Origin of the sequence: Paenibacillus glycanilyticus NBRC 16618 (assembly GCF_004000805.1) — a bacterium.
Classification (GTDB): domain Bacteria; phylum Bacillota; class Bacilli; order Paenibacillales; family Paenibacillaceae; genus Pristimantibacillus; species Pristimantibacillus glycanilyticus.
This window is the reverse complement of record NZ_BILY01000032.1, coordinates 1-84,017: the sequence shown is the minus strand read 5'-3', so window position 1 is coordinate 84,017 and position 84,017 is coordinate 1. Positions and strand designations below refer to the sequence as shown.

General features: G+C 47.6%; 77 protein-coding genes, 1 tRNA gene and 1 other annotated feature. Of the genes, 63 read left to right on the top strand and 15 right to left on the bottom strand.

Features of this window, described 5'->3' with window-relative positions; all coding sequences use genetic code 11:
• Positions 1 to 392: 392 nt before the first annotated feature.
• The 4 genes from PGL01S_RS22430 to PGL01S_RS22415 form a co-directional block, all read right to left on the bottom strand.
• A complete protein-coding gene (locus PGL01S_RS22430; RefSeq protein WP_127496798.1) occupies positions 393 to 1,265 on the bottom strand; it encodes a GNAT family N-acetyltransferase in 873 nt (290 codons plus the stop codon).
• A gap of 14 nt (positions 1,266 to 1,279) precedes the next feature.
• Positions 1,280 to 2,974, bottom strand: coding sequence for a M3 family oligoendopeptidase (locus PGL01S_RS22425; protein ID WP_127496797.1), 1,695 nt, complete (start codon positions 2,972 to 2,974; stop codon positions 1,280 to 1,282).
• A 192-nt stretch (positions 2,975 to 3,166) separates the two neighbouring features.
• Entirely contained in the window at positions 3,167 to 4,348 is a 1,182-nt protein-coding gene (locus tag PGL01S_RS22420; RefSeq protein WP_127496803.1) for a M20 family metallopeptidase, read from the bottom strand.
• 104 nt (positions 4,349 to 4,452) lie between these two features.
• Positions 4,453 to 5,280 (bottom strand): AraC family transcriptional regulator, encoded by an 828-nt coding sequence (locus PGL01S_RS22415; protein WP_127496796.1) that lies wholly within the window; start codon positions 5,278 to 5,280, stop codon positions 4,453 to 4,455.
• Between the two features lie 126 nt (positions 5,281 to 5,406).
• Here PGL01S_RS22415 and PGL01S_RS22410 point away from each other — a divergent pair, with 126 nt between their 5' ends.
• The 13 genes from PGL01S_RS22410 to PGL01S_RS22350 all read left to right on the top strand — a co-directional run bounded on the left by PGL01S_RS22410 (position 5,407) and on the right by PGL01S_RS22350 (position 23,406).
• Positions 5,407 to 7,482, top strand: a complete 2,076-nt coding sequence (locus tag PGL01S_RS22410) for a beta-galactosidase (RefSeq protein ID WP_127496795.1) — start codon at positions 5,407 to 5,409, stop codon at positions 7,480 to 7,482.
• Between the two features lie 67 nt (positions 7,483 to 7,549).
• Positions 7,550 to 7,777: a binding site (T-box leader), on the top strand.
• 60 nt (positions 7,778 to 7,837) lie between these two features.
• On the top strand, positions 7,838 to 9,097 hold the full coding sequence (gene tyrS / locus PGL01S_RS22405) for a tyrosine--tRNA ligase (protein WP_116393777.1): 1,260 nt from the start codon (positions 7,838 to 7,840) through the stop codon (positions 9,095 to 9,097).
• Between the two features lie 221 nt (positions 9,098 to 9,318).
• Positions 9,319 to 9,861 carry a Gmad2 immunoglobulin-like domain-containing protein gene (locus tag PGL01S_RS22400; protein ID WP_164775563.1) on the top strand — a complete coding sequence of 181 codons (543 nt, stop codon included), beginning with the start codon at positions 9,319 to 9,321 and terminating at the stop codon, positions 9,859 to 9,861.
• Positions 9,862 to 10,260: 399 nt separating this feature from the next.
• Entirely contained in the window at positions 10,261 to 12,456 is a 2,196-nt protein-coding gene (locus PGL01S_RS22395) for a hypothetical protein (RefSeq protein ID WP_127496793.1), read from the top strand.
• Between the two features lie 193 nt (positions 12,457 to 12,649).
• Entirely contained in the window at positions 12,650 to 13,789 is a 1,140-nt protein-coding gene (locus tag PGL01S_RS22390) for a methyl-accepting chemotaxis protein (protein ID WP_127496792.1), read from the top strand.
• 206 nt (positions 13,790 to 13,995) lie between these two features.
• Positions 13,996 to 14,769: a phosphate ABC transporter ATP-binding protein PstB gene (gene pstB, locus PGL01S_RS22385; RefSeq protein WP_116393773.1), complete on the top strand. Its 774-nt coding sequence runs from the start codon at positions 13,996 to 13,998 to the stop codon at positions 14,767 to 14,769.
• Positions 14,770 to 14,792: 23 nt separating this feature from the next.
• Complete coding sequence (gene phoU / locus PGL01S_RS22380; RefSeq protein ID WP_041614094.1) at positions 14,793 to 15,464, top strand: phosphate signaling complex protein PhoU; 672 nt, start codon at positions 14,793 to 14,795, stop codon at positions 15,462 to 15,464.
• Between the two features lie 159 nt (positions 15,465 to 15,623).
• Positions 15,624 to 17,516 carry an S-layer homology domain-containing protein gene (locus PGL01S_RS22375; RefSeq protein WP_127496791.1) on the top strand — a complete coding sequence of 631 codons (1,893 nt, stop codon included), beginning with the start codon at positions 15,624 to 15,626 and terminating at the stop codon, positions 17,514 to 17,516.
• 128 nt (positions 17,517 to 17,644) lie between these two features.
• Entirely contained in the window at positions 17,645 to 20,317 is a 2,673-nt protein-coding gene (gene polA, locus PGL01S_RS22370) for a DNA polymerase I (RefSeq protein ID WP_127496790.1), read from the top strand.
• A gap of 202 nt (positions 20,318 to 20,519) precedes the next feature.
• On the top strand, positions 20,520 to 21,383 hold the full coding sequence (gene mutM / locus PGL01S_RS22365; protein WP_127496789.1) for a DNA-formamidopyrimidine glycosylase: 864 nt from the start codon (positions 20,520 to 20,522) through the stop codon (positions 21,381 to 21,383).
• Between the two features lie 113 nt (positions 21,384 to 21,496).
• Positions 21,497 to 22,201, top strand: a complete 705-nt coding sequence (gene ytaF / locus PGL01S_RS22360) for a sporulation membrane protein YtaF (protein ID WP_127496788.1) — start codon at positions 21,497 to 21,499, stop codon at positions 22,199 to 22,201.
• A gap of 45 nt (positions 22,202 to 22,246) precedes the next feature.
• Positions 22,247 to 22,843, top strand: coding sequence for a dephospho-CoA kinase (gene coaE, locus PGL01S_RS22355; RefSeq protein WP_127496787.1), 597 nt, complete (start codon positions 22,247 to 22,249; stop codon positions 22,841 to 22,843).
• On the top strand, positions 22,840 to 23,406 hold the full coding sequence (locus PGL01S_RS22350) for a lytic transglycosylase domain-containing protein (protein ID WP_127496786.1): 567 nt from the start codon (positions 22,840 to 22,842) through the stop codon (positions 23,404 to 23,406). The genes coaE and PGL01S_RS22350 overlap by 4 nt, the downstream gene beginning before the upstream one ends.
• A gap of 82 nt (positions 23,407 to 23,488) precedes the next feature.
• Here PGL01S_RS22350 and PGL01S_RS22345 read toward each other — a convergent pair whose 3' ends face one another.
• A complete protein-coding gene (locus tag PGL01S_RS22345; protein ID WP_116393767.1) occupies positions 23,489 to 23,701 on the bottom strand; it encodes an alpha/beta-type small acid-soluble spore protein in 213 nt (70 codons plus the stop codon).
• Between the two features lie 117 nt (positions 23,702 to 23,818).
• Here PGL01S_RS22345 and nrdR point away from each other — a divergent pair, with 117 nt between their 5' ends.
• The 11 genes from nrdR (at position 23,819) to PGL01S_RS22290 (ending at position 32,193) form a co-directional block, all read left to right on the top strand.
• Positions 23,819 to 24,286: a transcriptional regulator NrdR gene (gene nrdR / locus PGL01S_RS22340; protein WP_015843146.1), complete on the top strand. Its 468-nt coding sequence runs from the start codon at positions 23,819 to 23,821 to the stop codon at positions 24,284 to 24,286.
• 74 nt (positions 24,287 to 24,360) lie between these two features.
• Positions 24,361 to 24,744, top strand: a complete 384-nt coding sequence (locus PGL01S_RS22335) for a VOC family protein (protein WP_127496785.1) — start codon at positions 24,361 to 24,363, stop codon at positions 24,742 to 24,744.
• 92 nt (positions 24,745 to 24,836) lie between these two features.
• Positions 24,837 to 26,564, top strand: a complete 1,728-nt coding sequence (locus PGL01S_RS22330; RefSeq protein WP_127496784.1) for an SGNH/GDSL hydrolase family protein — start codon at positions 24,837 to 24,839, stop codon at positions 26,562 to 26,564.
• Positions 26,565 to 26,630: 66 nt separating this feature from the next.
• Positions 26,631 to 26,706, top strand: a tRNA-Ala gene (locus PGL01S_RS22325).
• Positions 26,707 to 27,407: 701 nt separating this feature from the next.
• Complete coding sequence (locus PGL01S_RS22320) at positions 27,408 to 28,040, top strand: TetR/AcrR family transcriptional regulator (protein WP_127496783.1); 633 nt, start codon at positions 27,408 to 27,410, stop codon at positions 28,038 to 28,040.
• Positions 28,041 to 28,079: 39 nt separating this feature from the next.
• A complete protein-coding gene (locus PGL01S_RS22315) occupies positions 28,080 to 28,976 on the top strand; it encodes a substrate-binding periplasmic protein (RefSeq protein WP_127496782.1) in 897 nt (298 codons plus the stop codon).
• Positions 28,977 to 29,067: 91 nt separating this feature from the next.
• On the top strand, positions 29,068 to 29,712 hold the full coding sequence (locus tag PGL01S_RS22310) for an amino acid ABC transporter permease (protein WP_127496781.1): 645 nt from the start codon (positions 29,068 to 29,070) through the stop codon (positions 29,710 to 29,712).
• 21 nt (positions 29,713 to 29,733) lie between these two features.
• On the top strand, positions 29,734 to 30,480 hold the full coding sequence (locus tag PGL01S_RS22305; protein WP_127496780.1) for an amino acid ABC transporter ATP-binding protein: 747 nt from the start codon (positions 29,734 to 29,736) through the stop codon (positions 30,478 to 30,480).
• Positions 30,481 to 30,503: 23 nt separating this feature from the next.
• Complete coding sequence (locus tag PGL01S_RS22300; RefSeq protein ID WP_116393760.1) at positions 30,504 to 30,926, top strand: OsmC family protein; 423 nt, start codon at positions 30,504 to 30,506, stop codon at positions 30,924 to 30,926.
• A gap of 364 nt (positions 30,927 to 31,290) precedes the next feature.
• Complete coding sequence (locus tag PGL01S_RS22295) at positions 31,291 to 31,605, top strand: hypothetical protein (RefSeq protein WP_127496779.1); 315 nt, start codon at positions 31,291 to 31,293, stop codon at positions 31,603 to 31,605.
• Between the two features lie 63 nt (positions 31,606 to 31,668).
• On the top strand, positions 31,669 to 32,193 hold the full coding sequence (locus PGL01S_RS22290) for a 5' nucleotidase, NT5C type (protein WP_127496778.1): 525 nt from the start codon (positions 31,669 to 31,671) through the stop codon (positions 32,191 to 32,193).
• A gap of 284 nt (positions 32,194 to 32,477) precedes the next feature.
• Here the strand turns inward: PGL01S_RS22290 and PGL01S_RS22285 are convergent, their stop codons facing one another.
• Positions 32,478 to 33,332, bottom strand: a complete 855-nt coding sequence (locus tag PGL01S_RS22285) for a LysR family transcriptional regulator (protein ID WP_127496777.1) — start codon at positions 33,330 to 33,332, stop codon at positions 32,478 to 32,480.
• A gap of 263 nt (positions 33,333 to 33,595) precedes the next feature.
• Between PGL01S_RS22285 and PGL01S_RS22280 the strand changes: the two genes are divergently transcribed.
• The 9 genes from PGL01S_RS22280 (at position 33,596) to PGL01S_RS22240 (ending at position 43,592) form a co-directional block, all read left to right on the top strand.
• Positions 33,596 to 33,910, top strand: a complete 315-nt coding sequence (locus PGL01S_RS22280; protein ID WP_218032379.1) for a cupin domain-containing protein — start codon at positions 33,596 to 33,598, stop codon at positions 33,908 to 33,910.
• Between the two features lie 214 nt (positions 33,911 to 34,124).
• Positions 34,125 to 34,832, top strand: coding sequence for a stalk domain-containing protein (locus PGL01S_RS22275; protein ID WP_127496775.1), 708 nt, complete (start codon positions 34,125 to 34,127; stop codon positions 34,830 to 34,832).
• 365 nt (positions 34,833 to 35,197) lie between these two features.
• On the top strand, positions 35,198 to 36,610 hold the full coding sequence (locus PGL01S_RS22270) for an MBOAT family O-acyltransferase (protein WP_127496774.1): 1,413 nt from the start codon (positions 35,198 to 35,200) through the stop codon (positions 36,608 to 36,610).
• The gene (locus PGL01S_RS22265) at positions 36,585 to 37,589 is read left to right on the top strand and encodes a hypothetical protein (protein ID WP_127496773.1); all 1,005 of its coding nucleotides are present in this window, start codon (positions 36,585 to 36,587) and stop codon (positions 37,587 to 37,589) included. The genes PGL01S_RS22270 and PGL01S_RS22265 overlap by 26 nt, the downstream gene beginning before the upstream one ends.
• 207 nt (positions 37,590 to 37,796) lie before the next feature.
• Positions 37,797 to 38,444 carry a response regulator transcription factor gene (locus PGL01S_RS22260; RefSeq protein WP_127496772.1) on the top strand — a complete coding sequence of 216 codons (648 nt, stop codon included), beginning with the start codon at positions 37,797 to 37,799 and terminating at the stop codon, positions 38,442 to 38,444.
• Positions 38,445 to 38,576: 132 nt separating this feature from the next.
• Entirely contained in the window at positions 38,577 to 39,863 is a 1,287-nt protein-coding gene (locus PGL01S_RS22255; protein ID WP_244935708.1) for a sensor histidine kinase, read from the top strand.
• Positions 39,864 to 39,941: 78 nt separating this feature from the next.
• Positions 39,942 to 41,345, top strand: a complete 1,404-nt coding sequence (locus tag PGL01S_RS22250; RefSeq protein WP_127496770.1) for a hypothetical protein — start codon at positions 39,942 to 39,944, stop codon at positions 41,343 to 41,345.
• Positions 41,346 to 41,479: 134 nt separating this feature from the next.
• A complete protein-coding gene (locus PGL01S_RS22245) occupies positions 41,480 to 42,346 on the top strand; it encodes a polysaccharide deacetylase family protein (RefSeq protein WP_164775562.1) in 867 nt (288 codons plus the stop codon).
• A 91-nt stretch (positions 42,347 to 42,437) separates the two neighbouring features.
• Positions 42,438 to 43,592 (top strand): stalk domain-containing protein, encoded by a 1,155-nt coding sequence (locus PGL01S_RS22240; RefSeq protein WP_127496768.1) that lies wholly within the window; start codon positions 42,438 to 42,440, stop codon positions 43,590 to 43,592.
• 178 nt (positions 43,593 to 43,770) lie between these two features.
• On the opposite strand, the gene PGL01S_RS22235 is transcribed toward PGL01S_RS22240, so the two are convergent.
• Positions 43,771 to 45,282 (bottom strand): FAD-dependent monooxygenase, encoded by a 1,512-nt coding sequence (locus PGL01S_RS22235; protein WP_127496767.1) that lies wholly within the window; start codon positions 45,280 to 45,282, stop codon positions 43,771 to 43,773.
• A 208-nt stretch (positions 45,283 to 45,490) separates the two neighbouring features.
• Here PGL01S_RS22235 and PGL01S_RS22230 point away from each other — a divergent pair, with 208 nt between their 5' ends.
• The 7 genes from PGL01S_RS22230 (at position 45,491) to PGL01S_RS22195 (ending at position 50,222) form a co-directional block, all read left to right on the top strand.
• Positions 45,491 to 46,024 (top strand): MarR family transcriptional regulator, encoded by a 534-nt coding sequence (locus PGL01S_RS22230; protein ID WP_127496766.1) that lies wholly within the window; start codon positions 45,491 to 45,493, stop codon positions 46,022 to 46,024.
• A 327-nt stretch (positions 46,025 to 46,351) separates the two neighbouring features.
• Positions 46,352 to 46,654 carry a hypothetical protein gene (locus PGL01S_RS22225; RefSeq protein WP_127496765.1) on the top strand — a complete coding sequence of 101 codons (303 nt, stop codon included), beginning with the start codon at positions 46,352 to 46,354 and terminating at the stop codon, positions 46,652 to 46,654.
• Between the two features lie 28 nt (positions 46,655 to 46,682).
• Positions 46,683 to 47,666, top strand: a complete 984-nt coding sequence (locus tag PGL01S_RS22220) for a DUF4303 domain-containing protein (RefSeq protein ID WP_127496764.1) — start codon at positions 46,683 to 46,685, stop codon at positions 47,664 to 47,666.
• A gap of 113 nt (positions 47,667 to 47,779) precedes the next feature.
• Entirely contained in the window at positions 47,780 to 48,262 is a 483-nt protein-coding gene (locus PGL01S_RS22215) for a UPF0158 family protein (protein WP_244935706.1), read from the top strand.
• Positions 48,263 to 48,399: 137 nt separating this feature from the next.
• Positions 48,400 to 48,900, top strand: a complete 501-nt coding sequence (locus PGL01S_RS22210) for a hypothetical protein (RefSeq protein WP_127496763.1) — start codon at positions 48,400 to 48,402, stop codon at positions 48,898 to 48,900.
• Between the two features lie 198 nt (positions 48,901 to 49,098).
• Positions 49,099 to 49,446: a hypothetical protein gene (locus PGL01S_RS22205; RefSeq protein ID WP_127496762.1), complete on the top strand. Its 348-nt coding sequence runs from the start codon at positions 49,099 to 49,101 to the stop codon at positions 49,444 to 49,446.
• A gap of 317 nt (positions 49,447 to 49,763) precedes the next feature.
• Positions 49,764 to 50,222 carry an NUDIX domain-containing protein gene (locus PGL01S_RS22195; RefSeq protein WP_127496760.1) on the top strand — a complete coding sequence of 153 codons (459 nt, stop codon included), beginning with the start codon at positions 49,764 to 49,766 and terminating at the stop codon, positions 50,220 to 50,222.
• 402 nt (positions 50,223 to 50,624) lie between these two features.
• Here PGL01S_RS22195 and PGL01S_RS22190 read toward each other — a convergent pair whose 3' ends face one another.
• Entirely contained in the window at positions 50,625 to 51,896 is a 1,272-nt protein-coding gene (locus tag PGL01S_RS22190; RefSeq protein WP_127496759.1) for an IS110 family RNA-guided transposase, read from the bottom strand.
• Positions 51,897 to 52,364: 468 nt separating this feature from the next.
• The gene (locus PGL01S_RS22185) at positions 52,365 to 53,294 is read right to left on the bottom strand and encodes an alpha/beta hydrolase (protein WP_218032378.1); all 930 of its coding nucleotides are present in this window, start codon (positions 53,292 to 53,294) and stop codon (positions 52,365 to 52,367) included.
• 247 nt (positions 53,295 to 53,541) lie between these two features.
• Between PGL01S_RS22185 and PGL01S_RS22180 the strand changes: the two genes are divergently transcribed.
• The 4 genes from PGL01S_RS22180 (at position 53,542) to PGL01S_RS22165 (ending at position 57,823) form a co-directional block, all read left to right on the top strand.
• Positions 53,542 to 54,087, top strand: a complete 546-nt coding sequence (locus tag PGL01S_RS22180) for a TetR/AcrR family transcriptional regulator (RefSeq protein ID WP_127496758.1) — start codon at positions 53,542 to 53,544, stop codon at positions 54,085 to 54,087.
• A gap of 678 nt (positions 54,088 to 54,765) precedes the next feature.
• Positions 54,766 to 56,172, top strand: coding sequence for a protoporphyrinogen oxidase (gene hemG, locus PGL01S_RS22175; protein WP_127496757.1), 1,407 nt, complete (start codon positions 54,766 to 54,768; stop codon positions 56,170 to 56,172).
• 180 nt (positions 56,173 to 56,352) lie between these two features.
• Positions 56,353 to 57,048, top strand: a complete 696-nt coding sequence (locus PGL01S_RS22170) for an HAD family hydrolase (protein ID WP_164775561.1) — start codon at positions 56,353 to 56,355, stop codon at positions 57,046 to 57,048.
• A gap of 139 nt (positions 57,049 to 57,187) precedes the next feature.
• Positions 57,188 to 57,823 carry an HAD family hydrolase gene (locus PGL01S_RS22165; protein WP_127496755.1) on the top strand — a complete coding sequence of 212 codons (636 nt, stop codon included), beginning with the start codon at positions 57,188 to 57,190 and terminating at the stop codon, positions 57,821 to 57,823.
• A 168-nt stretch (positions 57,824 to 57,991) separates the two neighbouring features.
• On the opposite strand, the gene PGL01S_RS22160 is transcribed toward PGL01S_RS22165, so the two are convergent.
• Complete coding sequence (locus PGL01S_RS22160; protein WP_127496754.1) at positions 57,992 to 58,612, bottom strand: TetR/AcrR family transcriptional regulator; 621 nt, start codon at positions 58,610 to 58,612, stop codon at positions 57,992 to 57,994.
• A 193-nt stretch (positions 58,613 to 58,805) separates the two neighbouring features.
• On the opposite strand from PGL01S_RS22160, the gene PGL01S_RS22155 reads away from it, so the two are divergent.
• The 7 genes from PGL01S_RS22155 to PGL01S_RS22125 all read left to right on the top strand — a co-directional run bounded on the left by PGL01S_RS22155 (position 58,806) and on the right by PGL01S_RS22125 (position 65,491).
• Positions 58,806 to 59,957, top strand: coding sequence for a Gfo/Idh/MocA family protein (locus PGL01S_RS22155; protein WP_127496753.1), 1,152 nt, complete (start codon positions 58,806 to 58,808; stop codon positions 59,955 to 59,957).
• Positions 59,958 to 60,051: 94 nt separating this feature from the next.
• Positions 60,052 to 60,765 (top strand): DsbA family oxidoreductase, encoded by a 714-nt coding sequence (locus tag PGL01S_RS22150; protein WP_127496752.1) that lies wholly within the window; start codon positions 60,052 to 60,054, stop codon positions 60,763 to 60,765.
• Between the two features lie 19 nt (positions 60,766 to 60,784).
• A complete protein-coding gene (locus PGL01S_RS22145; RefSeq protein ID WP_127496751.1) occupies positions 60,785 to 62,209 on the top strand; it encodes an MFS transporter in 1,425 nt (474 codons plus the stop codon).
• A 33-nt stretch (positions 62,210 to 62,242) separates the two neighbouring features.
• A complete protein-coding gene (locus PGL01S_RS22140) occupies positions 62,243 to 62,905 on the top strand; it encodes an NAD(P)H-dependent oxidoreductase (protein WP_127496750.1) in 663 nt (220 codons plus the stop codon).
• A gap of 286 nt (positions 62,906 to 63,191) precedes the next feature.
• On the top strand, positions 63,192 to 64,010 hold the full coding sequence (locus PGL01S_RS22135; RefSeq protein WP_127496749.1) for an AraC family transcriptional regulator: 819 nt from the start codon (positions 63,192 to 63,194) through the stop codon (positions 64,008 to 64,010).
• A gap of 104 nt (positions 64,011 to 64,114) precedes the next feature.
• The gene (locus tag PGL01S_RS22130; RefSeq protein WP_127496748.1) at positions 64,115 to 65,104 is read left to right on the top strand and encodes an aldo/keto reductase; all 990 of its coding nucleotides are present in this window, start codon (positions 64,115 to 64,117) and stop codon (positions 65,102 to 65,104) included.
• Positions 65,105 to 65,215: 111 nt separating this feature from the next.
• Entirely contained in the window at positions 65,216 to 65,491 is a 276-nt protein-coding gene (locus PGL01S_RS22125) for a recombinase family protein (RefSeq protein WP_127496747.1), read from the top strand.
• Positions 65,492 to 65,675: 184 nt separating this feature from the next.
• Here PGL01S_RS22125 and PGL01S_RS22120 read toward each other — a convergent pair whose 3' ends face one another.
• Positions 65,676 to 67,007, bottom strand: coding sequence for an LLM class flavin-dependent oxidoreductase (locus PGL01S_RS22120; protein WP_127496746.1), 1,332 nt, complete (start codon positions 67,005 to 67,007; stop codon positions 65,676 to 65,678).
• Between the two features lie 233 nt (positions 67,008 to 67,240).
• Here PGL01S_RS22120 and PGL01S_RS22115 point away from each other — a divergent pair, with 233 nt between their 5' ends.
• From PGL01S_RS22115 to PGL01S_RS22095, 5 genes are all read left to right on the top strand, one after another.
• Positions 67,241 to 68,026: a methionine ABC transporter ATP-binding protein gene (locus tag PGL01S_RS22115; RefSeq protein WP_127496745.1), complete on the top strand. Its 786-nt coding sequence runs from the start codon at positions 67,241 to 67,243 to the stop codon at positions 68,024 to 68,026.
• Complete coding sequence (locus PGL01S_RS22110) at positions 68,023 to 68,691, top strand: methionine ABC transporter permease (protein WP_127496744.1); 669 nt, start codon at positions 68,023 to 68,025, stop codon at positions 68,689 to 68,691. The genes PGL01S_RS22115 and PGL01S_RS22110 overlap by 4 nt, the downstream gene beginning before the upstream one ends.
• 77 nt (positions 68,692 to 68,768) lie before the next feature.
• Positions 68,769 to 69,659 carry a MetQ/NlpA family ABC transporter substrate-binding protein gene (locus PGL01S_RS22105; RefSeq protein WP_127496743.1) on the top strand — a complete coding sequence of 297 codons (891 nt, stop codon included), beginning with the start codon at positions 68,769 to 68,771 and terminating at the stop codon, positions 69,657 to 69,659.
• A 331-nt stretch (positions 69,660 to 69,990) separates the two neighbouring features.
• Entirely contained in the window at positions 69,991 to 70,536 is a 546-nt protein-coding gene (locus tag PGL01S_RS22100; protein ID WP_127496742.1) for an OsmC family protein, read from the top strand.
• Between the two features lie 32 nt (positions 70,537 to 70,568).
• On the top strand, positions 70,569 to 71,894 hold the full coding sequence (locus tag PGL01S_RS22095; RefSeq protein ID WP_127496741.1) for an LLM class flavin-dependent oxidoreductase: 1,326 nt from the start codon (positions 70,569 to 70,571) through the stop codon (positions 71,892 to 71,894).
• Between the two features lie 281 nt (positions 71,895 to 72,175).
• Here the strand turns inward: PGL01S_RS22095 and PGL01S_RS22090 are convergent, their stop codons facing one another.
• The gene (locus tag PGL01S_RS22090) at positions 72,176 to 73,048 is read right to left on the bottom strand and encodes an AraC family transcriptional regulator (protein WP_127496740.1); all 873 of its coding nucleotides are present in this window, start codon (positions 73,046 to 73,048) and stop codon (positions 72,176 to 72,178) included.
• Between the two features lie 116 nt (positions 73,049 to 73,164).
• Between PGL01S_RS22090 and PGL01S_RS22085 the strand changes: the two genes are divergently transcribed.
• Complete coding sequence (locus PGL01S_RS22085) at positions 73,165 to 75,150, top strand: beta-galactosidase (RefSeq protein ID WP_244935703.1); 1,986 nt, start codon at positions 73,165 to 73,167, stop codon at positions 75,148 to 75,150.
• Between the two features lie 16 nt (positions 75,151 to 75,166).
• Here the strand turns inward: PGL01S_RS22085 and PGL01S_RS22080 are convergent, their stop codons facing one another.
• Positions 75,167 to 75,874, bottom strand: a complete 708-nt coding sequence (locus PGL01S_RS22080) for a response regulator (RefSeq protein WP_127496800.1) — start codon at positions 75,872 to 75,874, stop codon at positions 75,167 to 75,169.
• On the bottom strand, positions 75,874 to 77,490 hold the full coding sequence (locus tag PGL01S_RS22075; protein ID WP_127496738.1) for an ATP-binding protein: 1,617 nt from the start codon (positions 77,488 to 77,490) through the stop codon (positions 75,874 to 75,876). Before PGL01S_RS22075 ends, PGL01S_RS22080 begins: the two co-directional genes overlap by 1 nt.
• Positions 77,491 to 77,701: 211 nt before the next feature.
• Here PGL01S_RS22075 and PGL01S_RS22070 point away from each other — a divergent pair, with 211 nt between their 5' ends.
• From PGL01S_RS22070 to PGL01S_RS22045, 6 genes are all read left to right on the top strand, one after another.
• The gene (locus tag PGL01S_RS22070) at positions 77,702 to 78,727 is read left to right on the top strand and encodes a tripartite tricarboxylate transporter substrate binding protein (protein ID WP_127496737.1); all 1,026 of its coding nucleotides are present in this window, start codon (positions 77,702 to 77,704) and stop codon (positions 78,725 to 78,727) included.
• Between the two features lie 66 nt (positions 78,728 to 78,793).
• On the top strand, positions 78,794 to 79,252 hold the full coding sequence (locus PGL01S_RS22065; protein ID WP_127496736.1) for a tripartite tricarboxylate transporter TctB family protein: 459 nt from the start codon (positions 78,794 to 78,796) through the stop codon (positions 79,250 to 79,252).
• A gap of 11 nt (positions 79,253 to 79,263) precedes the next feature.
• Positions 79,264 to 80,790 carry a tripartite tricarboxylate transporter permease gene (locus PGL01S_RS22060; protein WP_127496735.1) on the top strand — a complete coding sequence of 509 codons (1,527 nt, stop codon included), beginning with the start codon at positions 79,264 to 79,266 and terminating at the stop codon, positions 80,788 to 80,790.
• A 27-nt stretch (positions 80,791 to 80,817) separates the two neighbouring features.
• Positions 80,818 to 81,501 (top strand): TerC family protein, encoded by a 684-nt coding sequence (locus PGL01S_RS22055; RefSeq protein WP_244935710.1) that lies wholly within the window; start codon positions 80,818 to 80,820, stop codon positions 81,499 to 81,501.
• A gap of 21 nt (positions 81,502 to 81,522) precedes the next feature.
• Entirely contained in the window at positions 81,523 to 81,768 is a 246-nt protein-coding gene (locus PGL01S_RS22050) for an HPr family phosphocarrier protein (RefSeq protein ID WP_127496734.1), read from the top strand.
• A 37-nt stretch (positions 81,769 to 81,805) separates the two neighbouring features.
• A complete protein-coding gene (locus tag PGL01S_RS22045; protein WP_127496733.1) occupies positions 81,806 to 83,230 on the top strand; it encodes an NAD-dependent malic enzyme in 1,425 nt (474 codons plus the stop codon).
• A gap of 111 nt (positions 83,231 to 83,341) precedes the next feature.
• On the opposite strand, the gene PGL01S_RS22040 is transcribed toward PGL01S_RS22045, so the two are convergent.
• Entirely contained in the window at positions 83,342 to 83,797 is a 456-nt protein-coding gene (locus PGL01S_RS22040; RefSeq protein WP_127496732.1) for a hypothetical protein, read from the bottom strand.
• Positions 83,798 to 84,017: the final 220 nt, after the last annotated feature.

Sequence of the window (84,017 nt, the reverse complement as noted above, 5' to 3'; positions counted from 1 at the left end):
GGGCCAAACACGGATTAAGACCCTGAGAGGGTCTTATGGATGAGCTCAAGGAGCTAAATGGTAGTGATAAGACCCTCATGGGGTCTTATCGACTGACCGCATTGTTAGTAGACGGCTATTGGCGAGCTAATATTGAAAAAGACCCCGTCGGGGTCTTTTTTTGCGTAATCTAGATTGTAAGCTAAGGCCCCTAAGGGACCTTAACTTACATCTGAAGACAACGTATTTCGTAATTAAAGTCCCTAAAGGGCCTTAATCACGAACGGACAATCCCGAATAGTAGGAAATGAAGGGGACCACAAGCTGTTAAGGTCCCTAAGGGACCTTAACTGGGGGGATTCGGAGCTAATCGACATGATTTAGGTCCCTTAGGGACTTTAACCATATCCCAGCTACTTCTCGCGCACCATCAACACCTGCTCCATCGTGGTTACAAGCCCCATCTCGGCGAGCAGCTCGACCAGCACCCCGTTGGATGCCCGGATATTAAACGCCGAGCGCCGGCAAGACTCGCCGGGCTGCCATACCTCGTGCAAGGCGGCTGCCATTACCTCCTTGGCGTCGGTACGTCCCGGAGCAGCTTCAACCCGGTACAGGACAATGCCAGTCAAGTCGCCGTTCGGGTTAAACGTCCTCCTGTACAAGGCATAACCTGCCGCTTCTCCGCCATCAAAAACGGCAACGCTCTCGCCATCCTTCAGACTGGGCAGACCGGCCTGCCAGACTTCTCCCTGGGAGTAGAACGGAAGCCGGGCGGCTTCCGCAGCCATGCCTAGCGCAATCTGGTACGGATGCTCGTACGTGTCGTCCATATCCGGAATCGGCTGTTCCGTGGACTGGATCAGGAGACGGTCGGTCTGCCTATAACCAATCGATTCATACAGCCGAATGGCATTCGTATTTTGCGAGATCGCCTCGAGATACGCTTGGTCAACGCTTAATTCCTCATACAGCTGCAGGTTCCTCATCATAAGAGCTTTGCCAATGCCTTTGCCCCGGAACGCCGGCTTGATGGCGGTTCCGCCGTTCCATGCCAGCGTTCGTCCGTCGTATTCACGTAAGCCGTTCATGACCAATCCGGCTGCTTCGCCGTCGACGTAACAGGCAAGGGAATACTCAAACGAGAGACCTTCAGAGGCAGTCCGGCCGATGAACCGATCAAGCGGAAGCGCAGCCGGAACCAAATAACCTTCGAAGGACTGGTTCCATAACGCATTCACCTCGATAACCGGAAGCTCGCTGAGAGCTCGGAATGTCACATTCATTAGCAGCAGTCTCCTTACAGCGCTTTGTCGTCTATGCTTTCCAGCCAGCCGTCGATGCTGCCGATAACGGAAGTAACGCAGCCGTCTTCGAACGGCGAGATCAGGCCGGCCACCTTAACAAGCTCGGTGAAAGAGAGGCTGCCGCCTTGCTGGCAGAGCTTGAGATAATCGGCCCATGCCGCGGTCCGGTCCTCATGCATTCTTTTCCAGAACTGAAAGGCGCAAATTTGCGCGAGGGTGTAGTCGATATAGTAGAACGGACTGCCGAAAATATGCCCCTGACGCTGCCAGAAGGCACCATGCTCGAGATAGCTGTTCTCCTCATAATCGCGGTGAGGCAAGTATTTCTTCTCGATTTCGCGCCATGCAGCCTTCCGTTCAGCCGGGGTAGCATCCGGATTCTCGTAGACAAAATGCTGGAATTCGTCAACCGTTACGCCGTAAGGGAGGAACAGAAGGGCGCTCGCCAGATGCTGGAACCGGTATTTATCCACGTCCTCCTTGAAGAACAGGTCCATCCAAGGCCAAGTGAAAAATTCCATGCTCATCGAATGGATCTCGCAGGCCTCATAAGTAGGGAAGGCGTATTCCGGCACGGCAAAGCTTCTGCTCTCGTACACCTGGAAGGCATGGCCGGCTTCGTGCGTCAGCACGTCGATATCTCCGGAGGTACCGTTAAAGTTGGAGAAAATAAACGGTGCGCCGTATTCGCTGATATAAGTGCAATAACCGCCGCCTTGCTTGCCTTTTTTCGCAACGAGATCCATCAGGCCGTTATCCAGCATAAACCGGAAAAACTCGTCCGTCTCCGGGGACAGCTCCGCGTACATCCTTGCTCCGTTCTCGACGATCCATTCCGGGCTGCCTTTCGGCTTCGCATTGCCGGTCAGGAAGGCAAGATTCTCGTCGTAGTAGTAGAGATGGTCGACGCCGATGCGTTCGCGCTGGCGTTCCTTCAGCTTGCTGGCAACAGGCACGATATGCTCCAGCACCTGATTGCGGAAGTTCGCCACCATCTCCGCCGTATAATCGGTCCGGCTCATGCGGGCATAGCCAAGCTCAACGAAATTCGTGAAGCCCAGCTTTTTCGCGATGCGGGTGCGTACCTTGACAAGCTCGTCGTAAATCCGGTCAAATTCAGCCTCATTCTCGCGCATGAAACCGGAGGAAGCTTCCGAAGCCTGTTTGCGAACGGAGCGATCGGTCGATTGCTGGAATGGTGATAACTGCGAAAGCGTCCGTTCTTCGCCGTCGAACATAATTTTGGCGGAAGCGATAAGCTTCGTATATTCGGTGGACAGCTTGTTCTCCTGCTGCAGATCCTCGATTACCTCCGGGCTGAAGGTTTTCAGCGAAAGTTCGGCCAATTGGAACAATTGACGGCCCCATTTGGCTTCAAGCTCCGTGCGGAACGCCGAGTTCACAAGCGCCCGGTAATAATCCGTTATGTATTCCTGAACGACAGGTCCGTTCTCATCGAAGAAATCCTGCTCGGCTTTATAAAATTCATCGTTTGTATCAATCGAATGACGGATGCTCGCAATTTGCTGCATCGTATCAAACTCGCTGCGCAGCTTGTTGAGGCCGGTCATCGCGGCGTCCTGCTCCTCGAAACGGCTTGCCGCGTTAAAGGCGGATAGAAGCTCCTTGAACTGCTTCTCGAAAGACGCTACTTCGGGACGTTCGTAACGATACTCATTAAATTTCACTTGGATACACCTGTCCTCTCTTGAACAATCATTTTTTAAAAAAAAGGAAACGGATGGAAGAACCATCGCCTTGACATGTCTATTCGTTGGGATTAGCGGTTAATCCTGCTTCATCCGCAAGCAAAAAGGCTTCCTTCACCATTGCTCAGGAGAAGAGAAGCCTTTATTGAAAGTATGTTCAGAATGCAGCGTTTATTTTCGGGTTCTCAGCTCAAATTCCTCGCGAATCCGTGCGAGCACGGCCGGATCGGAAACCACGTCGTAAGCGGTCGCAGCCAGCGTCTTGGCGGCAAAAATCATCCGCTCGAGCGCGCGCTCCGTCATTGCCGCGTCACGGAATTCCACGGTGTGGAGGAGGAAACGCTCCTCGACGATTTTGACGTAAGGATGAATGGCAGGACAGCGGACGGATACATTGCCCAAATCCAGCGAGCCGTGATCCTTTCCGGTTTCAATCTCTTCCGGCTTCACGCCCAGCTCAAGCAGGTTGGCGGTAAAGCATTCGGACAAAGCCTCATTCGTAAGCAGCTCGTCATAGGAAAATTCATAATTGCTCATCTCCAGCCTGCAGCCGGTCTGCAGTGCGGCACCTTCGGCGCAGCGCCGAACCTTCTCGGCGAGCTCATTCGTGTAAGCGCGGGTAGCGGAACGGACATAAAATTGGGCGGAAGCGTAGTCGGGAATAACGTTAGGCGCTTTACCGCCGTTATCGATAATGCCATGGATGCGGGCATCGCTCCGGGTCTGCTGGCGGAGAGCATTAATGCTGTTGAACAGCTGCAGCACCGCGTCAAGGGCATTAACGCCTTCGTAAGGGCTTGCCGCCGCATGGGCCGGCTTGCCGAAATATTCGAACCGGATCGCGTCAAGCGCAAGCGAATCGCCGGATTTCTCAAACGTATAATAAGGATGCGCCATCAGCGCGAAGTCGCAGTCGTCGAACAGCCCGGCTTCGGACATCGGCACCTTGGCGCCTTTGGTTTCTTCGGCAGGCGTGCCGTAGACGCGAATGGTTCCGCCGAATTGATCCATAACGGCCTTTAAGCCAACGGCTGCCGCAATCCCCATCGTGCAGATGAGATGATGGCCGCAGGCATGTCCGATTTCCGGAAGTGCGTCGTATTCGCATAAAAAAGCAACGGTTGGACCCGGCTTGCCGGTTGCATAGGTTCCGATAAACGCGGTAGGAATGCCAAGCGTTCCCTTTTCAACCGAGAAGCCTTGTCTCTCCAGCTCCTCGATCAGAATGGCTGCGGATTTGAATTCCTGGTGGCCAAGCTCCGGATTGGCGCCAATCGTACGCGAGATTTGTTTGAAGATTTTCGCATGGGATTCAATGGTGTCGATTACTAGTTGTTTATTGCTGCTTGTCATGGACATGAACAAGCCTCCTTCTATCAAACTTCTTCCCCACCATTATAACCGATAAGCCGCATGATTGCCTGCAGGTGTAGGCCAATGAACAAGCTCGGGCATGCTTAATGGATGCCGTGCATTTTCTTGAATTGCTCCGGACTCATGCCCTCCATTCTCTTGAAGACGGTGCTGAAGTAGCTGGCGCTGTCGAAGCCAACCTTCGCCGCAATCTCTTGCATTTTAAACTCCCGGCCGAGAAACATCAGCTCTTTGCTGCGGTTAATCCGTTCCCGGTTCACGTATTCCATCGGACGCATGCCCATCAGCTGTTTGAACAAGCGGCACAAATATTGCGGAGTAACGCCTATGCGCGAGGACAAATCCTGTATCGTCAACACGCTGTCGATATGCTCCTCGATATAGCGAATGACCGGATTAAGCCGCATGTAATATTGCTCTGCGGATTGGGTACTGACCTGTACGACCTTCATCAAATCGAGCAGGAAAAGATACAACAGCTTCGAGCATTCAAGGCCGAGAAAAGGAAGTCCCGATTCCGCCATGGCGGAGATGCCGCGTAGGTGGGCAACGATCATTTCGCTGTCGGTAACGGAGTACAGACCGGGTTCTTTAATGCCCGCTTGGCCAAGCAAGTCCTTCGCAAGGCTGCCGCCAAAGCTGATGAAATAAACATCCCAAGGGTCCCGGACCGCGTAATAACGGTGGGGAACGCCGGGGAATAAACAGAAGCCCTGGCCGGCCTTTACGGCAAACTTCTCGTCACCGATCCAAAGCTCGCCTTCGCCGCCGGTGGACTGAAGCCATTGATAATGCGGAAAGCCCTGCTGCCGGTCGATCGTCTCCTGGTTATTCCAGTGCCCGATAATGTCCACGTAGACGGGAAGCTTGCGGTCGGAATCGGCCAGAATCGGAAATACCAATTTATCCATAATGGAGCCACTTCCAGTTTCATATATTTAAAGTGATGTGAATATAATGTGATTTTATTGGATCTGAAAGCGTATTACAATATTAATATCGTAATAGACATAATACTTGTATGGAGGTTAACACCCATGACCTTGAAGTTCCCGCCAATCAGTCCGAAATTCCCGCAAATGCTCCATGGAGCGGATTATAACCCTGACCAATGGCTTGATTATCCTCATGTTCTGGAAGAAGATATCCGCCTGATGAAGCTGTCGAGCAGCAACGTGATGTCTGTCGGCATTTTCTCGTGGGCAGCTTATGAGCCTGAAGAAGGCGTATATACGTTTGAATGGATGGACCAGCTGCTTGACCGTTTCGCGGCGAACGGCATTTATGCCCTGCTTGCCACGCCGAGCGGAGCAAGACCGGCTTGGATGTCAGAGAAATATCCGGAGGTTCTCCGCGTAGAGGAGAACGGAATCCGCAATATGCATGGCGCGCGCCATAACCATTGCTTCTCCTCGCCGGTATACCGCGCGAAGGTGAAGGAGATGAACGGCAAGCTGGCAGAGCGTTATTCGCAGCATCCGGCCGTTATCGGCTGGCATATTTCCAACGAATACAGCGGCGAATGCCACTGCAACTACTGCAGAGAAGCCTTCCAGAACTGGCTGGAGAAGCGCTACGGCACGATTGAAGCGTTAAACCACGCATGGTGGACAACCTTCTGGGCTCACAAATATACAAGCTTCAGCCAGATCGATACGCCAACCTACCGCGGGGAAAAAGCGGTACACGGCATGAACGTGGACTGGAGAAGATTCGTCACCGATCAAACGGTAGATTTCTGCCGCAACGAAATGGAACCGCTTCGCGAGATCAATCCGGAGCTGCCGATTACAACCAACTTCATGCTCGATTTTGAGCCGCTGAACTACTGGAAATTCACCGAGCTTCTCGACGTGATCTCGTGGGATGCCTATCCAACCTGGCATGACGCGAAGGATCAAAGCGAGCTTGCGGCGTGGATCGGCTTCAACCATGACGTATTCCGTTCGCTCAAAGGCGGCAAGCCGTTTATGCTGATGGAAAGCACGCCAAGCATGACGAACTGGCAGCCGATCAGCAAGCTGAAGAAGCCGGGCATGCATCTGCTGGCTTCCCTGCAGGCGGTTGCCCACGGCTCGGATACGGTTCAATATTTCCAATGGCGCAAAAGCCGCGGCTCCAGCGAGAAGCTGCACGGGGCCGTCGTAGACCATGTTGGCCATGAGAATACCCGCGTCTTCAAGGATGTTACGGATGTCGGCCAGGCGCTCGAGAAGCTGCAAGAGGTAGTTGGCACTTCGGTTAAGCCTGAGGTCGCGCTTATCAATGACTGGGAGAACCGCTGGGCGGTGAAGGATTCGCAAGGCCCCCGCAACGGCGGCATCCATTATGAAGAAACGTTGAAGCGTCACTACCGTCCTCTGTGGGATATGGGCGTGCCTGTCGACATTATCGATTCGGAATGCGCCTTTGATTCTTACAAGCTGCTGATTGCTCCGATGCTGTACATGGTTCGTCCGGGCGTTGGCGAGCGAATTGAAGAGTTTGTGAAAAACGGCGGCACGTTTGTTGCGACTTACTGGTCGGGTATCGTTAACGAAAGCGATCTTTGCTTCCTGGAAGGCTTCCCTGGACCGCTCCGCAAAACGCTGGGCATCTGGTCCGAAGAGATTGACTCCCTGTATGACGGGGAAAAGAACAGCGTCGTGATGTCGGAAGGCAACAAGCTTGGTCTTGTTGGCTCCTATGATGCGATTGAGCTCTGCGATCTGATTCATCTGGAAGGCGCCGAAGCGTTGGCCGTATACGGCGATGACTTCTACGCTGGCCGTCCGGCACTGACGGTGAACCAGCTTGGCGAAGGCAAAGCGTATTATGTCGCTTCCCGCAATACCGAGCCGTTCTTCACCGATTTCTTCAAGAAGCTGGTCGAGCAGGAAGGGCTGAAGCGCGTCGTTGAGACGGAGCTTCCGCAAGGCGTTACGGCTCAATTGCGTTCCGACGGCGAGTTTGATTACGTATTCGTGCTCAATTTCAGCGAGTTGGCGCAGCATGTGAAGCTTGACGAGCAGGAGTACGAGGATGTTCTTGCCGGCGGCAAGGTAAGCAATGAGCTTGAGCTTCCGCTTAACGGAGTGCGGATTCTCAAAAGAAAAGCAAGCTTCCACTCCTAAGCCGGCAGCGAGCGATAACGATTGACATTTATTACGCCATTCTCTATAATTTCTGTAACTTGATATAACATATGCGGCGAAAGAGCGCAGTAGCGGCTTAATCCCTGTTCTAGAAAGCCGGGGGGCGATGGAACCCGGCACACATTAAGCCCGCGAAATACACTCTGGAGCATCCCGGGTAATGCCGGGCGGTTACGGCGAACGATATCTCGCCTAGAGCGGTATGAAGGTTAGCCTTGCGCAAGGCGGCTTCATGCAATTTGGGTGGTACCACGGTAAACGAATCGTCCCTATGTCTATTTAGACATAGGGACGTTTTTTTGTTTTTAACACGAATAAAAAGGAGAGCTAATCAATGAACATTATTGACGAACTGGAATGGCGCGACGCCATTAACCAACAAACCGACGCGGAGGGACTGCGCGAATTGACGAACGAAAAGGCTGTCTCGCTCTATTGCGGCGTTGATCCGACGGGAGACAGCATGCATATCGGCCACTTGATTCCGTTTATGGTGCTTAAGCGGTTCCAGCTGGCGGGCCACCGTCCGGTTATTCTGATCGGAGGAGCGACCGGTACGATTGGCGACCCAAGCGGCCGCACATCCGAGCGTTCCTTGCAGACGCTGGAACAGATCCAGGCGAACGTCGAAGCGCTTGGCGCGCAGCTTCGCAAGCTGTTCCTCACCGAAGGCGACAACAATATGCGCATGGTCAACAACTACGACTGGACGCATAAAATCAACGTCATCGAGTTCCTTCGCGACTACGGCAAAAACTTCAGCATCAATACGATGCTTGCGAAGGATGTCGTATCGAGCCGGCTTGAGAGCGGCATTTCGTTTACGGAGTTCTCGTACCAGATTTTGCAATCGCTCGACTTCCTGCATTTGTTCCGGGAAGAGGATGTACAGCTTCAAATCGGGGGCTCCGACCAATGGGGCAATATTACGAGCGGCCTTGACCTGATCCGCAAGAAAGAAGGCAGCGAGGCCAAGGCGTTCGGCCTTACGATTCCGCTCATGCTGAAGGCTGACGGAACGAAGTTCGGCAAGACGGCTGGCGGTGCGATCTGGCTGGATCCGGAGAAGACCACTCCGTACGAGTTCTACCAGTTCTGGGCTAACACGGACGACCGTGACGTCGTTAAATACTTGAAATACTTCACGTTCCTCTCGAAGGAAGAGATTGAAGGGTTGGCTGAGAAGGTCGCTACGGAGCCGCATAAGCGCGAAGCTCAGAAGAAGCTTGCCGAAGAGATGACGCGCTTCGTTCATAGCGAAGAGCTGCTGCAGCAAGCGCTGCGCATTACGGCTGCGTTATTCAGCGGCGATATCAAATCGCTGAGCGCGGATGAAATCGAGCAGGGCTTCAAGGAAATGCCGACATTCGAGTCGACGAATGAAGCGAAGAACATCGTTGATTGGCTTGTTGATCTCGGTATCGAGCCTTCCAAGCGTCAAGCACGGGAGGATATTACGAACGGCGCCATTTCCATGAACGGCGAGCGCGTAACCGACCTTACGCTTGAGGTGTCCTCGGAACACGCGATTGGAGGACGGTTCATCATTATCCGTAAGGGCAAGAAGAAATACAGTCTGGTGAAGATGGCTTAAGGCTGTTGTAATAACAACCCCTGCTTTTATCCCGTTTGGGAGGAGGCAGGGGTATTTTTATTTTATTCGAACAGATTCGTCGCACAAATAGGCATGTCCAGCACGCTTGTCCACATAGAATGAATATAGCAGGTCAGGCGGATGAATTTTTGAGATGGGGTGTTGGCATGCTTCGAGGATATAAAGGTTTTTTTGTTGGCTTACTAATGGGAGGTCTGCTCATGACGGCTTTTCCGTCCGTGGCGGCTACGAATAAGACGTCGTATTCCTTGACGGAAGCGGCTTATCCAATCGAAGTTAACGGTTCGGTCTATACCGGGCAGGGATTGCCCGTCCTCGTTTACAAAGGCAACACTTACGTTCCACTCCGGGCGATGGGGGATATGCTGGGCGCTTCCGTGGCTTGGAACGACAGGCAGGGCAAGGTCGTCATTTCCTCCGGAGCTGCAATCGCCCCATGCAATAACGCGTTCTGCGATGTGTTGGTCACCGGCTCGGGCGGTCATTATACCGTAACCGGGAAAGGCAGAGTATTCGAAGGGGTTATGCAATACGCGGTGGAGGACGGGCATGATTATTTGCTTGAAGGGCATCAACTGCTGGATGAGGGGGCGCCTGCATGGTCTCCATTCTCGCTCAAGATCACGATTCCGCCAGAGCAGCTGCCTGCGAACGGGACGCTCACGCTTGAGCTTTTCGAAAACAGCGCGAAGGATGGGTCGCAAATCAACGTGTTAAGCATTCCATTGGAAACGTTCAAGTAAAAAACCTAACAAAACGGCAAGCAGAACGCATGATGCGTTAAGGCTTGCCGTTTTTTGTTTGCCTCCAGCGAAATGGATTCTCACGTAATATCTTTCAAGCGATCAGAAAAAAATTTGTTCTCTATTTTATAATATTTAATATAATAAATGAGTCGAAAGGATGCGGAATTTCGCAATTCGGTTCGAATTCTGGCGATTTTATCTAAAAATGGTGATATCTTAAGTCAGATTTCTTACTCATGATCTAATAATGAAATATTGATTATATCTAATATTTATATTAATATGTGGGCAAGAACTACTTCAAGTACTTTCCGATTTTCCGAATCCTCTTAATGGCTTTCGCAACCAAATGAAGAAGACAGGCCGAACGAACGGTTCGGCTGCAAAGGAGGCATCATGCGAGTGGGGAAACAGCATGAACGCGCCGAGTGGACGGGATTTCAAGAATCGCGTCCTTATGGGCCGAAGTATGATCTTAGAACGGATTTTGTCATGGTCTACGGGTTGTCGGATAAGCTGGAGGAACGAATCGAGGGCTGGAGGAAAGCCGGCTATACGATTCATCTCATGACCGGCGTCTCATGGGGCGAGTACCAGGATTATTTGTACGAGAAATTCGACGGAAGAAATCACTGGGACGAAGCTCAGATGGACCGGTTCGGCAACTATATTCAGCATGGGAAAGACGTGCCTTATATGGACCCGACGATCGCTTTCTCCGAATATTTGGCGACTTATATCAAGAAGGCGATTGACTGTGGCGTCGAAGCGATCCATCTGGAGGAACCGGAGTACTGGGCGGCATCGGGTTATTCGGAGGCGTTCAAGCGCGAGTGGCTGACCTATTACGGGGAGTCGTGGACGGCTCCTCACTTATCGCCGGACGCGCAATACCGGGCTTCGAAGCTGAAGGCGTACCTGTATTACCGCGCGCTTGACCGGCTCTGCGCGCAGATGAAGGAATACGCGCTCGTTACGTATAACCGCCAGGTTCGGTTCTATGTTCCTACTCACAGCTTGATTAACTACACGCAATGGCGCATTATCAGTCCGGAGGCGCTGCTTGTGTCGATGCCGTCCTGCGACGGATTTATCGCGCAGATCTGGACGGGTACGGCAAGAACGCCAAATGTATACCAGGGTATCAGGCGGGAGCGTACCTTCGAGACGGCATTCCTGGAATACGGCGTCATGCAGGAGCTGACCCGCGGTACGGGAAGGGACATGTGGTTCCTTCACGATCCGATCGAGGATAATCCCCGCTATAGCTGGAGCGATTACCGCTATAATTACCGCGCGACGGTTGTCGCTTCCCTGCTTCATCCCGGCGTATCGAAGTTTGAGGTCTGCCCTTGGCCATGGCGGGTATTCACGCGCGGCTATCCGACGGAGGACGGCACAGGCAAGGAAGGAATACCGGCTAGTTACAAGACCGTTCTGCTTACGGTGATGAACGTGCTTCGGGATCTTCATCATCATGAGGAAAAGCAGACTGACGTCTATACAAGCGGCATCGGATTGCTTTTGTCCAATTCGGCTATGTACCAGCGCGGCGATGTTCTGCCGGAAGAGCCTGAAATCTCTACAGGCAAAAAAGAGGGCGGCGTGACAACCTCGGATATGCTGTCGCCTGAACAACGGGAGCTGCTGGATTTCTCCGCGTTTTACGGACTGGCGCTGCCGCTTGTGAAGCATGGCGTTCCGCTGCGTCCGGTGCAGCTGGATAACGCGCTTACCTTCCCGGGGTATCTCGATGACTACAAAGTGCTGCTGCTCAGCTATGAGTTCATGAAGCCTGAGAACGCCGGCTTGCACCAAGCTATTGCGGGATGGGTCAGAGACGGCGGCGTGCTTATCTATGTCGGCGACGGATCGGACGCTTTCCACGATGTGCGCGAATGGTGGAACCGGGAAGGAAGCCGCCGCTCTTACGAGCGTCCGGACCAGCATCTGTTCGAAACGCTCGGGTTAGCGGCCAATCAGGAGGATGGCGAGTATGCCTACGGGGACGGATTCGTTCTTGTGCGACGCGTACATCCGGCTGCTCTATCGCGTACAAGCGAAGGAGCGGATTCCGTCCGCGATTGCGTGAAGCTGGCGCTGAAGCTTAGAGGCGAAGCGGATGCTTACCGGGAAAGCGGAATTCTCCGCATCAAGCGCGGTCCTTATGTCATTGCGCAAGCCCTGGATGAGAGCAACGTTACCGACGGCAGTACACTCGAAGGAAGATTTATCGACCTGTTTGAGGACGAACTTCCGATTGTCCGTAACGTTGCGCTGAAGCCGGGCGACAATTGCTTGTTATATGATTTGGAAGCTGCGGGGACAGCCGGCGACGGCCACGCGGCTAAGGTTCTGGTCGGCTCTTCGCGTATCGAAGACGTGACGGCGGATGCGAAGACGATTTCGTTCCGCTCGGAGAGCCCGTCGGATATGACGGTCAGCATTCGTTTGCTTGCCGCCTCTGCTCCGAATGCGGTAACGGCGGATGGACTTAAGGCGGATTATGCCTATGATGAAGCTTCGGGAACTTTGCTTATCCGTCACCCGGGTAAGCCGGAAGGCGTATTGGTGGAAGCGGCCTGGAGCTAACGAGGGAAGTTTAACGAATAACGGCGCAGAGATGCGCCGTTATTTTTATTTTTGGCCATATGCGGCTTGTTTCAACAATAAACCTGTATTTTCCGATAACTTTTACGCTGCGAAAACATTTCTATGAAATGGAATTGATGCTTAAGCCCTATAGTAGGGCTTAAGGAGTCCATAGAGAGAAAGGTGAGAGACTATGACCATTGCTGTATTGGATCGTCAACCGCAAGAGAAACAAGTTGAAGCTGCTGCCCCGACCTCAACCCGCCTGCTGGAGTATGTTCGCAAGGCGCCGGTGATCGCAGCCTCCTGTTCCTGCAAAGATACCATTGCGTTATTCAAGCAATATCCGGACAGTGAATGCGTCGTTATAGCCGGTGAAGGGATAGAAAAGGACAAGCCGGTTGGTCTTATGATGCGCAATCAATTTTTTATGCGGCTCAGCCAGAGGTTTGGCGTAGATCTGTATTATGAAAAGCCGGTATCGGAACTGATGGATCCGTCCCCGTTAATCGTTGATCAAACCTATTCCCCGCAGCAATTAATCGATAATGCTCTAAAACGTGACGACAGCGTTCTATATAACTGCGTAATTGTAACCAGAGAAGAACGGATTGTCGGGATATTGACCGTGTCGGATCTGCTTCGGATGTCCAGGCAGCTTCAGCAGGAAGCGGTGGACGGGCAGGTAAAAACAATCAACAGCGTTGGCGGCCGGGTGAAAGAGATCGACGTGGCCGTAAGCTCGGTGCGCCAATCGGCCTTGCAAGGGAAGCAGATTTCCGCGGATATGGTGGACCTGACGTTAAGCGGCAAAAATCAGCTGGACAAGGTAACCGCAGCCTTCGGGAAGCTTGCCGCGAATTCGATGCAGCAGGAGCAGCGGATGAATGAGCTGCAGGCTGAAGCGGGCTCCATCAGCCATGTCTCCAAGCTGATCAAAGAGCTGGCGGAGCAGAGCAACCTGCTGGCCATTAACGCTTCCATCGAAGCGGCGCGCGCGGGCGAGCATGGCAGAGGTTTTGCGGTAGTAGCCGGCGAGGTGATGAAGCTCGCCAGTGAAACGAAGCGTTCCGCCGAGGCGATTACGACGCTGACGAAGACGATTGTCGCGGCGATTGAACAGACCGCCTCGCTTGCGCGCGAAGGCCGGGAAGAAGCCGTAGTCAGCGAGTCATGCGTTCAAGAAGCAGGCAGCGTGTTCAGTCACCTGTTCCAGGCATCCGCGAACAGCAAGAACAGCACGGAGCAGATTGGCAAGCTGTCAGAGCAGGCTTATCAGCAGACGGTACATGTCTCCAAGGAGATCGATAAGCTTCTGGGGTCCTATTTTTAACACGGAATTTACAAAACGACAATACCCGATTTACAAACGGCTAGTAGGATAGATACGTCAGAGATAAAAACGCAATTTACGATTATCCAATAGGTTACCCATTATACTTACGGTTATGATTCGAAATGAATGGCCAAGCCTCAGTATGAAACTCGTTCATCTGGGGCTGCTGTTCATTATCCATGCATATACGGAGGAGAACGATCATGCAAACTTTATTGCAGACGCAACCCTTAATTAACATTAACAAATTGAATTTGTATTACGGAGCTTTCCATGCTCTGAAGGATGTATCGCTTACGATTCCCGAGAAAGCGATCACCGCGTTTATCGGACCTTCCGGCTGCGGCAAATCGACGCTGCTCCGGACGCTTAACCGGATGAACGACATGATCCCGGGCACCAGAATCGAAGGCAGCATCGCAATTGGCGGAACGGAAATTTACTCTAGTGACGTAGATGTTGAGACGCTTCGCAAGAAGGTGGGCATGGTGTTCCAGCAGCCGAATCCTTTTCCGAAATCCATCTATGACAACGTAGCGTACGGTCCGCGCCTCCATGGCATTACGAACAAGAAGCAGCTGGACGAGATTGTCGAGACAAGTCTGAAGTCGGCCGTACTGTGGGATGAAGTGAAGGATTATTTGAAGCGCTCCGCGCTTAGCCTCTCCGGGGGCCAGCAGCAGCGTCTTTGCATTGCTCGCGCGATTGCCGTTAATCCGGATGTTCTGCTCATGGACGAGGCGACTTCGGCGCTTGACCCGATCTCCACGCTGAAGATTGAAGAATTGGCGCAAGAGCTGAAAGACCGTTATACGATTGTTATGGTTACGCATAACATGCATCAAGCGGCTCGTGTATCAAATCAAACGGTATTTTTCTTGAACGGCGAGGTTGTGGAGTTTTCGGAAACGGAGAAGCTGTTCTCCAATCCAAGCGACCAGCGTACGGAAGATTACATTAGCGGACGTTTTGGCTAACACAAGGGGGAGTTGTACAAATGATGACGACAAGAAAAGAGTTTGACCATGGCCTGGAGCAGCTTCATAATCTGCTCGTTGAGATGGGAACGTTCGTGGAGGAAGCGCTTGTTGATTCGATGAAGGCGCTGAGCGGCACGGATACCGAGAAGGCAAGAGCGATTATCAACAATGACCAGCATCTGAACAATCTGGAGGACAAGATTACCGATCTTGGCTCGAAATTGATTGCGACGCAGCAGCCGGTTGCGAAGGATCTGCGCCGGATTCTGGCCGCGTTCAAGATTGCCTCCGATCTGGAGAGAATGGGCGATCTTTGCGTAAACATTGCGAAGTTTGTTATCCGTCTCGAAGGTCAGCCGCTTATCAAGCCGTTGATCGACTTGCCGCGCATGGCGGAAATCGTGCAGACGATGACGTACGAATCGATTCAATCCTTCGTGCAGGAAAACGTGGACCTGGCTTACAAGCTGGCAACGGAAGACGATCAGGTCGATGCGCTTTGCGCTCAAATCTCGCGCGAGCTGCTGTCGCTTATGATGGAGAACCCGCGTAACATCTCGCAGGCAACGGTTCTGAACTTCGTAGCCCGCAATATCGAGCGGATCGGAGACCATGCGACCAACATCGGCGAAAGTGTCGTGTACCTCGTGACCAACAAACGTCCTGACTTGAACACGCAGCATAGTATTTAAGAAGTTAAAAAGAAGCCTGTTATCCGAGTGACTCGGGTAACAGGCTTTTTTTGCATTGCATCCATAAATATCCTTGCCAACGGAGGATTTAGATCGTTATATTTATTAAAGTTATTTTAATTTTTGAGAGATTTTTCAATTTAGTATGGGGAGTGGGTTATGTTAAATTTTTTAGACAAACAAAAGAAATGGACAAGCATGCTTCTGATTGTTTTGTTGGCTGTAGGATTATTGTCCGGTATAGGAATTCCAACAGCGCAGGCTGCAGGCAATGCAGAACATGGATTAACGAATCTAACCGTTAAAGACCAGGACAATCATGAATATTTGCTTACGCCTGAATTCGATTCGTGGCAGTGGAATTATGACTTGGTAGTAGACACGTCCGTAACTCAGTTAACATTTGAAGCAACTCCTTTATTGGAAGGTGCAGTAATCACTTACTCAGGTGCTATATCACAGACAGGCGGTAGTGCAACGCTTGCTACTCCGGATAGCAAAACTTATATCGTTCATGTGCATGTTGATCAAGGCGATCAAAGCGCGTCATACCAGATTATTGTTAAACGCACTGATCCGAAGGACGCTTCACTGAAACGGTTAGGCGTTTACGATAATACGAACGATGTGGATAAGTCGCCGGTTGTAACTCCTGATGTAAAAAACTACTCTGTCGAGGTTGAGAGCAATACTAAGCAGCTTTGGATGAGTATTTTTCCGACAGACGAGAATGCCCAGTTAACAATCACTGGAGGCGTACAGGATCCGGATGAGCCAATAAAAGTGTTTTACGGTATCCCGGACAAGACCACTGTATTCACTATTAAAGTCACTTCGCCGGATGGGACGTTAACCGAGACTTACACATTAACGGTTACGAAAAAGGATGCGCCGGTTGTAACTCCACCTGTAGGCGGAGGTGGAGGCGGCGCGGTTGAATCTTCAAGCCCGCTTGAGGAAGCCTTGAACAATGCGATTTCTTCCACGATTACGGTGAAGGTATCGGGTACAAGCTTTACCGTCAGAGCGGCAGAGCTTGCCAAGTTGCTGGCTCAGAAAAAAGTAGAGACCATCGTCTTTGAATCGCAGACAGGCTCGTATAGCTTTAATCCGGGTCAATACGACTGGAGCAAGCTTGCTGGCATTCTTGGGCTTACGTTAACCGACTTGCAGCTGAAACTCGAAGTAGCAACCGACCAGTCAGCAGCTGATTCCGCGGACAAAGCGGGTCTCGATGTTCTGGGTTCGGCTAACTTTACGCTGAAGGCTGTGAAAAAGGACGGTCAGGAAATTGTTCTTAACGACCTTGGCCATTACATCAAGCATACGGTTAAGCTTGGCAGCCAGCCTGCAGCCGGGCACGCGGCGGTTGTCCGCGTCGATAAGGACGCGAACGGCAAAATCGTCTACACGCCGGTACCGTTTACGGTCAACGGCACAGAGGTTTCCGTGATGAGCCGTACCGATGGGACTTTCCTGATCGTGCAGACGGATAAATCGTTTGACGATACGGCGACCCACTGGGCAAAAAAAGAGGTTGATGCGTTGGCTAGCCTCCTGATCATTGACGGAGTAGGCAATGGAGCATTTGATCCGAACCGTTCCGTCACACGGGCCGAATTCACGGCGCTGGTCGTTCGCCTGTTTGGTCTTGCGACACCGGCTGCGGCAGGAAACGGCAAGTTTGGGGATGTTCAAACGAGTGATTGGTTCGCATCCGCTGTAGCGGCCGCAACGGGAGCCGGTCTTATCAATGGCTATGAAAATGGCGAGTTTAGACCGGACCAGACGATTTCCCGCGATGAAATGGCGGTCATTCTGGCTCGCGGCCTGGCCTTCGCCGGACACAAAGGCGACGCTGCTGGAGCGGAAGCATTTGCCGACCAAAGCGATATTCCGGCATGGGCGGCTGAAGCGACCAGCCAGCTTGCGGGCTTAGGCATTGTAAACGGCAAGCCGGGTAACGCATTTGATCCGGAAGGCGAAGCAACACGCGCGGAAAGCGCGGTTATGATGTTCAGAATGCTGTCGATTCTGACGTTTACGAAGTAACGGAAATAGAAAGCAGGATACCGCCTGGGCTGATGCCCCGGCGGTTTTCTTTTTGCCGGCCTCCGGCGAGAAGTTTGCTTCATAAATATGGTATGATAGAGGGTAGAATGATTAGGTGAGGTGTCTGAATGGACAAGTGGATATTGATTGATGGCAATAGTATCGCAAACCGTGCCTTTTATGCGATGCCGCCGCTTACGAATTCAGCAGGTTTACATACGAACGCGGTGTTTGGATTTACGACGATGCTGCTTAAATTGCTGGAAGACGAGAAGCCAACCCATGTGCTGGTTGCATTCGACGCGGGTAAAGTGGTATTCCGCCATGAAGGCTATACCGAATATAAAGGCGGCCGCGCGAAAACGCCGTCGGAGCTGTCGGAGCAATTCCCGGTAATGAAGGATTTGCTGAAGGCCTTCGGCATTTCGCAATTCGAACTGTCCGGCTACGAAGCCGACGATATTATCGGAACGCTGACGCGTCTTGCCGATGAGCAGAAGGTTGAGACGCTGGTCGTAACGGGCGATAAGGATATGCTGCAGCTCGCTTCGGACAACGTTACGATAGCGATTACGCGCAAAGGGATCAGCGAGGTCGAGCACTATTCCCCGGCTGCCATTGAAGAGAAATACGGATTGAAGCCGATGCAGATCATCGATCTTAAAGGACTGATGGGCGATGCATCGGATAATATTCCGGGTATTCCGGGCGTAGGCGAGAAGACGGCGCTCAAGATGCTGCATGAGTTCGGCACGGTCGAGGAAGTGTTGGCGAATACCGATAGCCTCAAAGGCAAGATGAAAGAAAAGGTCGAGACGCATAAAGACGATGCGATCATGAGCAAAAAGCTGGCTACGATCTTCCGCGAGGTACCTCTTGAGCATAGCGCAGAGGATATCCGTTACGAAGGTTACCAGCCGGCTACGCTTGCCGATGCGTTCCGCAAGCTGGAATTCAAGTCGCTTATCGAGCGGCTGGATCTGAATGGAGCAGGCGCGGAGGGCGGCGAATCGGCAGCTCCCGCTGTAGAGCTTAACATCGTGGTAATTGAATCCGATAATGACGGTGAAGCGCTGAAGGACATGCTGTCCGCATTGCAAGGTACGGAGCATGGCTTGTATGTGGAAGCAATCGGCGAAAATCCGCATCAGGCGGAAGTATTGGGACTTGCCGCGGCGGTTGGGGATAAGGCGTACGTTGTGCCTGTATCGGCGCTTCAACAACCTTTCGCGGCGGAGCTGCGGAAATGGCTCGAGGATGCGGACAAGCCTAAAAACGGTTTTGATACGCATAAAACGGAGCTAGCGCTTGGCTGGAGAGGAATCGAATGGCGCGGCGTGGCGTTTGACGTGCAGTTAGCCGCCTATCTGCTCGACCCGACCGACACGAACCTGACGTTAAATGCGTTATGCGACCGTTACGGCCAGTCTTCGGTTCCTCATGACGAAGCGGTGTACGGCAAGGGAGCCAAATTCAAAGTGCCGGACAACGAGACGTTGAATCGCCATCTGTCCGTGAAGGCGGATGCCGTCCGTAAGCTTACGGTTCTGATGCGCGCAGATCTCGAGAAGCGGGGCATGAACGAGCTGTATTACGAGCTGGAACAGCCGTTGTCCGTTGTGCTGGCCGGGATGGAGCGCCAAGGCATCAAGGTGGAAAAAGCCGAGCTGGAGCGTCTCGGCAGCGAGCTGGAGAGGAAGCTGTCCGCAGCCGTGAGCGAAATCTACCGCTTGGCTGAAATGGAGTTCAACATCGGCTCTCCTAAACAGCTTGGCGAGGTATTGTTTGAAAAGCTCGGACTTCCCGTACAGAAGAAGACGAAGACCGGCTATTCGACAGACGCGGAAGTATTGGAGAAGCTGGCTCCTTATCACGAGATCGTTCCGTTGATTCTGCATTACCGTACTTTGTCCAAGCTGCAGTCCACGTATATAGAAGGTCTTTTGAAAGAGGTGCGTCCGGAAACGGGCAAAATTCATACGTATTACCGTCAAACCATTGCGGCAACGGGACGTCTCAGCAGCCAGTTCCCGAATCTGCAGAACATTCCGATCCGGCTTGAGGAAGGCCGTCAGATCCGCAAGGCGTTTGTGCCGTCCGAGCCGGGCTGGTATATCCTTGCGGCGGACTATTCGCAGATCGAGCTGCGCGTTCTCGCCCATATTTCCGGCGACGAGCGGCTCAAGGAAGCTTTTATTAACGATATGGATATTCACACGAAAACAGCGATGGACGTATTCGGCGTATCGGCTGATCAAGTGGATTCGAATATGCGCCGCTCGGCGAAGGCGGTTAACTTCGGTATCGTATACGGCATCAGCGATTTTGGTCTATCCCAGAACTTGAATATTACCCGTAAGGAAGCCGCGAAGTTCATTGAGCAGTATTTCGAGGTGTTCCAGGGCGTACGCAAGTATATGGACGATATTGTTATGCAAGCCCGTCGCGACGGATTTGTGACGACCTTGCTGGAGCGCCGCCGTTATCTGCCGGATATCAAGGCCTCCAACTTCAATCTGCGCTCCTTCGCGGAACGTACGGCGATGAATACCCCGATTCAGGGTACGGCAGCCGATATTATCAAGCTGGCTATGGTGCGCATGGACGAGACGCTCCGTGAGCGCGGTCTGAAAAGCCGCATGCTGCTGCAAGTGCATGACGAATTGGTATTCGAGGTTCCGGAAGAGGAGCTTGAGCTTATGAAGGAGCTTGTTCCAAGCACCATGGCCGGGGCGCTGAAGCTGGACGTGCCTCTGAAGGCGGACGTGAATTACGGAGTCAACTGGTACGAGGCGAAGTAATACTCGGCAGCGAAAGTTTCGCCTAAGCAACGGGATTGACAAAAGTATCCCGTCCGAAGCGAAGTTTCGCGATTATCAAGCTTGGGATAGCTAATGCCATCCCAAGTGAAGGCGAAAGTTTCGCCTAAGCAACGGGATTGACAAAAGTATCCCGTCCCGCAGCCCAACCGAATCGGGTATAATGGGTTTGAGGTGAATAAGAATGCCCGAATTGCCAGAGGTAGAAACGGTTAGAAGAACATTAATTGAATTAGTCGCAGGCAAGCGAATTGCTTCGGTAGAAGTGAAGCTGCCGCGTATCATACAGCGTCCGGCTGAACCGGAGGCGTTCGAAAGGGCGCTTGCCGGACGGACGATCCAAACGGTTGAGCGTCGCGGAAAGTTTTTGAGAATCGTGCTGGATGGTCTCGTGCTGGTCTCCCATCTTCGGATGGAAGGGCGGTACGGCGTATTTCCAAGCGACGAGCCTGTTGAGCTTCATACGCATGTCCTGTTCCACTTCGATGACGGAACGGATCTGAGATATAAGGATGTACGCCAATTCGGCACCATGCATCTGTTCGAGCCGGGAACGGAATTCGAGATGAAGCCGCTGAGCAAGCTTGGTCTCGAGCCGCTGGAGAATGAGGCTTTTACAGCGGAGGCCTTGAGAGGTTTGCTTGGAAAAAAATCAGGCTTAATCAAGCCGCTTCTTCTAAATCAGGAATATGTAGTGGGGCTTGGCAATATTTATGTGGATGAGGCTTTGTTCCTTGCGGGCATTCATCCGGAGCGGACGGCCGATTCCTTGAAGAAGGCGGAATGGATCCGTCTCCATGAGGCGATCGTATCGACTCTTGCGAAGGCTGTTGCGGCAGGAGGCTCATCCATCAAGTCCTACGTGAATGGACAAGGCGAGATGGGAATGTTCCAGCACCAGCTGCTGGTGTACGGCAGGAAAGACGAGCCATGCACAAGCTGCGGCAGATTAATCGAGAAATCGGTTGTGGGCGGAAGAGGAACGCATACCTGCGCAAGCTGCCAGCCTTTGCCCAAGGCACGCAAAAAGGCCGTCCCGCAGGTTTAATGCACCGTAACGATTTCCCCGCATATGCTATTGTTGTTACGAACAATAGGCGGATGTCTAGATAAGCGCGTCGGCGCAGCTAGAGACATCCGGTATGCGGGGAGGGCTGCGGGTTGTTCGCGCATTTTGCTTCTTTGCTGGTGCTTGCTTTTGCCGTCAGTGTGGACGGCTTCGGAGTAGGCGTGACATACGGATTGCGGCGAATAAGAATACCGCTCTTGTCGGTTGTCATTATCGCTTGTTGCTCAGGTTTGGTCATCTTTTTATCGATGATAGTGGGTTCATGGATTACGGGGTATTTATCGCCTTTTGTGGCTAAGCTGATTGGAGCAGTTGTACTTGTCGGCATTGGCACTTGGGCGTTGTTGCAGCTTAGGCGAAGCAGCCGGGAAGCGGGAGCTGCCGAAGGCCAGGCCGAAGGAGATTCGGATCAGCCGGCGGGGACCAATCAGGAGCCGATTGACCGCACGCATCCGGTTCTTGTCGTGATCGTTGAATTGAAGCGCCTGGGATTGGTTATACAAATATTGCGGACTCCGCAAGCCGCCGACGTGGATAAGTCGGGAACGATCTCCGCTACCGAAGCGTTAATGCTTGGCGTAGCCTTGTCGTTCGACGCATTCGGCGCCGGAATCGGAGCGGCTATGATCGGATTATCTCCTTTATTAACGCCTATTATGATTGCTGCGGCCAGTGCTTTATTCCTGCTAGGCGGAATGCGGTTTGGCTTCCGGTTCTCGAACTGGAAAGGCATGCAGGCGATATCGGTGCTTCCGGGCATTTTATTAATCATAATCGGTATTTTAAAGCTGTTATAGAGTCACAAGCAATACGCAGGAGTTACTTGAACGGGGTGAAAGCTAATGAAGATCGGTTTAACCGGCGGGATCGCTACCGGCAAAAGCACCGTGGCTGCCATGCTGGTAGAACGCGGTGCGATGCTGGTCGATGCTGATCAGGTTGCGAGAGAAGTTGTTATGCCCGGCGAACCGGCTTTAGAAGCGGTCGCCTCCGCGTTTGGACAAGCTGTTATACATACGGACGGAACATTGGATAGGAAGGCGCTTGGCGGCATTGTGTTCAACAACCGCGATTTGCTCGCGCAGCTTGAGAATATCCTCCATCCGGCCATACGTAACCGCATGCAGAAGCGGATAAGGCAGTATGAAGAGCAGAACCCCCGGCAATTGGTCGTTGCGGATATCCCTCTTTTGTACGAGACGGGTCAAGAAAAGCTGTACGACGGGGTGATGGTTGTTTACGTTCCTCAGGCGCTGCAGTTAAAAAGGCTGATGGAACGGAACGGTATAGCGGAAGAGGAAGCACAGAGACGCATTGGGCTTCAAATGGACATTGAGCAGAAGAGAGGCCGTGCGGACTGGGTTATTGATAACAGCGGTTCACTTGACGAGACTAGGCGGCAGGTGGGCGATTTCTGGAAGAGCAAGGGATTGCCATGAAGTGGTTAGTTCGGAAAAGAGTGCTGCTTATTCTGCTCATTGGCTTCATTGGCGTCTTATTTCTTAATTCCAATTGGCTTGCCCGGATGATGTATCCGATTCAATATAAAGAAGACATACGAGCAAGCGCATCAAATTACGGTGTTGATCCGCATCTGATTGCGGCAATTATCCGGACGGAAACGAATTATTCCACCGGACAAGTCTCCAAAAAAGGGGCGCTTGGCCTCATGCAGATTATGCCGGATACGGCGGACTGGATCGTGAAGCAGGCGGATTTCAACAATATCACAAAAGATATGCTGCAGAATCGGCCGGATGTCAGTATCGAGGTAGGGGCATGGTATCTGCAGTCCTTGCACAAACAGTTCAAGCAGAATACGGTAGCCGTTATTGCCGCTTACAATGCCGGTCCCGGCAATGTAAAAAAGTGGCTGGATACGGGGAAATGGGATGGCAAGCTGGACACAACGGATCAAATTCCGTATGGGGAAACCCGTCACTATGTACAACGCGTTATTTATTATTATAATAAGTACAAAGATCTTTATCCTGTTATTTAACTTGGACAAGAAGAAGCCTTGGCTGTCCGCCGCTTCAGGACGGAACAGCCAAAGCATCTGTTATACATGACTGATGAAATCATTATTGGCGGCCAGCAAGGGATTGTTCGGCAATTTGTACTAGGCGGCGAGTAATGTTACCCCCGATGTAGCCTGCGTCTTTAGTAAGCAGGTTGCCGTAGTAACCGTCTTGCGACAACGCAATACCCAGCTCTTGAGCGACCTCATATTTCATTTGGTCCAGTGCTGCAGTAGCTTGCGGTACAAGTACTTGGTTGCTGTTGTTCGAGCTCATTGATGTTCACCTCCTTGCGGTTGGTAAATGTATTATGTGCGGAATTCGCAACTTCATTCAGGTAACGACTGGAAATTTCTTTAGAAATAAAAACAGGATTCGGAAGGAGTGAAAAAAATGAAATGCCCTTACTGCGATTTTGCCGGTACGAAAGTGCTTGATTCCAGGCCAGCTAACGAGAACAAGTCCATCCGCAGACGGCGTGAATGCGAAAAATGCAGCCGCCGTTTTACAACCTTCGAGATGATCGAGGAAACACCGCTTATTGTAATTAAGAAGGACGGGAGCCGGGAAGAATTCAGCCGCGATAAAATTTTGCGCGGTCTGATCCGTGCATGCGAGAAGCGTCCCGTCTCGGTTGAACGACTCGAGGTCATCGTCTCCGAAGTGGAGAAGGAGCTCCGGACGACAGCGCTCGCGGAAGTCGAAAGCCGCGAGATCGGCGAGATCGTGATGAGCCAGCTGTACCCGGTTGACGAAGTGGCTTATGTGCGCTTTGCATCCGTGTACAGACAGTTCAAGGACATCGACATGTTCATGAAGGAACTGAACAGCTTGTTATCCAAACATCCAATGAACAATTAATTTTACTGCGTGAATAGTCCTCCCTATACGGGAAGGACTATTTTTGCATCTATGATAAGCCGGGAGTTGAGGGAATGATAAAGATTGAAGCATTGGATCATCTTGTATTAACCGTGGCCAGTATTGAGAAGACGGCAGCTTTTTACGAAAAGGTGCTGAATATGGAGGTCATCGTCTTTGGCGATAACCGAAAGGCGCTGCTATTCGGCCGGCAGAAGTTCAACCTGCATGAAGCGGGTAAAGAATTTGAACCGAAGGCAAGGAACCCTCGTCCGGGGTCTGCGGATTTCTGTCTCGTTACGAAGACGCCGATGGATGAAGTCATCCGGCATTTGGCTGCTTGCGAGGTGCAAGTCGAAGAAGGGCCGGTCGCCCGTACGGGGGCAGTAGGGACAATCGTATCGGTGTATTTTCGCGATCCGGATTTTAATCTGGTGGAAGTGTCGAATTATGCATAATTTCTTCTATAACATCTTTAATTTCTACCGCGCGGGCTCGCTGGGTGTTTCTCTATAATGAATAGAGATACTCGGAGCAGGAGGCGATAGATTTGCGGAATAGCAGCTTTACAGGTCCGGCAGCACCTAAAGATCCGAACGAGAAACGAAGCGGATTTTTTATCCTTTACGATACCATAATAGAAGCAAGCCCCCGTCAAGACGGGAAGTTTACGGAAGAGATTTACCTGGAAGGAAGGCTGAGCGAGAAAGCCAAATTTTCCGGTGGCGTTGAGGACGAGGAGATATTGGCGCTTCTATCTAGCTGTAATGGGTTCCGCCAGCTGGTACATAGCATGGGAATAACGGTGAACCTTCATGATGACAGCAACCGATCGGACGTATTCTTCAGTCTGGAGAATTGGGGGAAAACAAGCAAATACGAGTCAGGCACCCGAATCCGGATTCCTTGCGAAACAGACGGCTCGGAGAATGTAGTTGTCGTAGCCGATATCGAATGGTCAGCGGATGATGATGTGCCCGGCAAGTTTGCTTTTGAATTTGACCAAGCCGGCACCCTTGCGACAGTAAGTATAAGGCTGTACCTGAATGATGGATACGAAGTTCCGCAGAAGGAAGTTGAACCACCGGTTGAATTCGGAACGGATGCTTACCGCGGGATGATCGCCAAATCGCTGTTGAATAGAGGCAATACCAAACGGTTAAAGGCTGCTATGGACAAGGCAAGACGAGGCGAGGATGTCACCATTGCCTATATAGGCGGTTCCATTACGCAAGGAGCCGGGGCGAAGCCGATTCATACGGAGTGTTATTCGTTTAAAGCTTATGAACGTTTTAAAAGGATGTATGGTGAGGCTGGTGCTGACGGTAACCATATTCATCTTATTAAAGCCGGAGTCGGCGGTACGCCTTCCGAGCTTGGAATGATCCGTTATGACCGGGATATTTTGCGGGATGGAGCTTCCGAGCCGGATATCGTTATCGTTGAGTTTGCCGTAAATGATGCAGGGGACGAGACAAAAGGGAACTGTTACGAAAGTCTGGTGCTCAAAGCCCTCAACGCGGCCAACGCGCCGGCCGTTATTTTATTGTTCAGCGTATTTGTGAACGACTGGAACCTGCAGGACCGTCTTTCTCCTGTCGGATGGCATTACGATCTTCCAATGGTAAGCGTAAAGGATGCCGTGGTCGATCAGTTCAAGCTGACCAAGCAAGAAGGGAATGTCGTTTCCAAAAGGCAATTCTTCTACGATATCTATCATCCGACGAATGTTGGCCACACCGTCATGGCGGATTGCTTGTCCTATCTATTCGAAGAGACGGATCGTTCGGTGGAGGATGCAGAAGACATAGTGACCGATAAGCTCCCGGTTATCGGGAATGATTTCGTGGATGTGCGGTTGCTGGATCGGAGTAGCTATGAAGGTGTTGCTTCGGTAGAAGCGGGTGGGTTCGATCAGAGCGACATCGACTTGCATTTCGTTGAGATGGACAGCAATCCCTTCGGAACGCCGCAGTTCCCTCATAATTGGATGCATTCGGCTGAGTCGGGAGAGAGCAGCTTCAGAATGACCATTAATAGCAAGCGCCTTTTACTAGTGTTCAAGGACTCGGGCAGCCCGGATTTCGGCAGTGCCGAGGTCTTGGTGGACGGTCAGTTGGTGGTGACCGCAGATCCTCATGCGATCAATTGGACGCATTGCAATGCCGTTATTCTGTATAACGAGCAGGAGACAAGAGAGCATATCGTTGAGATCAGAATGGCTTCCGGACAGGAAGACAAGAGGTTTACGATACTAGGGTTCGGCTATGTGAAGTGAATGTAAAAAAAGACAAGCAAAATGATTGACAGTGTGGAAATGTCTGTGCTATTATTTTGCTAGTCCGGGGCCATAGCTCAGCTGGGAGAGCGCATCGCTGGCAGCGATGAGGTCAGGGGTTCGATCCCCCTTGGCTCCACCATAATAAACAATCAAACCACGTCAATTAGACGTGGTTTTCTGTTTATTATGGTGGAGCCCATATAGGGGGCGAACCCGGGTTCAGTCCGCGCGGACGCAATGAAATGAGAAGGCCACGAAGGCATACTTCTAATGGAGGAGCACGGCGTCTGTATCTACCGCTAAAAGTCATCTTCGATTACGCTTCCTCTATTCAATAAAAGATTCAGACATCCCATGATGAGAAGACGAGCAGAGCTTAGTCGGATCCCCCTTGGTCCCACCATAATAAAATGACTCAAAACCGTTGTTTATCAAGGGTTTTTCTTTATTTTTGGCAAGATGATCATTGGCAGTAAGGAGCAACACGAGGAAAACAAGTAACGGAAAGACTCTAACGTCTGAAATTTTAGCCATGGTGGATTGGCGATTGTTCGTTATCGCAACAATTTTATTTTTCTACTGCTTCATCCCATACGGGTTTTCACCTCGCGTAGATCATGCAATCGTAACGCTGTTTTTTGAATTCTGGTATAAAAAGGATAATGAAGATCTGTTTAATGGCGTGACAGAATGGTAAAACCTAACGATAGAGCAAGCTTTATGCGCTTGCTATCGATTGCGTAACTAAGCAACGCATAAATGCTTGACAATATCATAGAAAACCTATAGGATTTAATCATCAACTGACTGACTAGTCAATCGGGTGGGGGTGGGAACAGATTGAGCGGAGAGAAAGAAGCCAAAATCAATAGCGAGCGCAGAGAGCATATTCTGCAAATCGCCTTAAAGCGATTTGCCAAGGACGGTTATCACGCTACAAAAATTTCCGATATTGTCGCTGAGGCCGGTGTGGCCCAAGGGACTTTTTACTGGTATTTCAAAAGCAAAGAAGCGATTGCGCTGGAACTTGTGAAAGAGGGAAGGGAAAAGCTGCTTGACGTCATCGGCCAAGGATACCGGAGGGAAGCAGGGTCCGTGCAGGATATGGTACACGCTTCCGAAGCTCTGCTCGAAAGGCTGTTTCGGTTTGCGGAGTCCAACCGGTATTTAATAGAGCTTATTCTTGGCAGCGGTGGAGGCGTTGAAACCATCCGTCATGCGATTGGGGAGACAAGAGCTGCTCTCGAGAATGCTTTTCTTCTGAACATCCGAAGGGCAATCGAGTTAGGGATGCTCCCGGGTTCCATCGATGCCGAGTTCCGTGCCACGATGATTATGAGCTTGATCGAAGGCGTCATTTCACGCTGGTTGCTCGGGTTCGCCCCGCCAGGCAGCGGGATCGAATCCAAAACCGCTGAGCAGCTTGCCGCTGAGACAGCCAGGTTTGAATTTTTTGGTCTGCTTGGCGTTTAGTTTGTACACATACACAGATTAGAGATAGGAGAGAAAAGCATGTTAACCAAAAAGAAATCCAGAAATACTTTGTTTCTAACGTTGTCCGTCTTATTGCTCGTTGTTCTGGCATTGGCCGGCTGCGGTTCTAATAATAAAAGCAATAATGCGCCAACCTCGTCTCCTGCCAATAATGCCGCAAACGGCGGCAGCTCCGCAAATGCCGGAAACGAAGATAATTTATTGAACAAGGTTAAAACGGCGGGCGTTATAAAAGTAGGATTAATGGGTACTTACGCGCCGTACAACTTCTTGAATGACAACAAGGAAATCGATGGTTTTGATGCCGACATTGCAAAAGAAGTTGCCAAACGCATCGGCGTTAAAGTCGAGTTTGCTCCGCAGGAATTCTCGGGACTGATCCCTAGCCTGCAGGCCGGCAAAATCGATGCCATTATAAGCCAGGTTACGATTACCGATGAACGCAAGCAGCAAATTGATTTCACCCAGCCGTACATTACGAATCAAGTTAAAATCATCGTAAAAGAGAATAATAATTCGATCACGAAGCTGGAAGACTTTAAAGGGAAAAATATCGGCGTAGGACTAGGCACAAACGATGAATCCTATCTGCGGAATGAAGTGCTGCCGAAGGTTGGGAGCTTCAAGATCAAAACGTATGACGATGTGATTACTTCCCTGCAGGATTTGAATGCTGGCCGGATCGATGCCACGATCAACAACCTGTATGCCTTGAAACCGATTGTCGATAAAAACGGCTTTAAAATTAAAGCGGTAGGCGATGCGATCAAATCCGACCAGGCGGGTATCGCTGTCCGCAAAAACAATCCGGAATTCCTGGCCGCACTCGATAAAGCTTTGACCGATATGAAAGCTGACGGTACCTATAAGACCATCTTCAAAAAATGGTTTGGGGAAGAGCCATCGGCCGAGTAAGAAAAGTGAAAAGGACAAGGCCATGAGGAATGCGTATTCTGCCATGGCCTTCTCGTTTTAACCAAGGAATCAAAAGGGGATTCAAACGACAATGAATCTGGTATGGGATAACTTGCCTTTCTTGCTTAAAGGCGCTTATTATACGCTGCTTGTTACCGTTATATCCATGTTTTTCGGACTTATTATCGGCTTGGTAGTCGCGATTGCCCGATTAAAGGGTAACCGGCTGATCCGCGGAATCGCCCGCGTATATGTATCCATTATTCGCGGAACACCGCTTCTCGTCCAAATATTTATTGTCTATTACGGGCTTGTCGATTACGGAATTACGCTGGGCCCGCTGACGGCAGCTTACGTGGCATTGAGCATAAACGTAGGTGCCTATCTGTCCGAAACCTTCAGAGGGGCGATTCAGTCGATACCCAAAGGTCAGACGGAGGCCGCTTATGCGACAGGCATGACGGGCTGGATGACGATGAGAAGAATCATTCTGCCGCAAGCAGCCCGGGTGGCCATTGCGCCTATGGGCAATACCTTTATCGGCATGCTGAAGGAGACCGCACTGGTGTCCGCCATTACGGTAACCGAGCTGCTTCGTTCAGCGCAGCTTCTAATCGCCCAATATTACGTCTACATGCCATTTTTTCTTGGGATCGCTGCCATGTATTGGATCATGAGCACGGTGTTCTCGGCCATTCTGAATGCGGTCGAGAAGCAGCTGTCCAGAGTATATTAAAGGCTTGAGGTGGAGCAAAACATGATTCAAACGACAGGACTGTCCAAGTCTTTTAACGGATTAGAGGTTTTGAAGAGTATTGACCTGCGCGTCGCTCCCAAAGAAATCGTTGTTTTGCTTGGACCAAGCGGTTCCGGCAAAAGCACGCTGCTGAGGAGCCTGAACGGGCTTGAGGAGCTGGACGGCGGATCGCTTGAGGTTAATGGCGTTCGAGTGGAGGCGGGCATGCCTTCCAAGAAGAAACAGGCCGGCTTCCGGGAAATTCGTCGTCATACGGGAATGGTTTTTCAGCAATTTAACTTATATCCGCACAAGACGGCGCTTGGCAATGTGATCGAATCGCTGATGACGGTGAAGAAGATGAAGAAGGCAGAAGCCGTGCAGATCGGCGAACGATTGCTGGACCGGGTTGGACTGCTGGTTAAGAAGGACGAATATCCCTCCAGGCTTTCCGGCGGCCAGCAGCAGCGGGTGGCCATTGCCCGGGCGCTGGCGATGGAGCCGGCGATCATGCTGTTTGACGAGCCTACCTCAGCCCTTGATCCCGAACTTGTCGGGGAGGTACTGGAGGTTATGCGCCAGCTGGCCCGGGATGGGATGACGATGGTCATCGTCACCCATGAAATGAAATTTGCCCGCCAGGTCGCTAACCGAGTCGTGTTTATGGACGGCGGCGTGATCGTGGAGGAGCAGGAGCCGGAGATATTTTTTCAGAATCCGAAGTCCGAAAGATCCAGAAAGTTTATCAATCAACTTCAGGAGCATTAAAATACAGAAAGCGGGTAATCATCATGAAAGTCATGACAACTTGGAATGGAAAACGCTTGTTCACATCAGTCGGGGATTCCGGTTATCCGGTAGGAATGGACGCAACGCCGAAATACGGCGGCGACGGCAAAGGCGCGACGCCTATGGAGCTGCTGCTGGCCGGGCTGGCCGGCTGTATCGGCATTGACATCACCATGATTCTGGACTCGTTTCTTGGTCAGATCACTTCGCTTGAGATCGAAGCGGACGGCACCCGGAAAGAGCAGAATCCAACCGGCTTTACCGCCATTGAGCTGATTTTCCGTGTTGAAGGGGAAATTCCGGATTACCGGATTTGGAAAGCCATTGAAATGGGCAAGGAAAAATATTGTGCCGTATCGGATTCGCTGAAAGCCGACATCAGCTACAGATTGATTCTAAACGGTCAGGAAGTTTTCCGGCCTTAACAAAGCACGCTCACCTCTCACCTCCATCTCGTTGGGCTCTAGAAGATAAAAGAGACAAAGACAAAAAAATAAAGTCAATGAAAATGAGCCTCTAGAATTGCCTCTAAGGCTCATTTTTCGTGCAGGGAGTCATTTATTGACCCCTGTTTTTTTGATTTTTCAAAAAATGTACTTTTTGCAGGGCTCTCCGTGTTAGGTCATTATTTCATTCAAAAAATATGGATTAGACTAAAAATAAAAATTTAGACTGAGAAAAATATAGTTTTAGAATTTTCGTAAACGTTGTTAAGCTAATAGGCAGCAGTTTAGTTCCAATCTCTTTATGATAAAATAGGAAATAAAAGCGACAAATTGAGGTTGAGAGATGATTAATTCTGCTGAAGAATTTGTTAGGCTAAGGAATAGCGAAAAAATGGATGAGTACCTGAAAGCAGCATGGGATGATGCACCTTTTGAGGTTTGGTTAGAAGTAATTAAAATGTACCCTGATATGCGTGAATGGGTAGCACATAATAAATCAATTCCTGTTGAGATAATGGAAATTCTCGCTGACGATGTAGATGAAAGGGTTAGATTTAATGTTGCAACAAAAAACCGACTACCCGAACACTTACAATTAATACTAGCAAAAGACTCAGATAGCTCAGTCAGACAACGGATTGTAAGCATTAAGCATTAAGAGCAGTATAGTGGAGTGATAAAAACATGCATAATGGTGTTCAAAGATAGAAGGAGTGGTTATATGCAAAGAATTGCAATTGATATGGACGAAGTTATAGCTGATTTTAACCCGAAACATTTACGAGTGTTTAATAGTGATTACAATGAGAATCTGACTGTGAATGACTTGATGGGAACGCGTCTTAGGGAGTTGCGTCCTCAGATGAAGAATGAGATTATTGCTTACTTAAATGACCCTACATTTTTCCGCGATTTAGATGTCATGAAAGATAGTCAAGAAGTAATCAAAGAATTAAGTGAACATTTTGAAGTATTCATTACCACAGCAGCGATGGAGTTTCCATCTTCTTTCACCGCGAAATATGAATGGCTAAAGGAACATTTCCCCTTTTTAGATGAGATGAATTTTGTTTTTTGCGGAGATAAGAGTATTATCCATGCGGATTACCTAATTGATGATAATGTAAGACATTTTCAACGATTTAAAGGTCAAGGAATTTTATTTACAGCACCGCACAATATAAACGAAACAGGATACGTTAGAGTAAACAACTGGTTGGAAATACGGGAGTATTTTCTAAGGTAATTTTGAACTAACGGGATACGTTAGTTCAATTAAGCAACCAGGACGAAGCTGCCGACACGATCGGCAGCTTCATTACTTTATTTGTATAGAAGTTCTTGTCGTCAGATGTTGTTCTAGAGAGATTTGTCGGACGACAAGAACATGTATACAACGGAAGTCGCTTCCCAGCGGCTTTTTTTATTCTTTGTATAGAAGTTCTTGTCGTGAGCTCAAGACAAGAACTTCTATACAGCCCCGTGATTATAACATCCGAAAATAAGTAGAAGTAGCAGCACATGCGGCTTTTAGTTTTGTGTAGAATCGACGAGCATACTTAAGGCTAGCTTGACACTAGGATGCTCCTCGTTCTCCGTCAAATAGCTGACATAGGCCACAAAACGTGGGATAGGAAAGTCATTCTCGACAACAAAAAGCTTCTTCTCATCAAGAAAGGGCTGGAGCATAGTCCTGGTCGAGAAAGCAAATATGCCTCCTCGCAAAAGCAAATTAATGATAAGACCCGCATGATCCAACTGAAGGGATGGCACATAGCTTGGTCCTACAAGGTCGGTAAACCATTTTGGATCCTTAAAACCGACATGACAATACTGGGTTGTGGATAGATCATCTTTACTTACTTTTAGGCCTTTTTCAGCTGATACGAGTAAGATCTCATCCTCGAATAAAGGAATATTCGTAACCCTCGGGTGCTCGGGCGGTTCATATCTTACTGCAATATGAATACTTCCGTCGAGCAGCAGATTTCTCACCATATAATCATTTTCGAGGTAGGTGAAAAATTTAACAGCTACTTCAGGATGTGTTTCTCTAAAGGCAATGATATTGTCTAAATAACGATTCTGCCATATTGGCCCAGGGCCACCAAAACTAATATGGTTGGCATACTGCTCCGAAATTCCGTATTTACTCTCCTCAAATAACCGAAGCATCCTCTCAGCGTAGGGCAGAAAAGAAATGCCCGCCTGCGTTAAGCTCACATTACGATTATCTCTAACAAACAAGTTTTTGCCAATTGATGCTTCCAGCGTCTTGATTCTTGCCGTAATAGCAGATTGTGAAATGTGAAGATGCTCCGAAGATTTAGTGAAGTTAAGGGTATGACAAATCGAAAGAAAAGCCTCTAATTGCGATATATCCATAATACACCTCGCGATTGAACGATTAAGAATAGAGATCATGCAATATATAATTTGAGTTATACAAGTATTGAAGACAACGGTATTATGGTCATATGCTGCAGCAGATCAAAGATAAAAGGATGAAGTGATACGTGTCTATAATCATAACCGTTCACAGTTACCATCATACTTCAACTATTGCAGTAGAAGAAATTCATCATGCAAAATAGTTATTTGATTAGTTACTTAAGTAAATATAAATAAAAACAAGGATGGACAGCAGAATGGTACACGCACAAAGGAAAAAAATTAATCTTTTTGAAGCAACCAAAAACATTAGAGAGTATACCAACTTTGTTGTTAATGAGGTTAATGATCATGTCCTTAGAGCAGCGGTCATTGATGGAGAGTTCCACTGGCATAAGCATGAAGATACGGATGAAATGTTCCTTGTTATTGAGGGTGTTTTGTTCATTGACTTGGATGAGGAAACGGTCACGTTGCATCCTGGCGATGTCTACACCATCCCGAGGAATGTAATGCATCGAACTCGCTCAAGAGGAAGAACGGTTAATCTTTGTTTCGAAAAAGGAGAATAAAAAATGAAACACTGATTACAATTCTCCCCGTTTGAAACAGATGCACCTTTGGGGGAAGAGATGAATTGGATGAACGATTGGTTAAGCAGATTATGCAGGGCAAGAAAACGGCTACTTGTACCTCAAAATGCTGGTACGTACTCGAAGAAATGATAGAGGGTGGACCTGAATATGGCATTATATTCTGCTTAACTGTAAAATTATGGAGGTTGAAATGAAGAAAACAGTATTAGTATGTGTAAGTGTAATGAGTGGCGCTTTAATGATTGGTCCAATGAGTTCTTTTGCTGCAAATGATGATTATGATGCATATGGCGGAGTAAACGGTTTGCTTTCTGAGGGTAGATTATATGCCCCTCTCCGTAGTATGGCAACGAATAATCTATTCAGATATGATGAACAACTTGATAAATATCTTGAAGTGAAAATAAATTGGAATCAGAAAACCCAAACTGCTTCACTAACTAAAGGCGGGAAGACTTTTAATGCTACTGTTGGTAATGGAGTATTGTTGAGAAATGGTGCGGTGTATGTACAATTTAAAGCTTTAAGTAACTTCTTCTATCCGAACGATTATATCAAATGGGATACATCTTCTTTGACAGGAAATTCTGAGCACATTACGGTTTATGCTCGTCCGTTGACAGATAATCAAGCATTGACTCTTGCAACAAATGCGATGTCAAAGAAGAAACAGTGGATTCAATTTCATAAAAATAACGTAGAAATAGGTCTTCCTGAGTCAGAGTATATTCAATGGAATAAAAGTCTTACTAAATTTAAAGCGGTCTTTCATTCAGATGGGATTGTTGGCGATTATGACTATAGCTACGGAATTGAAGCTGAGATGACTAAGAAGGGTAATGATTGGACTATTACTTCATTTCATTATTCCGATGGTACAAGGAGATATTATCCTTAATCAATACTAGCTTTCCGGGAGGATGCTTTATTACGAACGCTGCCATAACAATGGACTCGCCGGACGATGGTTAAAGCAAGTTTTATCAATCTTGAACATCCTTTTATGAGCTCTTGGAAAGAGAGTCAGCAATCCGGAGAAGTTGACTGAGCGACGGACATTAGCCTGCTTGTTGTTGAAAGTATTAATGTAATGGCTGCCAGGTTATGCCTAAGTCTTTCTATCTGTCAGCAGATTGTATTTTTACAACTTCAACATAACTTGATGACAGTTCTGTAATATGTCCAATATATCCTGCTTATTGAAATAGGATCAGAGAGGACCAAATTAGCGGCTGTTGTTATTGGAGCAAGCGGAGGTAAGGAATGTTTTTTTATTCACCTAATTTTATTGTCTTTTTTATCGTATTGCTAATACCGTTTTATCTATTTCCAAAGCAAAGAATATACTGGTTGGCTGCTGCTAATGCGATTTTTTATACCGTTCATCCGGAAGGTTTTATTATCTTGTTCTTCACCATGTGCTTGCTGACCTTCAGTATCGTTAAGCTGATGTGCCGGCCCGGATGGCGGTGGACATTCTGGGTAGGAATTGCCGCCAATGTACTGAATCTTGCCCTGTTTAAATATTCGTTGTTTGCTCTAAGTAATTTAAAGCTTATCGGGATTACCTTACCAGGAGCCGATCATTTTGCTTCAACCATCGTGCTGCCGCTAGGCATATCCTTTTATACATTCGAGTTCATCTCGTATTTAGTAGATGTTCGGCGAAGTCAGACTAGACAAGAGCATTCCTTTCTACAGTTCTGGGTATTCGTATCCATGTTCCCGCATTTAATTGCCGGGCCGATTATGAGGGGGAGTGAGCTCTTCCCGCAGCTAGGCGATTTAAACAAGAGAAGCTTAGGCTGGTCACAGATCAAATATGGTTCCTATTTGTTTATAGTAGGCCTTATGAAAAAGCTCGTAATCGCCGATCAGCTCTCCCCATTAGTTGAGGCATACTTCAACAAAGGTTATTCCATTAATGGTACGGATTCATGGATTGCAGGGTACTTGTTCAGCTTTTTCATCTATGCGGATTTTTCGTCCTATACTGATATGGCCATGGGGCTTGGTGTTATGTTAGGGGTTAAGTTTGCCGAGAATTTTAAGTCGCCTTATCTGAGCGGTGATCCTAGTGAGTTTTGGCGTCGCTGGCATATGACATTATCCAGATGGATAAGAGATTATATTTATATCTCGCTTGGCGGTAATCGAAAAGGAAGTTTCCGGACGATAGTCAATCTGATGATTACGATGGTTATAAGCGGATTATGGCACGGAGCTATGTGGACTTTTGTTGTATGGGGCGGTATACATGGACTTATGCTCATCATTCACCGATTGACGCTAGGTATTAATAAGTACTCTCGAATTGCGATCATACGTAAAAGCCGAATTTACCGCCTGGTTGCTATTATCATCTTTTTTCATTTAGTCACCTGGACCTGGATCCTATTCCATGCCAACAGTTTACATATGGCGATCTTTATGACAAGCAAAATGCTTCAAGCAAATGTTGTAGATATAGCTACTCATCCGTATTTTTGGCTGGCTGTTGGATTATACGGCCTTCATGTGATGGAATATTTCATGCGTAAAAATGAACAGACAATTGGACGAGCTTGGTATCGTATTCCTTTTCCTTTGCGCGGGGCAGGGTATGTGTTGTTACTGCTGGCCCTGATGTACTTTGCCAAAGGAGAAGAGTATGCATTCATTTATTTTCAATTTTAAAAGCTACTGGCGACATAAGCTAGGGCTTCTTATCTTGCTAATACTCTTTACAACATTAGAATTGACCGTGTTTCGTAATCTTAATTTCTATGGACAATCGAGTGGGTTTATCGGACAGCTGGACACCCTTCAGGAATCCTTCTCGCATGCGAAGAAACAAAACATCACCTATGCCGTATTCGGTGATTCACAGTCACTGGATGCTCTTCGTCCCGATCTAATGGCAGCGGAAGCGAATCTTGAGAAAGACTCCCTCTTTAACTTCAGTATTACTGGTGGAAAAGCTTACGATATCTATCATACGTACTTAACCTATCGCAACCAAATGCCTGCACTTAAAAAAGTGATTATCGTTGTGAATGAGCATCAGCTAAATTCAAGTGCGATTGATGAAGATATTAAATTCCGTTACTATGCTGGATTGAAAGACAGGTTTAAGGTTATGAACAAGAACAATTATGGCGAATTGCTGATAGGATGGGGATCCAAAGCGTTCGACATGCGCACAATATGGTCCAAAATGTTGGATCAATTCATTACCGGCAAACTGAAAGCTCCGCCGAAATGGCAGCCAGGTGGTCTTCAAGCCGAAACGTATACTATTCCACAAAATAAAAGCATCAGCTATGCCAAGAGTACCGCAGATCGATGGTTTAAAGACTTTGATCTGAATGGACTGCAGGCAGACTCCTTTCAGCGTTTGCTTGCTGATCTTAAGTCACGTGGGGTTGAAATTACGGTACTCAAAATTCCGAGATCCGAAGAGTTTGAGACAGCAGTGAAGGAGAAATATGGGGAACAACAGCGCGAATTCGATCAACAGGTCAAAGCGCTCACTGACCTGTACGGAGGAACTTACTACATTATGTCCAATGCTGGCCTAACTCTTCAAGACGATTTCCGCGATACAAACCATGTTAATCCTAAAGGGGCATCCATCATTAGTCGCAATGTGGCTAGGCTTTGGTTAAGACCTTAAAATAAAAAAGCAGAAGAAGCCATGGAAGAAATAGTAGTACATCTGAACAAAGTAGAGCGACCTCCCTAATGGGCGTTTTGAGGTAATGACCTCTGGCGCAACCCCGTCTAGAGAGGCGCTCGTTTTATTTTATCTGACAAATTATAATTCTGGCACGTTTACAACTTCATTACATCGTTATGCTATGTTAATAAAGAGGTGGAACTAGTGGCAACCATTTTAATTGTCGAAGATGAAGTTTCAATTAATGATCTAATTAGAAGAAATCTGCAATTGGTGGGACATACCTGTATTTCTGTTTTTGATGGAATGGAGGCTGTTCAGGAATTGTCTCGAACGGAAGTGGATCTCGTGATATTGGATATTATGCTTCCTGAGATGGATGGGTACGAGGTGTTCAAGCGGAATCAGGAGATCCCCACCATTTTCTTGACGGCACGAAGCAGCTTAGCGGATAAAGTGAAGGGCCTGACCCTAGGCGCGGATGATTATTTGGTTAAACCGTTCGAGATGCTGGAATTATTGGCGCGAGTGGATGCCGTGTTAAGGCGGACAAAGAAGGTGGGCAAAGAATTTGAGCTGGGCGGGGTAAAAATCGATTTTGAAGGCAGGAAGGTATTTCTGCATGATTCTCCAGTAGAATGTACGCCTAAGGAGTTCGATCTGTTAGAGGTGCTTGTAAACAACCGCAATATTGCGTTGTCCCGGGACAAGCTGTTGGAGCTTGCTTGGGGTTATGACTACGGCGGAGATTCAAGAACCGTTGATGTACATATCCAGAAGCTGCGCAGAAAACTGGATTTGGAAGGTAGAATCAAAACCGTTTACAAACTGGGATATCGGCTGGAGGTGTAAGCAAAGTAGCCCATGAAATTTCGAACGTTTATAACAACACTATTGCTCTTTCTGTTCTGCTTCAATCTTGGCATATTCATTATTTCAGTCGCGACCTTTAAAGATACCGTCAATCGCGCAGAGGACAGAAGCATGGGTGAGCATTATTTTATCATATCAGCGCTTACGAAGGACTTCTATGCTGTGGAAAGCCGTGGAGCAACAATTGAGAGCTCATTAGCTTCACTGATCAAGCCGTATAGTTACTTGTCTGGAGATAACAATGTCAAACTGGCGCTATATAAAGGGCAGCAATCGGTTTACTCCAATGGCCAGGAAATTGAATTAGAGAGTCGTTTCTTGGAACCACCGGAGGATGGGACTCGTCTGTCCGCTATAGAAAAATCTGGCGGCCACACTTATGTCATTGTTTCGGGAAAACTTCCACAGCCCTATAATGCCTATACACTGGTATATATATACGATACGACGGATGCCATTCAAACTTGGCAGCATATGAAGAACATGCTGTTTGTCATAGGTTTAATCATTTCCGGGCTGTTAGCTGTAGGGCTTCTATTGCTGCTGAATCGCATATTCAAGCCATTATCGCAGATTTCATATACCTCCCGTAAAATTGCGGAAGGTGACTATGAAACAAGACTTACGGTATCCGGGCGTGACGAGCTTTCCGAGATGGCACGAAGCTTTAATCACATGGCCGAGGAAATTCAGCGCCAAATGACGGAACTAATTACCGCAGCAGAGAAAAAACAGCAGTTTATTGATAATTTCGCTCATGAGCTGCGGACGCCTTTAACTGCTATCTATGGTTATGCCGAATATTTGCAAAAGGTTGCTATTACAGAAGATGATAGGCTTGATGCGATCCAGTATATTATGTCGGGGAGTCAACGTATGCAGAATATGGCCGCTCAACTGCTCGAACTGGCAAACCTGTCGCATGACGAAATCTTTCAAGGGGCACAAAGCGTATCCGGCTTGTTCCAGTCTGTCGAACGAACACTCAGCAGTAGGATCACGGAGAAAGAAATTCATATCGAATATCGGTTAGAAACGGATCTGATCCTAGGAGATGCTTTCTTGCTGGAAAGTCTGTTTATTAATTTAATCGATAATGCGATAAAGGCGTGCGGCATAGGCGGACAGATCATCGTCCATGCTTCGAGTGAAGCGGGCAACCTAAAGATTTCGATTCAGGACAATGGAAAAGGCATGACTCCAGAAGTGCTGCAGCATATTACAGAACCCTTCTATCGCGCGGAGAAATCTAGAAACCGTAAAGATGGGGGCGCTGGACTAGGCCTTTCCATCTGCCAACAGATTGTTTTACGACATGGTGCGGAGCTGACGTTTATGAGCCGACCTGACGAAGGAACGACGGCAATCGTTTTTTTTTACAACTTCAACATGACTTGATATAAGTTTTATAACATGTCCATTCTATACTCCTACTTGTAAACGCTCAGTAATATGGATATGAAGGAGAAGATTCCAATGCGATGGACGAAATTAGCAAAATTCAAATCGAGAAAAGCAATATTGGCAGCGGTTGTTGCCATTGGAGGCAGCGCATTACTGTTTCAAGGATTCACACAGGCAGCTACGATTGTCCAATTGAAAAAGGTCAATACGACCCCTACAAGTTATGAAAGTATTACAGCCGGTTTAACATTGGCTGGACAAGTCAGCTCACCGGAAGGTTACAAAACAACCTATTATGTCGTTAAAGCAATTGACCAAGGCGATAGCTCACAAACCCCATCCAGCAAGGACATCACGAATAAAGCTGCAGCTGAAATCGGCGCAAAGGCTCTTTGGGAAATCTATGGCATTAGCTTGGATGGTCAGGTCATTGAGATGGAATATGATAAGGGCAATACATCACTTCCTCGTGCGACATGGCATGCCAATGTACGGATAGACGGTAAGCTTGCTTACACGTTCACGGTTGATTCTGTTACTGGTGATTTATTTGATATCAGTTATGTCAGGGAGCTGGATCAAGAAGTTTCTGTCGCTGTTGATAAAGCGCTAGATAAAAACCCGCAAGAGTATGAGGAATTAGGAAAGAAAATAGCGGAGAAATTTGATGTTGTTCATGGCGTAGTCAAGTCGGTTGCCTATAACGGTCAGGGTTACAGTAACAATGATCCGACGATCGCAGTGAAAATTACGGGGGAGAATGGCGAAATAGCATTGATGGACTTCTCCCGATACGATCAAAAGCTGATCGGAATTAGTTATCACGCAAAACTGCAGTACTTTCATGAAAACAACGAAAAGAAAACGTCTAAAGAATCCGTTAAGCAATCAGGTAAGGAAACGTCTAAGGCACCGGTTAAGGAAAAAGCTAAGGAAACGACTAAAGAGACAGATAAGAAAAAGATTGAACAGCCTAGCAAGCAAGTCGCGGACAATAAGAGCAGCTCTACTGTAACGGCAGATACTGCACCGCCGTTGGTCATTGATGGTGTGCAAGTGAATGCCCTGCAACAGGAATACCATATGACAATGGGTGGAGTCGTACAGCAAATTATAGATAATGCGACTAACGAAGCTATTAATAAAGCATTTGTTGACAATAAAGGCAGCGATGTTAATGCCCCTGCCAGCTATTCGTGGACGGCTAACATGGATGTGCCGGGGTCGTATTATAAAAACGGGCAATATGACTTCTTGGATAGCAAAGGAACCAGTGTGAAACGTTACGAAATCTATTCGTTGCTTCGCGCATTCCCGGATGATCAGCTGGCCCAGTACCCGGATGTCTTGCTTCATGACGCTTCTGAGGACAAATGGTATTTGTTCAGTGAACCTGCAAAAAACAAAATTAATCAGTTGATTGATACGGCTTCTAGTAACGGTTCGGTGAAAGTTATCAGCAATACGGCTGTGTAATGGAGCGCGTTGCTATGAGCACAAGCCGAAATACAAAATGGAGTTGCTCTATTCTAGTGATACTGAGTCTGGTATTGCTAATAAGCGCATGCTCAACAGAGTCAAAACCAGTCAGCTATGTTGGTGGAGAAAAGGTGAATCTGTCTTCTGGTATCGAGATGATGAATGGGGAGCCGATGGTATCGCCCTCCTTTCTCGAATCAGCGGATACAGGGAATACCGGGGTCTACTTCTCTGATCAGGTTGTCGTTCTGATGTATCATGATGTTACGGCTAATCCTGATGGGTCTAATGCCGAATCGGCTCTTCCCATTCAACAGTTCAAAGAACAGATGGCATTACTCAAGGCTAACGGATTTCAGGTGATATCGATCGCGCAATACGCTGACTTTATTAACAATAAAGGCGAGGTTCCGAATAACGCGGTGCTGCTTACATTCGACGATGGTTACGAAAGCTTTTATACAGAGGTGTTCCCGGTGCTCAAGCAGTACGGTTATCCGGCCGTTAATTTTGTCATTGTATCGGACATTGATAATCCGGCGAAGAAAGGCATTCCGAAGATGACATGGGATCAGATGCGGGAAATGCAGCCATTTGGCATGTCCTTTTATAATCATACTTATGACAGCCACCGTTACGGCGTTATGCGTGCGGATGGCTTGACAAAGCCAGTGCTGACGCGGCATCAATATTTAGAAGAAGAGGATCGCGTTGAGACGGACGAAGAATATCATACTCGCGTAAAAACGGACTTAGAGAAAGCTGAGCGGCGTCTTGCCGAAGAGCTTGGCAATACTAGGGAGATTATTGCTTTCCCATACGGAGCTTATAATGATGAAGTTCTGGACATTCTGCATGAGGTTGGTATAACCTTATCCTTTACGGTTAAGGAAGGTATTAACGACCGCGGACAGACGAACGGCTTCCGTATCAACGGGGCGAAAGCGGGAGAATCCGCTGTTCAGTTCATGGAGAAATTAAAGGCGCTAAGTCAGTAGCACATTGCAGTTATCATTCAGTTGAATGGAAGCGATGATGCGGTGTTTAAGGAGCAATAGGCTTCTAGAATGAGAGAGAGGAAGTAGTAAGATGAAGAAATACCTTGCTGGAGTATTAGTTATGTTTGTCCTATGTTTGGGCTTGCCAGGACAGGCTTATATGGAGGCGTCTAGCCAGCAGTCTGTGGCATTTAAGGATCCAAATCTAGAACAAGCGATTAAGTCATTATTGAAAAAAAGCAACGATGAATCACTAACAAAAGAGGATTTAGAGTCGCTGACCGACGTTGATTTGTCGGGTAAAGGAATTAAGAGTTTGCAGGGGTTGGAAGATGCAGTCAATGCAACGAATCTCTCTTTAAGGGGAAATCAAATCGAGGATATTAAGCCCCTCGGGAAGTTAACGAAGCTAACAGATTTATCTGTAGCTAGCAACCAAATCAATGATTTTTCACCGCTAGCGGGTCTCGTCAATCTGAAGACGTTGTCCATTAGTTCCAATAAGGTCACAGATCTAAAGCCGCTAGCAGGATTGGTTAATCTTTCGAGACTCGATGCTGCGAATAATAACATCAAGGATCTTGCTCCGTTATCTAAATTAACTAACTTAGTTACGCTGAATTTATCATCTAACCAGATTTATGATCTGGAACCGTTGAGGAATTTAAATATGTTGGGCTACCTCTATTTGAACAATAATCGAGTGTGGGATTTAGAGCCACTCCAACATCACAGTTTTATCCCGTATTATGATACAGGCGCATTCATTATGCCAATTGAGCTGGATAATAACTACTTGGATTTAAGCAAGGGTTCAAAAACATATAACATATTCAAGACTATGGAAGGAAATGATTTTCCTACCGGTCAGCGTAAGACACAGCGCTTGGTGATCGGCAGCACTACAGCTTATGTGGGAGACACTACTTACCGTATTACCGCAGCGCCATTTATTAAGACGAACCGTACTTATGTGCCGATCCGTTTCATCTCCGAGAAGCTTGGGGCAACCGTGAATTGGAACCAAAGCACCAAAGAGGTAACCATCCAGAAAAATGGTAAAACGATTCGTGGGATTATAGGGAACAAGCAAGTAAAAGTGAACCAGCAAACGGTGATGCAAGATGCTCCTTTACTTCTGAAGAACGGCAGTGCGTTCGTTCCTGTGCGTTTTGTGGCGGAGCAGTTGAATACTTCTGTTGAATATATGGGAAGCAAGAATATGGTCTTAATTTTCGGAAATTAATAAAAACGTTATTCAAAATCGTGAGTAGAAAAAGAAGATAAAAAGGTTAGAATATAAGCGATCGGATTAAGCAGTAGAAAGACCCTTCCATTCAACTGGAAGGGTCTTTCTATATTTGTTTAAAACGATATTTTACAAACACGCTGGTCATATTTTCAAGGTGATAACTACAAAGGGATTAATAAAAGAACTTAGTTACGTTACTGAAGTTTCGCATCCAATCGTTTTTGATAATACTTCCTATATAACCATCTGGCCGAATCAGTACCCAAGTGTCGTCAGTAATACCATATATACTGGCTAAGTTGCTAGCGGCGTCATTGATATAATTTTCATCGCTGACTTGTTTGGCGCCAACGATATAGCTTCGCAATTCCGCGCCGTTAGTAGGCCATTTTATTTGGAGAAGTGACTTTGCGGCATTAGCACCGAAGGCTAAGAGTGTAAAGTGTGGCCCCTGATAAATATCGAATATACGACGCGCCCCACCAGGTCCTGTGCATGGAGCATCTGGTGCCCTATCACCGACTCGAAGTGTCTTAGTGGACGGGGTGTCAGCGGGAGCGAGTAGCCCTGCATAGTACGAGATTCCGAGCTGTCGTTCCTCGTCTCCACGTTTAAGGCTGGATAGGCTTGATAAGCTGCGTTTGTCTAACCCTGCGTAAAGCTCAGTTGTTTTACCAAGAACACCTGCAGCTATCGGTTGCCGTTCGGCTTCGTATGTGTCGAGGAGACTTTCGGGTGCCCCAGAGATAACCTGACCGAGCTTCCAACCGAGATTATAGGCATCTTGAATGCCGGTGTTGAGACCTTGTCCTCCAGCCGGTGTGTGAACATGGGCGGCGTCGCCCGCTAAGAAAACCCTTCCCATACGGTAATTCTTTGCGAGCCGAATATTAGGTCGGAAAATCGATGACCAGGTGATGCTGTGTAATCGGAACCCAGTGAGAATATAAAATTGTTCCACCAATGCGGCTTCATCGAGATTCGGGTTCTCTTCTGGTTTTAGACGAATCATGATTTGAAATTGATTGGAGTGGGGAAGTGGACAAGCTGCGACTTGCTTGCCGTGTGTACGTGGCCACATATGCCAGCGATTACGTGACAGTTTGTCGATCGTGCCGTCGATGATAAGCCATTTGTCGGAGTCGTCGGTATCACCCACGAATCCAATTCCGGCAGCCTTTCGCACAGCGCTAGAGCCACCGTCAGCTCCGACCAAATATCTGCATCGGACTTTTTCTCCCGAAGAGAGCGTAACGGTCACTCCATCTACATCTTGTTCGAATCCTTCTACTGCGGTGTTGAACTCAATTCTTTGGCCGAAGCGATCAATTAGGCGATGTAAAATGGCGTCAGTGCGAAGTTGTGGTAAGAGTAAGGTGTTCGGATAGGGAATACTCGGTGTTGGTTTATTACTCTTTATCATGCGCCACGGCAAGGTAATTGGCCCGAGGTGGATACCAGCTAAAGGATATGGACCACCTTCAGTCAAAGCTTCGTCTAGGATACCTAGATCTTTGAAAACCTCCAGTGTGCGAGGTTGTACTCCCTTTGCACGAGAGCCTTTGAATGCGTGCGGGGACTTGTCAACCAGTCGAATACGAAGGCCGCGCCGAAGTAGATCAGCTGCCAGTGTTGAGCCTGTTGGTCCTGCGCCGGCGATAAGTACGTCGATATTATAGATCATGAATAAAGAGACCTCCTTTTTTATGATGTCTATAGATTTCAATAAGAATGTACGAAATACGATGTGTGGAAGATAAACGTATCATTTTGTTTCCTTGCAACAATAATAACAACTGCATCTTGACTCTGTCAATATTGTTTCCAGGCAACTTTAACAATGGACTATTCCTTGATATAATGAATGCAGGTTATCTCTGGAGGGAAGGCTAATGATCGATCATTCAGAAGAAGAAAATAAAGATGCCTTAATTAAGACATTGTTAGAAGTTGTTCAAGACATACAAACAAAATTATTATCGGAAGATGATGAAGAGAAACAATGGCTGATTAAGAACAGTCCTAGTCCAGTAATTGCAAATCTAGTAAAAGAAATGACTGTCATGATGCTCTACGTGTTGGATGCGATTGGTAAACTTGAACCAGTAAATGGCATCACGATTTCTAAAAAGTTTGGTTTTTCTAAGGGAAGCATATCTAAGATAACGAGAAAAATGGTCGATAAACAAATCATTCAATTTGAGTATCTTCCCGATAATAAAAAAGAAATCCTGTTCCGCACGACGTCATTGGGTAAAGAAATCTATCAGTTGCATTTAGCAATGCATCGCCAAATAGATAGCAGTGTAAACCACTATTTGAAACGATATAACGAAAGTGAATTGCAATTCCTAGTCAACGCCCTCCGTGAAGCATTACATACTTCCTGGCTATATTCGGGGTTAAACGAGGAGTCAATTGATTGAACTATTTTGTAACCAACCGTATTAAAACCTAGGGCCGCGATCGGTTGTGATTTTCTTTGTGATCATTCAAGATGAAGTTAAGAATCAACCCGAAAGACCAAAACACAATAAACAAGGGGGAAGATCCAGTGATCTTGCTCCTTGTCTACATTTAGGAATGAAAGAATGCAGGAAACAACATAGTATTTCAAGCGAGAAAGACACACTCAAAAACAAACATATATAATGTGGCACATCTTATAAAATAGTGAGAGAAGTTGATTAAGTTAACTGGGAACGATAACTCACTAATTAGAGAGCGGAAAACCTGACAATGGAGGGTACAAAATGTATTTCTCTGCGACGAGAAAGATTTTGTATGTAATGATTCTAGCAGGAAGGTTTTTAATTATTCTTGGGTTATGGCACTACCTTACTCATTCACACTCATCCGAAACCCCAAATAGTGTGTTTATGTCGATAACAGCAAAGAGGATTGTATTCCCATTAGTCGGTGTCATTCTAATGGCACTTGGCAGTACATTATTAAAGTTTGTTGGTGAGGTTGAAAAAGAAAACATCTCGCTTAGAGATGAAATTATTAATTTAAAAAAGAAAGTGGAAAAGAATTCTAATAACAGTTTCAGCTAGATATTAAGAGGCACAGTGGAGGCTAACAATGGAATATACGATAGATTTCGACCATTACAAACAAACACTATTAAAGCATTGTCAGAATACCATCGAGGAGTTTGCAAAAAAACCAGAGAATCAAAATGTATACAGTTTCGTTATAGATGCTGAAGCAACATACGGTGGAATTTATGTCCGGTGGAATTCACTCGATGGCCTGGCTCACACCTTAACCTTTGATTGTTACAAAAATTATTCCGACGAGCGGGTATATGGTTTTAGAGGCCTTAAGCACAGTGTAGGGGATTTCCGGTTCGAGGATGCTAAGAACGAAGAATTATGGGATCTTAATAATCAATATGGTGCCGTCTTAGATCAGCTTTGGGATAGAGATGATGAAGGTGAAGAAGGGAACCGTTACATAAAGAAATTTATGGATATGTTAATTGAAGTTGTTGATGAACTCTCCTCCTCCTTCGATTTGTTTAACAAAACGGAGGATTTTATAGCTTATGTCGTTGAACATGATGAGGAATGGGATGCCTTTATTCATAAGACGGTATCGAAAGAGCAATTTTACAAGGCCTATCCAGAAATTAAAGCCTATGAGGAATTTAAAGCCGATATATCGCGCCGTCCGATACAAGAACAGGTAGACTTTTGGTGTCGAACATATATCGATTTTAAGATAGAAAACCGAACAGAACATGTCATGGCGCTAAAGAAACTGTTTAGGTATGACTTTGATATCAAGGATCAGCTAGTATCTATTGGGAAGCCGGCCGTACCAACAGTTGTAACTTTACTTGAAAAAATCGTAAATGATCAGAGCACCTCAACGGATGAGAAGGTTAATCTAGCTCCTTGGATATGTCAGAGTATATTGATTGATATCGGTGCAGCCGATGAAGATGACATACAAAGACTTCTAACTATTTTAGCAAGTCAGCGAGAGTCAAATGATTCGAACGCTAGCAATACAGAAAGAATACTAACTGCGATCGATCCTGTACGGTTTCCGAATGGTTAAGATGATGGTTACACTGCATCACACTGAATAATAGAATTCTGCCGAACCAGAAGGAGTATGTTTTAGTCTTCAATAACAGATATAGTAATGCAAAAAAAAAATGAGCAGGGAAGATGAATTCAGTGATAAAGAAACCAGTCAATTTGGATGAATTAGTCGGGGAGATTGAAATTGGTTTAGAGGATACGTTTACTTATATAGATGTTACGACAGGTGAAGTGATTACGTTAACTAGAGAAGAAATTCGAGCTGCTGAAGATGAACGGCCACTTGAAAATTTTCCCGAATGGCAAAGAGAGAACATTGAAAGAGCAAATTGCATACTCGAAGATGAACAAGGGAAATTTGCTGACTTCACATTAAAAAACGACTACAACGAATATGAACTCATAGAAGAGTTCATAAGGACTGTTCAAGATGTAGATATCAATGAAGCGCTAAGTGCAGCAATTACCGGGAAGGGCGCATTTCGCAGATTTAAAGATAAAATAATAGAACTTGGCATTGATAAGCAATGGTACACCTACAAGGAAAACAAGATAAAGGAATTTGTGATTGAATGGTGTATTAAACATGATATTGAGTTCCAAAATTAGAGTACACCCAAAATGAAAGCTGCCGCGATGGCAGCTTCATTACGTTAACCGGCAGGATAACATGGAATATTTGTATAATATATAAAAACAAATCTGGAGAAATGAAAGGCCAAAAACGATTTGAATGTAGGGTTGTTATGAAAAAACAATTTAAGAATAGACACCGTATGTTAGAGAGTTTTGGATATGAATTTGCTGTACACTGTCCTAATTGTAACCAAAAATCTAAGGTTATATCACCTGAAGCACCTTATTATACAGATGCGATAAAGAGGTTCATTTGTACGTCTTGTGGGCTGATGAAGGAAAAGATCCCAGGTAAAAACTGTTTTAACCAAAACGTTATTTCTTATGGAAATTCCTGGCGCGATGGTTTTATTAATATAGGCGGGAATTATGACTGGTATTTTGGTTACCCTCTGTACTTACAAGCACCTTGTTGTGGACATACTCTTTGGGCGTATAATATTGAACATTTATGTTATCTAGAAGAGTACGTAGAAGCGGAATTAAGAGGACCATCTCCTTACTATTTAAGTGTAGAAAGCAGGCTTCCAATTTGGATGAAAATAGCTAAAAATCGTAATGCTGTCTTAAAAGCTATAAACAAAATAAAACAGATAGCGGAATTAAGTTAAACTTCCTCGAATTTCATTCTGCAGCTTTGTTGATGAACGGGATATAAGGGATTTAGTTAAACTATCGTGACATATAGTTTAATGATCCAGAGCAGTTTGCCGCCGTGGCAGCTGCTCTTTATATCGTTGAGTTAGTGGGCAGTTATATGCAACTTCTGGTGACTGGAAGCGTATTTCACTTTTAGTTCAGCGAGGGGGATGGTTGTTATAAAAAAGGTTGGTTATTCAATCATTTTGTTAATTGCAGTGCTAATTATATTTGGGCTATATCGCTTTGAAGAACCTATCCTTACTGAACATGAGGCTACGTCTAAAGCAAGAATGTATCTTGAAACAGTAAACCGAAATTTAGATTTAACTTATAACACAAATATTGTTGAGATGAGTGTATTGAATAAAGATACGTTTTGGAATAAAGTCACTGGTAATAGAACTTGGTATATACATATCGACGGTGTAGCTATCAATCTAGAAGCAGATTCTGGCGAATTTATTGACATGGTATTCCCTTATGATGGTTTTAATCACCAAGGAAGAGCATCCTGACTGGTTTCATTAAACATTTATTGAATTAACGGGAAACGTTACTTCAAAATCTCCTTTAAGGTGGGATGATATGGAATGTGATATACAGATCTTGATGGATAACTATCAGCTCAAAGAGGGAACATTTCTCTATGGATCAGTTGAAGAAGCAACTTTCCATGAAGCATATTTTTGGAATTATTATAATGCACAGATTGAAATTAATAAGTAGATAATTAACAAATCGTTAGATAGAGAATTAACCAAAATTGTTCACTGGGTACATAAAAGAATTCATGATTTACTACAATATTAGTGAGTAGCGAGGTCATCGGCAAATGAGGATAGTTGTAACTGGCGGAGCGATAATAAGAGATAGCAAAGGTAGAATTTTATTACAGCAAAGATCCGATTACGGCGATTGGGGATTGCCGGGCGGAGGAATGAATCCAGGTGAGACTATTCAAGAGACAATGATCCGAGAGGTTATTGAGGAGACCGGATTATCTGTTAAGGATTGTGAATTTTACGCAGTATATAGCGGCCCTAGAATGGAGTACACCTATCCTGACGGGAACAAGGTAGTATTCGTTATGTTTCTTTTCAATGCTTGGACTAATTACAATGAGTATTTATCAGAAGATGGAGATACGATAATATTTCAGGATGATCAATTTGAATCATTGAAATTACAGTTCTGGAATATTAGCGACATCTCACTTGATCAAATAAATAGCGTCCAACAACCTGTCTTTGAAGATTTGCTAAATGGAAATACAAATATACTAAGATTTTAAACACTAAATCGATGAACTCCCTCGGTACGATTTAGTTTTCTCACGAATGCTCGCTTATTCGCAGGATTTCACCCTTGCCAGAATTGCAGAAAGATAGTAAGAGAACCCTTTTGGTAGACTAGGACATTATGAATGCGTAAGGAAATAGAGGGGGAGGTCGAAACCCCATATCCTTCCAAATACTGCACGCATTCTCCACACCGCCCCTGGAGGTTTTCACTCCCATGTCTCAACGGGTCTTTGCCCTCTCATTCCTTCGTTACGCCTGTCCAAGGGGTGGAGGCCGGTCTTGCTAACGGTACGGGTCAGTGCCCTTTGGTTCAATGTATCCGGTACTCCGTGCTTTCTTTTGAAATCCCGCGAATAAGCCAAAATTCGTACAACGAAACGGTTAGATAATGATTAAGCAGCTAGCTGAGTGGGCATTGTTTTGTGGGGATTGTAATCTTCCCGGCTTCGGGCCATACCAACGAGAACTCGAGCTAATTTACCGCATAGTTTCATAAGAGATCTCATTTTTTTCATCTTTTTCACCTGTACATTGTGCGCATGTATGGCCTTGAATTCAGGGTTGTTTGCAACTAAACTCATGGTCATCATGAAGATGAAACGTCGAAGTCGAGATCGTCCACGCTTACTAATCTTCATCTGTCCGGTCCATTTGCCCGAGCTTGCTTCTGCCAGGTTGAGACCGGCATGACGCAACAGCGCATTGCCATGAACAAAGCCGCTTAAATCTCCCGCCTCACCAAGAATACCAGCTAATGAAATGGCACTAATCCCTTTGATTGCAAGCATGGATTTAGCAAACGGAATGCGATCCAACACAGCAATAATCTCCGCTTCTACCGTTTTAAGCTGCTGGCAAGCAAGGTCGTACTCATCGAGCAGCTGTTTCAAGTGAAGCTTGTACGCTTGCGTGGCTTGTTTAGAGCCAACAGAACGGCTAGCAAGGGCGATGAGAGTCCGAGCTTTTCGCTCACCAGAATGGCGTTTCATGAGTACTTTCCAACCTTCTATGATGTCGTGAGGCTGTAGTTTGCAGAGTTCATCAGGTGTAGGGAACAGACGAAGTGTAGCCAACGAACCGGTGCACATGAGGCACTTAAAGACCTGTCGCAGTTCGGGGAAAACAACATCTACCCAGCGATGAATCTGGTTTTTAGCACTTACGAGTCTCGTCACGACAGAGTCGCAATTTGATAGATAAACACGCAGCTCTTCAAAGGCCTCAGGTGTGTTACGGACGAAAGAGTAATAGCCGTTTTTGACCATGTCTGAAATGACAAGCGCATCTTTTTTGTCACTTTTAGAAGGGGTATTATCTCGGTTTTCCTTATTCTTTTTCACGAGATGAGGATTAACGAGAACGACTTCGAATTGACGCTCAGAGAGCCATCTCGAGACGTTAAGCCAGTAATGGCCGGTAGGTTCCATGCCCACGATTGCGGCGTTAAGATTATGTGCTGCTTGCAGCGAATGGATCCAACGAAGAAGATTCTGAAATCCTTCTTCATCGTTCGAGAAGGAAAGTGGGTTACCGAGGGCGATGCCTCGAAAGTTAACGGCACGAGCGACATGCATTTGCTGGGCGATGTCGATCCCGACGACAAGGTGTTGAGCGGTAATTTTTTCAATGAGTTGATTTTGTTTGTCCTGCGATTTAAACTTCATAGTAGAGCGTCCTCCTGGATGATGGGATTTTAAGGGCTATGACCCGTTGCGTACTCCCATCGTACCGAGGCGCTTTTCTTTTTGCAAAGCTCGTAATTAACGCTCTACAGGAATGCTAACGGGGGACGCTAGTTTAATAATACAGCGGCATTCTAGGACATTTGTGTCCAAGAATACCGCTATTTTTTTAAATTAAAAGGTTTAGGAGGAACTTATCACTGCGCCGTGCTTCACAACAATTGCAATTGCCTTCCTCCGGGGCACAAGCAAGGTCATGGCGCGGCGGAAGGGGCTAAACAAAGAAGATACGAAAAAACCTTTGCGGACAGATCTCTCGGAATCTCCGGTGGTAGCGTAACGAATACGACGAAGGCTAATTATCTTTATTCAATCCAAGCGTAACTTTATGATCGTAATGCCTTTTGCATTATACCCTTCGGACCATGCAAATCTGTCTTAAACCAAGCCTCAATGAGACAGATGTGTACGGAAAAACTCAGCGAGCTTCGAAACCGCAGTGGTTACGTACTCGTCTTTGTCGTAAGTATCAACATGGGTGGCGCCATCTAACCAAAACAGTTCTTTTGGCTCTTTTGCTTTCGCAATGGCATCGGTCGTCATCCACGATGTGACCGCTTGATTTCCTGCGATCATGAGGAGCGGACGAGGAGAGATCTGATCAATGAACCGGAACGCCTCAAAATAGGCGATTCGGTCTACACTATCCCATGTAAAGAACTTAGCCGAACGTTGATGCTGCGCGCGGTCAGTGCAGTAGTATTCCCATCCCTCGAAGGCGTGCAGGTCACCCATTGCGCGAGCTTGATCTTCGGTTTCAGGAAAGATCGGAAACACGCCGATTCCTTCTCCGCGGGCTTGCGATGTTCGAGCCTGCACCGCGGCATCGAGCATGCTCCTGAAAATGGCAGGGTCCTGCTTCCCGTCACTTCCTTTACGGAATTGAAGATGGATGTCGGCCGCGCTAACAGTGGCAACGGCCTTAATGCGATGGTCGGTAACCGTCGCCGGAATAACGTAACCTCCAGAGGCGCAAATGCCAAGTGCACCGATGCGCTCCGGGTCGACATCGTTGCGTATGCTAAGAAACGAGACGGCGGCTTTAAAATCTTCTACCCGATGATAAGGGTCCTCGAGCCCCCTTGGCTCGCCTCCACTTTCACCCTGATAGGCTGCATCAAAGGTAAGTGTGATGAGTCCTTTTTCGGCAAGGCGTTTCGCGTAGAGTCCAGCACTCTGTTCCTTTACCGCGGTGCCGGGATGTCCGATTACGATCGCAGGGCGAGGAACGTCAACCTCTCCTTTTGGGCTGTATAGATGGCCGGCGATTTTTATTCCCACACTCTCGAAAGTGACGTCCGTTTTCATATAATTTTGCATGTTTAATTCCTCCAATTTTATGTTTGATCTTTACAATAACTCCGTAGGCCCGGTGACTGACCTGCATCGTCAAATCTCTTCTTCATAAATCAACAGTAGTTCATTAATGAATATTGATTCATTTCTGAACATGTATATAATTATATTCGGATACAGAAGACCGACAATTGTTAGATCAGCGCAATTTGTTTATTAGTGAACACAGGTTGAAATATTGTTTATTAATTCTTGAAAGCTGGTGAATCTTATGTCTAAAACGGATCGAAGAATAGGTAAAACGCAGGAAGCAATCAAGGACGCGGTTATAGATTTGATGTCTGAAAAGAATTTCGACGACATTACGATTCGAGACATATCCGACCGGGCGAATGTGAGTAGAGGGACCATCTACCTCCATTACTTAGACAAATATGATTTACTCGATAAGCTTGTTGAGTCGCATATCAATGAACTCCGGGAAATTTGCATAATGGGAGCAGATCTAGACTATTTTAGCGGTTCACCTCTATGGACCGAATATTTCGAACAGAATTATTCTTTCTTCTCGTTAATGCTAGCGAGTAAAGGTGCTCCTTATTTTCGCACCCGATTCCTTGACTTTCTTATTGAACAATTTAAGCAAGAGGTAGACGTCACCAAGGGGAAGAACAAGGGATTAACAAATGAGGTAATAGTGAGGTTTGTAGCATCCGCATTCGTAGGGGTAGTGGAGTGGTGGTTTATTAATGACAAGCCGATCCCGCATCATGTCTTAGCTGAACAACTCGGATTATTGTTTGAGAGGAATTTGTAAGGGATCATACGATCAGGTGGTTTAATGAAGTGCGTTTTTCAATTCTATTAAAAGTGCTTATCTGCTAGTGATACCGCAAAAACAATGAAAATTAATACATCAGCTATGAGAGTAATAAAGACCAGCGCGATAAAGAAAAAATTGAACACTCAGTTAAAAAAGCAAGTTATGGTGAAACACACCACTTCGGTTCCCTAAGATTTTTCAATACAAATCTCGCTGGTGTCAACGATCACTATGAAGTAGTTGTGATCCTTTCAGCTACTTCAAATGTTATTGTTAACCATTTCGGAGTAGCTGGAGATGTACCGCAAGATGGTAACATCGTTCTGGATCGTGACCTTATTTCATTTACGCTATAACATGTTATAAAAAAGCGCCCATAATTGGGTGCTTTTTTATTGCACTGTATTATCTATTTGTCTTTGTAATGCCTATAAATGCATATATACGTTTATGGATATATCAGCATAGGACCATACCGTTCTTCTCAATTGTTGAACGGGCAGCTTAACGTGGAAGATGCTTGCGATTCATCCATTAGTCCATAACGATTTCTACCGTAAGGTTAACCCGTTAGCAATCACCCATTAAACTAGGGTTATAGTGACGGCAATCATACCAGAAACCTGCGTGGATATGTTAAACTAATGGGAACTAAACCATGAGGTGTTGAATTTGAAAACAATTATTGTGATTGGTGGCGGCATTACTGGGCTGTCGGCCATGCATGAATTTCGCAAATGGAGGAAGGCAACCGGAGCTGCGGTCAGGCTTTTATTAATTGAAGCGTCTGCACAGTTAGGCGGTAAAATTCAAACTGTCAGGCATCAACAATTCGTGATGGAGACCGGGGCGGATTCTATTGTAGCGCGAAAAATAGACGACATGAGCGTGATTGAAGAACTGGGCTTGAAGGATGACGTGGTCTATAACGCGACTGGGCGCTCCTTCATATACGCTGGTGGACATCTGAAGCCGATTCCGGACGACGCGGTGTTCGGTATTCCGGCAAGCATCGAGTCTCTCGCCAAGAGTACGCTCGTCTCGGCAGAAGGCAAAGTTGCGGCGCTAAAAGATTTTTATACGAAAAATGAGACGTTTACGAAGGACGATTCTGTCGGCGCGTTTCTGGAGTATTTTCTCGGGAGCGAACTTGTCGAAAAGCAAATTGCTCCCGTCCTTTCCGGGGTCTATTCAGGGAATTTGAGCGAATTGACAATTGCCTCAACACTACCTTACTTGATCGACTACAAGGAGCAATACGGAAGTATTATTAAAGGGCTAGAGACAAACAAGCAGAAGTTTAGGATTGGTGAGAAGAAGTTTTTCTCGCTAAAAAACGGTCTGGGCTCACTAATTGACGCCTTTCAAGCTGGTCTGACCGAAGAATTGCTGTTAAACACTAAAGTCTGCAGAATTGATAAGGACAATGGCCGGTATCACGTGCACTTAGACAATCAGGACATGATCGAAGCGGATTATGTTGTACTAAGCATTCCGCATACCGCAGCAGAACCGATTCTTGACGATTCGAGCCTTACGGAGCAATTCTCGGGATTGAAAAGCAGCTCGCTCATCAGCGTATATGTCGGCTTTGACGTGCCCGATTCAGTGCTCCCCGCCGATGGAACGGGATTTATTACCGCGACGACCGATGAATTGTTCTGCAACGCTTGCACGTGGACAAGTCGCAAATGGGAGCATACGTCTAAATCTGGAAATTTGCTCGTCCGGTTATTTTATAAAAGCAGCCATCCCTCGTACGCCTCAATAAAAGATCTGGATCACGATGGACTGCTAAAGGTGGCGCTTAGCGATATTGAGAAGGGGCTTGGAATTACCGCCGAACCTGTCGTTAACGAGATCACCGACTGGTCCGGGCAAATGCCAATTTATTCGATTACCCATCCGCGAAGCGTCCATGCACTTGAAAGCATCATGGCAGATGTATTCCCAGGCATTATCCTTGCTGGATGCTCTTATTATGGCGCGGGGATCTCGGACTGCATGAAGAACGGGGCCGATTCGGCAAGAAAAATCATTGATTTGTTGAAGGAAAGCTATTCCCCAACCAATAAGTAAGGGCATCAGATAATAGTTGATCAAGCTAACTGGGAACATTAGTTCAATCATAAAAGCTGCAGCAGATCGGAGAATCAGCTGCAGCTTTATTACGTTAACCGACTGGCTAAACAACAATAGTCTAGTATCTTTTCTGGTATTAGCTTATTATTAGAAAAATTAATTTGAGGAGAGATGCAGATGTCGGACATACAGGCAGTTGTATTAGACCTGGACGGAGCACTGCTCGGCAGCGACAAATCCATATCGCCTAGAAATTACGAGGCTGTTAAACGGTGTTATGATTCTGGAATCCATATTATCGTTGCCACGGCACGACCGCCTAGAGCGGCCAATCAATTGGAGATTAGCCATCAGATTAACCATTTCATCAAGTTACATGCAGCTCAATCGATAATTAATTACGAGGTCAATGACTCATGCTATACATGTACACCAATTTCTGACTCAGAACTTCGTCATTTCGGTATCCGTTCAAGTGATCCTAAACCTTTGGTTGTTGATAAGGATTTTTTAAGTTCACTTTCCCCAACAAAAATATTGGTTCATGGTTACAGTGCATGGATAGATATTATCGAGCAATTCGGCGACCATGTGAATGTAATCGCAACCGACGGAGGTGTATTGGTTCAAATCATGCACAAATCAGCCTCAAAGGAAGATGCCGTGCAATGGGTGCTTAATGAAATTGGGGTGAGGGCAGAAAATATAATGGTATTCGGGGATGACTTTAACGATTTAGGTTTATTCCATAACTGTGGATTTCCGATTGCTATGGAAAACGCAATAATGGAGTTAAAAAATTGTGCAAAACACATTACTGAATCAAATGATAATGATGGTGTTGCTGTTGCTCTCGAGAAATTGGTGCTGTGACAAGCTAATAATGACTCGACTAACGGAAAGTTTTAGTTGATGATTCAAAGAGAATGATTTGAACAGAGAGTTGGCACGCTGGAGGATCATATAAATATTTGGTCACCAAGGTTGCCGTATGACAAAGGAGAACGAAGCAATGAAAAAGTTCATACTCTTCGATCATGATGGTGTTCTGGTTGATACGGAATTCTGGTATTACAAAGCGGGAGCACGCGCTCTAGCTGATATAGGATTTACTTTGGATAAAGATCAATACCTTCGCGATATGACTCAGTCATTGGGCACTTGGTCCCAAGCTAGGGCGGCAGGTATTGATGAACAGATCATCAGTAACCAGCGTGAGGTTCGCAACCTCTATTATCAGGAATATCTAAGAACTGAAGCTATAGAGATTGAAGGTGTAGCTGAAACTCTGGCTGAGCTGTCAAAGTACGTTCGCATGGCGATCGTGACAACCTCAAAACGTGCGGATTTTCAACTTATTCATGAAAATCGTCAGATTACACAATTCATGGAATTCGTCCTTGTTCGCGAAGACTACGAGCGCACCAAGCCTCACCCGGAGCCTTACTTGACCGGACTAAAGCGTTTCGGAGCTACCAAAGAAGAGACTCTGGTTGTAGAGGATTCAAATAGAGGGTTGAACTCAGCCGTGGCAGCTGGTATCGACTGTGCTATTGTACATAACGACTTCACAAAAACACATGACTTCACAAAAGCCAGTTATCGAATCAGAACTCTGATTGAACTAAAGGATATCATCTTGAGTTGACAATAACACAAGGGGCGTTTTGTTGAAGTAAAGGTAAACTAGTCTGGAGAAAATTAGCACTTCCCGTTATAACTATGCGAGGTCAATATGTTTGGCCGACATCACATCGAACAGAGCCGCCTACTTTTAAGTAGGCGGCCCTTTTTGTTTCGAATGCGACCTTGTTCATCACTTGTGGAATAGCGGCTCGATGAACACGTGAAAGAGTTTGTTTTTAATCTCTTCCGGTGAATATCCGCGATGCTGCCTTTGGAAGATATAAACGTCTGGGCGTAGTGTTGCCATAATGGCATCCGCCATAAAAACAGCATCAGGAACGAGGTTTTCATTATTTGTTGCGATTTCGTTCAATAATTGGACGATAACGGAATGGATGGACTCGTAATGCTCCGAATAAAAAGGGACGTTTTGCTGCTCATCGCCGCCACTGTTCGCCTGTATGGCCGCCAGAACGGGAGAATGCGTCTCAAGAGATTCCAAATGATACTGAAGCACGGTTTCCAAACGATCTTTAATCGGGCTGGAAGCATGATCGCCTAAAAAAGATTGGATTCGATCATAGTTCTGGATGCAGCTCTCACCGATGAGATCCCAGCACAATTCCCCTTTGTTCGTATAGCTTCGGTAAATCGTGCCTTGGCCGACCCCGGCTTCCCGCGCGATCTGACGCATGCTGACATGTTCGACCCCATATTCCGCGAACAAAGCAGCAGCTTTTTCTAAAATGATTTGTCTACGTTCTTCCGCATCTTTGCGAAGGTTTCGTTCCAACATTAGCTTTTCCCCCATTTCCAAATGATTATCCAGTTGACAACCGGACCGCGGTCCGGTTATATTGTTTAGCAAGCGGACTGCGGTCCACTTAGACGCTCGAATAACTCTTATTAGAACATATCTTATCCATCTTGTATAGGCGGGTCAATATTGTAGGGAGTTGTGTCCGAGGTCCGCGATCGCCAATTAGATTAGAGGAGGAAATAAAATGTCGAATCAACAACAGCAAGTCAATCATAAAAAAATCGGTGTAGGTATTATCGGTGCAAGTCCGTCCAACCCAGGGTGGGCTGTCGCGGCGCACATTCCGGCGGTTCAAGCTTTGCCGGATTTTCAACTGGCTGCGGTGAGCACAAGCAATCCCGAATCCGCGGTTGCGGCATCCGAGGCGTTTAACGTTCCGGGCTTCGATAATTACCAGGACCTGATCAATCATCCTGAAGTCGACCTTGTCGTGATCGCAATTAACGTGCAATACCATTACGATATCGCTCGCGCCGCGATCGAAGCGGGTAAAATGGTGTACAGCGAATGGCCGCTCGCTATGTCCGCGGAACAAGCGCAAGACTTGGCGGACCGTGCCAAGGAAGCGGGCGTTCGGACGTTTATCGGACTGCAGGCGCGATATTCACCGGCGATTCAACATGCCCGCGATTTAATCCATCAAGGCTATATCGGCAACGTGCTCGCGACTACGCTATCCGGAACGGCTTTGATCTGGGGACCCGTCACGATCCGGAAATTCGCGTATACGTACGATGTGAACTCCGGCGCGACCATGTTGGCATCCGCAGGACTTCACGCCATCGATGGGCTGAATTACGTGCTCGGTGATTACGATAACGTGTCCGCGAAGCTGGAGGTTCGTCACCCCGAAGCTCAAATAGCTGACGATGGAACGACAATAAAAGTGACGGCTCCGGATCACATGGCCGTAATCGGCACGCTTGAGAGCGGCGTATTGGCCACGACCTTATACCGCAGTGGAACATCGCGGGACTTCGATTTGCGTTGGGAGATCATCGGCACGGAAGGCGAGCTTGTCATCACTGCGGATACCAACGGAAATATGCAAAATACCGAACTGAAATTGAGAGGCGGTAAAGGGGAAGACCGGACACTCAGCGAGATTGTCATTCCTAGCCAATATACCGAAGATATTACGGAGATTCCCGATGGACCGGCAAGGGCGAGCAATATCGGAAAATTTTATGCCAGCCTGGCTAAAGATCTTCGCGATGGCACGAATGAAACGCCGGATTTCGCACATGCCGTCAAACGCCATAAGTTGTATGACACGATCATGAGGGCCTCCCGTACCGGAGTCACGCAACAAGTCAACAACACGAACACGCACTAAACTATAACGTTTATGATGCGACCGGAGAGGATGGGCGGTGGAATGATCTTCGTTCCTCCTCATCCGGCATGCATCCAGAAAGCAGGAGGAAAACATGAAGGTAGAGATCTGGACGGATATTGTATGCCCGTACTGTTATATCGGGAAGCGGAAGTTCGAAGAAGGGTTAGAGAAGTTCGAGCATCGCGATTCGGTGGAGATCGTGTACCGAAGCTTTGAACTTGATCCTCACATGGCAATTAACGCAAACGATGATATTTATGGATTATCAGCCCAAAAATTCGGTTCGACGAGAGCTCATATGAAAGCCGTCCATGACGATATAACAAAGCGGGCCGAGCTAGAAGGCCTCACATTCCATTATGATACTGCGATACACACAAACACGTTTGACGCGCACCGCCTGCTTCATTATTCGGTGCAATTCGGAAAAACGAACGAATTATTGGAACGGTTGTACAAAGCTTATTTTACTGATTCCTTGCATATCGGGGACGTAAATACGCTTGTGACGATTGCGCGGGAAGTGGGATTGGACGTCGCGGAGACGGCGGCAATGTTAGAAAGCGAGCAATACGCCGCAGAAGTTCGAGCAGACGAGCTTAAAGCACAAAAGTTAGGCGTTCGAGGCGTCCCTTATTTCTTAATCAACGGAAAATACGCCATCTCCGGAGCGCAGACGAAGGATGTATTCACCGAGGCTCTACAGCAAGCTTGGGAGGAAGAGCATCCCATTCAAATTCATTCCGTCATAGGCGACCAGGAAGCGCCGTCCTGCTTAGACGGATCATGCAAGGTGCAAAACTAAGTCCTGAGAATACTACAAGATGGGGGTTAATTACGTGAGCGACAGAATTTCCAAAGCGAATATGTTGTTATTGATATTAGTTTGTTTCTCGCAATTTTTAGAAGTCATGAATTCTTCCACAGTGACCGTGGCTATTCCGTCGATTCAATCGGCGCTTCATATGGATGCGAATCATTTACAGTGGATCGTCACTTCTTATGTCCTTACCTTTGCTTGTTTTCTGCTTATCGGTGGACGCGCAAGCGATTTGATCGGGAGGAAACGCGTGTTGACGCTGGGATTAGCGATTTTTGCGGCGGCTTCTCTTGCCGGCGGCTTCGCAATGAATCCGGTATGGCTCATCGCAAGCAGGGCGATACAAGGGATTGGCGCGGCGCTGTCCATTCCCGCGGCCATGTCGCTCATTAGCACGTCGATTCCCGAAGGCGCGCAACGGAATAAAGCTTTTGCCATCTTTGGTGCGTTGGGCTCGGGCGGTTTCGCGGCGGGATCGATCGTCGGGGGACTGCTGACGGACTCGGTCGGCTGGCGATCGTTGTTTTTCTTAAACGTTCCGCTCGGAATCGCCATCATTATAGGATTAACGTTTGTTAAAGAAGCTCCAGCGGAGAAGAAGGAGAAACTATCCATCGATTTGCCCGGCGCGATTGCCGTGCTGCTAGGCATTTTTGTTCTTGTGTACGGGTTGTCCATGCCCGATGTTGACGGCAGCTGGTCGACTGCCAAAATCGGCACCTTGATCGTCGGAGCACTTATTCTGACCGGGTTCGTCTTTATTGAAAAACATGCCCAAAACCCGCTGATGCCGCTTCGCTTGTTCCGTATCGGTTCGCTCGTATCATCGAATATTATCGGATTTTTGATGTACTCCTTCATGACCGCATTTATTTATTTCTCGACATTGTATTTTCATGCGCTTGGTTATTCTTCGCTAGTAACGGGCTTGGCTTTTCTGCCGCTCGGCTTGTCGTCCGTCCTAGCTACCCAAATCACGCCTTTCTTCATGCGTATATTCGGAGCGAAAATGCTGTTGATCGTTTCGCAGCTTGTTAATGCACTCGGCTTATTCTGGTTAAGCACGATGTCAATGGACAGCGTCTATGCCGCGTTTATTATACCGGTCTTCATTCTATTGGGTCTGTCGACGGCAGCAGGATTTACGGCAATCATCGTGGGTTCCGTGAGGGATGTGAAACCTGAAGAACACGGCGTTGCAGGCGGCATCGTAAATACGTTCCTGCAATTAGGTGGCAGTCTCGGCTTATCCATTCTGGCTACGGTCGCCAGCTCGGTAACCGCTTCGGCAACCTCTCCAGCGTCCAACGAAGCCATGCTGTCGGGATTTCAAACCGCATTAGTCGTTGGCGGCTGCTTCGCATTATTCGCTTTGCTCCTGGCCTTACTCGGCTTGATTAGGAAAAAGGAAGCATTAAGGCATGCCTAAAAAAATCGTTAACGAGACCGAGGAGAATTCGATATGAATAAGAACGCGACAAAAAAAGAAGTGCTGGAAGCTTATCATTTCAGACATGCAACAAAAGTGTTTGATCCAACCAAAAAAATAACCGAAGAAGATTTTCAGTTTATCCTGGAAACAGGTAGGTTATCGCCGAGCTCCAATGGGCTTGAAGCGTGGAAATTTCTAATCATCCAAAATCCAGAGCTTAGGGAAGAACTTCGGCCGTACGCTTACGGCGCGTATAATCAATTGCTAACCGCAAGTCACATGGTCGTCATTCTTGCTCGTAAAGGACTTGTCCCGGAATCTCCTTATATTTATGAACAACTGACGAAAGTAAAAAAATTCCCGGCTGAAATGGTGCGAAACAATGTGGGAGCATGGCACGATTTTTTCGATTCCTTTCATCTCGATAACGAACAAGCGAGGACTGCTTGGGCTTCTAAGCAGACTTATATTGCGCTAGGGAATATGATGACTTCCGCTGCGATGATCGGAATCGATTCTTGTCCGATCGAGGGCTTCATACCTGATAGAATCCATGAAATTCTGGAAGAGCGAGGATTGCTCGGAGAAGATGAGTACGAAGTAAGCGTTATGGTCGCTTTCGGTTATCGGGCAAAAGAACCGCGCGAGAAGACAAGAAGAACGATAGAGCAAGTGTCTGAATGGATTCTGTAACGTCAGCAAAGCTGAGTTGAATTTTCCAGGGATCAGACTGCTGTCGCAGCTGCTCCCTGTTTTTATTAAGCGAAGGGCAGATTAGTTTAATAACGTGATAGGGTGTTAGTATTTTATTATACAATCTAGAAAGGGAAATTCAGTTGATATAAGGAGAAAATGAATGATCGAATATCGTGACGTTGAAATTTTTTTGAAAATGGGTACTAATGTTAACAAGAATAAATGATTTAACTTGGGTACCACTTGATGCTGGACATCTGCAGCAAGGGAAGGAGACAACTTTTTGAAGGCTTTTCATTATAATTCGTATCGTTCATCCCGAGATAACCCGGATTTTTATTTATCTTATTGGGGGAAAGAAGACTGTTCTCCTAACCATGCATTCGGTCCTGGCATACGTGACCATTATAAGGTGCATTTTGTACACCGGGGAACCGGAACTGTGCAGGTTGGCGGTTCTACGTTTAAGTTGACTTCAGGCCAAGCTTTTCTGGCTTACCCCGGTAAAGTGATTTCCTATCAGGCTGATGCTGTCGATCCATGGAGTTATTCTTGGATCGGCTTTCGCGGCGAACAGGTGGGAGAGGTTCTGGAGCGAACCAAGCTGACATCAGAGGAGCCGGTGTTCCCTATGGATAAGCAGCTCATGCCCAATTTGTACGAACTGCTTTTGGAAGCGGCGAACCATCCCAGGAATCATGACTTGAGATTGACTTCGCTCCTGATTGAGTTTCTTACGGTGTTGATTGATTCGCAGCCTTCGTCGGCTGATGGCGGTGTTCAGCCTCGCAAGCAAGATACATACATCCATCGCAGCTTGGATTTCATCCATAGTCATTTCAGCGAGCCGATAACGGTTCAGCAGATGGCCGCCTCGCTTGGGTTGGATCGCAAGTACTTGTCATTCCTCTTTAAGGAGGCAATGGGACTGCCCCCGCAGCAATACTTGCTTAATTACCGGATGGATCGGGCGGGGGATCTGCTGCGTAAAGGTGAATATTCGATAGGCGAGGTTGCCCGTTCGGTAGGTTATCAGGATGCACTGCTGTTCTCCAAAATGTTTAAAAAGCTAAAAGGAGTCCCTCCAAAGCTGTATCGATAGTAGATAAATTCAGACATTATGCCATATTTACCTTCCATGCGGACATAGGCCGTCCCAATCAGGCGTACTATAATGAGCCTATACGTTAAGAGGAGGTTGTAAGAATGTTATATACGGCAAGACAAGAAAGATACGAATCGATGACATATAACCGCTGCGGAAAGAGCGGATTGAAGCTCTCTGCGATCTCGCTTGGACTATGGCACAATTTTGGCGGAATCGATAAGTATGAGAATGGCAGGGCGATGGTTAGAAGGGCATTTGATCTGGGCATTACGCATTTTGACCTGGCGAACAATTACGGGCCGCCGCCCGGATCCGCAGAAGAATCATTCGGCCGTATGTTGAAGGATGATTTGAGACCTTACCGGGACGAGTTGATCATCTCGACGAAAGCGGGATATTACATGTGGCCTGGACCTTATGGGGAATGGGGCTCCAAGAAAAGCCTCGTATCGAGCCTGGATCAGAGCTTGAAGCGGATGGGGGTTGATTATGTTGATATTTTCTATCATCACCGTCCTGATCCGGATACACCTCTAGAGGAAACGATGGCTGCGCTGGATATGATCGTCCGTCAAGGTAAGGCGCTGTATGTGGGGATCTCCAACTATCGACCGGAACAAACTCGAGAAGCGTCCCGCATCTTGAAGCAATTGGGCACTCCGTGCGTGATCCATCAGCCGAATTACTCCATGATGTCAAGGTGGATAGAGGATGGCCTGCAGGAAGTTCTCGATGAAGAGGGAATCGGATCGATCGTATTCTCGCCGCTTGAGAAAGGAATTCTAACCGACCGGTATTTGAATGGCATTACTTCTGACTCTCGTGCAGCGGGACCAAGCGTATTCTTACGTCCCGAGGATATTAGCGAGACGCGTCTTGCAAAAGTCAAAGAATTGAACAAATTAGCATTGGAAAGAGGCCAGAAACTGTCCCAGATGGCATTAGCCTGGGTTCTGCGCGGCGGCCGGGTCACTTCTGCGTTAATAGGCGCCAGCAAAGTAGAACAGATAGAAGATGCCGTTGGCGCACTCGCGAATGCATCGTTTTCTCAAGACGAGTTGGATCGGATCGAGTACATTTTAAAATAAGCGAAAAACTCTTAAGCAGCGATATTTAATAGGCTGCTTTTTTTATTGGGAATTTCTCGATAATTGCCGATAATAGTAACAAACATAGATTTGAAAAGGAGTATTATCCATATGAAAGCTATGGCTATACTAAGAGATTCTAGCTTTGAAAGCGCTGAAGAACAAAGACTTAGCATTACTTCTTTTGCTCAATCCGAGAATATTAAGGTTGCCTATTGGCATCAGATTTTTGAGGATAATTACGCAGGTATTTATGATAAACTTCCCAAATTAGACGCAGTAATTGTAACTAAGGTATCACGAATTTCAAAAGAGGTAAAAATGCTTGATGAATTTAAGAAGACGCTAAATAAAAATGGTGTTAAATTAATATCGATGTTTAGTTAAATTAGAGGAGAATTCCATAAAGCTATAGGTGAATTTTTAGCTTAATTAGGCGGCAACCGGTACATTACCGGTTGCTTTTTTTGCTTGCGAGAACGTTTTTCAGAAAAGCAAGACGGTAGCTATTCAACAGATCAGCTGCTGTCTTGCTTTAAGTACTGGGAGGAACAGCGCCAATAATTAGAGATCAAGTATAACGGTTAGCCGGAAACGGCAGGTCAAGATGCTCCCTCAAGGTAGCGCCGGTGTAATCCAACCGGAACAAGCCTCGCTTCTGCAAAATAGGCACGACTTGCTCGACGAAATCCTCTAATCCGTCAGGTAACGAAGGCGCCATCAGCATAAAGCCGTCAGCAGCGCGGTTTCGGAACCAATACTCTAAAGTGTCGGCAATCTTCTCCGGGGTACCAACCAGATGGTCGCTGCTGAACGATCCGGTGAGCAGGGAGTAAACCTCGCGAAGCGTCGGATTTATCCGGGAAATAATCGGCTGATGCTTCAAATAGTCGGTTTTGGTCATCGGGAGGCGATCCAGTCCGGCATCCTTGGCCCGGTCTTCTAGGGTAAAGCCGGTGAAATCGACGAAGCCTTGGAAATAATCGGATAGAAAACCGATACCGGTCTCTTCGGGAATGAGGGACTCTAGCCGGCTTCTCTTCTCTCTCGCTTCTTCTTCCGTTGAACCGATAATAGGAGAGATGCCTTGCAGAATATGAACTTGATCCGGGTTCCGTCCGGCGGCAGCCACTTTGTTCTTGAAGGTATCATAATACGACTTCGCATCATCGAAGTCGTACTTGATGGAGAAGATGACTTCGCCTACCCGGGAAGAGAGCTCTTGCCCGGAATCGGAGACACCGGCTTGAACGAGTACGGGGCGTCCTTGGGGGGAACGGCCGATATTCAGAGGACCTTCTACCGAGAAGAACTCTCCCTTGTGCTGGAGCCGATGAAGCTTGTTGCGATCAAAGAAAACTCCGCCCTCCTTGTCGTGAATAAAAGCATTATCCTCCCAGCTATCCCACAGACCCAGCACCACGTCCAGGAACTCACTGGCCCTTCGATAGCGGAATCCATGCTCAAGATGATCCTCGGCACCGAAATTTCTCGCAGTGTTCCCTGATAAATCGCGGGTCGTGACGATATTCCAGCCAGCCCGGCCCTTGCTAATATGATCGACGGACATCAACAGGCGAGCGAGGTTGAACGGCTCGATGTAGGAGGTAGATGCTGTGGCGACAATGCCGATTTGCTCCGTACTGGCCGCCAAAGCGGCGATAAGGGTAATCGGCTCGTAACGGTTAAGAATGTTGGGATGAGAGACTTCGTTGATCGCTAGGCTGTCTGCAAGAAATGCGATATCGAATTTCCCTTTTTCGGCAGTTCTTACAAGCTTCTTGTAGTAATCGATGTCAATGCTGGCACCGGCGTGTGCTTGCGGTAGTCTCCATGAGGCGACATGCATTCCGGTGCCGACCAGATAAGCCGACAGTTTCATTTGGCGTGTTGCACTACTCATGATATGCCCCCTAAACATAAGTATTTTCATGTGAATAGTATAATTAAAGGTTTCCTTTTTGGGAAGATATTGACACCTCGTGGAAAATGAATTAAATTAGTTAAAGCATATCGGAATAATAAGAATTTAATAGGGGATCATTAAGTTGACCAGATGTCTGGAAACTAAGTACTCGTCCTTCAAATGAAGGGGGAAGGGCTTAGTTTTTTTTATTTGTATGAGGAGGTGACGATTTGATTCTCGTGGAGCAACTGAGCAAAACCTATCTGACGACAAAAGGAAGTGTCTCAGCGCTGGACCGCATCGATTTACAGATAGCCACTGGGGAAATCTTCGGGGTTATCGGGGTTAGCGGAGCCGGTAAATCCACGCTGATCCGGTGTATGAACCGACTGGAGGAACCGGATTCGGGGCGTATCTGGATCGGAGGCGACGATATTACGCAATTGAATGGTCGTAAACTACGCAAGGCACGGCAGAAGATCGGCATGATTTTTCAACATTTTAATCTGCTGGACGGTAAAACCGTGTATCAGAATGTTGCGTTTCCGCTCGTGGTCGCAGGTCATCCGAGAGAACGAATTCGGCAGCGTGTCCGGGAGATTCTTGACTTGGTTAAGCTGTCCGACAAGGAAGGGACATACCCTGCACAACTTAGCGGGGGGCAGAAGCAGAGGGTTGGCATAGCCCGCGCGCTCGCGAATGATCCGGATGTACTTCTAAGCGATGAAGCGACTTCGGCTCTCGATCCGGAGACGACCTATTCCATTCTGGAACTGCTAAAGGATATTAACCGCCAGTTGAAGCTGACGATCGTGCTCATTACTCACGAGTTGGAAGTCCTCCAGCATATATGCGATAGCATGGCCGTTATCGAGAATGGGAGAATCGTGGAGACCGGTCCGGTCGCCAAATTGTTCCTGAATCCGGAGAGCGATACCGCACGGAAATTCGTAGGCGTTCTGGAGCAGTATCGTAATAGAAGAGGCCTGATTGAAGGATTGGGGGAGGGAATTTGAAAAACGATTTATTCGAGCTCCTGTGGAAAGCTCTACGAGAGACTCTCTATATGGTGGCCTGGTCATCCTTCTTCGCTCTTCTATTGGGAATGGCCCTTGGTATTCTGCTTGTCGTAACAGATAAAGGACATGTCTTACAGTCCGTGCATGTCAACAAGGTGATAAGCTTCCTCATCAACGGCATCCGGTCGATTCCGTTTATTATCCTGATCGTGCTGTTGCTTCCCCTAGCGCGCCTAATCGTAGGAACGTCGCTTGGTCCAACCGCGGCTATCGTTGCGTTATCGATCGGTGCTGCTCCTTTCCTGGGACGAATTGTGGAAAATTCGTTGAAGGAAGTGGGCGCGGGGAAGATTGAAGCGGCGATCGCAGTCGGTGCTTCGCCCGTTACGATCATCTTCCGGGTTCTCATACCCGAAGCGCTGCCTGCGCTTGTGCGAGGCGTAACGATTGCCATCATCGGAATCACCGAATTAACGGCGGTTGCCGGAGCTATTGGAGCTGGCGGACTAGGAAGTCTAGCGATTCGCTTCGGCTACCAACGATTCAGGGAGGATATTATGTTCGCAACCGTTTTGGTTATCATACTCCTGATTCAAGCCATTCAGTTGACCGGCGATGGGATAGCGAAGTCCATTCACAACAGGCGTTATAAGCTTGAATAATCCTGGTTTGCCAGGGAAGAGCGACTTGATAGTTTAATACTATTACAAATATAAAAATGGAAAGTAGGAGAGAGAAAATGTCTAAGAAAAGAATGGCCGTCCTTGTTGCCTTCCTGTTTGTTGTGAGTCTGATTGCCGCTGCTTGCGGTTCGAATAACAACGGGTCCTCCGGCAATAGTTCTCCGCAAGCCTCCGCTAATCAGAATCCGAGCGACAGTCCGTCTTCGTCCGCCTCCGAGCCGGTTAAAGAAGTCACGTTAAAAGTGGGAGCGGCAGCCGTGCCTCATGCCGAAATTTTAGAATTCATCAAGCCTAAGCTTAAAGAGGAAGGCGTTAATCTGGAGATCGAAGTACTCGACGATGAAGGGCAGTTGAATCCGGCCTTGCAGGAGAAGCAGATCGACGCCAACTACTTCCAACACGTTCCTTATCTGGATTCCGTCAAAGACGAGAAGGGCTACGACTTCGTCGTAACGACGAAAGTGCACGTGGAGCCGATCGGCTTCTACTCGAGCAAGCTCAAATCCAAGGACGAAATCAAAGAGGGAGCAACAATCGGCATTCCTAACAATCCGTCCAATGAATATCGTGCTCTCGTTCTCCTGCAGCAGCAGGGTCTGATCAAGCTCAAAGACGGACTGACGACTTACGAGGCAACACCGAAGGATATCATCGACAATCCGAAAAAACTCAAGTTCGTAGAAGCGGATTCCGCTACATTGCCAAGATCTCTGCCGGATCTGGACGGAGCGATTATTAATACAAACTTGGTTTTGGAGGCCAAGATCGATCCGCAGAGCGCATTGTTCAGGGAAGATGCAAATTCTCCGTACGCGAATGTCATCGTTGTAAGAAGCGGTGACGAAAACCGGGATGAGATTAAGAAGTTAAACGCCGCGTTAACAACACCGGAAGTGAAGAAGTTTATTGAAGACAAATACGGAGTAGCGGTTGTTCCTGCGTTCTAAGCAAATAATAGTAATATTGTAGGAATAAAGATGACTGTCGAGACTTTTCTCGACAGTCTGTAACGCAACCTGATAAGGGCTGCGTTTTTTTGTGTCTGTTTCAAGTAGGGTACGGCGTTTGAATCCAAGAAGGATAGGTGAGCTTCTTTGTGATCAATTATAGAAATGTAAAATGAGCGTATTGATCTTTTATATTAGACGTGGCTGTTTGAGTTGTTCTATATTATTTAAAACCAACTATTTTTAGGTGATTTATCTGTTTAAGTTTGCTTTCAGTACATGGGCCGGACTTCAAAGTGGATCGTTATATAGGAAAGGGGATAGTAGAAGCATGGGAACCTTAAATGAATACTTGAAACAGAAAAGGGAAGCACTTCTAACGCGTAGAGTTCAAGCCGAGAAACAGCCGGATCAAGTTAATTCTATCAGTGCTAAGGTAAGAGCGTCAGGAAGAAGCGGTGTTCGGGAAATCCGAATTCGGGACTTCCAAGTCATAAGCGACAGTCCGCCGGATTTCGCGGGCTATAATCTTGGTCCCTCTTCTCCTGAGCTTCAGCTTGGGGTGCTCGGAAGCTGCCTGACGCACATTGCATTAATCCAAGCTGCTGAAAGACAAGTCTCTCTTCACTCGCTTGAAGTTGAAGTAACAGGGGAGATGCACCCGCTAGCGGGTCGTCCGGGCTACGAGCATATCCCGATTTACCCTCATAACATTCACTACAAATTGATAATAGGATCCGAAGAGTCAGAGGAAACATTGCAGGCGCTCCATCAAGCGATCGAACAGGTTTGTCCGATCTTCAACCTGCTTCGCAACCCTCAGCAAATTGAAGGGCAATTGGAAATCAGTCGTCTAAGCTCAGCAACAGTGTTGTAGAGTCCATTTCCAGGGAAAAATGGGGGATAACCATGTCTCAAAGGCAATTAAAGCTAGGGGCGGAATTAAACGGAGTGGGCAACAGTATCGCCTTTTGGCGTCATCCGGAGATTCCAATAAATGCTAGCGTTAGTATTGATTTTTATAAAAAGCAGGCACTTAAGGCGGAAGAAGGTAAATTTGATTTTTTATTTATCGCAGACGGGTTGTTTATTAATGAGAAATCCAATCCTCATTTTTTAAACCGATTTGAGCCGCTGACCCTTTTATCCAATTTGGCTGGGGCAACATCAAACATAGGACTTGTCGCGACGGTTTCCACTTCTTATAGCGAACCGTTTACGGTTGCCCGGCAATTCGCATCGATAGATCAATTGAGCGGTGGAAGAGCGGGGTGGAACGTAGTCACTTCGTCATTGGAAGGCTCGGCACTCAATTTCGGAAAGGGGGAACACCCGAATCACGGCTTGCGCTACGAAATAGCTGAAGAGCATTTAGGGGTTGTCAAAGGCTTGTGGGATTCGTGGGAAGATGATGCTTTTATCGGGGACAAAGTGAACGGCGTTTTCTTCGAGCCGTCTAAGCTGCATACACTAAACCACAAAGGCCCTCATTTTTCAGTACGGGGTCCATTAAATGTAGCGCGATCCAAGCAGGGATATCCCATTGTATTTCAAGCTGGGGCTTCGGAGTCAGGAAGAGATCTAGCTGCTAAGTCGGCAGATGCTGTTTATACGCCGTATGGAACATTTGAAGAAGCGAGAGCTTACTACCGGGACGTAAAAGCAAGAGCTGAGACGTATGGACGGAAAGCGGATGAGATCTTGATTTTCCCGGGTATAAGTCCGATTGTCGGCAGAACAGAAGAAGAGGCAGAACGAAAGTATCAGGAGATTGTCGAATTGGTTGAAATTAAACAAGCCTTGAATTATTTGGGACGCTTTTTCGATCATTTCGATTTCTCTATTTTTCCATTGGATGAGCCTTTCCCTGATATCGGCGATGTGGGCAGTAACAGCTTCCGCAGCACGACTGATATGATCAAGCGTGATGCAAGGGAGCAAAAGCTGACGCTTCGTCAAGTGGCGCTTCGGGTTTCTACGCCTCGTACCGCGTTTTTCGGCACGCCTGAGAAGGTGGCCGATCGGATACAAGAATGGTTTGAAGGTGGGGCGGCGGACGGTTTTAATATCTATACAGTCGTTCCGAATGGCTTGATCGATTTTGTTGATTTGGTCGTGCCAGTCCTGCAACAGCGAGGCTTGTTCCGTACAGAGTACGAAAGCGATACTCTTCGCGGAAACCTAGGACTCTCGGTTCCGCGTAATCATAATACACTTTCTCATACCATTTCATAGACCTGCAACGATATATGAATTCGTTAAGTTAATAAGATGAGTAAGCATCGTCAGCCACTCAATAAAAGATTCGGGCATCCCATGATGAGAAGACGAGCGAAACGAGGTCCGAATCCCTCTTGACTCCACCATAATAAAAACAAAGAAAAACCTTTGTGTATCAAGGGTTTTTCTTTGTTTTTATCAAGCTGCTTAATTGGCTTTAGTTCAACAAAGTGGAAACGACCGGAAATGAAGCAACAAAAAAAAGACTGAGGAGATCAATGCTCTACTCGGTCTTTTCAGTTAATTTGTTGGTTGTTTCCGGCACCTCGTAGTATTCGGAATTGTTCCGGGGTCATCCCCTCTGACTTTCGGAACCGCTGAATGAAGTATGTACTGTTTGCAAAACCGACAAGCTCAGCAATATTCTTTATGGTCATGCTCGTCGATACCAGTAGGTTTTTGGATTGGAGAATACGGCATTCCGTTAAATACTCAATCGGAGTCTTCCCAATTAAGCTGTGGAACTGCCTGCTGAAATGCGAAGGACTGCAGCTAGCTTGCGATGACATCTGCTCGAGCGTGAGCGGCTCATGGCAGTGTGAGCGTATCCACTCCGCTGCCACAGTTAGCCTGTCCCGCATTCCAGGTTTAGGGTTGCCTTCAATAGTCTCAGCATGCTGCACGATTAAAGCGATCATTTCATAAGTAATGGCAGATAATCTAGCTGCTCCTTCCTGCATTGGAGGCATGCGGAAATCTAACAATTCTGACCACAACTGGTCAAGCCCTTCTACGCCTTCCCACGAGAAGAGCCAAGGCTCTCGATCCCCCCGTCCTTGCAGTAGTGTACCTAAACCGCGAGCCGTAAAATGAATCCACCTGATATCCCATGGCTCAAAACTGTCAGCGTAGTATTGCTGTGGCACACCTGGACCGTATAGAAAACCTGTACCACTGTTCAGCTCCACGGTTTTCTCTCCGATCCGAACATATCCCTTGCCAGCCCGAACGATATGCCAGTTGTATGTGGTGAGTCCATTAGGCCGGTTCTCGTAGTGCTCTGTCTCGTTTGCGTAGTGGCCAAATGATTCTGGGTAACAGAGAAAGCGTTCGAATCGTGGGTCAGGAACAAAGTGATTTATGCGCAATGATCTCACCTCAAATAGCATAATAGTGATATGTATAACAAAAAAGTGTGATTTAATGCTCTTTATATAAATAATATAATAAGCCTATTGAATGAATTGCAAGCAAAATAATGATATCAGAAATGGAGAATTATCAGATGAGAATGGGGATGGATTACTACCCGGAGCATTGGGATCGCTCCATGTGGGAGAAAGATGCGAAGCTCATGCAAGATACGGGCGTCAGCCTGATTCGTGTTGCTGAATTCGCTTGGTCTAGATTAGAGCCCACGGAAGGCTGTTATGACTTTACGTGGCTTGATGATGCAATCGATACATTTGCAAAACATGCTATCCAGGTTGTTATCGGAACCCCGACCTGTACACCTCCGAATTGGCTTGTCCATGAGTATCCAGATGTACTGCCGCGTGATGCACAGCTGCATCCGCACTATCCCGGAGTTCGGGGACACCGATGTTATAATAGCCTTTCAATGAGACACTACTCGACCTTAATCGTGGAAAAGCTTGCGCTTCACTATGCGGCTAACCCAGCTGTCGTAGGATGGCAGATTGATAATGAGTTCGGTCTGCATGAGTGCAACTGCGATCATTGCAATTCGCGGTTCCGGGATTGGTTGCAAAATAAGTATGGTTCTATCGAGGCAGTCAACTCAGAATGGGGGACTGTCGTTTGGAGCGGGGAATACAGCAATTGGTCACAAATCACTACCCCACTAGGAGGCACCAAGCATAAAAATCCATCGTATTTACTGGATTACAAACGTTTTGAAACCGATTCGGTAGTCGAGTTCCAACAACTGCAATTGAACATCTTGAAGAAGCATTGTCCGAATCATTTCGTTACACACAACATCTGGAGCTATCCGATGAGCCTAGATTACTACAAACTTTGTGAGAATCTGGACTTTGTCTCCCTTGATTATTATCCGAGCACGAGTCCGGAAAAGGATGTTTCAAGTGGATATAGTGGAGCATTGACCTTGGATTTGACGCGCGGAATCAAACGGCAGAATTTCTGGATCATGGAGACGATTAGCGGTCCCCCAGGCTGCTGGATGCCGATGTGGCGAACACCACATCCTGGATTTATACGAGCCTTTGCTTGGCAATGCATTGCACGTGGAGCGGATACGCTTGTGCATTTCCGGTGGCGGAGCGCTCCGTCGGGAGCAGAACAATTCTGGCACGGGCTGATTGACCATAGTAATGTACCCGGCAGGCGGTTTGAAGAGTACCGTGGACTCTGCCAAGAAGTACAGAAACTTGCTCCTCTCTTAGAAAGGACAAAAGTACAGAGCGAAGCGGTTATCCTTCATTCGCACGATCAATTTAACGCCTTTCAGATGCAGCCGCAAGTAGAAGGAATGGATTATTTCGATAATATAAAAACAATTCATCGCGCCTTCACTAAACTAGGCATTATGACAGATGTACTGAGCGAGAATGAAGACCTGAGCGGATATAAGCTCATTGTGGCTCCTTCGCTATTCTTGCTCGACCCAGATCTAGCGTCACGTTTGGAGGAATGCGTCAAGAATGGGGCGACGCTTGTATTGATGCCTCGAACAGGCGTGAAGAATCCAAATAACATATGTTGGATTCGACCTTTGCCCGGACCTCTTTCCGATGCTGCGGGGGTCACTGTAGCGGAGTACGATCCAATAGGCAGAGATGTTCATACTATTCGTTGGCAAGACAAGTCTTACTCCTGCAGTCAATGGTGCGACATCTTATCACCTCAAAGTGCGGAACCTGTAGCATGGTACGAAGATGATTTCTTCGCCGGACAGACCGCTGCAACCGTTCACGCTTTAGGTGAAGGCAAAGTGTACTACTTGGGAACGATTCCTGAGGAAGCTTTTTATGTAGATTTCTTTAAAAAGGCTGCAGACGAATCAGGCCTGCACTTATTCCCTGGATTACCTGAAGGTGTTCAAATCTCATTGCGTGCAAATGAGTCAACACGATATTTGTTCCTAATGAACCTTACGCGTAAGCCACAGACCGTACAGCTTGATGGGATATATAGAAGTATCTTCAACGATTGTGATATGGACCAAGTCTTAACAATGGAGCCTTATGCGATCGAAATCGTGGAGCTTCCACAGAAAAACGTATAGCTTTGTGTCAGCCATTCTATTTCTTCGTTCGGTAGACACGCTCCGGCCGGCCGACGACACCGTAGGACAGATCGGCATAGACGTTGCCTAGTCCGACAAGGTGCTCCAAATACCGCCTGCTCGTCGAGCGACTCGTGCCGATCAGCTTCGCAACCTGCTCAGCCGACAAGCCCTTGCTCTCGGAGGCGAGCGTTTGTACGACCTTCTCCAGCGTGAGCTTGTCAATTCCTTTGGGCAGCAGCATGGAATCTGCAGCAATCTCAACCTTGCTCGAACCGGCAAGCACGCGGTCGATATCGTTCTGGTTAACGGTATGCGAATGCGCTAAACGGTGCAGCTCTGTCTGAAAGGCAACATAGCGAAGGAGTGTTTCCCTGAGCCGGTTAAAGACGAGCGGTTTCATAATATAATCGAATGCACCGCCACGGATTGCTTCACGCACCGCTTCGCTTTCTCTTGCGGCGGTAATCATTATGACGTCCGTATCCCGATAATGCTGACGGATGTAGTGCAGCATGCTTAATCCGTTCGTATCGGGAAAGTATATGTCGAGCAGCACGAGCTGGGGATTTAACACTTCCAGTTGCGTCCGGGCTTGTGTGTCGTCGGTAGCAATGCCGACGACATGAAAACCTTCGATTTGTTCCACAAAGCGTCTGTTGATTTCAGCGATTTTGACATCGTCCTCCACAATCAGCACTTCTATAGTTGGCGCCTCCGTCATCATTTCGATTGCTCCTTCTGGCTTAAATCCGCATATTTTGGTATGGCTACCGTAAAAATCGTACCTCCCTGAGAGCTGCGGCTGAAGGTCAAGTAGCCGTTCAGTTTATGAAGGGCATGCTCAACTAGAGATAGCCCTATGCCTCGATGTTCACCTTGCTTGGTGGAGAAGCCCTTCTTGAATATAGCCTCGCTGAAATCCTCAGGTATGCCAACACCGTTATCCTCGCATTCAATAATTAAATCATCGCCTAGATCGGTCAGAAACAAGGAGGTAAGCTTGTTGTCCTCGTCCAGCTCTCTGCGGGCAAGCACTGCATCCATCGCATTATCAACCAGATTGCCGATAATAGTGACGAGCAGACTTCTGTCTATATGAGCCGGTATGTCGCGGAAGGAGCTTTCCTCGTCAAGACGGAAGGTGATCTTCAGCTCCTTGGCGTGATTGTATTTGCCAATGAGCAGCCCGGCGATTACCGGGTCGGGAACTTCGCGCATGATGAATTGGACGAGATTTTGATGAACGCTAGCTTCTCTTGAAATAAGCTCGATCGCTTCCTGATAAGACTCGAGCTGGATAAGTCCCGAGATCACATACAGCTTGTTGGAAAACTCATGGGTCTGGGCGCGAAGCGAATCCGCGAACCGCTTGACCTGTGATAGTTCCTCGGCAAGCCGGTACAGCTCGGATTTGCTGCGGAAGCTGGACACGGCGCCGCTCACCCGATTCTGAAAATCTTTGATCGGTACGCGGTTCACAATGACCTCTTCCTCGCCAATCAGCATCTCCCGATCGGATTGGGCAAGTCCGGAACGAACAACATCCATCAGACCTGTATTCGGAATGATCTCCTCCACCTGCTTGCCGATAATGCTCTCGTGCTCGGGTATGGCAAGAAGCTGGTGCGCATAGCGGTTGGCCAGTGTTATGCGTCCGGCTTGGTTAATCGCGATGATGCCTTCGCGGATCGATTCCAGAATCGCTTGTTTCTCCATATAAAGTTCGCCTATCTCCTTCGGTTCAAGGCCGTGGATGGACCGCCTTACGCTGCGGGCAATGAGGATGGAGCCAATCGTGCCTACCACAAGGACGACGAAGGAAACGAGCATCACTTCAATTTGATACGCATCGGTGATGGAATTGACATTGCCGGTTAAAAATCCGACGGAAACGATGCCGATAACGCGGCCGCTTTTATCAAAGATCGGAGCTTTGCCGCGCAGGGAAGGGCCCATTGAGCCGGTAGCCCTGGAAATAATGGGTTTTCCTTCAAGAACAGGACCGTTGTCCCCGCCGACCATGAGCCCGCCAATTCGTTCCGGAATCGGATGGGAGTACCGTACGCCTTCTCGATTCCCAACGACGATGTATTGCGCGCCGGTTTCGAGCCGAACCGATTCGGCCAGAGGCTGTATGACGAGCGCAGGGTTCTTGTCGTCGAAGGCGCTGCGGATTTCGGGCATGACTGCAAGCGTCTCCGCAACCTTGAGCGCCTGCTCCCCGATTTGCTTCTCCAGCAGGGTAGTAATGACAACGTAGAAAATGCCGCCCAAACTAATAATGACGAAAGCGAGCAGGGAACAGATGATAAGAATGAGCTTCGTTTGCAGCCGCATGCAGGACGCCTCCGATTTTTCCTCCTATTGTAGCATAACTTGTAACCGCTATCTTAAATGACGTCCGTGAACAAAATGAACAAAATGGCCACAATCGCTTTATTATCGTTTATGTCCTTAACATTCTCATTTGATAAATCGGATGTTATTCTGAAAGCGCTTCAAAGAAAGCGCATACAAAAAACAAATTTCATGCGGGAGGTCTTCATACATGAAAAAAATACTTATGAAATCCTGGAAAGCCGCTCCAATCGCCTTGCTCGCCCTCAGCCTTGCTGCATGCGGCAACGCATCGAGCCAATCGGGCTCCGGCTCCTCGAACTATCCGAGCAAATCGCTGACGCTCGTAGCGCCATCGGGCGCAGGCGGCGGCTGGGACATGACGGCGCGCGCTATTACGAAGGTGCTGACGGAAACAAAAGCGACCGATAAGGCCATCACCGTCGAGAACAAGCCGGGCGGCGGCGGCGCTGTATTCATGGCCGAGTATGCGACGAAAGACGTTAAGGACAACCATAAGCTGTTCGTCAGCTCTCCTCCGATTCTGATCAACCATTTGAAGAAGGAAGGGAACTCGCCTTACGGCTATAACGATACGACGCCGCTGGCGCAATTGACGAAGGATTACGGCGCCATCGCCGTTGCTGCGGATTCCAAATACAACGACCTGAAATCGCTTTTGGACGACATGAAGACAGATCCGTCGAAGTTTACGGTAGCTGGCGGGTCCGCACCAGGCTCGATGGATCATCTGGTCTCGATCCTGCCTGCATTCAAATACGGAATTGATCCGAAGAGCGTCAAATACGTTTCCTATGACGGCGGCGGCGAAGCGATTACCGCCCTGCTTGGCGGCAACGCTGATGTGCTGGGCACGGATGCGTCCTCGCTCGACCAATACTTAAAGGCCGGTAAGATTAAGGTTCTCGCGGTTGAGTCCCCGGAGCGGCTGACCGGCGGCAGTCTGGCGGATGTGCCAACGCTGAAGGAGCAGGGCATTGACGCAGAGTTTCTCATCTGGCGCGGCATCTTCGGTCCGAAGGAGATGAGTGCGGATGCTAAGGCTTTCTGGGATGCAAAGCTGAAAGCGATGGTTGAATCCGAGCAATGGAAATCCGAAATGACGGCCAACAACTGGCAGACCGATTACAAAAACGCGGAAGACTTCAAAGCATTCCTGGGACAGCAGGAAACGCAGCTTAACGAAATGCTGACGGCGCTGGGCATGCAAAAATAAAGAAATAAGACAGCATTAGGGGGGAGAATCTTCTTCCCTAATGCTTTATAGAGGAGAGTGACCAAGGTGAACTTTTCTTTTGACCGCTATGCAGGCATCGTTTTCTGTGCGATCGGAATCGCCTTTATGATCGGCAGCAGATCCATTACGGCAAGCTCTTACGGCAGCAATGTTGGGGCGAACATTTTCCCTATGTTTCTGGGCGGTTTTTTGTCCTTGATGAGTGTAAGACTCATCTACGAGACATTCCGCAAACAGCAGCACAAAAGCAAATCCAACCTTGACTACAAACGGTTCGGCATTATTTTCACCGCAGCCGTCTTATATGCCTTCTTCCTGGAGGACATTGGCTTCGTCATCTCGACGTTTCTGTTCCTATTGATCGGCTTTCAGACGATGGAAAGAGGCAAAGTGTGGAAATCAGTTCTCATTGCCGCTTGCTTCTCGTACGGCGTTTATTATCTTTTTGTCAACGTGCTGGACGGCTCTCTGCCAGGTTTCCCAGCTTGGCTTGGCATCTCCTAGGAGGCTACTCGATGAGCACAATTGATTATTTGGCGCATGGACTGGCTACGGCCATGCAGTGGCATAACGTTGTATTTGTCTTCCTGGGTGTGTTGATCGGCACCGTCGTTGGCGTGCTGCCCGGTATCGGCCCGATGAGCGGTGTTGCACTTCTTATCCCCATTACGGCTACCATGACCGGAGGGCTCGGACCCGAGGAAGCAGCCACCAGCTCGATCATATTGCTTGCAGGGGTTTATTACGGGGCGATGTATGGAGGCTCTACCACCTCAATCCTGCTAAATACGCCAGGCGAATCCTCATCGGTCGTCACTACGCTCGACGGTTATCAAATGGCGAAGCAGGGCAGGGCTGGCGCCGCGCTCGCGATTTCGGCAATCGGCTCGTTCGCTGCAGGCATTATTTCGCTCATCGGCCTCATTTTTCTTGCGCAGCCGCTGTCGGCTGTCGCAATCAAGTTCGGCCCTGCCGAATATTTCTCCCTGATGGTGCTCGGCTTGTTGGCGATCAGCGGCCTGGCGGGCAAATCGATGGTGAAGGCGCTGATGATGACGGCGTTCGGCCTGCTGCTGGCGACGATCGGCATCGACAGCGTATCGGGCGTCGAGCGTTTTACTTTCGGAATGCCGGAGCTTTATCAAGGACTTGAGTTTTTGACCATCGCAGTCGGCATGTTCGCCGTCGGCGAAGTGTTCAAGACGATTCTGGAGCGTGAGAATAGCGATGGCGAAATTGCCAAGATCAATCGTATCCTCCCGACCAAGCAGGATATGAAAGAAAGCGCGGGGCCGATCGCCCGCGGCTCCGTGCTTGGCTTCTTCATCGGCCTGCTTCCCGGCGCCGGCGCGATTCTGGCTTCCTTCTTTTCCTATGTGATGGAGAAGAAGCTTAGCAAAAACCCGGAGAAGTTCGGCAAAGGCGCTATCGCTGGCGTAGCCGCACCGGAATCGGCGAACAACGCCGCTTCCGGCGGCGCAATGATTCCGCTTCTTACAATGGGTATTCCTTCGTCGGGCACGACGGCCATTCTTATGGGCGCGTTCATTATGTACAACGTTCAGCCGGGTCCTTTGCTATTCCAGGATCACCCGCAGCTCGCGTGGGGCGTTATCGCCAGCATGTTCGTCGGCAACCTGATGCTCCTTATTCTGAACATGCCGCTCGTCAAGCTGTTCGCCAAGGTCATCGAGACGCCGGCCAAATATTTAATTCCGCTTATTATTGTTTTTTCTGTATTCGGGGTATACGCGGTGCAGTATTCAACCTTCGATTTGCTGCTCATTATGGCTTGCGGGATCATCGGGTATGTATTGTCCAAGAATGATTTTCCGCTCGCTCCGCTCGTCCTTGGCCTTATTCTCGGCCCGATGATGGAGAACAATATGCGGCGGGCTTTGACGATTTCGAACGGCGACTTCATGATTTTCCTGCAAAAGCCGGTATCCCTCGCTTTCCTTATTATCGGAGTGTTGTGGATTAGCATTCCGCTTCTACTGAAGCTACGCGGCAAGAAGGTCATCATTAACGAAGAAGGCTAAACGGATAGGAGGTTTTTTAAGGTGGATCTGCAGTGGCTTCTTCTCGGCCTGCTCAAAATTATGCTGATCAATATAGTGCTCAGCGGCGATAATGCTGTCGTTATTGCCCTGGCTTGCCGCAATTTACCCGAGGAGCAGCAGAAGAAAGCGATCTTCTTTGGAAGCTTTGGCGCTATTGCGCTTCGAATCGTACTAACGTTTGCCGCTGTTTGGCTGCTGCATATCCCTTTCGTCCAGCTGGCCGGAGGGCTGCTGCTCATATGGATCGCTTTGAAGCTGATGAAGGGGGGCGACGAAGAGGGGGAGCTGGCATCCAGCAGCGAACTCGGCGCGGCTATTAAAACGATTCTAATCGCCGACCTGGTTATGAGTCTGGATAACGTTCTGGCCGTTGCCGGCGCGGCGGATGGCAACTATGCGCTCATCGGCCTGGCACTTGCGATAAGCATTCCACTCATTATTTGGGGAAGCACGCTAATCATGCGATTAATGAAGAAATTTCCGATCATTATCGTGCTGGGCGTCGCTTTGCTTGGATATACCGCTGGCGAAATGATCATTGGCGATGAGAGAGTCGCGCATGCAGTGGATACATGGCCGCCAATCGTTCACAGCTTGCTTCCGGTGCTGCTTGCCGTTGCCATCGTGACAGCTGGCAAGCTGATGCAGCGCAAACTGCACACGGTTATTAGGCAAGATGTGCAATCCTAGAAAACAAAGGGAGGCGCTCTTATGGATGGCTTAGGCACTAGAACGATTGTTGAAATCAATCAAACGGCCAACACGTTTCAATCGAGCATTGTGATGAAGGTAGACAACCGGGTGATCGATGTGAAGAGCATTCTTGGACTCAGTCTGTCTCTGCTGCATGATTCGCAATATGAACTGGAAATTCACGGTCCGGACGAGCTGGAAGCGAAGGCGGTCATGGCCCGGTTGTTCGAAAAGCACGGCCTGCCGGTTACGTTGACACGTTAGCGGAACAAAAGTTGAACTGGAAGGGAAGCTGAGAAGAATGGCTATGCCGAAAACAGGGAGCAGCAACATCGTCATCCGGCTGGAGATGGACAAGGAGGCGGCAACTTTTGGCTTGATTGCTACGGCAATCGGCAAAGCGGGCGGCGATATTGTCGCCATCGACGTAAGCGGCAACGGCAGAACGTCGACCGTTCGAGATTTGACGATTAATATTGTGGATGCGGCGAGCAAGGATGTCATCGTTCGTATGCTTGACCATTTGCCAGGAGTAACGGTACTGCAAGTGTCCGATCAGACCTTCCTGATGCATCTGGGCGGTAAGATCGAGGTAACGCCCAAAATGACCATCAAAACAAGGGACGATCTTTCCCGTGTCTATACCCCCGGTGTCGCCAACATCTGCATGGCTATTCACGACAATCCGAACAGTGCCCACAAGCTGACCATTAAACGCAATACGGTTGCGGTCGTATCGGACGGAAGCGCGGTTCTGGGGCTTGGCAACATCGGCCCGCTCGCTGCGATGCCGGTCATGGAAGGCAAGGCAATGCTGTTCAAGCAGCTGGCTGGCGTTGACGCTTTCCCAATCTGTCTGGATACGCAGGATACGGAAGAAATCATCGCTACGATCAAACGGATCGCTCCGGCCTTCGGCGGCATCAATTTGGAGGATATTTCGTCCCCGCGCTGCTTCGAGATCGAACAACGGCTGATGGAGGAACTGGATATTCCGGTTTTTCATGACGATCAGCATGGAACTGCCGTTGTTCTACTAGCTGGATTGTATAATGCCGTGAAGCTAGTCGGCAAGCAGCTCACAGATTGCAAGATCGTACTGTGCGGTATCGGCGCGGCAGGCATTGCATGCACGAAAATATTGCAGGCAGCGGGAGTAACGCGGATTGTAGGCGTTGACCGCGAAGGCGCGCTTGTACGAGGCAACAGCTATGCGCACGAAGCATGGCGCTGGTATGCGGAGCATACCAATCCGGAGATGGAGAGCGGAGCGTTGTCCGATGTTATCGAAGGCGCGGATATTTTTATCGGTGTTTCGGGCCCGGGCGTACTAAAGCGCACGGATATTGAACGGATGGCTGCCGATCCGATAGTGTTCGCGATGGCTAATCCGACTCCGGAGATTTTGCCGGAGGAAGCCGAGGGCCTTGTCCGCGTTATGGCAACCGGACGCTCGGATTATCCGAACCAGATTAACAACGTGCTGTGCTTCCCGGGTCTATTCCGTGGCGTGCTGGATTGCCGGGCTTCCCACGTTACGGAAGCGATGAAGCTAGCAGCGGCCCAGGCAATCGCAGACGTCGTGAGCGAAGATGAATTAGGTGAGCATTACATCATTCCGGGCGTATTTAATCCGCATGTTGCAGAACGGGTGAAGGAAGCAGTCATTCAAGCGGCTTATGCCTCCGGCGTAGCGCGCAGAAGAGTGCGAAGCACAACCAGCTAACCTGCAGACGCCGGCAGGCATATCAGAGGATAGGGGATAACAAGTTTTAAGCCCTCGCATCACCAATCATGGTCGATGCGAGGGCTTTTCAATTACTTTTGGACTTTGCTATTAGATACTGATTCTAACCAAGTCATTATTCAATACCGTACTGCCTTCCTGCGGTACAAAGGCGGCGTTGGTACCGAAGTTGTTGATAATGACGTTTGAAGTTCTTGAAGTTAAAACGACAACCTCGTAATGAAATTGGATACCGCCGACATTAGTCGAAAAGCTGCTGAACGTGTTAGCCGGAATTACACGGTTCGTGGTACTTAGCACGACAGGTGAACCGGAATCCCAGTTGATAACGATGACCCTTACGGTAATGGCTGAATTTCGGCGATTCAAGATTTCGGTATGGGCAATAGTGACAGCCGTACTTTTGTTAATGACACCGGTACTCAATGCGGCGACAAAGTTATTTATACTCGCTTGATTCTGCAGCATCGTAACCAATTGCGATTTCATTTTGCTGCTTCTGGTCACTCTCTTTGCCGTCGTTTTTTTGAATTTTTTCATTTTCAATCTTATCACTCCTTCTAGCTGTAAAGTAATATATTGTATTCACGATTTAATAGATTCACCTGTGCTAGTGCTTATTTAATAGATTCATAGTTTCATAGAATTCGTTCACTAGAGAGATAAGGAAAATCCTAGGCGGGAAGATAAGTTTTTCACCCTATGATTCGGACATCCCATGAATCCCTTTTCTGACATAAGGACGTGACATTGAAAGCCGCAAAAA

Bases quoted from the DNA above. Each gene is read 5' to 3' on its own strand.
- PGL01S_RS22430 (WP_127496798.1), bottom strand. From the start codon at position 1,265: ATGAATGTGACATTCCGAGCTCTCAGCGAGCTTCCGGTTATCGAGGTG.
- PGL01S_RS22420 (WP_127496803.1), bottom strand. From the start codon at position 4,348: ATGACAAGCAGCAATAAACAACTAGTAATCGACACCATTGAATCCCAT.
- PGL01S_RS22415 (WP_127496796.1), bottom strand. From the start codon at position 5,280: ATGGATAAATTGGTATTTCCGATTCTGGCCGATTCCGACCGCAAGCTT.
- PGL01S_RS22410 (WP_127496795.1), top strand. From the start codon at position 5,407: ATGACCTTGAAGTTCCCGCCAATCAGTCCGAAATTCCCGCAAATGCTC.
- tyrS (WP_116393777.1), top strand. From the start codon at position 7,838: ATGAACATTATTGACGAACTGGAATGGCGCGACGCCATTAACCAACAA.
- PGL01S_RS22400 (WP_164775563.1), top strand. From the start codon at position 9,319: ATGACGGCTTTTCCGTCCGTGGCGGCTACGAATAAGACGTCGTATTCC.
- PGL01S_RS22395 (WP_127496793.1), top strand. From the start codon at position 10,261: ATGCGAGTGGGGAAACAGCATGAACGCGCCGAGTGGACGGGATTTCAA.
- PGL01S_RS22390 (WP_127496792.1), top strand. From the start codon at position 12,650: ATGACCATTGCTGTATTGGATCGTCAACCGCAAGAGAAACAAGTTGAA.
- pstB (WP_116393773.1), top strand. From the start codon at position 13,996: ATGCAAACTTTATTGCAGACGCAACCCTTAATTAACATTAACAAATTG.
- phoU (WP_041614094.1), top strand. From the start codon at position 14,793: ATGACGACAAGAAAAGAGTTTGACCATGGCCTGGAGCAGCTTCATAAT.
- PGL01S_RS22375 (WP_127496791.1), top strand. From the start codon at position 15,624: ATGTTAAATTTTTTAGACAAACAAAAGAAATGGACAAGCATGCTTCTG.
- polA (WP_127496790.1), top strand. From the start codon at position 17,645: ATGGACAAGTGGATATTGATTGATGGCAATAGTATCGCAAACCGTGCC.
- mutM (WP_127496789.1), top strand. From the start codon at position 20,520: ATGCCCGAATTGCCAGAGGTAGAAACGGTTAGAAGAACATTAATTGAA.
- coaE (WP_127496787.1), top strand. From the start codon at position 22,247: ATGAAGATCGGTTTAACCGGCGGGATCGCTACCGGCAAAAGCACCGTG.
- PGL01S_RS22350 (WP_127496786.1), top strand. From the start codon at position 22,840: ATGAAGTGGTTAGTTCGGAAAAGAGTGCTGCTTATTCTGCTCATTGGC.
- PGL01S_RS22345 (WP_116393767.1), bottom strand. From the start codon at position 23,701: ATGAGCTCGAACAACAGCAACCAAGTACTTGTACCGCAAGCTACTGCA.
- nrdR (WP_015843146.1), top strand. From the start codon at position 23,819: ATGAAATGCCCTTACTGCGATTTTGCCGGTACGAAAGTGCTTGATTCC.
- PGL01S_RS22335 (WP_127496785.1), top strand. From the start codon at position 24,361: ATGATAAAGATTGAAGCATTGGATCATCTTGTATTAACCGTGGCCAGT.
- PGL01S_RS22315 (WP_127496782.1), top strand. From the start codon at position 28,080: ATGTTAACCAAAAAGAAATCCAGAAATACTTTGTTTCTAACGTTGTCC.
- PGL01S_RS22310 (WP_127496781.1), top strand. From the start codon at position 29,068: ATGAATCTGGTATGGGATAACTTGCCTTTCTTGCTTAAAGGCGCTTAT.
- PGL01S_RS22305 (WP_127496780.1), top strand. From the start codon at position 29,734: ATGATTCAAACGACAGGACTGTCCAAGTCTTTTAACGGATTAGAGGTT.
- PGL01S_RS22300 (WP_116393760.1), top strand. From the start codon at position 30,504: ATGAAAGTCATGACAACTTGGAATGGAAAACGCTTGTTCACATCAGTC.
- PGL01S_RS22295 (WP_127496779.1), top strand. From the start codon at position 31,291: ATGATTAATTCTGCTGAAGAATTTGTTAGGCTAAGGAATAGCGAAAAA.
- PGL01S_RS22290 (WP_127496778.1), top strand. From the start codon at position 31,669: ATGCAAAGAATTGCAATTGATATGGACGAAGTTATAGCTGATTTTAAC.
- PGL01S_RS22285 (WP_127496777.1), bottom strand. From the start codon at position 33,332: ATGGATATATCGCAATTAGAGGCTTTTCTTTCGATTTGTCATACCCTT.
- PGL01S_RS22280 (WP_218032379.1), top strand. From the start codon at position 33,596: ATGGTACACGCACAAAGGAAAAAAATTAATCTTTTTGAAGCAACCAAA.
- PGL01S_RS22275 (WP_127496775.1), top strand. From the start codon at position 34,125: ATGAAGAAAACAGTATTAGTATGTGTAAGTGTAATGAGTGGCGCTTTA.
- PGL01S_RS22270 (WP_127496774.1), top strand. From the start codon at position 35,198: ATGTTTTTTTATTCACCTAATTTTATTGTCTTTTTTATCGTATTGCTA.
- PGL01S_RS22265 (WP_127496773.1), top strand. From the start codon at position 36,585: ATGCATTCATTTATTTTCAATTTTAAAAGCTACTGGCGACATAAGCTA.
- PGL01S_RS22255 (WP_244935708.1), top strand. From the start codon at position 38,577: ATGGGTGAGCATTATTTTATCATATCAGCGCTTACGAAGGACTTCTAT.
- PGL01S_RS22250 (WP_127496770.1), top strand. From the start codon at position 39,942: ATGCGATGGACGAAATTAGCAAAATTCAAATCGAGAAAAGCAATATTG.
- PGL01S_RS22240 (WP_127496768.1), top strand. From the start codon at position 42,438: ATGAAGAAATACCTTGCTGGAGTATTAGTTATGTTTGTCCTATGTTTG.
- PGL01S_RS22235 (WP_127496767.1), bottom strand. From the start codon at position 45,282: ATGATCTATAATATCGACGTACTTATCGCCGGCGCAGGACCAACAGGC.
- PGL01S_RS22230 (WP_127496766.1), top strand. From the start codon at position 45,491: ATGATCGATCATTCAGAAGAAGAAAATAAAGATGCCTTAATTAAGACA.
- PGL01S_RS22225 (WP_127496765.1), top strand. From the start codon at position 46,352: ATGTATTTCTCTGCGACGAGAAAGATTTTGTATGTAATGATTCTAGCA.
- PGL01S_RS22220 (WP_127496764.1), top strand. From the start codon at position 46,683: ATGGAATATACGATAGATTTCGACCATTACAAACAAACACTATTAAAG.
- PGL01S_RS22215 (WP_244935706.1), top strand. From the start codon at position 47,780: ATGAATTCAGTGATAAAGAAACCAGTCAATTTGGATGAATTAGTCGGG.
- PGL01S_RS22210 (WP_127496763.1), top strand. From the start codon at position 48,400: ATGAAAAAACAATTTAAGAATAGACACCGTATGTTAGAGAGTTTTGGA.
- PGL01S_RS22205 (WP_127496762.1), top strand. From the start codon at position 49,099: ATGGTTGTTATAAAAAAGGTTGGTTATTCAATCATTTTGTTAATTGCA.
- PGL01S_RS22195 (WP_127496760.1), top strand. From the start codon at position 49,764: ATGAGGATAGTTGTAACTGGCGGAGCGATAATAAGAGATAGCAAAGGT.
- PGL01S_RS22190 (WP_127496759.1), bottom strand. From the start codon at position 51,896: ATGAAGTTTAAATCGCAGGACAAACAAAATCAACTCATTGAAAAAATT.
- PGL01S_RS22185 (WP_218032378.1), bottom strand. From the start codon at position 53,294: ATGCAAAATTATATGAAAACGGACGTCACTTTCGAGAGTGTGGGAATA.
- PGL01S_RS22180 (WP_127496758.1), top strand. From the start codon at position 53,542: ATGTCTAAAACGGATCGAAGAATAGGTAAAACGCAGGAAGCAATCAAG.
- PGL01S_RS22170 (WP_164775561.1), top strand. From the start codon at position 56,353: ATGTCGGACATACAGGCAGTTGTATTAGACCTGGACGGAGCACTGCTC.
- PGL01S_RS22165 (WP_127496755.1), top strand. From the start codon at position 57,188: ATGAAAAAGTTCATACTCTTCGATCATGATGGTGTTCTGGTTGATACG.
- PGL01S_RS22160 (WP_127496754.1), bottom strand. From the start codon at position 58,612: ATGGGGGAAAAGCTAATGTTGGAACGAAACCTTCGCAAAGATGCGGAA.
- PGL01S_RS22155 (WP_127496753.1), top strand. From the start codon at position 58,806: ATGTCGAATCAACAACAGCAAGTCAATCATAAAAAAATCGGTGTAGGT.
- PGL01S_RS22150 (WP_127496752.1), top strand. From the start codon at position 60,052: ATGAAGGTAGAGATCTGGACGGATATTGTATGCCCGTACTGTTATATC.
- PGL01S_RS22145 (WP_127496751.1), top strand. From the start codon at position 60,785: ATGGGGGTTAATTACGTGAGCGACAGAATTTCCAAAGCGAATATGTTG.
- PGL01S_RS22140 (WP_127496750.1), top strand. From the start codon at position 62,243: ATGAATAAGAACGCGACAAAAAAAGAAGTGCTGGAAGCTTATCATTTC.
- PGL01S_RS22130 (WP_127496748.1), top strand. From the start codon at position 64,115: ATGTTATATACGGCAAGACAAGAAAGATACGAATCGATGACATATAAC.
- PGL01S_RS22125 (WP_127496747.1), top strand. From the start codon at position 65,216: ATGAAAGCTATGGCTATACTAAGAGATTCTAGCTTTGAAAGCGCTGAA.
- PGL01S_RS22120 (WP_127496746.1), bottom strand. From the start codon at position 67,007: ATGAGTAGTGCAACACGCCAAATGAAACTGTCGGCTTATCTGGTCGGC.
- PGL01S_RS22105 (WP_127496743.1), top strand. From the start codon at position 68,769: ATGTCTAAGAAAAGAATGGCCGTCCTTGTTGCCTTCCTGTTTGTTGTG.
- PGL01S_RS22100 (WP_127496742.1), top strand. From the start codon at position 69,991: ATGGGAACCTTAAATGAATACTTGAAACAGAAAAGGGAAGCACTTCTA.
- PGL01S_RS22095 (WP_127496741.1), top strand. From the start codon at position 70,569: ATGTCTCAAAGGCAATTAAAGCTAGGGGCGGAATTAAACGGAGTGGGC.
- PGL01S_RS22090 (WP_127496740.1), bottom strand. From the start codon at position 73,048: ATGCTATTTGAGGTGAGATCATTGCGCATAAATCACTTTGTTCCTGAC.
- PGL01S_RS22085 (WP_244935703.1), top strand. From the start codon at position 73,165: ATGAGAATGGGGATGGATTACTACCCGGAGCATTGGGATCGCTCCATG.
- PGL01S_RS22080 (WP_127496800.1), bottom strand. From the start codon at position 75,874: ATGACGGAGGCGCCAACTATAGAAGTGCTGATTGTGGAGGACGATGTC.
- PGL01S_RS22075 (WP_127496738.1), bottom strand. From the start codon at position 77,490: ATGCGGCTGCAAACGAAGCTCATTCTTATCATCTGTTCCCTGCTCGCT.
- PGL01S_RS22070 (WP_127496737.1), top strand. From the start codon at position 77,702: ATGAAAAAAATACTTATGAAATCCTGGAAAGCCGCTCCAATCGCCTTG.
- PGL01S_RS22060 (WP_127496735.1), top strand. From the start codon at position 79,264: ATGAGCACAATTGATTATTTGGCGCATGGACTGGCTACGGCCATGCAG.
- PGL01S_RS22050 (WP_127496734.1), top strand. From the start codon at position 81,523: ATGGATGGCTTAGGCACTAGAACGATTGTTGAAATCAATCAAACGGCC.
- PGL01S_RS22045 (WP_127496733.1), top strand. From the start codon at position 81,806: ATGGCTATGCCGAAAACAGGGAGCAGCAACATCGTCATCCGGCTGGAG.